This is a genomic window from Pinisolibacter aquiterrae (assembly GCF_019160155.1).
In the GTDB taxonomy this organism is placed as follows: domain Bacteria; phylum Pseudomonadota; class Alphaproteobacteria; order Rhizobiales; family Ancalomicrobiaceae; genus Pinisolibacter; species Pinisolibacter aquiterrae.
Window position 1 is genome coordinate 226,480 of sequence record NZ_JAFNIH010000061.1, and the last position, 89,052, is coordinate 315,531.

79 protein-coding genes, 1 tRNA gene and 2 pseudogenes (1 of these 82 only partly in view) are annotated in these 89,052 nt (G+C 68.7%); 50 read left to right on the forward strand and 32 right to left on the reverse strand.

The window, feature by feature from the left end; all coding sequences use genetic code 11:
* Positions 1-1,279, reverse strand: the beginning of a protein-coding gene (gene putA / locus J3S89_RS22510; protein ID WP_217931749.1) for a bifunctional proline dehydrogenase/L-glutamate gamma-semialdehyde dehydrogenase PutA. 1,835 nt of this gene lie to the left of the window's left edge; 1,279 of the gene's 3,114 nt are visible here — the first part of the coding sequence; it begins with the start codon at positions 1,277-1,279; its stop codon lies beyond the left edge, outside the window.
* Between the two features lie 137 nt (positions 1,280-1,416).
* Here putA and J3S89_RS22515 point away from each other — a divergent pair, with 137 nt between their 5' ends.
* On the forward strand, positions 1,417-1,890 hold the full coding sequence (locus J3S89_RS22515) for an Lrp/AsnC ligand binding domain-containing protein (RefSeq protein ID WP_217931751.1): 474 nt from the start codon (positions 1,417-1,419) through the stop codon (positions 1,888-1,890).
* Positions 1,891-1,975: 85 nt separating this feature from the next.
* On the opposite strand, the gene J3S89_RS22520 is transcribed toward J3S89_RS22515, so the two are convergent.
* The 4 genes from J3S89_RS22520 to J3S89_RS22535 all read right to left on the reverse strand — a co-directional run bounded on the left by J3S89_RS22520 (position 1,976) and on the right by J3S89_RS22535 (position 8,648).
* Positions 1,976-3,496, reverse strand: a complete 1,521-nt coding sequence (locus J3S89_RS22520; RefSeq protein ID WP_217931753.1) for a pilus assembly protein TadG-related protein — start codon at positions 3,494-3,496, stop codon at positions 1,976-1,978.
* A 237-nt stretch (positions 3,497-3,733) separates the two neighbouring features.
* The gene (locus tag J3S89_RS22525; RefSeq protein ID WP_217931755.1) at positions 3,734-4,861 is read right to left on the reverse strand and encodes an ABC transporter permease; all 1,128 of its coding nucleotides are present in this window, start codon (positions 4,859-4,861) and stop codon (positions 3,734-3,736) included.
* 5 nt (positions 4,862-4,866) lie between these two features.
* Positions 4,867-7,653, reverse strand: coding sequence for a ribosome-associated ATPase/putative transporter RbbA (gene rbbA / locus J3S89_RS22530; RefSeq protein ID WP_217931757.1), 2,787 nt, complete (start codon positions 7,651-7,653; stop codon positions 4,867-4,869).
* The gene (locus J3S89_RS22535; protein WP_217931759.1) at positions 7,650-8,648 is read right to left on the reverse strand and encodes an HlyD family secretion protein; all 999 of its coding nucleotides are present in this window, start codon (positions 8,646-8,648) and stop codon (positions 7,650-7,652) included. The genes rbbA and J3S89_RS22535 overlap by 4 nt, the downstream gene beginning before the upstream one ends.
* Before the next feature lie 400 nt (positions 8,649-9,048).
* On the opposite strand from J3S89_RS22535, the gene J3S89_RS22540 reads away from it, so the two are divergent.
* The 7 genes from J3S89_RS22540 to cydC all read left to right on the forward strand — a co-directional run bounded on the left by J3S89_RS22540 (position 9,049) and on the right by cydC (position 19,369).
* On the forward strand, positions 9,049-10,122 hold the full coding sequence (locus J3S89_RS22540) for an AraC family transcriptional regulator (RefSeq protein ID WP_217931761.1): 1,074 nt from the start codon (positions 9,049-9,051) through the stop codon (positions 10,120-10,122).
* 294 nt (positions 10,123-10,416) lie between these two features.
* Positions 10,417-12,426 carry a methyl-accepting chemotaxis protein gene (locus J3S89_RS22545; protein WP_217931763.1) on the forward strand — a complete coding sequence of 670 codons (2,010 nt, stop codon included), beginning with the start codon at positions 10,417-10,419 and terminating at the stop codon, positions 12,424-12,426.
* 408 nt (positions 12,427-12,834) lie between these two features.
* Positions 12,835-14,409, forward strand: coding sequence for a cytochrome ubiquinol oxidase subunit I (locus J3S89_RS22550; protein WP_217931765.1), 1,575 nt, complete (start codon positions 12,835-12,837; stop codon positions 14,407-14,409).
* 19 nt (positions 14,410-14,428) lie between these two features.
* Positions 14,429-15,580, forward strand: coding sequence for a cytochrome d ubiquinol oxidase subunit II (gene cydB, locus J3S89_RS22555; RefSeq protein WP_217931767.1), 1,152 nt, complete (start codon positions 14,429-14,431; stop codon positions 15,578-15,580).
* 31 nt (positions 15,581-15,611) lie between these two features.
* Entirely contained in the window at positions 15,612-15,731 is a 120-nt protein-coding gene (gene cydX / locus J3S89_RS22560; RefSeq protein ID WP_217931769.1) for a cytochrome bd-I oxidase subunit CydX, read from the forward strand.
* Between the two features lie 192 nt (positions 15,732-15,923).
* Positions 15,924-17,690, forward strand: a complete 1,767-nt coding sequence (gene cydD, locus J3S89_RS22565) for a thiol reductant ABC exporter subunit CydD (RefSeq protein ID WP_230489006.1) — start codon at positions 15,924-15,926, stop codon at positions 17,688-17,690.
* On the forward strand, positions 17,687-19,369 hold the full coding sequence (gene cydC / locus J3S89_RS22570) for a thiol reductant ABC exporter subunit CydC (RefSeq protein WP_217931773.1): 1,683 nt from the start codon (positions 17,687-17,689) through the stop codon (positions 19,367-19,369). The genes cydD and cydC overlap by 4 nt, the downstream gene beginning before the upstream one ends.
* 3 nt (positions 19,370-19,372) lie before the next feature.
* Here cydC and J3S89_RS22575 read toward each other — a convergent pair whose 3' ends face one another.
* Positions 19,373-19,897 carry a GNAT family N-acetyltransferase gene (locus J3S89_RS22575; RefSeq protein WP_217931775.1) on the reverse strand — a complete coding sequence of 175 codons (525 nt, stop codon included), beginning with the start codon at positions 19,895-19,897 and terminating at the stop codon, positions 19,373-19,375.
* A gap of 249 nt (positions 19,898-20,146) precedes the next feature.
* Between J3S89_RS22575 and J3S89_RS22580 the strand changes: the two genes are divergently transcribed.
* From J3S89_RS22580 to J3S89_RS22600, 5 genes are all read left to right on the forward strand, one after another.
* Positions 20,147-20,380, forward strand: coding sequence for a hypothetical protein (locus J3S89_RS22580; protein ID WP_217931776.1), 234 nt, complete (start codon positions 20,147-20,149; stop codon positions 20,378-20,380).
* Between the two features lie 74 nt (positions 20,381-20,454).
* Positions 20,455-21,315 carry a transglutaminase family protein gene (locus J3S89_RS22585; protein WP_217931778.1) on the forward strand — a complete coding sequence of 287 codons (861 nt, stop codon included), beginning with the start codon at positions 20,455-20,457 and terminating at the stop codon, positions 21,313-21,315.
* A gap of 252 nt (positions 21,316-21,567) precedes the next feature.
* The gene (rpsU, locus tag J3S89_RS22590) at positions 21,568-21,849 is read left to right on the forward strand and encodes a 30S ribosomal protein S21 (RefSeq protein ID WP_217931780.1); all 282 of its coding nucleotides are present in this window, start codon (positions 21,568-21,570) and stop codon (positions 21,847-21,849) included.
* A 100-nt stretch (positions 21,850-21,949) separates the two neighbouring features.
* Positions 21,950-22,168, forward strand: coding sequence for a hypothetical protein (locus tag J3S89_RS22595; protein WP_217931781.1), 219 nt, complete (start codon positions 21,950-21,952; stop codon positions 22,166-22,168).
* A 224-nt stretch (positions 22,169-22,392) separates the two neighbouring features.
* Positions 22,393-22,602 (forward strand): cold-shock protein, encoded by a 210-nt coding sequence (locus J3S89_RS22600; protein ID WP_217931783.1) that lies wholly within the window; start codon positions 22,393-22,395, stop codon positions 22,600-22,602.
* Between the two features lie 155 nt (positions 22,603-22,757).
* Here J3S89_RS22600 and J3S89_RS22605 read toward each other — a convergent pair whose 3' ends face one another.
* Complete coding sequence (locus J3S89_RS22605; protein ID WP_217931785.1) at positions 22,758-24,674, reverse strand: acyltransferase family protein; 1,917 nt, start codon at positions 24,672-24,674, stop codon at positions 22,758-22,760.
* A gap of 229 nt (positions 24,675-24,903) precedes the next feature.
* On the opposite strand from J3S89_RS22605, the gene J3S89_RS22610 reads away from it, so the two are divergent.
* On the forward strand, positions 24,904-25,326 hold the full coding sequence (locus J3S89_RS22610) for an RrF2 family transcriptional regulator (protein ID WP_217931787.1): 423 nt from the start codon (positions 24,904-24,906) through the stop codon (positions 25,324-25,326).
* Positions 25,327-25,330: 4 nt separating this feature from the next.
* Here J3S89_RS22610 and J3S89_RS22615 read toward each other — a convergent pair whose 3' ends face one another.
* A complete protein-coding gene (locus J3S89_RS22615; RefSeq protein ID WP_217931789.1) occupies positions 25,331-25,780 on the reverse strand; it encodes an Rrf2 family transcriptional regulator in 450 nt (149 codons plus the stop codon).
* Between the two features lie 102 nt (positions 25,781-25,882).
* The gene (locus J3S89_RS22620; RefSeq protein ID WP_420801306.1) at positions 25,883-26,803 is read right to left on the reverse strand and encodes an NAD-dependent epimerase/dehydratase family protein; all 921 of its coding nucleotides are present in this window, start codon (positions 26,801-26,803) and stop codon (positions 25,883-25,885) included.
* Positions 26,804-27,069: 266 nt separating this feature from the next.
* Between J3S89_RS22620 and J3S89_RS22625 the strand changes: the two genes are divergently transcribed.
* Positions 27,070-28,170, forward strand: coding sequence for a glycerol dehydrogenase (locus tag J3S89_RS22625; protein ID WP_217931793.1), 1,101 nt, complete (start codon positions 27,070-27,072; stop codon positions 28,168-28,170).
* Positions 28,171-28,290: 120 nt separating this feature from the next.
* Complete coding sequence (locus J3S89_RS22630; protein WP_217931795.1) at positions 28,291-29,589, forward strand: SAM-dependent methyltransferase; 1,299 nt, start codon at positions 28,291-28,293, stop codon at positions 29,587-29,589.
* Between the two features lie 24 nt (positions 29,590-29,613).
* Here J3S89_RS22630 and J3S89_RS22635 read toward each other — a convergent pair whose 3' ends face one another.
* The 7 genes from J3S89_RS22635 to J3S89_RS22665 form a co-directional block, all read right to left on the reverse strand.
* Positions 29,614-30,249, reverse strand: a complete 636-nt coding sequence (locus J3S89_RS22635) for a DUF924 family protein (RefSeq protein ID WP_217931797.1) — start codon at positions 30,247-30,249, stop codon at positions 29,614-29,616.
* The gene (locus J3S89_RS22640) at positions 30,246-30,650 is read right to left on the reverse strand and encodes an ester cyclase (RefSeq protein WP_217931799.1); all 405 of its coding nucleotides are present in this window, start codon (positions 30,648-30,650) and stop codon (positions 30,246-30,248) included. The genes J3S89_RS22635 and J3S89_RS22640 overlap by 4 nt, the downstream gene beginning before the upstream one ends.
* 132 nt (positions 30,651-30,782) lie before the next feature.
* On the reverse strand, positions 30,783-32,918 hold the full coding sequence (gene pnp / locus J3S89_RS22645) for a polyribonucleotide nucleotidyltransferase (RefSeq protein WP_217931801.1): 2,136 nt from the start codon (positions 32,916-32,918) through the stop codon (positions 30,783-30,785).
* Between the two features lie 331 nt (positions 32,919-33,249).
* Positions 33,250-33,519 (reverse strand): 30S ribosomal protein S15, encoded by a 270-nt coding sequence (gene rpsO, locus J3S89_RS22650; RefSeq protein ID WP_217931803.1) that lies wholly within the window; start codon positions 33,517-33,519, stop codon positions 33,250-33,252.
* A gap of 138 nt (positions 33,520-33,657) precedes the next feature.
* A complete protein-coding gene (locus J3S89_RS22655; protein WP_217931805.1) occupies positions 33,658-34,128 on the reverse strand; it encodes a very short patch repair endonuclease in 471 nt (156 codons plus the stop codon).
* A 4-nt stretch (positions 34,129-34,132) separates the two neighbouring features.
* Positions 34,133-35,281 (reverse strand): DNA cytosine methyltransferase, encoded by a 1,149-nt coding sequence (locus tag J3S89_RS22660; RefSeq protein ID WP_217931807.1) that lies wholly within the window; start codon positions 35,279-35,281, stop codon positions 34,133-34,135.
* A 102-nt stretch (positions 35,282-35,383) separates the two neighbouring features.
* Entirely contained in the window at positions 35,384-35,869 is a 486-nt protein-coding gene (locus J3S89_RS22665; protein ID WP_217931809.1) for a GtrA family protein, read from the reverse strand.
* A 132-nt stretch (positions 35,870-36,001) separates the two neighbouring features.
* Between J3S89_RS22665 and J3S89_RS22670 the strand changes: the two genes are divergently transcribed.
* From J3S89_RS22670 to J3S89_RS22685, 4 genes are all read left to right on the forward strand, one after another.
* Complete coding sequence (locus J3S89_RS22670; protein WP_217931811.1) at positions 36,002-37,129, forward strand: class I SAM-dependent methyltransferase; 1,128 nt, start codon at positions 36,002-36,004, stop codon at positions 37,127-37,129.
* Complete coding sequence (locus J3S89_RS22675; RefSeq protein WP_217931813.1) at positions 37,126-38,031, forward strand: TrmH family RNA methyltransferase; 906 nt, start codon at positions 37,126-37,128, stop codon at positions 38,029-38,031. Before J3S89_RS22670 ends, J3S89_RS22675 begins: the two co-directional genes overlap by 4 nt.
* A 132-nt stretch (positions 38,032-38,163) precedes the next feature.
* On the forward strand, positions 38,164-38,847 hold the full coding sequence (locus J3S89_RS22680) for a response regulator transcription factor (protein ID WP_217931815.1): 684 nt from the start codon (positions 38,164-38,166) through the stop codon (positions 38,845-38,847).
* 30 nt (positions 38,848-38,877) lie between these two features.
* On the forward strand, positions 38,878-39,345 hold the full coding sequence (locus J3S89_RS22685; RefSeq protein WP_217931817.1) for a cyclic nucleotide-binding domain-containing protein: 468 nt from the start codon (positions 38,878-38,880) through the stop codon (positions 39,343-39,345).
* Between the two features lie 28 nt (positions 39,346-39,373).
* Here the strand turns inward: J3S89_RS22685 and htpG are convergent, their stop codons facing one another.
* Positions 39,374-41,260, reverse strand: coding sequence for a molecular chaperone HtpG (gene htpG / locus J3S89_RS22690; protein WP_217931819.1), 1,887 nt, complete (start codon positions 41,258-41,260; stop codon positions 39,374-39,376).
* Between the two features lie 473 nt (positions 41,261-41,733).
* Between htpG and J3S89_RS22695 the strand changes: the two genes are divergently transcribed.
* Together J3S89_RS22695 and J3S89_RS22700 are read left to right on the forward strand one after the other, a co-directional pair.
* The gene (locus tag J3S89_RS22695; protein WP_217931821.1) at positions 41,734-44,754 is read left to right on the forward strand and encodes a putative bifunctional diguanylate cyclase/phosphodiesterase; all 3,021 of its coding nucleotides are present in this window, start codon (positions 41,734-41,736) and stop codon (positions 44,752-44,754) included.
* 63 nt (positions 44,755-44,817) lie between these two features.
* Positions 44,818-44,907: transfer RNA gene (locus J3S89_RS22700), tRNA-Ser, on the forward strand.
* Between the two features lie 216 nt (positions 44,908-45,123).
* Here J3S89_RS22700 and J3S89_RS23300 read toward each other — a convergent pair.
* A pseudogene (locus J3S89_RS23300) lies at positions 45,124-45,798 on the reverse strand (IS256 family transposase); the annotation flags it as partial.
* 403 nt (positions 45,799-46,201) lie between these two features.
* Here J3S89_RS23300 and J3S89_RS22720 point away from each other — a divergent pair.
* The 21 genes from J3S89_RS22720 to J3S89_RS22820 all read left to right on the forward strand — a co-directional run bounded on the left by J3S89_RS22720 (position 46,202) and on the right by J3S89_RS22820 (position 67,626).
* Complete coding sequence (locus tag J3S89_RS22720) at positions 46,202-46,831, forward strand: TetR-type transcription factor C-terminal domain-containing protein (protein ID WP_217931825.1); 630 nt, start codon at positions 46,202-46,204, stop codon at positions 46,829-46,831.
* Between the two features lie 646 nt (positions 46,832-47,477).
* Complete coding sequence (locus J3S89_RS22725; RefSeq protein ID WP_217931827.1) at positions 47,478-48,635, forward strand: CaiB/BaiF CoA transferase family protein; 1,158 nt, start codon at positions 47,478-47,480, stop codon at positions 48,633-48,635.
* Positions 48,636-48,682: 47 nt separating this feature from the next.
* On the forward strand, positions 48,683-49,885 hold the full coding sequence (locus J3S89_RS22730) for an ABC transporter substrate-binding protein (protein WP_217931829.1): 1,203 nt from the start codon (positions 48,683-48,685) through the stop codon (positions 49,883-49,885).
* 108 nt (positions 49,886-49,993) lie between these two features.
* Positions 49,994-50,758 (forward strand): SDR family NAD(P)-dependent oxidoreductase, encoded by a 765-nt coding sequence (locus tag J3S89_RS22735; RefSeq protein WP_217931831.1) that lies wholly within the window; start codon positions 49,994-49,996, stop codon positions 50,756-50,758.
* Between the two features lie 12 nt (positions 50,759-50,770).
* On the forward strand, positions 50,771-52,405 hold the full coding sequence (locus J3S89_RS22740; protein WP_217931833.1) for an AMP-binding protein: 1,635 nt from the start codon (positions 50,771-50,773) through the stop codon (positions 52,403-52,405).
* Between the two features lie 5 nt (positions 52,406-52,410).
* Complete coding sequence (locus J3S89_RS22745; RefSeq protein ID WP_217931835.1) at positions 52,411-52,968, forward strand: nuclear transport factor 2 family protein; 558 nt, start codon at positions 52,411-52,413, stop codon at positions 52,966-52,968.
* Between the two features lie 50 nt (positions 52,969-53,018).
* Positions 53,019-53,849, forward strand: a complete 831-nt coding sequence (locus tag J3S89_RS22750) for an enoyl-CoA hydratase/isomerase family protein (protein ID WP_217931837.1) — start codon at positions 53,019-53,021, stop codon at positions 53,847-53,849.
* 1 nt (position 53,850) lies between these two features.
* Positions 53,851-54,921, forward strand: a complete 1,071-nt coding sequence (locus J3S89_RS22755) for an acyl-CoA dehydrogenase family protein (RefSeq protein WP_217931839.1) — start codon at positions 53,851-53,853, stop codon at positions 54,919-54,921.
* 20 nt (positions 54,922-54,941) lie between these two features.
* Complete coding sequence (locus J3S89_RS22760) at positions 54,942-55,343, forward strand: Zn-ribbon domain-containing OB-fold protein (protein WP_217931841.1); 402 nt, start codon at positions 54,942-54,944, stop codon at positions 55,341-55,343.
* The gene (locus J3S89_RS22765) at positions 55,340-56,494 is read left to right on the forward strand and encodes an acetyl-CoA acetyltransferase (protein ID WP_217931843.1); all 1,155 of its coding nucleotides are present in this window, start codon (positions 55,340-55,342) and stop codon (positions 56,492-56,494) included. The genes J3S89_RS22760 and J3S89_RS22765 overlap by 4 nt, the downstream gene beginning before the upstream one ends.
* Positions 56,495-56,518: 24 nt before the next feature.
* On the forward strand, positions 56,519-57,457 hold the full coding sequence (locus tag J3S89_RS22770; RefSeq protein WP_217931845.1) for an SDR family oxidoreductase: 939 nt from the start codon (positions 56,519-56,521) through the stop codon (positions 57,455-57,457).
* Positions 57,457-58,329 (forward strand): MaoC/PaaZ C-terminal domain-containing protein, encoded by an 873-nt coding sequence (locus J3S89_RS22775; protein WP_217931847.1) that lies wholly within the window; start codon positions 57,457-57,459, stop codon positions 58,327-58,329. The genes J3S89_RS22770 and J3S89_RS22775 overlap by 1 nt, the downstream gene beginning before the upstream one ends.
* A 24-nt stretch (positions 58,330-58,353) precedes the next feature.
* Complete coding sequence (locus J3S89_RS22780; protein WP_217931849.1) at positions 58,354-59,154, forward strand: SDR family NAD(P)-dependent oxidoreductase; 801 nt, start codon at positions 58,354-58,356, stop codon at positions 59,152-59,154.
* Complete coding sequence (locus J3S89_RS22785) at positions 59,151-59,909, forward strand: ABC transporter ATP-binding protein (RefSeq protein WP_217931851.1); 759 nt, start codon at positions 59,151-59,153, stop codon at positions 59,907-59,909. The genes J3S89_RS22780 and J3S89_RS22785 overlap by 4 nt, the downstream gene beginning before the upstream one ends.
* Complete coding sequence (locus tag J3S89_RS22790; RefSeq protein ID WP_230489005.1) at positions 59,899-60,612, forward strand: ABC transporter ATP-binding protein; 714 nt, start codon at positions 59,899-59,901, stop codon at positions 60,610-60,612. Before J3S89_RS22785 ends, J3S89_RS22790 begins: the two co-directional genes overlap by 11 nt.
* A 20-nt stretch (positions 60,613-60,632) precedes the next feature.
* The gene (locus tag J3S89_RS22795; RefSeq protein ID WP_217931853.1) at positions 60,633-61,514 is read left to right on the forward strand and encodes a branched-chain amino acid ABC transporter permease; all 882 of its coding nucleotides are present in this window, start codon (positions 60,633-60,635) and stop codon (positions 61,512-61,514) included.
* Positions 61,515-61,517: 3 nt separating this feature from the next.
* Complete coding sequence (locus J3S89_RS22800) at positions 61,518-62,462, forward strand: branched-chain amino acid ABC transporter permease (RefSeq protein WP_217931855.1); 945 nt, start codon at positions 61,518-61,520, stop codon at positions 62,460-62,462.
* Between the two features lie 200 nt (positions 62,463-62,662).
* Positions 62,663-63,652, forward strand: coding sequence for a D-2-hydroxyacid dehydrogenase family protein (locus J3S89_RS22805; RefSeq protein ID WP_217931857.1), 990 nt, complete (start codon positions 62,663-62,665; stop codon positions 63,650-63,652).
* Positions 63,653-63,705: 53 nt separating this feature from the next.
* Positions 63,706-64,863, forward strand: a complete 1,158-nt coding sequence (locus tag J3S89_RS22810) for an acyl-CoA dehydrogenase family protein (RefSeq protein WP_217931859.1) — start codon at positions 63,706-63,708, stop codon at positions 64,861-64,863.
* Between the two features lie 47 nt (positions 64,864-64,910).
* Positions 64,911-65,708, forward strand: a complete 798-nt coding sequence (locus tag J3S89_RS22815) for a crotonase/enoyl-CoA hydratase family protein (RefSeq protein WP_217931861.1) — start codon at positions 64,911-64,913, stop codon at positions 65,706-65,708.
* 25 nt (positions 65,709-65,733) lie between these two features.
* Positions 65,734-67,626, forward strand: coding sequence for a flavin-containing monooxygenase (locus tag J3S89_RS22820; protein ID WP_217931863.1), 1,893 nt, complete (start codon positions 65,734-65,736; stop codon positions 67,624-67,626).
* A 231-nt stretch (positions 67,627-67,857) separates the two neighbouring features.
* Here the strand turns inward: J3S89_RS22820 and J3S89_RS23305 are convergent.
* From J3S89_RS23305 to J3S89_RS22835, 4 genes and pseudogenes are all read right to left on the reverse strand, one after another.
* Positions 67,858-68,033 (reverse strand): annotated as a pseudogene (locus tag J3S89_RS23305) (aldehyde dehydrogenase family protein); the annotation flags it as partial.
* Between the two features lie 291 nt (positions 68,034-68,324).
* The gene (locus J3S89_RS22825; protein WP_217931865.1) at positions 68,325-68,987 is read right to left on the reverse strand and encodes a glutathione S-transferase family protein; all 663 of its coding nucleotides are present in this window, start codon (positions 68,985-68,987) and stop codon (positions 68,325-68,327) included.
* The gene (locus J3S89_RS22830) at positions 68,987-69,295 is read right to left on the reverse strand and encodes a Rieske (2Fe-2S) protein (RefSeq protein ID WP_217931867.1); all 309 of its coding nucleotides are present in this window, start codon (positions 69,293-69,295) and stop codon (positions 68,987-68,989) included. The genes J3S89_RS22825 and J3S89_RS22830 overlap by 1 nt, the downstream gene beginning before the upstream one ends.
* A gap of 11 nt (positions 69,296-69,306) precedes the next feature.
* Positions 69,307-69,732 carry a DoxX family protein gene (locus J3S89_RS22835; protein ID WP_217931868.1) on the reverse strand — a complete coding sequence of 142 codons (426 nt, stop codon included), beginning with the start codon at positions 69,730-69,732 and terminating at the stop codon, positions 69,307-69,309.
* 82 nt (positions 69,733-69,814) lie between these two features.
* Here J3S89_RS22835 and J3S89_RS22840 point away from each other — a divergent pair, with 82 nt between their 5' ends.
* The gene (locus J3S89_RS22840) at positions 69,815-70,273 is read left to right on the forward strand and encodes a MarR family winged helix-turn-helix transcriptional regulator (protein ID WP_230489004.1); all 459 of its coding nucleotides are present in this window, start codon (positions 69,815-69,817) and stop codon (positions 70,271-70,273) included.
* A 33-nt stretch (positions 70,274-70,306) separates the two neighbouring features.
* On the opposite strand, the gene cueR is transcribed toward J3S89_RS22840, so the two are convergent.
* A complete protein-coding gene (gene cueR / locus J3S89_RS22845) occupies positions 70,307-70,768 on the reverse strand; it encodes a Cu(I)-responsive transcriptional regulator (protein WP_217931869.1) in 462 nt (153 codons plus the stop codon).
* The gene (locus tag J3S89_RS22850; protein ID WP_217931933.1) at positions 70,765-73,248 is read right to left on the reverse strand and encodes a heavy metal translocating P-type ATPase; all 2,484 of its coding nucleotides are present in this window, start codon (positions 73,246-73,248) and stop codon (positions 70,765-70,767) included. The genes cueR and J3S89_RS22850 overlap by 4 nt, the downstream gene beginning before the upstream one ends.
* A gap of 238 nt (positions 73,249-73,486) precedes the next feature.
* Here J3S89_RS22850 and J3S89_RS22855 point away from each other — a divergent pair, with 238 nt between their 5' ends.
* Positions 73,487-73,687 carry a heavy-metal-associated domain-containing protein gene (locus J3S89_RS22855; RefSeq protein ID WP_217931871.1) on the forward strand — a complete coding sequence of 67 codons (201 nt, stop codon included), beginning with the start codon at positions 73,487-73,489 and terminating at the stop codon, positions 73,685-73,687.
* Between the two features lie 81 nt (positions 73,688-73,768).
* Here the strand turns inward: J3S89_RS22855 and J3S89_RS22860 are convergent, their stop codons facing one another.
* The gene (locus J3S89_RS22860) at positions 73,769-74,713 is read right to left on the reverse strand and encodes a LysR family transcriptional regulator (RefSeq protein WP_217931873.1); all 945 of its coding nucleotides are present in this window, start codon (positions 74,711-74,713) and stop codon (positions 73,769-73,771) included.
* Positions 74,714-74,833: 120 nt separating this feature from the next.
* On the opposite strand from J3S89_RS22860, the gene J3S89_RS22865 reads away from it, so the two are divergent.
* Both J3S89_RS22865 and J3S89_RS22870 read left to right on the forward strand, forming a co-directional pair.
* Positions 74,834-75,136, forward strand: a complete 303-nt coding sequence (locus tag J3S89_RS22865) for a monooxygenase (RefSeq protein WP_217931875.1) — start codon at positions 74,834-74,836, stop codon at positions 75,134-75,136.
* An 11-nt stretch (positions 75,137-75,147) separates the two neighbouring features.
* Positions 75,148-75,435: an antibiotic biosynthesis monooxygenase gene (locus tag J3S89_RS22870; protein ID WP_217931877.1), complete on the forward strand. Its 288-nt coding sequence runs from the start codon at positions 75,148-75,150 to the stop codon at positions 75,433-75,435.
* A gap of 720 nt (positions 75,436-76,155) precedes the next feature.
* Here J3S89_RS22870 and allS read toward each other — a convergent pair.
* The 7 genes from allS to J3S89_RS22905 form a co-directional block, all read right to left on the reverse strand.
* Entirely contained in the window at positions 76,156-77,103 is a 948-nt protein-coding gene (allS, locus tag J3S89_RS22875) for an HTH-type transcriptional activator AllS (protein ID WP_217931879.1), read from the reverse strand.
* Between the two features lie 134 nt (positions 77,104-77,237).
* Entirely contained in the window at positions 77,238-78,137 is a 900-nt protein-coding gene (locus tag J3S89_RS22880) for an oxamate carbamoyltransferase subunit AllH family protein (RefSeq protein WP_217931881.1), read from the reverse strand.
* Positions 78,138-78,167: 30 nt separating this feature from the next.
* Complete coding sequence (locus J3S89_RS22885) at positions 78,168-79,157, reverse strand: carbamate kinase (protein WP_217931883.1); 990 nt, start codon at positions 79,155-79,157, stop codon at positions 78,168-78,170.
* A gap of 131 nt (positions 79,158-79,288) precedes the next feature.
* Entirely contained in the window at positions 79,289-80,548 is a 1,260-nt protein-coding gene (locus J3S89_RS22890; protein ID WP_217931885.1) for a YlbE family protein, read from the reverse strand.
* Positions 80,549-80,562: 14 nt separating this feature from the next.
* A complete protein-coding gene (gene fdrA, locus J3S89_RS22895; protein WP_217931887.1) occupies positions 80,563-82,227 on the reverse strand; it encodes an acyl-CoA synthetase FdrA in 1,665 nt (554 codons plus the stop codon).
* Between the two features lies 1 nt (position 82,228).
* Complete coding sequence (locus J3S89_RS22900) at positions 82,229-83,515, reverse strand: MFS transporter (protein WP_217931889.1); 1,287 nt, start codon at positions 83,513-83,515, stop codon at positions 82,229-82,231.
* Positions 83,516-83,953: 438 nt separating this feature from the next.
* Positions 83,954-84,574, reverse strand: a complete 621-nt coding sequence (locus tag J3S89_RS22905; RefSeq protein ID WP_217931892.1) for a hypothetical protein — start codon at positions 84,572-84,574, stop codon at positions 83,954-83,956.
* A 150-nt stretch (positions 84,575-84,724) separates the two neighbouring features.
* Between J3S89_RS22905 and J3S89_RS22910 the strand changes: the two genes are divergently transcribed.
* Genes J3S89_RS22910 through J3S89_RS22920 form a run of 3 tightly spaced genes read left to right on the forward strand, consistent with a single transcriptional unit; the run spans position 84,725 to position 88,916 of the window.
* Positions 84,725-85,666, forward strand: coding sequence for an ABC transporter substrate-binding protein (locus J3S89_RS22910; protein WP_420801305.1), 942 nt, complete (start codon positions 84,725-84,727; stop codon positions 85,664-85,666).
* Entirely contained in the window at positions 85,663-87,846 is a 2,184-nt protein-coding gene (locus J3S89_RS22915) for an ABC transporter permease (RefSeq protein ID WP_217931896.1), read from the forward strand. Before J3S89_RS22910 ends, J3S89_RS22915 begins: the two co-directional genes overlap by 4 nt.
* A complete protein-coding gene (locus J3S89_RS22920; RefSeq protein ID WP_217931898.1) occupies positions 87,843-88,916 on the forward strand; it encodes an ABC transporter ATP-binding protein in 1,074 nt (357 codons plus the stop codon). Before J3S89_RS22915 ends, J3S89_RS22920 begins: the two co-directional genes overlap by 4 nt.
* Positions 88,917-89,052: the final 136 nt, after the last annotated feature.

Here is an 89,052-nt window from a genome sequence, read left to right on the forward strand (position 1 = left end):
CCATGCCGTGCAGCTTCTGGAACTCGAAGCCGGGATCGCCCGCCCCTTTCGGCCCGGCGATCTCGCGGATTTCGGCGATGGTCACGGCGTTGTGGCCGGCGAATTGGGGATAGAGGCGCGGCCGCGCGGCGAGGAGACGGCGAGCGCAGGCGAGATAGGAGAGATCGGTCGCGGCCTTGCGGGTGAAGAGCGGGAAATCGTCGAGGCCGCGCTCCTGGGCGCGCTTGATCTCGGTATCCCAATAGGCGCCCTTGACGAGGCGGACCATCAGGCGCCGGTCGAGGTTCGCCGCGAGATCGGCGACCCAATCGACCACCGCGACGGCGCGCTTCTGATAGGCCTGGATCGCCAGACCGAAGCCGTCCCAGCCCTTCAGCGACGGGTCGGCCAGCGTCGCGGCGAAGACGTCGAGCGACAGTTCGAGCCGATCGGCTTCCTCGGCATCGACGGTGAAGGCGAGGTCGTGGGCCTTGGCGGCGCGGGCGAGGTCGAGGAGGCGCGGCACCAGCTCGCGCATCACGGCGGCGGCGTTCACCGCCTCGTAGCGCGGGTGGAGCGCGGAGAGCTTGACCGAGATGCCGGGACGCGCCGGGAGCGGCTTTCCGCCGGCCGAGGCGCCGATCTTCTCGATCGCGGTGGCGTAGGAAGCGAAATAGGCCTCGGCATCGGCCCGGGTGCGGGCGCCCTCGCCGAGCATGTCGTAGGAATGGCGCCAGCCCTTGGCCTCGAGCGATCCGGCGCGGGCGAGCGCGCTCTCGATCGTCTCGCCGAGCACGAACTGATGGCCCATCACCCGCATCGCCTGACGGGCGGCGGTGCGGATGGTCGGGCGGCCGAGGCGTTTGACCATGCCGGAAAGGATGTTGGTCGGCGTCTCGCCGGGGCGGAACACCCGCGCCGTCAGCCCCATCGCCCAGGCCGAGGCGGAGACCAGCCAGGCGTCGGAGACGCGCTCGTGGTTCTCGAATTCGGCCTCCGCCAGCTTGTCCTCGATCAGGCGGTCGGCGGTGGCGGCGTCGGGCACCCGGAGCAGCGCCTCGGCGAGTACCATCAGCGCCAGCCCCTCGCGGGTGGTCAGCGCATATTCGCGCAGGAACTCCTCGACGCCGAAGCCGCCGGTCTCGGTGCGGATCGCCGCGATCAGCCGGGTGGCGTCGGCATCGACGCGGGCGCGGGCATCGGCCCCGAGCGCGGTTTCGGCGAGGAGATCGGCGACGAGAACGGCGTCGTCGGGGGCGAAGGGCGCGCGAAACGGCGCGACGGAGGGCGAGGCGAGCATGGGGGATCTCCGAGGCGACGCGCGTCCGGTGGCCCGCGCGGAGCGGTGACCGCTCATTCCTCATGATATCGCGTCTCTTGCCGCTCGATCGGTCGAAGATCTGGTCGAAGGCCGAGGATTCCTTTATGAAAGGAGACATGAGCGAAGAAATCGACGACCTCGATCGCCTCGATCGCAAGATCCTCGCCGTGCTCCAGGACGACGGACGCATCACCGTGAGCGATCTCGCCGAGCGGATCGGCCTCTCCGCCACCGCGACGGCGGAGCGCATGCGCCGGCTGATCCGCGACAGGACGATCCTCGGGTTTCGCGCCGAACTCGATCCGGTGCGACTCGGACGCGGGCTCCTGGTCTTCGTCGAGGTGCTGCTCGACCGCACCTCGCCCGACGTGTTCGAGGCCTTCGCCCGTCAGGTGAAGCGCGCGGGCGAGGTGCTCGAGTGCCATCTGGTGGCGGGCGGGTTCGATTATCTGATCAAGGCGCGGGTGCGCGACATGACCGCCTATCGGCGTTTCCTCGCCGAGGTGATCCTGCCGCTGCCGGGGGTGCGCGAGACGCGCACCTATGCGGTGATGGAGGAGATCAAGGCGACCCAGGCGCTGCCGCTGTGATCGCCCGAGCGATCCGCGTCGAGCGGGCTCAGGCGCGGCGTCACTCGGCGCGGCGTCACTCGGCGCGGTGTCACTCGGCGCGGCGTCACTTGGCGATGCGCAGCTTGGTGATCTTCTGAGCGATGGAGTCGAACACCCCCGTCAGCTGGCGGGCGCTCGGGGTGTTGTAATAGTAGTCGGGGCCGGAGGAACAGTCGGACAACATCTGCTGTCCCGCGGCGTCGTCGATCATCAGGCCGATGGTGTAGATCTTGATGCCCTTGGCCTTGATCGCGGTGCAGGCGGCCAGCGTCTTGGTGTCGAGGCCGTTGCGCAGATTGGTGCCGGGATTGTTGCCGAGACGGGCGGAGAAGGGGTAGCCCCAGCTCGAATAGGCGCCGCCGAGATCGGTCGAGAAGGTGTTGATGGCGTTGGTGCCGTCGGTCAGCATCACGATGATCTTGAGTGTGGTCGAGCCGTAGTCCTTGCCGTCGGCGAAGGGCGCCTTGGGCGAGAGCATGCGCCAGCCCCAGGCGAGACCCTCGGGAATGTTGGTCGAACCGGCCACCGTCAGGGCGTTGATCTGGGTCTTCACCGAGGTGTAGTCGGTCGTCAGGCGCTGGATCGGCTTGACGTCGCAGAGATACCCCGGCCCCTTCGGCGCGGTGTAGTTGCTGTAGAAATACGAGTTCGAGAAATCCTTGCCCGACAACGTGGCGTATTTCGTCGCGTTCATCATCTTGGTGAGCTGCGAACTGCTCCAGGTGTTGTCGTTCAGATAGCTGTTGGCGAAACTGCTCGACCAGCTGGAGTCGGGCTCGTCGGGATGGAACGACGGCACGAAGAGGGTCGCGGGGATCGAGGCGGTCGGCGCGGTGTCGTCGATGTCGTAGGGCGAGGGGCGCGTCTCGACGCAGCCGGGCCAGGACTTGCCGAGCGCCGTATAGAGCGTGAAGCGGTTGAGCGGCGCCGAGAAATAGGACGAGTGGTAAGGAGAGAGGGCGGCGGTATCGATCCACGAGGCGGTCTTGTAGCCGGAGCCGACGTTCACGAAATTGGCGAAGGGCACCAGCGCGAACTTGATGGTGTTGAGGGTGGTCGCCTTGCCGGCGAGCGTCGTCACCATCGACGAGGCGCCGCTGCGCAGGGCCTCGATCTTGCCGCCGTCGGCCATCGAGCCGGTGGTGTCGAGCACCATCGCCACCTCGAGCGAGGTGTCGCCCCAGGTCACGGTGGTGGTCACCGTGCTGACCAGATTGGGCATGCCGATCATGCCGAGGAAGTTCGATTTCGCGGTCAGCGAGGCGGTCAGGGTCATCGTGCCGCTGGTGGCATTGGCGACGATGCCGGAGAGGGTCCCGTACTCGGGGTCGACCATGGCGGTCAGGCGCTGCTGGGACTTGGTCTGTGCGGTGCTCAGCGTATCGGCGGTGAGGCCGTTGGCGACGATGAGGGCGGTCGCGTCGACGCGCTCCTGGAGATATTTGCGATTGCTCGACATCGCCATCAGATCGATGCCGCCGCCGCCGATCAGGATGATGCTGCCGACGGTGAGCGCGAACGTGACCGCGATGTTGCCACCGCGGTGCGTGAGCAGGCCGACGAGAGATCGTTTCGATGCGGTCATGACTCGTCACTCTTCGATCCGGGGACGAACCGGCGACGATCCGTCCCTCATCCTCAGCCGCTTTCGACGCGGTCTGCCCCGCGGAACCGGCACGCGAATTTCGAAGAGCCTACGACCGATTCCTTACGGAACCCCTGAAAGGACCGGGAAACCCGAGTTGATTCGGGTTAACGTCCGCGCAAAATGGCGGTTTTCCGGCCGTCCCTCGGTAATTTGATACCGTTTCGACGAAACCCCTCAGGCCGAGCGCGACAACATGACGTGGAAGCGATGGGTGGCGTAGGTGAGGAAGACCGCGCCGAGGCCGGCCATCACCACGAGCGGCTTCCAGACGATGTCGATCGTCGCGCCGCGATAGAGGAGACCTTGGGCGAACTGCACGAAATAGACCGAGGGCGAGGCGTGCATCGCCCATTGCAGCACCGTCGGCATGCTCTCGAGCGGGGTCATGTTGCCGGAGAGGAGCAGCATGGTGGTGAAGACCGGGATCGACATCAACGCGAATTGCGGCATCGAGCGCGCCAGCGTGGCGATGAGGATGCCGAGGGCCGTGGTCGAGAAGAGGAAGATGGTCGTGCCGAGCAGGAAGAGCGCGCGCGAGCCGGCGATCGGCACACCGAGCCAGCCGCGCACCACCAGTTCCATCGACAGCACCACCGCCAGGAGCAGCACCGCGCCGTTGGCGAGGATCTTGGCCAGCGCGATCTCGAAGGCGGAGACCGGCATCACCAGGAGATGCTCGATGGTGCCGTGCTCGCGCTCGCGGATGACGGCGGCGCCGACCAGCAGGATCGACAGGATGACGATCGAGTTGATCAACTGCATGATCGATGAGAACCAGCGACCCTCGATGTTGGGATTGAACCAGATGCGCGGCGTGACGACGATCGGCAACTGGGCCTCGATCCCCTTCTGGCGCAACCAGGTCGCCGCCTCCTGCAACAGGATCGACTGGACATAGGCGGCGCCGTTGCCGGCCTGGACCATGACCGTCGCGTCGATGGTGAGGCCGAGGCCGGGGGCGCGTCCGCGTAGGACGTCGGCCTCGAAATCGGGCGGGAAGTGGAGGACGAAGCCGAAGCGGCCGACGTCCATCGCCCGGTCGACCTCCTCGGCGGCGACGATCACCGGGGTCTTGAAGAAGGGCGGCGCCAGCGCGTCGATCATGCGGGCGGAGAGCTGTGAGCGATCCTCGTCGACCACCGCGACCGCCGCGTTCGACACCTCGAGCTTGACCCCGGCGGAGACGAAGATCACCGCGGCTGAGAAGGCATAGACGATCAGGAACAGCATCATCGGGTCGTGACGCAGGCTCCACAGTTCCTTCACGCCGAGACGAAACAGGTTGAGCAGGAAGCGGCGCATGATCCTCAGGCCTCCTGTTTCTTCAAGACGAGGGCGGCGGCGGCGATGAAGACGATGCCGAAGGCGGCGAGCGCGAGATCGCAGTGGAGGAGATCGAGCACGCCGACGCCCTTGGCGAAGCTGCCGATGGCGATGGTCTGGAACCACGAGGCCGGGAACAGGAGCCCCATCCAGCGCGCGACGCCGTCGATCGAGGACATCGGATTGATGAAGCCGGAGAAGTTGATGGTCGGGATCACCGAGAGGATCGCCGCCGCCATGATCGCGGCGACCTGGGTGCGCACCAGCGTCGAGACCAGGAGGCCGAAGGCGGTGGCGGCGAAGACGTAGAGGAGCGCCCCGAAGGTGAGCGCGAACCACGACCCGCGGAAGGGCACGCCGAAGGCGAGGCAGGCGGTGGCGGCGAGCGTGGCGTAGCTCACCATGCCGACCGCCACGTAGGGCAGCTGCTTGCCGACCAGGAACTCGACGATCGAGGCGGGCGAGGCCTCGAAATTGGCGATCGAGCCGATCTCACGCTCGCGCGCCACGCCGACCGCCGTCATCGCCGAGGGGATCAGCACCAGGAGCAGCATGATCACGCCGGGGGTGATGGCATCGACCGAGACGAAGGCCTGATTGTAGGCCCAGCGCTGGCGCAGATCGAAGGGCAGGCCGAGCGAGGTCCCCGGCCCACGCGCCTCGGTGACGTAGCGCTGCGCCCAGTTCAGGACGACGCCCTGGACGTAGCCCTTCACCGTCTCGGCGCGGAAGGTGTTGGCGCCGTCGATGGCGATCCCGACCTCCGGACGGCGGGCGTTCAGGAGATCGGCGCCGAAGCCGGGCGGGATCGTCACCACCAGCCGCAACTCGCCGGAGACGAGACGGCGGTCGATCTCGCTCTCGTCGGAGATCGGCGGGCGCTCGCGGAAATAGCGTGAGCCGGTGAAGGCCTCGATCAGCCGGCCGCTCTCGATCGAGCGGTCGCGATCATGGACGGCGAAGGGCAGGTTCTCGACATCGAAGGAGACGCCGAAGGCGAAGAGCACCAGGAGCAGCAGCGATCCGAACACCGCGAAGGAGACGCGCACCCGATCGCGCAGGATCTCCAGCCCCTCGCGCCGGGCGAAGGCCCAGACCAGGGCCACCGAGGCGGCGACGCGCCCCCGGCCGGCGGAGCGGGAGGTGGGCGAAGGGGAGGCGAGCGAATGCGGCACGGTGGCGCCGGGCGTGGGCGCGGCCGTCGACCGCGACGGCGCCGGCGGATCCTGCGAGGGCCCTTCCGCCTCTTCGAGGCGGCGAATGAAGGCGTCTTCCAGGGTCGGCGCGCCGGCGGCGCGGGTGAGGTCGGCGGGGGTGCCGATCGCCAGGACGCGACCCTGATGCATCAGCGAGATGCGGTCGCAGCGCTCGGCCTCGTTCATGAAATGGGTCGAGACGAAGATGGTCACGCCGTCGCGGCGCGACAGTTCGGCGAGGCGGCGCCAGAAGTCGTCGCGGGCCTGCGGATCGACGCCCGAGGTCGGTTCGTCGAGGATCAGCACCTCGGGACCGTGCAGACAGGCCGCCGCCAGTTGCAGGCGCTGGCGAATGCCGAGCGGCAGGGCGGCCGGGAAGGCGTCGGCGTGATCGGCGAGGTCGAAGCGGACGAGGTTCTCCTCGATCAGTCCGGCGACCCGCGCCTCCTCGACCCGGTAGAGCCGAGCGTGGAGGGTGAGGTTGGCGCGGACCGTCAGCTCCTCCCACAGCGAGAAGCTCTGCGAGACGTAGCCGACGCGCAGGCGCACGCCGATGTCGGCGGCGTCGACCGGGCGGCCGAGCAGGGTCGCCGAGCCCTCGTCGATGGCGAGGAGCCCGGTCAGCATCTTCATGGTGGTGGTCTTGCCGCAGCCGTTGGAGCCGAGGAAGCCGAAGATCTCGCCCTTCTCGATGCGGAAGGAGACGTGATCGACCGCCGTGAAGGCGCCGAAGCGGCGGGTGAGCCCCTCCGCCTCGATGGCGACGGCGCCGTGGTCGGCGACGCGCGGCGGCATGACGAAGGCTTCCGCCGGCGCCGCGCCCGGGGGGCGGCCGAGCCCGCGATAGGCGTCCTCGAGCGTCGCCGCCCCGGTCTCCGCCAGGATCTCGGCGAGGCCGCCGTCGGCGACGACGCGGCCGTCCGCGACGGCGATCACCCGTTCGAAGCGGGCGGCTTCGTCCATGTAGGCGGTGGCGACGATCACCGTCATGGTCGGGCGATCGTGGCGGATGGCGTCGATCAGATCCCAGAACTGGCGGCGCGACAGAGGGTCGACGCCAGTGGTCGGCTCGTCGAGCACCAACAGGTCCGGATCGTGGACGAGGGCGCAGCACAGGCTGAGCTTCTGCTTCATGCCGCCGGAGAGCTGACCGGCGAGGCGATCGGGGAAGGGATCGAGGCCGGTCGCCTCGAGCAGTCGAGCGATGCGCTCGGCGCGGGCGGCGGCGTCGAGGCCGAACAGGCGGGCGTGGAAATCGACGTTCTCGGCGACCGACAGGGTCGGGTAGAGATTGCGGCCGAGGCCCTGCGGCATGTAGGCGATGCGCGGGGCGACAGCGTCGCGCACGGCGCGTTCGCGCAAGGAGCCGTCGAAGACGGTGATCTCGCCCCGTTGCAGCCGGCGCACGCCGACGACGAGGCCGAGCAGGGTCGATTTGCCGACCCCGTCGGGACCGATGATCGCGGTCGAGGAGCCCTGCGCGAAGGCGAGCGAGACCCCGTCGAGGGCGAGCGTCCCGGCGTAGCGATGGGTCACACCGGCGACGACGACCGGGGCCGCGGCGGTCGGGGTCATTTCTTCGCCCCGGTGGGATCGGGCAGGCGCACGGCGAGGGTCGCCGGCCAAGCGGCGGCGGGATCGGTGAGGAGCCAGGCGTTGCCGGTGAGGCCCGACTTCACATAGGCGCGCCAGACGTCGAGCAGCTTCGGATCGATCCGGACCTCGACGCGATACATCAGCTTGGCGCGTTCGTCGGCGGTCTCGACGCTCTTCGGGGTGAACTGAGCCTCGGCGGCGACGAAGGAGACGCGGGCCGGGATGACCCAATCGGGGGCGGCGTCGAGCACGATGCGGGCCTCGGCGCCGACCTCGACGCGGCCGACCAGCCGGGTCGGCAGGAACACGGTCATGGTGACGTCGGTCAGATCGAGCAGCGTGGCGACGCGGGTGCCGGCGCCGACCACCGCGCCCGGCTCGATCAGACGATATTCCACACGGCCGGCGATCGGCGCGCGCAGGCTCATGTCGTCGATGTTGACCTGGATCAGCTCGACCTGGGCCTGGGCGGCGTCGCGGGCGGCGATCGCGTCGGCGACGGCGGCCTTCGCCGCCTGGACGCCGGCGGCGGCGACGTCGCGGCGGGCCTTGGCCTGATCCTGTTGCGCCTGAGAGGAGACCGCCTTGTCGAGCAGTTCGGCGGCGCGATGGAACTGCAACTCGGCGAGGGCGAGATCGGCCTCGGCGGAGGCGACGGAGGCCTCGGCCTTGGCGATGCCCTGGATGGCGCGGGCGACGCCGGCCCGGGCGACGGCGCGCTGGGCGAGCAGATCGGCGGTGTCGAGAACCGCCACCACCTGACCCTTCTCGACCATGTCGCCTTCCTTCACCCGCATCTCGGAGACGCGTCCGGCGAGTTTGGTGGCGACGTCGACGCGCGTCACCTCGATGCGGCCGTTGGCGCCGGTCACGCCCGGGGGCAGGCGATCGCGGCCGTTCCAACTCCACACCGCCCAGCCGCCGGCGACGAGAAGAAGAACGGCGGTCACGACGGCGGTGACGATCTTGTGCATGGAAACTCCTTTCCGGCGCCGGACGGCGCGCGGGATCGGCGCCCCCGGCGATCCGCCCTCGGGCGGCTCGTCGCCGATCCCCTCGGGATCGATGGGGCAGCGTCACTATACGGTATGATCGCCCGCTGGAATGTGGGATCCATCGGGTCGAAACCGCATGGGTAGGATTGCGGAGGTTGCGTGACACTCGAGAGACGGCCAGAAGACCCGACGACACATCCGACTGAACCAGGAAGACTTCATGCTGCCCCAAGTATAGATGCAATCGAACGCTTCGACCGAACCCGGTGGGATCGCGGGCACGTGTCGAGGCGCCTCGGGCTTTGCCGAAAATGGATGCTTTCACCGATTGATACGCGGCATCCGAGACGAAACTATGAGCCGATAGGTGGTGTTGAACATGACGCGCGCCATGGCGACACCCATTACGAGTAACCTCGATTCCAGTCAATCTTCGGTCCAACACCCGTCGGGGATGATGCCAGCTCACTCAGAATGCCACAGTCGAGGCTTCGATCTCTCCACATTGTCGCCTTCGCCCTACCTGGACCTCCACGATTTTCTCGACCCGATGGATCTCCCCTGGGCCGAGGCGAAGCCGTTGGTTCAGTGGGTTCCCCTGATTCACGGCGAGATCGGCCGCTCCGTGCGACTCAGGCTCGACGGTGCGCATCTGGTCGAATCGCGGTTGCCGCCGAGCCTGTTCCAGGGACGGCTGACGCAACCCGGGCTCCTGATCGCCTTCGGCATGACGCCGGAGCATCTCTCCTTCGTCAACGGCCGCCCGCTGCCGCCCGACGGGCTGATGTTCGGCGGGCTGAACTCGTTCTTCCTGTCGCATTGGCCCTACGAGGCCGCGCCGTTGCAGTCGGTCGGGGCGATCTTCCTGCCGCAACGGATGGTCTCGCCCGACTGGCCGTCGTCGGGACGTCTGTTCGGCGTCCTTCCGGTCGCCGCCACCGCCATGGCGCGGCTGCGGGCGGTTCTGCGCGAGGCGCTGGCGGTGGGATCGCACTCGCCGCAGATCCTGGAGAGCGAGACGGTCCGCGCCGCGATCCTCGACCGCGTCGGCGAGGCGGTGTCGGCGTGTTTCCAGACGGCGCCCGCGCGCCACGAAGGCACCCGCGACACGCTCGGCGACCACGTCGACATCTATTTGAACATCGTCAAATATGTCGATGACAACTACAGTAAGTCATTCTCGATGCGCGACATCGCCGCCGACCTGCGGATTTCAGAGAGAACCATCCATACGGTGATGACGCGGCTGCAAGGCATGACGCTGAAGTCCTACCTCAAGCTGCAGAGGTTACGCGAAGTTCGTCGAAACCTGCTCTATGGCGACGCCGAATTCCTGGTCAAACAGGCAGCGCTCAAGAGCGGTTTCATGCACCAGGGTCGATTTGCCCGCGAGTACTTCCAGCACTTCGGGGAAACGCCCTCGGCAACCTTGGCGCGGCGCGTGAAGATCTGAAGAAAGACGTATTTCGACAGAGAAAGCATATCCATATTCGGCAAGTCGGCGCGCGCCGAGACTGCGACATTTCGCAGCGCCGCAAAATAGCGCAGTCCGGTCAACGCCTTGACACCCTCGAGCCGAACCGGCGTGGAAAGCGCGTAGCCGGTACCGCTGGAATTTCATTAACCAACGCAGCTCAGCCTCTCCTCCGTATTCGATCTTCCTTCGGGGGGAAGACCTTCGGCCGACGTCGGCCCCGCGGCAGGCTCGCCTGCGCCGCGCGGTCGCCGTGGAGAGAGGTGACTGGGGATGAGCATCTTCAATGATCGTCGCATTTCACAGAAATTGTTGATCGGGTTCTCGATCGTCATCGCCGTGCTGATCGCCGTCGGCGGTCTGGCGCTGGTGACCTTCGACCGAACGACGCGTGCCTTCGAGCATTTCGACGAGGCGACCCGGGTCAGAGCCTTGGCGATGCGCGTCAACGCCGACTTCCTCGACTATCGCCGGCAGGCCCGCGAGGCGGTCTACACCGAGCTTCCCGGCACCGACACGGCGGTGGCGGAGGGCGCCAAGCTCTTCAGAGCGACGCTCGCCGCCGGCCGCAAGGAGACCACGCGGGCGAACCACATCGCCGCTCTCGACGCGACCTCGGCGGTGTTCGAGGACTACGATCGCGAGTTGCAGAACGCGATCGATCTGAAGAAGCAGATCTCGGGTCTGGTCTCCGGCACGATGGAGGCGGCCGGGCACGACCAGCGCGTCGGGCTCGAGACCCTGACCACCGACGAGAAGACGACCGACGCCCTGCGCCAGAGCGCCGCTCAGACCCTGACCAAGATGCAGCAGGTGCGGATCGCCTCGGTGCGGGTGATCTCGCATCATACGCCCGAAGGCGTGGCGACGATGACGACGGCGCGCAACGAAGCGCGACGCGAATTCGATCGCCTCGCGATGCTGGCGAGCGGCACCGAGGCGCGCCGGACGGTCGGCGCGGTCGGCCGCGACTACGAGCGCTACGTCGGCGCGATGGACCAGATCCTCGCCGTGACGCAGAAGATCGAGGACGAGATCGCGCCGCGGATGCGCGCCAAGGTGACGAAGCTCGACGAGGCGGTCGCCACGCTCCTCGCCAATGCCGACACCGAAGCCACGCAGGTGCAGAGCGAGGCCCTCGCCGATCTCGATTCGGGCCGCATGTTCCTGTGGGTCTCGACGATCGTCGGCGCCGCCGCGGCGCTGATCATCTCGCTCGCGCTCGGCCGCGCGATCTCTCGGCCGATCGTCTCGATCACCGAGGCGATGCGCCGCGTCTCCAAGGGCGACGTCGGCACGCCGGTCGAAGGGCTCGGCCGGCGCGACGAGATCGGCGTGATGGCCGAGACGCTCGAGGTGTTCAAGGAGACCCTGGCGGAAACCGAACGGCTGCGCGCCGAGGAAGCCCGTCGCAAGATCGCCTCCGAGGCCGAGCGCCGGGAGGCGATGCATCGCATGGCCGACGCCTTCGAGGGCGCCGTCGGCGAAGTGGTGCAGTCGGTCGTCGCCGCCTCGTCGCAGCTCCAGGGCGCGGCGCAGACCATGTCGGCGGCGGCCGAGGAGGTCTCGGCCCAATCCGGCTCGGTCGCGGCCGCCTCCGAGGAGGCCTCCACCAACGTCGAGACCGTCGCGTCGGCGGCGGAGGAACTCTCCTCCTCGATCGGCGAGATCAAGCGGCAGGTCGACGAATCGGCGCGGGTCGCCAATCGCGCCTCCACCGAGGCCGAGGCGACCGTCGGCAAGATCCGGACGCTCGCCGCCGCCGCCTCGCGGATCGGTCAGGTGGTCGACCTGATCAACACCATCGCCGGCCAGACCAACCTGCTCGCGCTCAACGCCACCATCGAGGCGGCACGCGCCGGTGAGGCCGGCAAGGGCTTCGCTGTGGTCGCCGCCGAGGTCAAGCAGCTCGCCGACCAGACCTCGCGGGCGACCTCGGAGATCGGCGCGCAGATCTCCGAGATCCAGGCCTCGACCACGGAGTCGGTGACCGCGATCACCGGCATCTCCGACGTGATCCTCAAGCTCGACCACATCGCCGCCTCGATCGCCGCCTCGATCGACCAGCAGGGGCTCGCGACCCAGGAGATCGCCCGCAACGTGTCCGAGGCCTCGACCGGCACCCATCAGGTCTCCGAGACGATCGTCGGCATCACCCAGGCCGCCTCGATGTCCTCGGCCGCCTCGATCCAGGTCCTCTCCTCGGCCCAGGATCTCAATCGACAGTCCGGCCGGTTGAAGGACGAACTCCAGGCCTTCCTCACCTCGGTTCGGGCCGGCTGAGCGCTCCCGGGAGGCCGGGCCGCGCACCTCCGGCCCGACCTCCGTCGATCATCATCGGCCCACCCTCGCCCGTCGCCGCCCGTCGGCGGCGGGCGTTTTCGTGTCCGTGGGCGGTCGCCGCTCTCCGGCGGCGGGCGCTTTCGAGTCGGCGGGCCGTCGTCGCCTGCGACATCAAGACGCCACCCGCCCTCCCCGATCACGACCTACCTTGAATTTCAATCCCTTGCCGGGTGCCATGCCGGATCGGGCGAACCTGGAGACGGGGTCTCGAGGGGGATGGCGGCGCCTTCTCGCATCCGCGTCATTCCTTTATCAAAAATATATGTTTATTCATGTACTCGAAATCGATGTTTGGATCCGACCTTCACCGCCGGATCGCCTTGTCCGTGAGAGAGGACGTCGACCATCATGATCGATCCGACATTCGTGGAACTGTCACGCTGGCAGTTCGCCGCGACGGCGCTCTACCATTTCCTCTTCGTGCCGCTGACCCTCGGCATCTCCTGGCTCCTGGTCATCATGGAGACCGTCTACGTGATGACGGGCAAGGAGATCTACAAGGACATGACCAAGTTCTGGGGGAAGCTGTTCGGCATCAACTTCGCCATCGGCGTCACCACCGGCCTCACCATGGAGTTCGAGTTCGGGACGAACTGGTCCTACTACTCGCACTACGTCGGTGACGTGTTCGGCGCGCCGCTGGCGATCGAAGGGCTGATGGCGTTCTTCCTGGAATCGACCTTCATCGGTCTGTTCTTCTTGGGGTGGGACAAACTCTCCAAGCGCAAGCATCTGGCGGTGACCTTCTTCACCGCGCTCGGCTCCAACCTCTCCGCCCTGTGGATCCTGATCGCCAACGGCTGGATGCAGAATCCGGTCGGTTCGGTGTTCTCGCCCGAGACGATGCGGATGGAGATGCAGTCCTTCGCCGCGGTCGTGCTCAATCCGGTGGCGCAGGTCAAGTTCGTCCACACGGTGGCGGCCGGTTACGTGACCGGGTCGGTGTTCGTGATGGCGATCTCGGCCTGGTACATCCTGAAAGGACGCGATCTCGCCTTCGCGCGGCGGTCCTTCGCGGTGGCGGTCGGCTTCGGCCTGGCCGCGTCCCTGTCGGTGATCGTGCTCGGCGACGAGAGCGGTTACGAACTGGGCGACGTCCAGAAGGTCAAGCTCGCCGCGATCGAGGCGGAGTGGAAGACCGAGCCCGCGCCGGCCTCCTTCACGCTGTTCGGCTTTCCCGATCAGGCCTCCCGCGAGACGATCGGCGCGGTCAAACTGCCGTGGGCGCTGGGGCTGATCGCGACACGCTCGCTCGACAAGCCGGTCGTCGGCCTCGAGGATCTGACCAAGACCCACGAAGATCGGATTCGCTCCGGGAAGATCGCCTATGGCGCGCTCGCCGAGATCCGCGCCGGCGACAAGTCGTCCGAGACCCGCGCCACCTTCGACGCGCATGCCAAGGACATCGGCTTCGGTCTGCTCCTGAAGCAGTTCGTCGAGGACCCGACGCAAGCCACCGACGCGCAGATCAAGGCGGCGGCGGAGGGCACCATCCCGACGGTGTGGCCGCTCTTCTGGGCGTTCCGGATCATGGTCGGCCTCGGCTTCCTGATGTTGTTCGTGTTCGCGGCCGGGTTCTGGCTCAACGCCACCAAGCGGCTCGAGCAGAACCGCTGGCTCCTGTGGATGGCGGTGGTGATGCTGCCGGCGCCGTGGATCGCCTGTGAACTGGGGTGGTTCGTCGCCGAATTCGGACGCCAACCCTGGGCGATCGGCGAAGTCCTGCCGACTTTCCTCGCCACCTCGAGCCTGACCACCGGCGATCTGATCTTCTCGCTGGCCGGCTTCCTCACCTTCTACACCAGCCTCCTGGTGATCGAGATGTTCCTGATGGTCAAGTTCGCCCGGCGTGGACCGAGTTCGCTCGGCACCGGCCGCTATCACTTCGAGCGCGACGGGCTCACCGCCGCCCCGGCCGAATGACGGATGCGAGGACCGAACGATGCTCGACTATGAAACTCTGAAACTGGTCTGGTGGGGACTGGTGGGCGCGCTGCTGATGGGCTTCGCCATCACCGACGGCATGGACATGGGGGTCGGCACGCTGCTGCCCTTCGTGGCCCGCACCGATACCGAACGGCGCATCGCCATCAACACCGTCGGCCCGCATTGGGACGGCAATCAAGTGTGGTTCATCACCGCGGGCGGCGCCATCTTCGCCGCTTGGCCGGCGGTCTATGCCGCCGCCTTCTCGGGCTTCTACATGGCGATGCTGCTGGTACTGTTCGCCCTGTTCTTCCGCCCGGTCGGCTTCGACTACCGCTCCAAGATCGACGATCCCACTTGGCGCAACGCCTGGGATTGGGGCCTCTTCGCCGGCGGGGCGATCCCGGCGCTGATCTTCGGCGTCGCCTTCGGCAACCTGTTGCAGGGCGTGCCGTTCCGGCTCGACGATCTGCTCCGCGTCCATTACCAGGGCTCGCTCCTCACCGCGCTCCTGCCGCTCCTCAACCCCTTCGCGCTGCTGGCCGGGGTGATCAGCCTCGCCATGCTCGCCGTCCACGGCGGCGTCTGGCTGCAACTGCGTGCCTCCGGCGACGTGGAGACGCGCGCCCGCGCCCTCGTGGTGCGGCTCGCGCCGATGGTGGCGATCGCCTTCGCCCTCGCCGGTCTGTGGCTGTGGGTCGGCATCGACGGCTATCGGATCGTCTCGGAGCCGGCGCACGGCGCCTTGCCCGATCCGCTCGCCAAGGAGGTCGTGCGCGCGCCCGGCGCCTGGTTAGACATCTACACGGCGATGCCGATCGCGATCCTGGCGCCCGCCATCGGCCTGATCGGCCCGCTCATGACCGCGGCGCTCGCCGGGGCCGGCCGGCCGGCCGCCGCCTTCGTCACCAGCGCGATCGGCATGGTCGGGATCATCGCCACGGCGGGGCTCTCGATGTTCCCCTTCGTGATGCCGTCGAGCCTCGACCCGAGGTCGAGCCTGACGATCTGGGACGCGCCGTCGAGCCATCTCACCCTGACGGTGATGTTCTGGGCGGTGGTGATCTTCCTGCCGATCGTGCTCGGCTACACCGTGTGGTGCTACGCCAACATGTGGGGCCGGGTCACGGCCGACGAAATCGAGGCGCGGTCGCATTCGGCCTATTGAGGCCCGCCCCTTCGAACGTGGAGAGACGACCATGTGGTACTTCGCCTGGATCCTCGGCGTCACCGCCGCCGCCGCCATCGGGGTCATCAACGTCATGTGGTACGAGTTCCAGGACGGGCTCGACGGCAACGGCTCGTCCGAGCCGCACTGACGCCGGGCTCGCGAGATTTCGACCGGGTCGAAACCTCGTGCGTTCGGTCCGACCCGATCCGACGAACGGCATCGATCGGCCGCCGGCGTGGGCCGCCGATCACCGCCGTTCCGAGGCCGGCGCGCGAGATCCTCTCGGGGCTCGCCCGCGCCGGCCTCGCGCGCTTCTCATGTATGGAGCATGCAGTCCCGGATGACCGAGGCGGGTTCCCTCCTGGCCGCCGGCCGTCGCGAGACGGGGGCAGCGCTGCCGATCGCGATCCTCGCCGGGGTGACCCATGGTCTCCTGGCGATCGCCGTCGCCTGGACCCTCGCCGGCCTCGTCGACGGCGTCGTCCTCGGGGGCGAAGGCCTCACCGAGGCGACGCCGCGTCTCGTCGTCCTCGCCGCGCTCGCCGCCGTCCGCGCGGTGCTGGTCGCGGCCGCCGACGGCGCCGCCTTCCGCGCCGCGGCGCGGGTCCGGCGGCATCTCTTCCGGCGTCTCCTCGACCATGTCGTGGCGCTCGGGCCGGTGCGGCTCGCGGGGCGGCCGACCGGCGAGATCGTCGCGACGCTCACCGACGCGGTGGCGGCGGTCGAGCCCTATTGGCGAGGCTGGATCCCGGTGACGGCGAAGGTCGCGGTGATCCCGCTCGCGGTGCTGATCGCGGTGGTGCCGTTCGACCGGGTCGCGGCGCTGGTCTTCGTGGCGACGATGCCGCTTCTACCGTGGTTCATGATCCTGGTCGGGCGCGGCGCCGAGGCGGTCAATCGCCGTCAATGGCAGACGCTCGCTCGGCTCGGCGGGCATCTTCTCGACGCGATCAAAGGCCTCGCCGAGCTGAAGATCTTCGGCGCCTCGAAACGGGAGATCGCGGTCGTCGCGGCGATGGCGGAGGGCTATCGCCGCGACACGATGGCGGTGCTCCGGATCGCCTTCCTGTCGGCGCTGGTGCTCGAGTTCTTCGCGACGCTGTCGATCGCGGTGATCGCCGTCACCGTCGGCTTCCGGCTGATGTGGGGGACGATGGAGTTCCACGCCGGCCTCTTCATCCTGTTGCTGGCGCCCGAGTTCTACGCGCCGCTGCGCCGGCTCGGCGCAGAACGCCACGCCCGCATGGAGGCGGTGGCGGCGGCGGAACGGCTCGTCGATCTCCTCGATCGACCCGGCCCGAGCCGGCCCGCCGGCACGGCTCGACCGACCTTCACGGCTGCGGTCGAGATCCGGCTCGAGGGCGTCGACGTGACCCATGCCGACGGCCGCGTCGCGCTCTTCGACCTCGAGCTCACCATCGCCCCGGGCGAGCGGATCGCTCTGGTCGGTCCGAGCGGGGCCGGCAAGAGCACGCTCTTCGCGCTGCTGCTCGGCCTCGTCGAGCCCTCGCGCGGCCGGGTGCTGATCGACGGCGTCGATCTCGCCGCGATCGATCCGGCCCAGTGGCGCCGCGCCATCGCCCATATCCCGCAGCGGCCCCATCTCTTCGACGCGACCATCGACGACGCGGTGGCGATGGGGCGCGCGCCCGCCTCGGGGACGCGCGAGGCGGCGATCGCGGCGGCGTTGCGGGCGGCGCAGGCGGAGGCCTTCGTCGCGCGTCTGCCCGAGGGGCGGGCGACGCGGCTCGGTGAGCGTGGTCTCGGGCTCTCGGGCGGCGAGGCGCAGCGGCTCGCCCTGGCGCGGGCCTTCTACGCGCCCGGCCCGCTCGTCCTCTTCGACGAGCCGACAGCCCATCTCGATCGCGACACCGAGGCGCTGGTCGTCGCGGCCATCGACGATCTGGCGCGTGGCCGCACCACGCTCACCATCGCCCATCGGCTCGACACGGTGGCGCGGGCCGACCGCGTGGTGGTGCTCGACTGCGGGCGGATCGTCGAGACGGGATCGGCCGAGGCGCTGCGGGCCGCCGGCGGCCGCTTCGCGGCGATGGCGGCGGCGGCGGAACGGCGCGACGATCGGCTGATCGGGGAGGCGGCGCCATGATCGCGGCCTCCCGTCTCTTCCTTCGCGTGCTGGCGCTGTGGCGGCCGTGGGCCGGATGGATCGCGCTGTCGATCGCGGTCGCGACCATCGCGACGCTCGCCAACGTGGCGCTGATGGCGGTCTCCGGCTGGTTCGTCACGGCGATGGCGGTCGCCGGGGCGAGCGGGGCGTCGATGAACTATTTCACCCCGGCGGCGATCATCCGGGGGCTGGCGATCCTGCGCACCGGCGGGCGCTGGGTCGAGCGCGTGGTCGGCCACGAGGCGACCTTCCGGCTGATCGCGGCGCTACGGGTGCATCTCTTCGAACGGCTCGAGCGAATCGCGCCCGCCGGGCTCGAGGATCTCAGGTCCGGCGACGTGGCGGCGCGGCTCAAGGGCGACGTCGATCGGCTGGAGCTGATGTTCCTGCGCCTCGTCGCGCCGCTGACGGTGGCGGCGATCACCACGGCGATCGTCGCGGTCTGGGCCGGGCGGCACGATCTCGGTTTCGCCGTCGTCTTCCTCGTCGCGGTCGGCTTCGGCGGGCTTCTGGTGCCCGTCCTCGCGGCGCGGCGCACCGCCGCCGCCTCGGCGCGCACGGCGGCGATCGCGGCGGAGCTGCGCGCCCGGCTGGTCGACGATCTCGAGGGGTTGACCGCGCTGATCGTCACCGACGCCGCGCCGGCCCACGTGGCTGCGCTGGAACGGCGTCACGATGCGCTCGTCGCGGCGGAACGGTCGACGGCGACGGCCTCGGCGCTGGCGCAGGCCGGCATCGGGTTGTCCGCCGACGCGGCGATGATCGGCGTCCTCGCGCTCGGCGTGCCGCTGGTCGCGGCGGGGGCGCTCGCCGGGCCGGATCTGACGCTCGTCGCCCTCCTGGTGCTCGCCGCCTTCGAGGCCTTCGCCGCCGTCCCCACCGCGCTGATCGGCCTTCCGGCGACGCTCGCCTCGGCGCGGCGGATCTTCGAGACGACCGATCGGCCGGCGCCGGTCGCCGATCCCGAGCGGCCGGTCGACCCGCCCGAGGGGGCCCGGCTCGAGATCGAACGGGTCGGCGTGACGCGGCCCGGCGCGGCGCGGCCGGCGTTGGCGGATCTCGATCTCGCGATCGAGGCGGGGGCGCGCGTGGCGTTGATCGGGGCGAGCGGCGCCGGCAAGACGACGCTGCTCGAGCTGCTGGTGCGGTTCCGCGACCCGACGGCCGGCACGATCCGGCTCGGCGGGGTGCCGCTCACGGCGATGACGCTCGAGGCGGTGCGCGCGCGGATCGTGCTCGTCGGGCAGGATCCCCACATCTTCTCCACGACGATCGCCGCCAATCTCAGGCTGGCGCAGCCGGAGGCGAGCGACGAAACGCTCCATGCCGTGCTCGCCGACCTCGGCCTCACGGAGCGGGTCGAGGCGTTGCCGGAGGGGCTCGCGACGCCGGTCGGAACCGCCGGGGCCAAGCTCTCCGGCGGCGAGGCGCGGCGGCTGGCGGTGGCGCGGGCGCTGCTCGGCGATGCCCGGATCCTGCTCTTCGACGAGCCGACCGAAGGGCTCGACCCCCAGACCTCGGCACGGGTGATCGACGCGATCCTGGCGCGGGCCGGCACCCGCACGGTGATCGTCGCGACCCATCTGCCGATCGCCCTCGCCCGCATGGACGCGGTCGTCGAGCTCGACGCGGGCCGGCGGGTCGCCGCCCGGCGGTGAGGCTCAGACGGCGGGGCCGTCGGGATCGCGGCGATCGTCGAGGGTGAGTTGCAGGAAGGCGAGGTCGAGCCAACGGCCGAATTTGGTGCCGACCTCGGGCATCAGGCCGACCCGCGCGAAGCCGAGCGTCTCGTGGAGGCGGATCGAGGCGGTGTTGCCGGCCTCGATGCCGGCGACCATGACGTGTTTGCGCAAGCCGCGGGCGCGCTCGATCAGGGCGACCATCAGCGCCCGGCCGAGGCCGGCGCCACGGGCGCCGGCGGCGACATAGACCGAATGCTCGACGGTGTGGCGATAGCCGTCGAAGGCGCGCCAATCGCCGAAGGAGGCGTAGCCGAGCACCGCGTCGGCCGCGTCGACCGCCACCAGCACCGGATAGCCGGCGGCGCGCCGGGCGGCGAGCCAGGCGCGGCGATCGGCGAGATCGACGAGACGCTCGTTCCAGATCGCCGTCGTATGGGCGACCGCGTCGTTGTAGATCGCCAGAATGGCTTCGACGTCGCCGTCGACCGCGTCACGCACCCGCATGCTGCCTCCGTCGCGGGCCGTCCGCTCGCCGGCCGCCCTTTCTCGAAAGGCCGATACGCCGACCGGGTCGAGGGCGCAAGCCCCGGATCGGACGGGTGAATTCGAAGGCGACGCGACACCGGAACGAGAAGGGTCGGCGGACGCTCGACGATTTCCTCCCTTTCGCGGGCGCGAAGGTCTATGCTGCGCGGCGTGATGGTCACCGAACGACGGGTGGGTGTCTCGTTTTTTCCGAACGGAGAGATCCCGATGATGTTCTCGATTCATACGTTCGCCAACGGCTCCGGTCTCAATGCCTTCGCCGGCGACGCAGAGGGAACCCGGCTGCCCGAGCGCCACGGTCCGTGGCGGCGGATCGGCAGCACGCGGCGCCATCAGTCGCTGCCGCACGGCATCGATCGCTCGCTGGTGGAATCGGCGATCGAGGAACATGGTTTCCAGATGTGGCGGGCCAAGTCCCCGGCCGCCGAGCCGAAGGCCTGACGCTCCGCTTCGGCGAGGGCCGCATCGTCGCCCAGGCTCGTCGCCCCGCCGAGACCCCGTGAGGGCAGCCCGACATGACACGTCTGACGGTTCATCACCGAACCCGCTATCGGTTCCGCCGGCCGGTCGCTCTCGGACCGCATCGGCTGATGATCCGACCGCGCGACGGGCACGATCTGCGCGTCGTCTCGAGTTCGCTCACCCTCACGCCGACGGCGCAGGTGCGCTGGGCCTACGACGTCTTCGGCAATTCCATCGCCACCGCGACGCCGCTCGGGCCGGCCGACGTGCTCGAGGTCGACAGCCGTCTGGTGATCGACCGTTTTCCCGATCCCGAGCCCTCGCGCGAGATCACCGACGCCGCCCGCACCTATCCGTTCCGTTACGACCCGGACGACTTCACCGATCTCGGGGCGTTGCGTGAACCGCAATATCCCGACCCGAACGGGCGCTTCGCCGCCTGGACCTCCGACTTCATCGGGGCGCGGCCGACGCCGACGCTGGCGCTGCTCGCCGATCTCAACGCCGGGATCTCGTCCTGGGTGTTCTATCAGTCGCGCGACCAGGAGGGCACGCAGAGCCCGCTCGAGACGCTCGATCGCGGCTGGGGCTCGTGCCGCGATCTGGCGGTCTTGATGGCGGAGGCGGCCCGCAATCTGGGCCTCGGCGCGCGAATCGTCTCGGGCTATTTCGGCGGGCCGATCTTCGGCTTCTCGCCGGGGTCGACCCATGCCTGGGTCGAGATCTTCGTGCCCGGCCCCGGTTGGATCGCCTATGATCCGACCAACCGCACCATCGGCGACGGCGCCCTGATTCCGGTCGCCCGCGCCCGCTCGATCCATCAGGTGGTGCCGGTCGCGGGCACCTTCACCGGCGTCTCCTCCGACTTCCTCGGCCTCGACGTCACGGTCGACGTCACCGCCGCGCCGACCTGAGACATCGAGCGCCGCCGCATGGCGACGATCGTCGCAGGCGCGAAATGGCGCTCGGAACGAAATCCGGGCTGGCGCGGGCCGCTCGCTTGCTTTAAACCCTCGTCATCCCAGGCTGCGCACTCGGTGTGCCGTGCCTGAAGCTCACTCGTCATCGAACCTTACCGACACCGCCAGACGGGCCGATGGGTTTCGATCGCCGGCCGCGACAGACTCGGTCGGTTCCCTGTTCTCCCATCGAAGATCGGACACTCTGTGCAGGTTCTGGTTCGCGACAACAACGTCGATCAAGCGCTCCGCGTCCTGAAGAAGAAGATGCAGCGCGAAGGCGTCTTCAAGGAAATGAAGCAGCGCCGCTCCTACGAGAAGCCCTCCGAGCGCCGGATCCGCCAGGAAGCGGAAGCCGTGCGCCGCGCCCGTAAGGCCGCCCGCAAGCAGGCGCAGCGCGAAGGCCTGCTGCCGATGCCCAAGCGCAAGGTTCCCGCCGGCGGTGCCCGTCCGCGTCCGGCCGCCGCGCCCGCCGCCAGCGAATCCTGACGAGAGGGCGGGCCTCGCCCGCCATCCGCTCGCCTGCCTCTCTTCTCCGGCCGCGCCCCCCGGCGCCGGCCGGTTTCATGCATTCGGCCAGGAGGTCGCGATGGCTCGCAAGCCCGCCAGCAAGATCGAATACGTACTGTTCGACGTGATCTACGAAGACGGATCCCAGCGATCCAATCGGCGGGTTCTCAAAGACCTCACCCTCGGCGACGAGGCCGAAGACCGGATCCGCGCCGATCTCGAGGCACAGGACCACGTCATCGCCGAACGCTCGGGGCGCGCGCCGCTCGCGATCAAGACGGTACGCCGCTCCGCCTGAGTGGCCGAGCGTTCTCTTCCGATGAACCCTTTTTTCGTTCGAACATGTTTCGAACACTATTGGGGTCCATTCTGCAGCATCGATTTTCGGCCGGACGGCCCGATCGCGTTCGTGTGTCACGATCCACGCGCATCGTCTCTTCTTTCCATGAACATCGATTGTCCACCGGCGCCGTGCACGCATCGCGCCGCTTCCACCTTCCATGTCCAATGAGAGGACATTCCATGACCTCCGGAACCGTCAAGTGGTTCAACGCCCAGAAGGGCTTCGGCTTCATTCGCCCCGACGACGGCAGCACCGACGTGTTCGTTCACATCTCGGCGGTCGAGCGCGCCGGCCTCAACAGCCTCGCCGACGGGCAGAAGGTCTCCTACGAGATCGTCACCGACCGTCGCAGCGGCAAGAGCTCGGCCGACAACCTTCGCGCCGAATGAGCTTCGAGTAGAGCTTCACGCGTCGGTGGGTCGACCACGGATGTACTGGCGGACGCCGACGCGACAGGCTTGCTCCTCGACGAGAACCCGGATCCGGAGACGATGTCTCCCGTCCGGGTTTTTTGTCGTCTCGAGTCACGCCGACGGGCGATCGGTCATTCGCCGGCCGCCGTCAGCGCGTCACGGAACAGCGGCGCGAATCGCGGCAGCTCGGCCGCGGCGACGTGATTGCCGTCGGAATAGAGCGACCGCCCGCCGACGAGAAAATCGCAGCGCTCCACCCCGCAGAAGACCCGATCCGCGCGAATGAAGCGAGGGCCGAGGCGCGCCTGGAAATGGGCGACGAGGGCCCCGAAGGTCTCGTCGAAGGCGGCGCGCGTCTGGTGAGGTGCCGGCTCCTGCGGCCGGCCGAAGGCGAGGTTGCGTCCGACCACCGAGGCGACGTCCCAGGAGGGATGAGGGATCGGGCCGATCAGCACGGGCGTGCGTCCGGAGCGCTCGATCCGATCGAGCAGATCGTCGAGGCCGCGCGTCAGCACCTGCCGCCAGGGGCCGCCGTCGTGGACGCCCGCCTCGTCGACGAAGGACGCCCCCGCCTGATCCCAGGTCAGACCGAGAATCACCGTGCGCACCTTGGGCAGGGCTTCGATCGCGGCGAAGGTCTCGGAGGCGAGACGCGCGCATTTGACGTCGATGTTGATCGAGGGCGTCGGCAGACACTCGGTCATGCCGACGAGGACGCCGCTTCGCCCGTCCCGGCGCAGCGCGTCGTCGACCAGCGGCCGATACATCTGCGCATGGGAATTGCCGAAGACGACCACCTCCGCCGTCGCGACCTCCATCTCGGGGGCACCGAGCCGGCAGGCCCGGCCGCCGGCGAAGCGTTCGCCGTCCCAGCCGGCGCAGCGGGCGTGCGTGCCGAGCGCGCCGTTGATCACCACCACCTCGGGCGACACGCGGCGCGGCCACCCGTCGCCGATGCCGATGGCGCCGGCGAGGCCGGCGAGCGCGACGGTGGTGGTGCCGAGGATCCAGGCGATCGGGCGGAACGGCCGGTCGCGCCGGCGGAACGGCGTCTCGACGAAGCGCCAGGAGAGGACCGCGCAGACCAGCATCGCCGCCACCGCGAGCGCCAGTTCGAGCGGGGTCGGCGGGCGCACCAGCCGATAGCGCAGCAGGACCAGGATCGGCCAATGCCAGAGGTAGAGCGAATAGGAGATGCGGCCGAGGAAGGTGATCGGCGGCAGCGACAAGAGGCGTCCGAGCGGGCTCGGCGCGCGCCCCTCCGCCCAGACCACCAGCGCGGTCCCGACCACCACCGGCAGCGCCGCCGGCAGCACCGCGACCTTGCCCTCGAGGAGGCCCAGGCCGATCGCCCAGAGGCCGATCGCCGAGGCCGCCCAGACCACGGGACGCGGCATCGACCCCCGCCTCGACACGAAGGCGATCAGGGCGCCGACCGCCAGCTCCCAGGCGCGCGACGGCAGCATGTAGAACGAGAAGGTGCCGCTTCCGACCACCTTCAAGACGAGATTGAGCCCGAGCGAGACCACCACGACCGCCGCCAGCACGGCCATCGCCGTCGCCGCCCTGAGCCGCAGCAGCACCATCATCAACAGCGGGAAGAGCAGATAGAACTGTTCCTCGACCCCGAGCGACCAGGTGTGGAGCAGCGGCTTCTCGCCGGAGATCGGCGCGAAATAGTCGATCACCCACCAGAAATGGATGTTGGCGACGAAGCCGAGCGCGGCGAGCAGGCTGCGCCCGTAGCCGATCAGGTCCTTCGGCAGCAGCAGGACCACGGCGGCGAGGCTGGTGGCGGCGAGCACGGCCAGAAGCGCCGGCAGAATGCGGCGGACGCGACGCTCGTAGAAGTCGGCGAGGGTGAACCGCCCCGCCGCCCAATCGGAGCGGATCAGCGCGGTGATCAGATAGCCGGACAGGACGAAGAAGAGATCGACGCCGAGATTGCCCCCGGCCAGCACGCCGGGCGTCAGGTGATAGACGATCACCGAAACCACGGCGAGGGCTCTGAGGCCGTCGATGTCCGGCCGGTGGGGGATCGAACTCATGGGTCGGCGAACTCACTCGACGTCGTCGCATCCCCCCTGGAACCGCCCCGGCGTCGCGACGGCGGAAGCCTCTCATTTCGCGGCGTGCACGTCGAGGTTGGATCGGTCGTTTCCCGCAAGAGCGCCGATGACATCCGCGCGAGCGACGCCGTTTGTCGCCGTCGGAGGGAGGGTTTATATCGACGGGGTCCGACGGTGGTTCGTCGCGACGACGACCGGGTGTCCCATCATGCAGACGACCGCCTGCACCTATGGTGCGTTGCGCATTCTCATCGCCTGCGAACACAGCGGCGACCGGCCGCTGACCATGCCGGAAATGGCGAGCCTGCTCGGCATGTCGGAGGCGCTGGTGGTCAAGGCGTGCCATCGGCTGATGCGCGCCGGCTACATCGCCGGCCAGCGCGGGCGCGGCGGCGGCTATCGTCTGGCGCGGCCCGCGGCGGCGATCACCCTGTTCGAGATCGTCGACCTGTTCGAGGACGAGAACGATCTCTTCCCCTGCCGGCTGCAGGCCGACGGTCCGTGCCGGGTCGCCGGCATCTGCCGGCTGCGGGTGGTGTGCGCCGAGGCGTGGGAGGCCTATGCGGACACGCTGCGCGCCACCTCGATCGCCGACGTCGCCGCCGAGCCGACCGTCGAGACGGCGGCGTGACGGCTCAGGCCGACGGCACGGCGGGGCGCGCGAGATCGGCGAGGCCGAGCGCGCGGCGCAGTTCGCTCTCGTTGAAGGTGATGTCGTGGATCGTATGGCGGTCGAGCACCGCCAGGAAGGCCGCCTGAGCCTGTTCGAAGCGGAGCGTCAGGCGCCGATCGGCGGGCGAGGCGCCGGGCACGACCGGCGCCTCGGCGAAGCCCTCCTCGGTCCGCCGCACGATCTCGCCGACGGTGATGGTGTCGGCCGGACGCGCCAGACGGAAGCCGCCGCCGCGACCGCGCACGTTGTCGAGATAACCCCATTGGCCGAGGTGATGGACACATTTGACGAGATGGGTCCGCGAGATCCCGTGCGCGTCGGCGACGTCCTGGACGCGGACCAGCGCGGGCGCGTCGAGGGCGGCGAACATCAACGTGCGGAGTGCGTAATTGGTGTAGCTGGTGAGACGCATGGGGGCCCGTGACCACGAGGAGATCGGCGCGACGCTACACCCGCGCCGCCTCCGGCGCCACACGTCGCCGCAGGACGCGCCCCGTCTCCGCGCAGCGCCGTCTCACCGGCGGAAGCGCGGGCTCGCGTCCTCGCGGTCGGTCGGATCGCCGCGCCAGGTGCCGGCGGTCCACAGGGCGGTCAGGCCCTCGCGAAAGGTCGGGTGGGTCAGCGGGCCGATCAGGGCGCGCAGGCGGGCATTGCCGACACGTTTGCTCTCGCCCCAGAAGGTGCGCGCCATCGGCGTGAACTCCGCCGCCTCGAAGGGGATTTCCGGCGGCGGCGCGACGCCCATCAGCGCGGCGGCGAACTCGATCGGCAGTTGCGGCGGCGCCGGCTCGTCGTCGCCGACGTTGAGGAGGCCGTCGAAACGGGTCTCGGCGGCGGCGGCGACGGCGCGGCCGATGTCCTCGACATGGATGCGGTTGAACATCTGGCCGGGCTTGATCACCCGGCGCGCGGTGCCGCGCTCCAGATTGACGAAGGCGTTGCGGCCGGGACCATAGATGCCGGCGAGGCGCAGGATCGCCACGGGGACGCCGAGTTCGTGGCCGAGCGCAGTCCAGGCCGCCTCGGCGGCGACGCGCCAACGGGTGCGCTCGGCGGCGGGCTCGGGCGGCGTGGTCTCATCGACGAAGCCGCCGTCGACGTTGCCGTAGACCCCGACGGTGGAGAGATAGCCGATCCAGGCGAGGCGGCCGGCGCGGGCGCTCTCGCGCAGCGGCTCGACGAGGCGGGCGAGGAAGGGATCGCCGGCCTCGCTCGGCCCGGCCGAGACGAGGACGTGGGTGGCACGCGCGGCCACCGCGGCGAGACGGGCGTCGGCATCGGGCGCGTCGAGCGCGACGACTTCGATGCCTTCGGCGGCGAGGCGGGCGGCCTTCTCCGCCTCGCGAGCGGTGGCGGCGAGCGAGCGCAGGCGCGGCGCCAGACGGGCGGCGCCGTGGCGGGCGGAATAGCCCCAGCCGAGAACGAGGAGATCGATCGAGGGAGCGGCGGAGGAGGCTTCGGTCATGGTGCCAGTCTCGCCGCTCGCGACGCCGCGATCAATCGATTCGATCCGTTCGAGCCGGCTTCGAGGTCGCGACCCGGGGTCGCGGCCCCTCGTCGAACGGGGGCGGCGAGCGGGATGTGCGTATTCGCTCTTAAGCAATCGACGGCATTCGCCGCGACGGCGGACAGTCTATGATTTCAGTCGATCTTCACCGCCGTCGAGGCGGGAGCCGATCCCGCCGGAAAGGGATGGCCACCATGCTCACCACCTCCATCTTCCCCGCCCGCTACGTCCAGGGAGCCGGCGCCCTCGCCTCGCTCGCCGAGGAGGTCGCCCGTCTCGGCGAACGCGCCCTGGCGATCGTCGATCCGGCGGTGGCCGGCGCCGTCGCCGCGCCCTTGGCCGCGCCCGGCGCGGTCGCCTTCACGGTGGAGCGCTTCGGCGGCGAATGCTGCGACGGCGAGATCGATCGTCTGGTCGCGGTGGCGCGCGGCGCCGATTGCCGCGTCGTCGTCGGCATCGGCGGCGGCAAGGCGCTCGACACCGCCAAGGCGGTGGCGCACGCCCTCGCCCGGCCGGTCGTGATCGTACCGACCCTCGCCTCGACCGACGCGCCCTGCTCCGCCCTGTCGGTGATCTACACCGCCGAAGGCGCCTTCGACCGCTATCTGGTGCTGCCGCGCAACCCGGACGTGGTGTTGGTCGACACCGCGCTGATCGTCGCGGCGCCGGTGCGCTTCCTGGTCTCGGGGATGGGCGACGCGCTCTCGACCTGGTTCGAGGCCGACGACTGCCGGCAGTCGGGCGCCGCCAACATGACCGGGCGGGTCGGCTCGATGACCGCCCAGGCCCTGGCGCGTCTCTGCTTCGACACGTTGCTCGCCCACGGCATCGCCGCCAAGACGAGCGCGGCGCGCGGGCTGGTCGACGCCTCCGTCGAGAAGATCGTCGAGGCGAACACGCTGCTCTCCGGCCTCGGGTTCGAGAGCGGCGGACTCTCGGGCGCCCATGCGATCCACAACGGCCTGACCGCGCTCGCCCCGACGCACCATTTCTGGCACGGCGAGAAGGTGGCGATCGGCACCCAGGCGCTCTTGTTCCTCACGGGACGTCCGCCGGAGACGATCGCCAAGGTCTACGACTTCTGCCTGTCGGTCGGTCTGCCGACGACGCTCGCCGACATCGGCCTCGAGGCGCCGAGCGAGGCGGACCTGATGAAGGTCGCCGAACTCGCCTGCGCGCCGGGCGAGACGATCTTCAACGCGCCGGTCGAGGTCACCCCGGCCAAGGTCCGCGACGCGCTCGTGGCCGCGGACGCCTATGGGCGGAACCGCAAGGAGATGGCCCGGGCCGCGTGAGGTCGGCCGCGTGAGTTGGGCACCGCGCGAGGCTTTCTTCGCACCGCCACATCGCCGATAGTCGGTCTTCTCTCCCGGCGTCGCGCCGGGAGGAGACCGACGATCGCGAGGTGAGCCACGATGACCCAGGCTTCGGAGGAGAGACGCCTCGACGCGGCGACCGCCCTTCTCGAACACGTCCACCGGATTCTCGACCTCTCCTTCGGCTTCGAGCTGTGGGACCGGCGGCGCGTGCCGGCCGATACGCCCGCCGACGGGCTGCGGATCGCCATCACCCACGAGGGTGCGGTGACGCGGCTCCTCAGGCGGCCGAAGGCGACGACGCTGATCGATCTCCACGCCGCCGGCTTCGTCGACATTCGCGGCGGCACGCTGTTCGATCTCGCCGAGCGGCGGCCGAAGGTGCGCACCAAGGCGATCCTGAAGACCCTCGACAAGGGGCTGCTGCTGCGTTCGCTGCTGCCGTTTCTTCTCGGAACGGCGCGGCTGCCGGCCGTCGCCTCCCTGACCGCCAAGGACGACGACGCCGCGACGGGCAGCCGGCGCGAGGACATCGAGTTCCATTACGACGTCTCGAACGACTTCTACAAACTCTTCCTCGATCCGGAGATGGTCTACACCTGCGGCTATTTCACGGACTGGGGCAACGATCTCGCGACGGCGCAGCGCGACAAGCTCGACATGATCTGCCGCAAGCTGCGCCTTAAGCCCGGCGACCGGATGCTCGACATCGGCTCGGGCTGGGGCGCGCTCGTCTGTCACGCGGCCGAGCACTACGGCGTGACCGCGCTCGGCGTCACGCTGTCGAGCGAGCAGTTGGCGCTCTCCCGGACGAAGGTCGCGGAACGCGGGCTCGCCGACCGGGTCCGCATCGAGTTGCAGGACTTCCGCATGCTCGAGGGTCAGTTCGACAAGATCTCCTCGATCGGCATGTTCGAACATGTCGGGATCGACAATCACGGCGCCTATTTCTCGACGATCGACCGGCTTCTCGCCGACGGCGGGCTCTATCTGCACCACGCCATCACCCGGCCGGGCAAGCTCGACCTGCGCAAATTTCGCAAGAAGAAGGCCGAATACAAGGCGATCACCAGCTACATCTTCCCCGGCGGCGAGCTCGACCACATCGGCTGGACCGCCACCAATCTCGAGGCGCATCGGTTCGAGATCCACGACGTCGAGGGCTGGCGTGAGCATTACGCGCGGACGACGGAATTCTGGGCGCGCAATCTGATCGCCCATCGCGAGGCGGCGGAGGCGATCGCCGGGCCGGCGAAGACGCGGATCTGGGTCCTCTATCTCGCCGGCGTCTCGCTCGCCTTCCGCAACGGGTCGGTATCGATCTTCCAGACGCTCGCCTCCAAGCGCCGGCGCGGCCCCTCGGGTCTGCCGCCGACACGAGCCGATCTCTATCGCTGAGGCGGCACCGCGCGCCCCGCGACGTCAGAAGGCGCTGCCGTCCTCGCGCAGGAACGCCTCCTCCTCGGGGCTCGACGGGCGGCCGAGGATGGCGTTGCGATGGGGGAAGCGGCCGAAGCGGGCGACGATGTCGCGGTGGCGATGGGCGAAGTCGAGGGCGTTCTCGAAATAGGCGAGGTTCGGCGAGGCGCGCCGGGCGGCCTCGGCGGTGATCGCCTCGAAGCGCTCGATCATCTCGTCCTGATCGGCGAGCCGTTCGGAATGCATCAGCGGCATGAAGACGAAGCTCGCGCGGAAGAGATCGCCCGCCACGGGATCGGCGAGTTCGGAGGCGTGGCGGGAGGCCTCGACCGCGAGGGCGTCGTGGGCATACATGCCCGGCGTGCCCCGATGGATGTTGCGCGGCAGCTGATCGAGCGCCACCACGACCGCGGTCGCGCTCGCCGGATCGCCCGGCCGCCAGCCGGCGGCGAGGCGCGCGGCGACGCGCTCGACCAACGCGCCGAACCGGGCGGCGATCTCGGCATCGATCGCCGCATCCTTGCCCCACCACCGGCGCAGGCGAACGTCACCCTCGGCCGGGACGACGTCGGAGAGGTCGCCGAACCAATAGGCGAGGAGATCTCGAAGCGCGGCGGCGTCGTTCGGCGCGTCCGTCATGCCAGCACCTGCCGGGAGATGGCGGCGGAATCGCGCGCGCCCCAGCGCGCGGAGATCCGACCGTCGGCGAATTCGAACCATTCCATCGCCGTGACCTCGTAGGTCTTGCCGGTCGGCGTCACGCCGGCGAGCCCCCGGAAGGGGCCGACGAAGCGGCCGGTCTCGCGACAGCGCACCGCCGCGCGGTCCTCGGTCACGATCATGTCGAGGATCTCGAGGCGCATGCTCATGCCGTGGTGAAGCTCGCTCCAGACCGGCTCGGCGACGTCGAGGTTTCCATGGCCGAGCACGCCCCAGATCTTCGGCTCGGGCGCGAAGATCTCTCGCAACCGCACCATGTCGAAGGCGTCGAGCGCCTCGACATAGGCCCGCACCAAGTCCTCGTTCCGCGACGCCGTCATGGTTGCGACCTTCTCCCTCTTCGATCCTGCGAACGCGTCGCATAGTCGACCGGGGCCGGTCACCGATCAAGACGGGAAACGAAAAAGGGCGCCCGTCGGGGCGCCCTTCGTTCGTCTCGAGGTCGGGAGCGATCAGCCTTCGGCCTTCTCGCCCTCTTCCTTCTTGATTTCCTGGCCGGTGGCCTGGTCGACGACCTTCATCGACAGGCGAACCTTGCCGCGCTCGTCGAAGCCGAGCAGCTTGACCCACACCTTCTGGCCTTCCTTGACCACGTCGGTGACCTTGCCGACCTTCTGGGGGGCGAGCTGGGAGATGTGGACGAGGCCGTCGCGCGAACCGAAGAAGTTCACGAAGGCGCCGAACTCCATGCACTTGACGACCGTGCCCTCGTAGATCGCGTTCAGCTCGGGCTCGGCCGCGATCGACTTGACCCAGTTGACCGCCGCCTTGATCTTCTTCTGATCGGCGGAGGACACCTTGACGGTGCCGTCGTCCTGGATGTCGACCTTGGCGCCGGTCTTCTCGACGATCTCGCGGATCACCTTGCCGCCCGAGCCGATCACTTCACGGATCTTGTCGGTCGGGATCTTGAAGGACTCGATGCGCGGGGCATGCTCGCCGAGCTCGGGACGGGCCGAGGTGATCGCCTTCGACATCTCGTTCAGGATGTGGATGCGACCGTCCTTGGCCTGACCGAGAGCGACCTTCATGATCTCCTCGGTGATGCCGGCGATCTTGATGTCCATCTGCAGCGAGGTCACGCCGTCGGCGGTGCCGGCCACCTTGAAGTCCATGTCGCCGAGGTGGTCCTCGTCACCGAGAATGTCGGTGAGGACGGCGAAGCGCTCGCCTTCCTTGATCAGGCCCATGGCGATGCCGGCGGTCGGCTGCTTGATCGGCACGCCCGCGTCCATCAGAGCGAGCGACGAGCCGCAGACGGTGGCCATCGACGAGGAGCCGTTCGACTCGGTGATCTCCGACACCAGACGGATGGTGTAGGGGAACTCGTGCTTGATCGGCAGGACCGGGTGGATGGCACGCCAAGCGAGCTTGCCATGGCCGATCTCGCGACGGCCGGGCGAACCCATGCGGCCGGTCTCGCCGACCGAGTAGGGGGGGAAGTTGTAGTGGAGCATGAAGTGCTCCTTGTAGGTCCCCGCCAGGGCGTCGACGAACTGCTCGTCCTCGCCGGTGCCCAGCGTCGCGACGACCAGAGCCTGGGTCTCGCCGCGGGTGAAGAGGGCGGAACCGTGGGCGCGCGGCAGGATGCCGACCTCGGCGCGGATCGGACGGACGGTGACGAGGTCACGGCCGTCGATGCGGGCGCCGGTGTCGAGGATGTTCCAGCGCACCACCTTGGCCTGGACTTCCTTGAAGGCGGTCGCGACCTTTTCCTTCTCGAACTTCGCCTCGCCGTCGGCGGGGACGAGCGCGGCCATCACCTTCGCCTTGACGGCGTCGACGGCCTTGTAGCGGTCCTGCTTGACGGTGATCTTGTAGGCGTCGCGCAGATCGGCTTCGGCGATCTCGAGCACCGCCTTCTCGACCTCGGAGAGATCGGGGGCGACGAAGTCGCGCGGCTCCTTGGCGGCCTTCTCGGCGAGACGGATGATCGCCTCGATCACCGGCTGGAAGCCGGCGTGGCCGAACATCACGGCACCGAGCATGACGTCCTCGGAGAGCTCCTTGGCTTCCGATTCGACCATCATGACGGCGTCTTGGGTGCCGGCGACGACGAGATCGAGCTTGTTCTCGGTCTCTTCGTCGAGCTGCGGGTTCAGCACGTATTCGCCGTTGATGTAGCCGACGCGGGCGCCGCCGATCGGGCCCATGAAGGGCACGCCGGAGAGGGTCAGCGCGGCGGAGGCGGCGACCATGGCGACGACGTCGGGGGCGTTCTCGAGATCATGGGAGAGAACGGTGACGATCACCTGGGTGTCGCACTTGAAGCCCTCGACGAAGAGGGGGCGGATCGGGCGGTCGATCAGGCGGGAGATCAGGGTCTCGGCCTCGGAGGGACGGCCCTCGCGCTTGAAGTAGCCGCCCGGGATCTTGCCGGCCGCGAAGGCCTTTTCCTGGTAGTTGACGGTCAGCGGGAAGAAGTCCTGGCCGGGCTTCGGCTCCTTCATCGCCACGACGGTGGCGAGGACGGTGGTCTCGCCATAGGTGGCGAGCACGGCGCCGTCGGCCTGACGGGCGATCTTGCCGGTCTCGAGCACGAGCGTGCGGCCGGCCCAGTCGATGACTTCGCGATGGATGTCGAACATGTGTCTTCGGTCCTCACGGAGCGCGTCCCTATGACGGCTCCGCATCTTGTTCGCGCGCGGGACGCCGAAGCGGCATCCTCGCGCGCCTGTCACGGGCGGACGGGAAACCCCGTCCGATGGACCATGAGCAAGACGGCGGGGGGCTCTGCCCGATCCGGGCGCGGAGCCCCCGGCGATCCTGCCATGGTCCGCGAGCGCTTCCGGCGGCGACCCGATACGCGGCACCCGGAAGCACGAGACGGAGATCACTCCCCGTCGGAGAGAGACGGAGCGGCGCGAGCGCCGCTCCGAAGGTCGATCGTCGGCGCGGGACGGACCCCGCGCCGTGGCGTCAGCGGCGCAGGCCGAGACGCTCGATCAGAGACTTGTAGCGCGCTTCGTCCTTCGACTTCAGATAGTCGAGAAGCGAGCGGCGCGACGAGACCATCTTCAGGAGGCCACGACGGGAGTGGTTGTCCTTGGCGTGGGTCTTGAAGTGCTCGGTGAGGTTGACGATCCGCTCGGTCAGGACCGCGACCTGCACTTCCGGCGAGCCGGTGTCGCCTTCCTTGGTCGCGTACTGCTTGACGAGTTCGAGCTTGCGTTCAGCCGTGATCGACATCGTGAGATCATCCTTTCGGGTGAGACAAACGAACATGGCCCCGCCGGGATGTCGTCCAGCGGGGTCGGCGCGCGGGTCTTATGCACGAAAGAGGACCGGAACGCCACACAAAACGCCGCGAGGTCGGGCCCGCCGCGATCATCGCGCCGCCGGCAGGCGCCGAGCGGCGGTCGCGGCCTCCCCGAGGCGGCGTTTCAGCCGTTCGGCGACGTCGTCGAGCCGGCATTCCCAGATCACCATCACCCGGAAGCCACGGGCCCGAAGGGCGCGGATCGCGGCCGCGTCGCGGGCGCGATTGGCGGTGAATTTAGCCTCCCAGAAGGCGCGATTGTTCTTCGGGATCGTGGCGCGGCGGCAGCCGGTGTGGTGATGCCAGAAGCAGCCGTCGACGAAGATCGCGAAGCGGCGGCGGGCATTGGCGAAATCGGGGCTGCCGGGCAGGCCCTTCACGTTGCGGCGATAGGCGATGCCGAGATCGCGCAAGGCGCGCGCCACCACCTCCTCCGGCGCGGTGCGCTTCTGGCGGACCCGGCCGAGGAGCGCCGCGCGTTCCGGCGATTGCGGGATCGGGCGCGGCGGGCGGGCGGGCTTCGGCGCATCCTCCGCCATTTCGTCACTCCGCCGCGAGCGCCGTCGCCGCGCCGCGCATCCGGTCGAGATGGGCGGCGACGCGGTCGCGGAAGCCGGTCGGCAGGCGCAGGCTGGTGCGGTCGAGCCGCGACAGGAAGCCGGCGCTGGCGCGGACGGAGAGCGGCTTGCCGGGATGGCGCAGAAAGGCGGCGAGCGGGGGGCGGGCCGCGAAGACCGGATGGGCGCCGATCGCCACCGCGCGACGGCCGGTGCCGTCGAAACGGGCGGCGTCGGGCCAACGCTCGGCCGCGCCGAGATCGCGATCACGGGCCGCGTCGTAACGGCCGGGCCGGGCGAGCCGTTCGCCGATCCAGGCGGCGACGGGCACCGAGACGGCATTGCCGACCAGCGACCAGCGAAAGCGGGCGAGCCCGGCGGCGGTGGCGGCGGCGGTCCAATCCTCGGGGAAGCCCTGGAGGCGCTCGGCGTCGCGGATGTCGGGGGTGACGATGGCGCCGTCGGCCATCAGGATCGCCGGCGGCGAGGGAATGCCGACGGAGGAGCCGTTCTTCAACGTCGGCACGCAGTCCTGGCCCCAGCCGAGGCCGCGAATGCCCTCGGTCCAGTAGAAGCCGTGGGCGTGGGTGTCGAGCGCGGTCGCGGGCGACGTCGGCTCGGCCTCGTCGACGAGCAGGATCTCGGCCGGGTCGATCGTCCGGCTCGCCAGCATGAAGACGCGGCGGCGGCGCTGCGGCAGGAAGGCGAGCGTGTCGACGGTGCGATAGGCCCAGCGAAAGCCGCGCGCCTCGAAGGCCTCGACGAGCTTCGCCATGGCCGAACCGCCGTCGAGGCGCAGCATGAAGGAGACGTTCTCGAGCAGGACATGGGCGGGGCGCGCCACGTCCATCAGGCGGAAGACGTGATCGACCAGGCTCGACTTGGCCCCGGCCATGCCGAGGGTGCGGCCGGCCTGGGAGAGATCCTGGCAGGGAAAGCCGGCGGTCATCAGATCATGCGCCGGTAGGCTCTCGATCGCGCGAACGTCGGGCAGGATCGGGGTCTCGGGGAAGCGGTCGGCGAGCACGGTGGCGGCGGGGCGCCAGACCTCGCAGAAGATCTCGGCCGCATGGCCCCCGGCGGCGAGCCCGCTCTCGAGGCCGCCGATCCCGGCGAACAGTCCCGCGATGCGCATGTGGGTCCGCCCTCTGCCTCGAATCGCCCTCATCCTCGAGGCGGGCGAGGGGCGCGTCAAGCGAGAGGCGCCCCACATGGTGCGAGGACGCCCCGTCCCCGTTCAACCCTCGCGCAGGGGCGGCAGCGGATCGGCGTGGCGGAAGGCGAAGCGGGAATAGCCGAACCAGGAGACGAACATCGCCACCCCCGTGCCGACCACCGCCGCGACCGGCGGCAACAGGTCGTCCCAACCGTCGATCATGCGATCGAGCGTATAGAGGGTCGCGGCATAGACGCCGTAATTGACCAGCGCCGCGCCGACCGCCACCGCGACGTAACGCGCGCCCTCGGCGACCACGGCGCGGGCGTCGGTGGTCTTGGCGTGCACCTTCCAGGTCCAGCGCCGGTTGATCATCCAAGTGGAGAACATCGCCACGGCGATGGCGAAGACGCGGGCGACATAGGGGTTCACGCCGAAGCCGGCGGACAGCAGCGTCAGCGTGCCGACGTCGATCGCGAAGCCGATGCCGCCGGTCATGGCGAACTTCAGGATGCGCTCGAGGCGCGCGCGAAGGGCGGGCGAGAGGGAGGCGGGCAGCGTGATCATCGGGTCTCGATCGCGAGGGTTTGCGGCGTTTTCGAGGGCGAGCGCGGCGAAACGCGGCGTTTCGCCCGCTTTCCTGCCTTCGGCGCGAGTTCCCCGTTGACCGGGGCGGCGGGTTCGGACAACACATCGCAGATGGATCGCCCACGCAAGCCCCCGAAAAACTCCGGACGCCCGACCGACGCCCCCCGGCGCGATCGCGGCCCCGCGCGCCCCGCCGCCGCGGCCGAGCCGCCGCGCCGATCGCCGAAACCGGCGCCGCGCGTCGAGACGGCGGAAGCGATCGATCCGCCGCGTCCGCCGATCGATCCGGCCGCCTTCTCCGGTGCCCGCGCGAGCGGCGACGCGCTCGCCGCGATCATGCTCGAGACCGACGGCTGGGCCGACTATCAGTTGCTCGACAGTGGCTTCGGCCGCAAGCTCGAGCGCTACGGCCACATCCGCATCGTCCGGCCGGAGGAACAGGCGCTGTGGGCGCCGCGCCTCTCGGAAGCCGAGTGGGCGCGGGCCGACGCGGTCTTCACCGGCGACGTCGAGGAGGAGGGGCCGGGCCGCTGGCGCTTCCCGAAGCCGCTGCCGGAGACCTGGCCGATGAGCTTCGACCCGGTCAAATTCTCCTGCCGCTTCACCTCGTTCCGCCACACCGGCGTCTTCCCCGAGCAGGTGGCGCATTGGCAATGGATGCGGGCGGCGATCGGCCGGGCGGTGGCGGCCGGGCGCAAGCCCCGGCTCCTCAATCTCTTCGGCTATACCGGCCTCGCCAGTCTGGTGGCGGCGGCCGCGGGCGCCGAGGTGACCCATGTCGACGCCTCCAAGAAGTCGATCGCCTGGGCGCGCGAGAACCAGGGCGAGAGCGGGCTCGACCATCTGCCGATCCGCTGGATCTGCGACGACGCGATGAAATTCGTCCAGCGCGACGTCCGCCGTGGCGCGCGCTACGACGCGATCGTGCTCGATCCGCCCAAATATGGGCGCGGCACCAACGGCGAGGTCTGGCAGTTGTTCGAGCATCTGCCGGAGATGCTGCGCGCCTGCCGGACGCTTCTTTCCGACGATCCGATCGGGCTGATCCTGACGGTCTACGCGATGCGCTCGTCCTATGCCTCGTTCCACGAGTTGACGGCGGAGACGATGGCCGGGCGCGGCGGGCATCTCGCCTCGGGCGAACTGTTCCTGCGCGAGGCCGAGGCGGCGGCGACGCCGGTCAGGCGGCGGCTGGCGACCTCGCTGTGGGTGCGCTGGACGCCGGAGGAGACACGATGAGCGACCACCGACCGCCGCGCGACGCCTCGCGCGATCTCTACCGCCGCTCCGGCGCGCGCAAGGCCCCTCCCCCGGCGGCGGCCCCGCGCGAGAGCGAGGGCACGGTCAAGGAAGTGACCAGCCTCGCCAATCCGGTGGTGAAGGAGCTGCGCGCCCTCCACATGAAGAAGGAGCGCGCCGAGAGCGGGCTCTTCCTCGCCGAGGGGCTGAAGCTCGTCACCGACGCGCTGGAAGAAGGCTGGCCGATCCGCACGCTGGTCCATGCCGCCCGGGTCAAGGATCAGCCGCTGGTGAAGCGGGCGGTGGCGACCGCGAAGGCGCGCGGCGCGCTGGTGCTCGAGACCTCCGACGAGGTGCTGACCAAGATCTGCCGGCGCGACAATCCACAGATGGTGGTGGCCGCCTTCGAACAGAAGATCGGCCGGCTCGCCGATCTGACGAACCCGACCGGAGTGTGGGTGGCGCTCGAGGGCGTCAAGGATCCCGGCAATCTCGGCACGATCGTCCGCACGGTCGATTCGGTCGGCGCCTCCGGCGTGATCCTCCTCGGCGACACCACCGATCCCTTCGCGCTGGAAGCGGTGCGGGCGACGATGGGCTCGCTCTTCCACGTGCCGCTCTACGCCGCGAGCCTCGAGGACTTCGTCGCCTGGAAGCGCGCGACCGGGATCGGCGTCTGGGGGACACATCTCAAGGGGGCGGTCGACTACCGCTCGGTCGATTGGCCGGAGACCTGTGTGCTGATGATGGGCAACGAGCAGTCGGGCATCTCCGACGCCCATGTCGCGGCCTGCGACGGCATCGTCAAGATCCCGATGGCGGGCCGCGCCGACAGTCTCAATCTGGCCGTCGCCACGGCGGTGACGCTCTACGAGATCCGGCGGTCGCGGCTCACGGTGTGAGCCGGCGGACCTTGTCCCGGACGGCGAAGCCTCCCACATCCGGCCGACTTGCGCCGCCCCGCGAAGGGTGGTCTCCTGCCACGAATCCGCGGCACCCCGAGGGGCGCGCGGCCCACCACGAGAGAACCCCCCATGGCGGCCCGAAAGATCCTCATCTGTGACGACGACGGCGATCTGCGCGAAGCCCTCGTCGAGCAGCTGTCGCTCTATGAAGAATTCGAGACGACCGACGTCGACGGTGCCACCAAGGCGATCCAGATCGCGCGCGCCGAGCCGATCGATCTCCTGATCATGGACGTCGGCCTGCCGGAGATGGACGGGCGCGAGGCGGTCAAGCTGTTGCGCAAGGGCGGGTTCAAGGCGCCGATCATCATGTTGACCGGCCACGACACCGAGTCCGACACGATCCTCGGCCTCGAGGCCGGCGCCAACGACTATGTCGCCAAGCCGTTCAAGTTCGCCGTGCTGCTCGCGCGCATACGCGCTCACCTGCGCCAGCACGAACAGACCGAGGACGCGGTCTTCACGATCGGCCGCTACACGTTCCGTCCCTCCTCCAAGCTCCTCGTCGAGGAGAAGGGCGGCAAGGTGCGCCTGACCGAGAAGGAGACGGCGATCCTCAAATATCTCTACCGCGCCGGCGACAAGGCGGTCTCGCGCGACGTGCTGCTGCACGAGGTGTGGGGCTACAACTCGGGCGTCACCACCCATACGCTCGAGACCCACATCTATCGCCTGCGCCAGAAGATCGAGCGCGATCCCTCCAACGCCGAACTCCTCGTCACCGAGGCCGGCGGCTACAAGCTGGTTCCCTGACCCGCCGCCCAAGGAGCGCTCCCCGCCGCCATGGCCCTCGACCGCGATCTCGAACTCCTCACCAGCGTCGCCTTCTTCGAAGGGATTTCGGCGGAAGCGCTGAAGCTCATCGCCTTCAGCGCCGATCCGCGCGAATTCGCCGACAAGGACCGGGTGTTTACCGCCGGGGACGTCGCCGAGGGCGGTCTGATGGTGATCGAGGGGCGGATCGACCTCGTCGACGAGCGCGTCACCCCGCCCAAGGTGGTCGAGCGGCTCGGACCGGGCAGCCTGATCGGCGAGATCGCCCTGATCGTCGAGACGCGGCGGCCGCGATCGGCGATCGCGGTCGGCCGCGCCAAGGTGCTCTCGATCCGGCGTGCCCTGTTCCGGCGCATGCTCGAGGGCTATCCCGACATCGCCGCGCTGCTCGAGGCGCGGATCGCCGAGCGGCTCACCCATCTCGCGCCGCAGATCGGCCGGATCGGTGAGCGCATGAAGGCGATCGGCGAGGGGTGAACCCCGCCGACCGCTCCACTTTTCCACGTCAGGCGCCGAGCGCCTTCTCGAGGACGCGAGCGAGACGGCGGCCGTAGTCGGCCGGATCGTCCGGGGTCTCGCCGTCGGCGATGCGCGCCTGGGCGAGCAGGAGGTGACCGGCGTCCTCGACCATGGCCTCGTCGGTGCCGATCCGGGCGGCGACGGCGGCGATCAGGGCGTGGTGCGGGTTGATCTCGAGCACCGGCTTGGCGAAGGGCGAGGCGCCCTGGTGCCGCGCCATGATCTTCTCGAACTGCTTGTCGGGGCCGAATTCGCCGGCGACCAGGCAGACCGGGCTCGACGCCAGGCGCGACGACGTGCGCACGTCGGAGACCTTGTCGGCGAGCATCTCCTTGAGCTTGGCGACCAGACCGGCGATGCCGGCGGCCTCGGGCTCGGCCGGCTTCTCGGCCTCGTCGGAGACCGGGATGGCGTCGAGATCGCTCGCCCCTTGGGTCACCGACTGGAACGGCTTGCCGTCGAAGCCGAGCGCGGTGCGGACCCAGAAGGCATCGACCGGATCGGTCAGCAGCAACACCTCGACGCCGCGCGCCTTGAAGCCCTCGATGTGCGGGCTCGCCTCGGCGCGGGCGAGGTCGTCGGCGAGGATGTAGTAGATCTTGGTCTGGTTCTCCTTCAGCGCGGCGACGTAGTCCTTCAGCGACCGGGTGCCCTCGCCGCTCGTCGTCGTCTTGAAGCGGGCGATGCGGAAGAGCTCGTCGCGACGCTCGGCGTCCTCGTAGATGCCCTCCTTCATCACCGCGCCGAAGGCCTCCCACAGGCCGGCGAACTTCTCCGGATCGCTCTCGGCGGTCTTGGCGAGTTCGGAGAGGAGGCGCGAGGTGACGTTCTTGCGGATCGCCTCCAGCACCGGATTGTGCTGCAGCATCTCGCGCGAGAGGTTGAGCGGCAGGTCCTCGCTGTCGATCACGCCGCGGGCGAAGCGCAGCCAATGGGGCAGGAGATCGACGTCGTCGGCGATGAAGACGCGGCGGACGTAGAGCTTGAGATGCCCCTTGCGCGCCGGGTCGAAGAGATCGAACGGCTTCATCGACGGCACGAACAGCAGAACCGAATATTCGTGGCGGCCCTCGGCGCGGTAGTGGATGGTCAGCGCCGGCTCGTCCCACTGGCCGGAGACGTTGCCGTAGAATTCCTTGTAGGCCTCCGGGGTGATCTCGCTCTTCGGCCGCGCCCACAGGGCCGAGCCGTCGGAGAGGTTCTCGACTTCCTCGCCGACCGCGACGAAGCGGACCGGCACCGGCACATGGGCCGAATAGGTCTCGACGATGCGCTCGACGGTCGCCTTCTCGGCGTAGCTCTTGCTCTCGTCGTTCAGCTCGAGGCGGATCACCGTGCCGCGCGCGGGCGCCTCGGCCTCGGTGGCGGGGTGCACCTCGTAGCCGTCGATGCCGTTGGAGATCCAGGTCCAGGCCTGATCCGAACCGGCGCGGCGCGAGGTCACGACCACCCGGTTCGCCACCATGAAGGCGGAATAGAAGCCGACGCCGAACTGGCCGATCAGGTTGGAGGACTTTCCGCCACTCTCGCCGACCGCCTCGAGGAAGGCCTTGGTGCCGGACTTGGCGATGGTGCCGAGGTTCTCGATCAGTTCGTCGCGGCTCATGCCGATGCCGTTGTCGGCGACGGTGAGGGTGGCGGCGTCGCCGTCGGCGGCGAGCGTGATGGCGAGGTCGCCGTCGTCGCCGAGCAACGTCGGGGTCTCGAGCGCGAGATAGCGCAGCTTCTCGCAGGCGTCGGCGGCGTTGGAGATCAGTTCGCGCAGGAAGATGTCACGGTTGGAATAGACCGAATGCACCATCAGATGCAGCAGGCGCGAGACTTCCGCCTGAAAGGCGTGGGTTTCCTTCGGATGGTCGATCGTGTCCGTCATCGTCGGTCTCTTCGAACTCTCTTGAAAAATGGCGCGAGGAACGGCCGCAACGGGGCCCGTCGCTGCCGATATCGGGGGGATTTCGTCGTCTTTCAAGTGGCGATCGGCATGGCGCGCACGCGATCGTCGAGCTTCGGCGAGCCGCGCCCGATCGACGCGCCCCCGGGCACCGGGAGCGTTGTAATTTTACGCACACAACGAGAACAAGACTGAAATTTCCCAATGAAACGTAGAGTCAACTCCACTGAGGAAGGGCGGAATTTGACGTAAGGTCAAAGACTTCATTTCTCGATTTCACTTCGGTCAACGCCTTCTTAAGGCAACTGCGCCATTGATGAGCAAACATGGAATCACTCGAGACCGTCGATGCATCACGCCGTCCCGACGTTCCCATCGCCGTCCCTCCCCCGCCCCAGCCGGTGCCTGCGCGCAGACCGGAGCGGGAGCGCGGATCGCCGCCGGATGCACGCGCCATGATCATGAGCCTGGGCGAGGGCCGGCGGGAGGCTGGCGCACCGGAGGAGACGATCGGGTTCCGAAACCGACTGCGGACCCGTCTCTTCGTGGTGATGGCCCTGTCCGGCGGCATCCTGCTCGCGACCGGCGGGGTCGGCCTGCACTATGTCGACGAGGTCGGCCAGACGCTGCGCCGGTCCACCGAGATCACCGCCCCGCTCCTGTCCGACGTATTGGAAATGACCCAGGCCGGGCGGCGCGTACGCGCCTCGATCCATGCGGCGGCGGAACAATGCACCGGCCTCGACGCGGCGCGCGGCGAACTTCAGGCCTTCGAGGCGTCCTCGGCGGTGCTCCTGCGCAACCTGCGGGCCCGCGCCGAGAAATTGAAGGCGGAGAACGATCTCGATCGCATCGCCGATGTCGAAAACCGCTTCGTCACGATCGGCGAGAACATCCTGGGTTCCTGCGTCCGCACGTCGATGCTGGTCGGCCGCATCATGGCCGCGGGCGACACGGTGCAGGCCGACATCACCGACATGGCGGCGATCGCCGACACGATCGAGGAGAAGCTCACGCTGCCGCTGCGGACCGGGGACGAGCCGCGCCGGCACGAACGCAACCTCTTCGCGGATCTCTCGCCGCTGACGCGGCTGCGCTCCGACCTCGGCGGCTTCATCGGCATCGGCGAACTCGTCTCGGTGCTGAACACCGACGCCGCCGTGGCCGCCTTCGAAAACCGCCGGACCGACAAGTTGCGCGACCTCACCGCCGACGTCGAGCGTCTCCGTCCGGTGATGGGCGAACTCGGGATGGACGACGACCACGGGCGCCTGATCGATCTCGTCGCCGACCTCGCCGACCGGGTCGTCGGCGGCAACGGCCTGATGACGGTGCAACGCGCGCTCACCGATGCCCGTGCGACGATGGCCGCGCAGCGGTTGGAGCTCGGGACCATCGACGACGACTATTTCCGCTCGGTGCGCGGTTTCGAGGAGACCGCGCGACGGCTCGACAGGCTCGCCCAGCGGCAGGTGGTGACCAGCACGCGCGAGGCCTATGTCGCCGTGGCCACCACCTCGCTGGTTCTGCTGCTCTTCGCGTTGGCGACCGCGCTCGACGTGGCGCGGCGCGTGACGGTTCCGATCGAGCGCTTCACCGACCATGTGCGCCGCCTGCGCGGGCTCGAGGACCTGGAACGGCCGTTGTGCCGCACGCTGGTGCGGCGCACCGACGAGATCGGCCTGCTGGCGCGCTCCTTCGCCCGGCTGACAAACGCCCTCAGTGACGCGCGACGCCGCCTCGAGGCGGAGGCCGAGGCGCGCATCCTGCGCCAATACGATCGTCTCCAGAGCGCGATCGCCACCATGCCGCAGGGCTTCTACCTGCTCGATTCCGACGAGCGAATGGTGGTGTGGAACGACAGTCTCCTGCACATGTACGGGCTGCGGCCCGGCGAGGTGACGGTGGGCATGCCGATCACGGCGGTGGTCGAGCGCACCCGGGAGCTGGGGGTGTTCCTTCCGGCGTGGCGGACGGAGCCCTTGTTCCGTCGCGCCATGACCGATCATCAGCCGTATCAGCGGGTCGACGAACTGCCCGACGGGCGCACCATCGTCGTCACGGCCTCACCGACCTCGGACGGCGGCGTCGCGGTGACCCACGAGGACGTGACCTCGCGGCGGCGGGTGGAGGCGGAGATCGAGCAACTGGTCCGGTTCGACACCGCCACCGGCCTCGCCAACCGCACCTCCTTCCAGGATCGCATCGGCCTGGCGCTGAGCGAGCGCGAGGAGGAGGAGCAGATCGCCCTCCTCTACGTCGACCTCGATCACTTCAAGACGGTCAACGACAGTCTCGGCCACAAGACCGGCGATCGGCTGCTGGCGGAGGTCGCGGCGCGCATCATCGAGTGCACCGGCGAATGGGACCACGCCGGCCGTCTCGGCGGCGACGAATTCGCGGTGCTGCAGACGCGCCTGTTCCAGCCGATGGCGGCGACCGACCTCGCCCGTCGCCTGCACGAGAGCATCTCCCAGCCCTACGACATCGACGGCGCCCAGATCGTGGTCGGGGCCAGCATCGGAATCGCGGTCGCCCCCGACGACGCGCTCGCCGCCGACACGCTTCTCGCCCACGCCGACATGGCGCTCTACCGAGCCAAGTCGGAGGGGCGCGGCATCACCCGGTTCTTCGAGCCGGAGATGGACGCGCACATGCAGATGCGCCGGATGCTCGAGCTCGACCTGCGCGGGGCACTCGAGCGCAACGAATTCGAGCTCCACTATCAGCCCGTCGTCGGCGCGGCGAGCGCGCGGATCGAGGGCTTCGAGGCACTGCTGCGCTGGCGTCATCCCGAGCGCGGACTGGTGTCGCCGGTCGACTTCATCCCGGTCGCGGAAGAGATCGGGCTGATCGGCGACATCGGCGCCTGGGTGCTGCGCGAGGCGACGCGGGTGGCGGCGGGGTGGCCCGACGATCTGCGAATCGCGGTCAACATCTCGCCGGTGCAGATCAAGACGCGCGCTCTGGTGCTCGACGTCCTCGCGGCGATCGGCCGGTCCGGCCTCCGGCCCGACCGATTGGAACTCGAGATCACCGAGGGAATGTTGCTGGTGGACACCGAGGCGACGCTGGCGACGCTGGCGCAGTTCCGCGACATCGGCGTGCGCATCGCCATGGACGACTTCGGCACCGGCTATTCGAGCCTCGGCTATCTGCGCCGCTTCGCCTTCGACAAGGTCAAGATCGACCAGTCCTTCGTGCGCGATCTCGGGGAGACCGCCGATTCGGTGGCGATCGTGCGGGCGGTGACCAGCCTCTGCTCGAGTCTGGGGATCACGACCACGGCGGAAGGCGTGGAGACGGAGGCGCAACGCGACCGCCTACGCCTCGAGGGCTGCGATCAGTTCCAGGGCTGGCTCTACGGCCGGCCGATGCCGGAGGCGGAAGTGGCGGCCCATCTGACGGCGCAAGCGGACACGGTGGGGTCGAGCGTCTTCTCGATCCGTCATCCCCGGGGACGGCACGGCCATTGAGTGGGAGAGCTTGCAAGCCGGCGCGCCATCGCATATGAAGTGCGCGCTTCCCTCCGGGGATGCGGAGAGGTGGCCGAGTGGTTGAAGGCGCACGCCTGGAAAGTGTGTATACGTGAAAGCGTATCAAGGGTTCGAATCCCTTTCTCTCCGCCATAATTTCTTGTTTTTATTGCTGAATTCTAGTTCGTGGCGGTCATGGTGAATAGCCTGGGACTGTCGAAGGGTCATCGCCCCGACCATCCGGCCGCGTGACCACGAGACCCATTCGGTACCGGAAACGACTCCCGACCTGATCGAATATCTCTCGGGATGGTGACGTCCCCTGGAGTGGCGTAGGAGCGCCGACCTTCGGTCGGGTCCGAAGTGGGCTCAGGCCGCCACGGCAGGCAGCTTGATGAGCGGATCGTCGCTCACCGGCTTCAATCCTTCCCGCGTCATGTAGCGGCGGCATACCGCCCGCTCGTCATTCTGCTCGAGCATCAGCGCGCCACCAAGCGGACGACGGCCTTGGCATTTTGGGAAGAGGCCGACGACGTCGGATCGACGCTTCAGCTCGCCGTTCAGCCGCTCGATCGGATCGGTCGAGGCGATCCGAGCCCAATGTTCGCGCGGGAAGGCCATGTAGGCGAGCATGTCGTCTCGGGCTTCGTCCATCATCGCGGCGAGTTTCGGGGATTTCTCCCGCAGCGCGTCGCGACCTGATGCCACTGCTCGCGGGCCGCCTCGGCGCTCTCCTGGGCGAAGATCGTCTTCAGAAGCGCCACGACCGCCGGTCGTCGCATCGGCCCGGCGTGGGCGAGCGCGTTGCGCATCCAATGAACCCGACACCGCTGCTGCGTGGCGTGCAACACCTCGGCGGCGGCGGCGCGCAGTCCCTTGTGATCGTCGGCGACGACGAGGCGGACGCCGCGCAGGCCGCAGTCGGCGAGCGAGCGGAGGAAGCCCTTCCCAGAACACCTCGGCTTCCGATGGGCCGGTGGCGACGCCGAGCACCTCGCGGCGGCCGTCGGTGTTGACGCCGACCGCGATTATCGCCGCCGTCGACGCGCTCGTCGTCCTCGTCAGGTTCAGCTTCGCAACCGAACCCTACGCGAAGATCGACGATGGCCGCCTTCCGGCGACCGCTCCTACACCACTCCAGGGGACGTCACCAATAGCCCGGAACTCCGACAAATAATTGCGGGGTAACCACCGCGACGCGTCGACCGTGGCGAACCCGGCTCAACGGGCACCTATTCCGCATCGATCGGATCGCTTGTATAACGACCTCGACGTCGCTCATCCTGCCGGGAATCGGGAATTCGCCCGAATCGCAACCAACTGAAATCTCAAACCTTTTTTTTGGAACGGACACTCGGGGTCACGGAGCTCTGCCACGGGACCCGGACGCAGGTTGGGGAAAGCTGTTCCGACCGTTCGTGCCGCGCTTGAGGAGGGGGCCCCGCTCATGAAAGCCGCAGGCAAGTCCAAACCGGACGGCCGCAAAGACATACTGGACGCTGCCGCCGTCGCCTTCATGGAATACGGCTATGCGGGCACGTCCATCGACATGGTCGCCGACGTCTTGGGTGCGACAAAAGGCAAGATATATTACCACTTCAAGAACAAGACGGATCTCTTTCTCGACGTTCATCGCGAAACCATGTCGGCTTATATCGAGGCGGTGGAAGAGGTCGCCAAGGGACCGGGCACGCCGCTGGATAAACTCCGCGGGGTGTTGATGACGCTCGCCCTTCAGGTGATGAACCGGCTGCCCTACGCCAAGGTCGCCGTGCAGGGCCTGGACATGCACATGTCGCGCAGCACCACGCCTCAGCAACGCGGCGTCCTGCGCGAGATCATCGACATGCGCGATCGCGGCGAGAACCTCCTCGTGGAAATCATCGAAGACGGAATCGCCCGCGGCCTGCTTCGCCCCTGCCTCCCGCGACTGATCGTCAAGCCGATGCTGGGTGCCCTGAACTGGATGACCGTCTGGTACCGCCAACGCCCCGACGACACGCCCGAGGCCCGTCAGGCTCTGGCGGAGGCGCTGGTCGACTATCTGCTGAACGGCATCGTGGCGCCGACCGTCTGACGAAAGAGGACGATCGAGCCCGGCCCCGGCAGGGGCGGCCGGGCCGCAGCGTGCCGACCGACCACCCCTCCCGCCTCGACGATCGAGACGAATGGCTCGACCGCGAAGCCGACGCGGCACGAGGCCGAACGGCGGACATCTCCGGCGCCGAAGCCGCCCACCCCTCGTCGCGGGCCCTTGGTACCCGTCGCAGGCCTCGCGATCGGCGCGCTTCGCGGCGGCCCGCCCGGCGTGCCGCGAGACGGCCGTCCGCCGGACGCCCGCGCCCGCGCCCGCGCCGCCTCGAAGCATCCGCGCCATCGAGAACGGCCGTTCCACCTCCATTCCGTTGGGGCCGAACCTCGGCATCGGTGGATTGATCGGTCGTCCCACCGATCCGGCCCGCGCCGCAGCCCTTGAACGACCACCCCTTGTAACTTCCCCACACCGCGCTCGGTCAAGCTGACCGACGCGGTGACGGGTGGGAGACCGCACGCTCATGAGTCGTTCGAGACCGCGGGTGAGATCGGCGCGCGCCTGGCCCCGATGCCGATATCGGCGCGGCCGACAGACTTCGCGGCGGCCACAAAAACGAGTTGACGGGAATTCAATCGAATGAAATACTACTGAGTATGATGTTTTCGAAACCCGAACGGGAAAGGCGACCATGCTGGACGGCGTTCGAGTTCTCGACCTGACGACGGTGCTCATGGGACCGTTCGCGACCCAGATCCTCGGGGACCTCGGGGCCGACGTGATCAAGATCGAGGCCCCCGAGGGCGACATCGTGCGCCGTTATCAGCCGGCACGGTCGCCGGGCATGCCGGGGATCTTTCTGAACCTGCACCGCAACAAGCGCAGCATCGTGCTGGATCTGAAGTCGCCCGACGACGCCACGACCCTGAAGCGGTTGATCGCCACGGCCGACGTGTTGATCCACAACATTCGCGGACGGGCCATGGACCGGCTCGGCTTCGGCCCGGACGCGGTGCGGACTCTCAATCCCAGGCTGATCTACTGCATGGCCAACGGCTTTCGTCAGGACGGACCCTATGCCGCCAAGGCGGCCTATGACGACGTGATCCAGGCGGGGGCCGGCCTCACCGAGATGATCGGCCGGATCGGCGGAACGCCCGAATACGTGCCGACGGCGCTCTGCGACAAGGTCGCCGGGATGACCATCGCCTGGTCGGTCCTGGCCGCGCTCTATCACCGGGAACGCACCGGCGAGGCACAGGTCGTGGAAGTGCCCATGTACGAGACGAACATCGCCTTCAATCTGGTCGAGCACGTGGCGGGCTGGGCGCTGGTGCCGCCGGTGGGCGATGCGGGGTTCGCCCGTTACATGACGCGCAATCGCCGCCCCTACCGGACACGCGACGGCCATGTCTGCATCCTGCCCTACACGGAAAAGAACTGGCGGGATTTCTTCGACGGCATCGGCCGGCCCGACGTTCTGCAGGATGCACGCTTCACCGATTTCACGAACCGAATCCGCAACATCGATGCCCTCTACGCGATCCTGGCGAACTGCGCTCTGGAGCGGACGACGGCGGATTGGGTCGCCTACTGCGACGGAATCAGCATCCCGGCGATGCCGGTGAATCGCTTCGAGGATCTGTGGGACGACCCCCACCTCCGAGAGGTCGGCTTCTTCGAAGAAGTCGAGCATCCGACCGAGGGACGCTACAGCCACATCGCCATGCCGGTGCGGTTCTCCGCCGCGAACACCGATCTGCGCCGCCCCGCTCCACATCTGGGGGAGCACACCGCCGAAATCCTCGACGAACTCGACCGATCCCGAGAGATCGCCCCTGCCGACTGAGGCGCCCAGGGGTTCGGAACCGACAAGAAACGAAGTGGGAGGAATTCATGACGAAACGGAAAGCGACGGCCTGCGCGGCCGTTCTCGCCGGCTTGGCCGGATGGATCACGACCGCGGACGCGCAGGACAAGGTCGTCCTGGCCACTGCCACCGACCTGTCGGGCACCTATTCGGACATCGCCGGCAACAGTTCCGTCCTCGCGATCAAGATGGCGATCGAGGACTTCGGCGGCTCGGTTCTCGGCAAGCCGATCGAGTACATCGTCGCCGATCACCAGAACAAGCCCGACATCTCCTCGGCGCTGGTGCGCGAGTGGGTGTCGCAGAAGAAGATCGACGCACTGGTCGACGTCACGCTGACCCCGGCCGCTCGCGCCGCGCAGCAGGTGGCCAACGAGAAGAGCATCATCAGCCTGTTCTCGGGCTCGGCCTCGCTCGGCCTCATCAACGAGGGCTGCTCGCCGATCTCATTCGTCTGGACCTACGACACCTATACCATGCCGCGCGGTGTGGGCTACGGAATGAAGCCCGGTGAGAAGTGGTTCCTCATCACCGTCAACTACGCCTTCGGCAAGCAGATGGAAGAAAACCTGGCCGCCACCATCAAGGATCGCGGCGGTCAACTGGTCGGCTCGGTGAGCTATCCGCTGGGCACCAACGACTACAGTTCCTATCTGCTCACGGCGGCGGCGTCCGGAGCGAACGTCATCGCCTTCATCTCGGCCGGTTCCGACCTGATGAACCTGATCAAGCAGTCGAGCGAATTCGGTCTGCCGCGCGCCGGCCAGCGCCTCGCCACACCGCTCCTGTTCGACAACGAGGTGGCGGTGCTCGGCCTTCAGGCGGCGGCCGGGCTCCAGGCCACGCTGGGCTTCTACTGGGATCACAGCCCCGAGTCGCGGGCCTTCGGCGAACGCTTCAAGGCGCGGTACGGCAAGATGCCGAACATGCTGAACAGCGGTGCCTATTCCATGACCCTGCACTATCTGAAGGCCGTCCAGGCGGCCGGCACCACCGAAGCCCGTGCGGTCGCCGACAAGATGCGCGAACTGCCGATCAAGGACTTCTTCGCCGTCAACGGCCACATCCGGCCCGACGGCCGTATGGTGCACGACATGTTCGTCGGTCAGGTGAAGACGCCGGCGGAATCGACCGGCGAATCCGACGTCTTCAAGATCCTGCAGACCATCCCCGGCGACGAAGTGGCGTTCCCGCTCGAGCAGAGCACCTGCAAGCTGGTGAAGAATTAGACGCGGCGTGCCGGTCCGCGGACACGGACCGGCCTCGTCGGCGTTCACCGTCAAGACGCTCCGTCGCGAGAGGATTTCCCAATGCGTGCAAGAGCAGAAGGTGCGGCCGTGCCCGTCTTCCCCATGCCTTCGGGGCTGACCGTCGTGATCGGCGGCAGCGGCGGCATCGGCCGTGTGATCTGCCGCCGGCTCGCCCGGTGCGGTGCCGACGTCGCGCTGAGCTGGCACCGCAATCGGGCCGCGGCGGCGGAGATCGCCGACGAGATCGCGGCGACCGGCGGCGAGGCACGGGTCGGCCGGGCGGATCTCGGCGATCCGGACTCGGTCGGCACCTTCTTCGCCGACCTCACCGCGAGCGGACGAGAGATCGGCGCGGTGATCGTGGCGACGGGGGCCGACATCGGCATGAAGCACGTCGGCGAGGTCGATCCGGCCGAATGGCGGCGGGTGATCGACGGCGATCTCAACGGCTTCTTCACGGTGGTCCAGGCGGCCCTGCCGCATCTGCGGCGATCGAGCGGCAGTCTGACCGCGCTGACCACCGCCGGGATCGCCCGCCATGCCCATCGCGACATCCTGTCGATCGCGCCCAAGGCGGCGATCGAGTCGCTGATCCGGGCGGTGGCGCGGGAAGAGGGCCGTCACGGCGTCCGCGCCAACGCGGTGGCACTGGGCCCGATCGACGCCGGGCTCCTGCACCGTCTGGCCGCCCGGGTTCCCGAAGGCTTCATGGACGCGGTGCGCACCAACACCGCCCTGCGCCGGATCGGCACGGCCGAAGAGGCCGCCGACGCCGCCGTGTTCCTCGCGTCCGACGCCGCATCCTACATCACCGGAGCCAGCCTGATCGTCGACGGCGGCTTCTCGATCTAGACGGAAACGCTCATGAAACCGGACACGACCATCGGCGAAGTTCTGCGCCGCTCCGCCCGCGACCATGCCGATCGCCACTACATCCACGCCGACGACCGGCGCCTGAGCTTCGCCGACGTCGACCTCCGGGTGGATCGGCTCGCCAGCGGCCTGATGCGGGCGGGTGTCGGCCACGGCGATCACATCGCGGTCTGGCTGACCAACACGCCCGAATGGGTGCTGGTGCTCCTGGCCGCCGCGCGGATCGGCGCGGCCGTCGTGCCGGTCAACACCCGCTACAAGAAGGACGAGGCGGAGTACATCCTCGCCCAGTCGGATGCCAAGGTTCTGGTGATGACGCCCACCATGTGGGGGATCGACTTCGTCCGGCTGCTCGTCGAAGCGGCGCCCTCCATCGAGAGGCAGACCGCCGGCGATCTGTCGCTGCCGGAATTGCCGGCGCTGAAGACCGTGATCATGGTCGGGGATCCGGTGCCGGCATGGGCCACCCCCTTCGACGCCCTCGCGGCGACCGAGATCGACGCCACCGCGATCGCCGCCGCCGAGGCGCGGGTCCGGGCCGGCGACCTCCTGCTGATCTGCTACACCTCCGGCACCACCGGCCGCCCCAAGGGCGCGATGCACGACCACCGGGTCATCCATCAGAGCATCCGCGTCGGCGATGCCCTGAGGATGCGGGCCGGTTCCCAGGTCATGGCCCACCTGCCCTACTATCACGTGGCGGGGATGTTCATGTGCCTTCTGCCCGCCCTGGCGGCGGGGGCGACCATGCATCTGATGGCCCAATGGGAGGCCGGACGCGCCCTCGACCTGATCGAGCGAGAGCGCCTGACGATCTTCGGCGGCCTGCCCACCCATTTTCTCGACATGATGGGGACTCCGGGCTTCGCCGAGCGGGATCTTTCCGCCCTCGAAGGCACCTGGATGGGCGGCTCCACGGTGCCGGAGGACGTCTTTCTCCGCATCGTCCGGGCCTACGGCTTCGAGCGGCTGCTTTCGACCTACGGCATGACCGAGAACACCATCTCGACCACCTTCAACCGATGGGACGACTCGCTCGACGACTGCCGCCGCAACACCGCGCCGATCCTCTCGGATTGCGAGGTGCGGATCGTCGATCCCGAGACCGGCGAGGTTCTCGGCCCGGATCGGGACGGCGAAATCCAATGCCGCGGCACCACGGTGATGATGGGGTACTACAAGAACCCGCAGGAGACCGCCGCGACCATCGATGCCGAGGGTTGGCTGAAGACCGGCGACATCGGCCGGTTCGACCGGCGCGGTTATCTCGGCCTCACCGGCCGCATCAAAGAGATGTTCAAGGTCGGCGGCACCAACGCCTATCCTTCCGAGATCGAGCAGCACCTCGCCACCCATCCCGCGATCCAGATCTCGGTGGTGGTGGGCGCTCCCGACGCACGCCTCGGCGAGGTCGGCATGGCCTTCGTCCTGCCGCGTCCGGGGGTCGGCCTGACGGAGGCCGACGTGATCACCCACTGCCGGGGCCGGATCGCCGATTTCAAGGTTCCCCGCCACGTCAGGCTGGTCTCCGAGCTCCCCTTGACCACCACCGGCAAGGTGCAGCGTGCCGAGCTGATCCGGCAGGCGCGCGAGCACGTCGCCGCCCTCGAACCCGCGAAAGGATGAATGCCATGACCGACATGCGTCTCGAGGACCGGCAGCGGATCCAGGATCTGGCCCTATCCTATGCGCGCGGCGTGGATCGTCGCGACTGGGCGCTGGTGCGCTCCGTCTATCATGCCGACGCCCACGACGACCACGGAGCCTACAAGGGCGACGTCGACGGGTTCATCGAATGGCTCGAACGGCGCCATGCCTTCATCGCCCATTCGATGCATTTCGTGACCAACTGTCTGATCGAATTCGCCGGACCCGATCGCGCCTTGGCCGAGACCTATTATCTCGCCCGACAGACCATGGGTCCCGAGGCCGGGGAATCCCGCCTGATGCTCATGGGCGACCGCGAGTTGGCTCCGGATGCCTCCGTTTCGATGGAGGTCACCGGACGCTACGTCGATCTCTTCGAGCGCCGGGACGGAAAGTGGGCGATCGCCCGCCGCACGGTGATCTTCGAAAAGGTCCATGCCTGCGAGGACACGTCGCTGCCGATCGCACCCGACTGGGCCATCCAGCGCAGAGATGCCGACGACACGCTGGGGCAGATGCGCCGCCGGCTCGGCCTCACCTGAGCGATCGCGTCGACACGGCTTCCCCCGAACCACGAGCACGATAGAAGAAGATGCGTCTTCCGATCACGAGATATCTCGAACTGGAATTCGACCCGCCGGGCGTCCTCCACGTGACCTTCGCGCGGGAGGCCTCCCAGAACGCGTTCAACACGGGCATGAGCGAAGAGGTCGCGTCCCTGATCTCGAGCCTGACCGGCGAGCCGAGTGTCCGAGTCGTCGTGTTCCGCGGCAAGGGCGGCATCTTCAGCGCGGGGGGCGATCTCGTCGAGCTGACCGCCGCCATGGAGAAGATGGACGGATCGGACAGGGACGCCGACCGCCCCCTCTATCGACTGGCCCGGGGCTCGGGCGATCTGCTCGAACTCGTCGACCGGTGCCCCAAGATCGTCGTCTCGATGCTCGAGGGACCGGTGTTCGGAACCGGCCTCGGCATCGCGGCGGTGTCGGATGTGGTGCTCGCCGAGAAATCGACGGTTCTCGCCCTGCCCGAGGTCATGCTGGGCTTCGCGCCGTCCCAGATCTCGCCCTTCGTCGTCCGCCGGATCGGCTATTCGGCGGCGCGGATGCTGGCGCTGACCGCGACCCGCATCAACGCGGTCGAAGCCCATCGGCTCGGCTTCGCCGACTACCTCGCCGCCGACACCGGCGAACTCGAGTCCCTTTTGGCCACCGTGTTGGACGCGGTCCTGGCCTGCGAGCCGGGGGCCGTCGCCAACACCAAGGCGTTGATGCGCGAGCTCGAGGTGCTCGACCTCGGTCCCTATCTCGACACGGCCGCGGAGATCAGCGTGCGCGACCTCCGCTTCGGGGCCGGCAGCGAAGGCCTGAACGCCTTCATCACACGGACCGCCCCGTCGTGGCGGCGGCGGACGGGAGGCTGAGATGTTCGAAGACCTGCTCGACGAGACCGGGCGCTTCATGGTCGAGACCGCCGATCGCATGCTCGCCGATCTGTGCGGACCGGAGGTACTGAAGGCGGCGGACGCCGGAGAATGGCCGGAGGCGCCGTGGGCCGCCGTATCGGAGGCGGGCTTCGACCGCGCCACCCTGCCCGAGGATCGGGGCGGCGCCGGCCTGACGCTGGCCGAGGCTTTGCCGCTGGCCGCCGTCGCCGCCCGCCACGCGGCTCCGCTGCCGCTCGCCGAGACGCTTCTCGCCGGCCACGTTCTGGGGTCGACCGGCCTCCCCGCCCCCGAAGGCCTCGTGGTCCTCGCCGCGGGTCCCGGCGCTCTCCTGCGCCCCGAAGGCTCGGGATGGCGGTTGCACGGGCGGATCGCCTCGGTGCCGTGGGGCGAACGGGCCGATGCCGTCGTGTTGGTGGCGGACGGCGCCGAAGGCCCACGGCTGTGCGTCCTCGATCGCACGGAGCGGCGAGCGGAGCCGGGGTCCAACATGGCGAACGAACCCCGCGACACCCTGATCTTCGACCTGCGTCTCGACGATGTCCGAACCGCCCCTTTCGTCGGCGGAACCGAAACGGTTCTGAGGCTCGCGGCTTTGGCGCGATCGGTGCAGATCGCCGGGGCGCTCGACCGCCTGCGCGACATGACCGTGCAGTATGCGCAGGAGCGAGTGCAGTTCGGACGCCCCCTGGGCCGGTTTCAGGCGATCCAGCAGAACGTCGCGGTGCTCGCCTCGGATGCCGCCGCGGCCGAGGCGGCCGCGGCGGTGGGGCTCCTCGGCGTGTCGGATGCGCGGGCGGTGGCCGTCGCCAAGGCCCGCACCGGCGAGGCGGCGAGCCGCGCCGCCGGCATCGCCCATCAGGTGCACGGCGCCATGGGCTTCGCACGCGAACACCGGCTGCACCATCTGACCCGCCGGCTCTGGTCGTGGCGCGACGAGTACGGCAACGAACTCCACTGGCAGGCCGCCTTGGGAAACACCTTGTTGCGGCACGCTCCCGAAGACCTCTGGCCCGTCCTGACCACCATCGGAAGACGAGCCGCCCGATGACCCGACCAGCGGACCCGACGATGACCCTCTCACGCACCGAAGGCCCCGGTCCCGAAGCGCGCTATCGCGCCTTCCTGGCCGAGGGCCGGTTCATGATCCAGCGTTCCGCGTCGACCGGGACCTGCGTCTTCTATCCGCGGACGTTGCTGCCCGGCAGCGGCGAAGGCGATCTCGAATGGATCGAGGCCTCGGGACGGGGGACGGTCTACGCGACGACGATCGTGCGCCGCCCGGCAACCGAGGGCGGCGACCACAACATCGCCCTGGTCGATCTGGCCGAGGGGCCGCGCACCATGACCCGCGTCGTCGGCTGCGCGCCCGAAGAGGTGGTGATCGGCATGGCGGTTCGCGCCCGCATCGACGTGCGGGACGGCGCGCCGATCCTCTACTTCGAGCCCGTTCGCGACGGAGGCGAGGCATGAGCAAGCTGCGTGGCGAGACCGCCGTCGTCGGGATCGGACTGGCCGGGCTCGGACAGGCGTCGGGCTGGTCGGCGATCGAGATCATGGCGGAGAGCGCGAAGGCGGCCCTAGCGGATGCCGGCCTCGGCCTGAAGGACGTCGACGGTCTGTTCGTCTCGTCGTCCACCCATGCCATGCCGACGATCACGGCCGCCGAATACCTCGGCATCCGCCCTCGCCATTTCAGCGGCACGATGGCGGGCGGAGCCTCGTTCGAAGTCCACGTCCTGACTGCAGCGACGGCACTTCGGGCCGGGCTCTGCGACGTGGCGCTGATCGCCTACGGCAGCAACCAACGCTCGGCGGCGGGCCGACTGGTCAGCTCGGCCGAACCGCAGGTGAACGAAGCGGTCTACGATCCGCGCCAGCCGATCACCGCCTATGCGCTGGCCACCGCCCGCCACATGCACGAATTCGGCACCACCCGTACCCATCTCGCCGAAGTGGCCGTGGCCGCCCGTGCCTGGGCCGGCCTGAACCCGCGGGCGTTCAAACGCGACCCCCTGACGCTCGACGACGTTCTGGCGGCGCCGATGGTCTCCGATCCGCTCTCCCGGCTCGATTGCTGCCTCGTCACCGACGGCGGTGGCGCCGTGGTGATGATGCGCGCCGATGCCGCCCGGGACCGGCCGAAAGCTCCGGTCTACCTGCTCGGAGCGGGATGCGCGCATTGGCACCGGCAGATCGCGATGATGCAGGACCTCACCGTGACGGCGGCCACGCAGTCGGGTGCGGCGGCCTACGCCATGGCCGGCCTCGGCCCGCACCAGATGGACATGGTGCAACTCTACGACGCCTTCACCATCAACACGCTCCTGTTCCTCGAGGATCTCGGCTTCTGTCGGAAGGGCGAGGGCGGGTCCTTCGTCTCGGGCGGGGCCATCGCCCCGGGCGGACGGCTGGCGGTCAACACCAACGGGGGCGGTCTCTCCTGCGTGCATCCCGGCATGTATGGGATCTTCCCGATCATCGAAGCGGTGGAGCAGTTGCGCGGCGAGGCGGGCGCCCGCCAGCAGGTCCGCGCCGACACCGCGATGGTCCACGGCAACGGCGGCACGCTGTCCTGCCAGGCCAGCTGCATTTTCGGAACAGAAGCCACTCTGACCGCCTGAGGCGGCCGACCGGGAGAACGACCCATGTCCGACACACCCACCTTCGCCGCGGACCGAATGGTCGAAGGAAAATCCATCGTCGTGACCGGCGCGGGCGGGGGCATCGGGCGGGCGATCGCCGTGGCCCTCGCCCGCCAGGGCGCGCGCGTCGTGGTCAACGACCTCGGGGCGAGCCTTCACGGCGAGGTCGACAATGCCGGCGCCGCCGACGACGTCGTGGCCGAGATCCGCGCCTTCGGCGGCGAGGCGGTGGCGTCGATCGACAGCGTGTCGAGCCGAGCGAGCGCCGAAAGGATCGTCGCCTGCGCCCTCGACCACTTCGGCCGCATCGACGGCGTGATGAACAACGCCGGCATCCTGCGCGACCGCATGTTCCACAAGATGAGCGAAGAGGAATGGCGCGCGGTGATCGACGTCCACCTGCACGGCACCTTCTTCGTCAGTCGTGCCGCCGCTCCGCACATGCGCGCCCAGGGCTCGGGCGCCTTCGTGCACACCACCTCGAACGCCGGTCTGGTGGGATCCGTCGGGCAGGCGAACTACTCGGCCGCCAAGATGGCCGTCGTCGGCCTGTCGCAGTCCATCGCGCTCGAGATGGGGCGGGTCGGCATCCGCTCCAACTGCATCGCGCCCACCGCCTGGAGCCGGATGATCAATTCGGTACCGACCGACACGCCGGAACAAGCCGTCTGGGCCGAGAAGCTGAAGAAGATGACGCCGGAGAAGATCGCGCCGCTCGCCGTCTATCTCCTCAGCGACGCGGCCTCCGGCGTCAACGGCCAGATCTTCGGCGTGCGGCGCAACGAGATCCTCCTCTACGGCCAGATGCGCCCGGTCCGCTCGGTTCACACCGCCGACGGTTGGACGCCCGCGACCATCGCCGAGACCGCCGAACCCTCGTTCCGCCGGGCCTTCACGCCGCTCGACACGGCGGTGTCCTATTTCACCTGGGATCCGATCTGATGGCGTTCGACAGGGACACCGTGCTGAACTGGCCGATTCCGGCCGCCCGGCAGGTCTATACGCCGCGCGACACGATGCTCTATGCGCTGGGGATCGGCATGGGGCACGACCCGTGCGACGAGGCGGAACTGCCCTTCGTGCAGGAGCGCGGATTGCGCGCCTTTCCCGCGATGGCGGCGGTGCTCGCCCATCCCGGCTTCTGGATGCGCGACGCGGGCACCGGCATCGACTGGACCCGGGTACTCCATGCGGAACAGTCGATCCGACTGCTGCGCCCGCTCGCCCCGGGGGCGGCGGTCACCTCGGTCTCGCGGGTCGTCGAAATCGCCGACAAGGGCGAGGGTCGCGGCGCCCTCCTCCGGCAGGAGCGCGAGGTACGGCTCGAGGAGACCGGCGAGTTGATCGCCGCGGTCGACCAGCTCGCCTTCTGCCGCGGCGACGGCGGATGCGGCGGCCCCGCCACCCTCGAAAAGCAGGCGCCGAGCCCGCCCGCGCGGGCCCCGGATCACGTGCACGGCCTGGCGACGCTGCCGCAGGCCGCGCTGATCTACCGCCTTTCGGGCGACTACAACCCGCTGCATTCCGATCCCGCCGTCGCCCGCCGCGCGGGGTTCGAGCGACCAATCCTGCAGGGTCTGTGCACCATGGCGGTCGCCCTGCGCTCGGTCCTCGGCCGCACCCGGGCCTACGACACGAACCTCGTACGAGAGATCGACGTTCGCTTCGTCGCACCGGTCTATCCCGGCGAGCGGATCCGCACCGAGATCTGGGACGACGGCGACACACTCTGGTTCCGTGCCCATGCCGAAGAACGCGATACGCTCGTCCTGAACAACGGACGGGTGGTCCTGGGCGCCGCGTCGGGCGGCTGATCTCTGACGAGAAGGGGAAGAACCATGACGGAACGGCGCAGACTGGCCGTGGTGATCGGCGGCGGCAACGGCATCGGCGCGGCGACGGTGCGGGTGATGGCCGCGCGCGGGTGGCGCGTCGTGGCCGCCGACCTCGACGACGCCGCGGCGACCCGGATCGCCGCCGAGGTCGAGGACGGGGTGGGCGTCGGCCTCGACGTGACCGATCCGGCCGGAATGGAGGTGACGGCGGCGCGGATCGAGGCCGATCTCGGCCCGGTCGCGGCGCTGGTGGTGTCTTCGGGGGCGTTCCACGACAGCCTGCCGCCGCATCGCCTGTCGGACGACGACTGGTCCCGGGTCCTGCGGGTCAACCTCGACGGCACCTGGCACGCCGACCGTATCTTCGGCGGGCGCATGGCGGCGCGCGGGGCGGGCAGCATCGTCAACATCGCATCGGTCACGGGCCTCTTCTCGTCGCCGCTTCTCGCCTACGGCACCTCGAAGACCGCGATCATCGGCCTGACGCGCAATCTGGCCGGCGAATGGGGGCACTCCGGCGTGCGGGTGAATTCGGTCTCGCCGGGTGTGACCCTGGTCGAACGCATTCTGAAGCACCGCGCCGCCGGCACTCGCTACTACGGGTCCGATTTCGGCACGCATGCCGCGATGGGCCGCTCGGTCGAGCCGTCGGAGGTGGCCGAGACGGTGGAGTTCCTCGCCTCCGACCGGGCCTCGGCCATCACGGGCATCGACGTTCCGGTCGACTGCGGCTGGTCGACCGCGGCCGGCTGGGAAATGTTCGGCGGTGCGCGGCCGCCCGTGACCCCGGAGGCGACCCGATGAGCGACGACTTCATCCTGGAGACGCGCCGCCTGACGAAATCGTTCAAGGGGTTCACGGCCGTCAAGGACGTGAATCTCAAGGTGCGCCGCAACGGCTTCCACGCCCTGATCGGGCCGAACGGCGCCGGCAAATCGACCTGTTTCAATCTGATCACCCGCTTTCTGGAGCCGACCGACGGCGAGATCATCTACAATGCCCGCGACATCTCCCGGGTGAAGGCGGCCAGACTGCCGGATCTGGGCATCCTGCGCTCCTTCCAGATTTCGGCCGTCTTTCCCCGCTTGAGCCTCCTCGAGAACGTTCGGCTCGCCCTTCAGCAGCGCCGGCGCATCTCCTTCCGCTTCTGGCGGAACGAGTCGTGCCTGAACGAACTGAACGACCGCGCCGAGAGCCTCCTCGCCGACGTCGGCCTCGGCGGACAGCGCGCCGCGATGGCGGGGACCCTGCCCTACGGCAGCAAGCGCGCGCTCGAACTGGCCACCACCCTCGCCTTCGAGCCGGAGCTGATGCTGTTGGACGAACCCATGGCGGGGCTCGCCTCCGAGGACATCGGGCGCATCGCCGACCTCCTGGAGCGGACGGCCCGTGGCCGCACCGTCCTGATGGTCGAGCACAACATGCACGTGGTTTCGCGGCTCTGTGATCGGATCACGGTCCTGACCCGGGGCGAAGTGCTGGCCGAAGGAACCTATGCCGAGATCTCGCGCGACCCGCGTGTGGTCGATGCCTATGTGGGGCGGACCGATGCAGCCTGACGCCGCAATCATTCTGCAGATCCGCGGTCTGCACGCCTTCTACGGCGAGAGCCACGCCCTGCACGGCATCGACCTACAGGTTCACGAGGGCGAACTGGTGACGCTTCTCGGACGCAACGGTGCGGGAAAATCGACCACGCTGAAATGCATCATGGGGGCGATCCCCCGCCGCCTGGGTTCGATCCGGCTCCGGGACCGGGAAGTCGTCGCGGCGCCGTCCGACCGCATCGCCCGCCTGGGCGCGGCATGGTGCCCCGAACACCGGGGCATCTTCTCGTCCCTGACGGTCGAGGAGAACTTGCTGCTGCCGCCGGTGATCGCGCGGGGGGGCCTGTCGGTCGAGGAGATCTACACTCTCTTCCCGAACCTCGCCGAGCGCCGCCGCAGCCAGGGGACGCGCCTGTCCGGAGGAGAACAGCAGATGCTGGCGATCGGTCGCATCCTGCGCACCGGCGCACGCCTGCTGCTGTTGGACGAACCGACCGAGGGCCTCGCCCCGGTGATCGTCCAGAAGATCGGCGATGCGATCCGTCAATTGAAGACGCGCGGCTACACGATCCTGCTCGTCGAGCAGAACTTCCGCTTCGCCGCCGGCATCGCCGATCGCCACTACGTCATGGAGGACGGATTGGTCGTCGATCACGTCTTGGCCGCAGACATCGGCACCGCGACCGATAGGCTGCACGAATATCTCGCCGTCTGAAGTGGGAAAAGGGAGGAAAGATGGACCTGATCTTCGGAGTTCCTGCACCGCTCCTCCTGGGTCAATTGATCCTGGGCCTGGTCAACGGGGCGACCTACGCGATCCTGAGTCTCGGGCTGGCGGTGATTTTCGGCATGCTGAACGTCATCAACTTCGCGCACGGCGCACAATACATGCTGGGCGCCTTCACCGCCTGGATGATGGCCAATTGGCTGGGTCTGGGCTTCTGGTACGCCCTGTTTCTCGCGCCGCTGGTGGTGGGAGCCGCCGGCATCGTGCTCGAACGGGTCTTCCTGCGCCACCTCTACGACAAGGATCACCTGTTCGGTCTCCTGTTCACCTTCGGTGCCGCGATGGTGGTGGAGGGGCTGTTTCGCTACCAGTTCGGATCGACCGGGCAGCGATATGCCAATCCGCTTCCGGGCGGCCTGCAGTTGGGTTTCATGTTCCTGCCCTATTACCGCGCCCTCGTGGTGCCGGCCGCACTCGTCGTCTGTTTCGGCACGTGGTTCGTGATCGAGCGCACCCAGCTCGGCGCCTATCTGCGTGCCGCGACCGAAGATCCCGTTCTGGTTCGGGCCTTCGGCATCAACGTTCCGGTGCTCATCACCCTCACCTATGGCTTCGGCGTCGCACTGGCCGCGCTGGCGGGGGTCATGGCCGCGCCGATCCAGAACGTCAGCCCCCTGATGGGGGCGAACGTCATCATCGCGGTCTTCGCGGTGGTGGTGATCGGCGGGTTGAACTCGATCATGGGAGCGATCGTCACCGGCTTCTCCCTGGGCGTGATCGAGGGGTTGGCCAAGGTGTTCCTCCCCGAGACGTCCGACACCGTCATCTTCGTCATCATGGCCATCGTGCTGTTCCTGCGCCCGGCCGGTCTCTTCGGACAGGAGAAATAGCCCATGCTGTGGCGGCCCAATTCGACCCTCGTCGGAACGGCGGTGCTGGTGATCGCGCTAGCCGCGCCGAGCTTCGTCTATCCGGTTCTGCTGATGAAGGTGCTGTGCTTCGCCCTCTTCGCCAGCGCCTTCAACCTGCTCCTCGGCTTCACCGGCATCCTGTCCTTCGGCCATGCGATGTTCTTCGGTGGGGCCGCCTATGCCTCGGCCTACACGATCAAGGTCATGGGATGGCCGACCGAATTGGGCATCCTCGCCGGCACGGCCGTCGCGGCGACGCTGGGCCTCGTGGTCGGCCAGCTGTGCATTCGGCGCAAGGGCATCTATATGACGATGATCACGCTTGCCTTCGCCCAGATGACGTACTTCTTCGTCATGCGCGCGCCCTTCAGCGGAGGTGAAGACGGACTGCAATACGTCCCACGCCGGGCCGTCCTGGGCGTGATCGACATCACCGACGAGCGGGCGCTCTACTATGTCGTTCTGGCGATCTTCCTCGCCTGTTTCGCGTTGATCCATCGCACCATCCACTCGCCCTTCGGCCAGGTGCTGAAGGCGATCCGCGACAACGAACCGAGAGCGATCAGCCTCGGATTCGACGTGGATCGTTACAAGCTCCTCGCCTTCGTCCTGTCGGCGGGCCTCTCGGGCGTGGCGGGTGCGACCAAGGCGGTCGTGTTTCAGATGGCGAGCATCACGGACCTGCATTGGGGTACGTCGGGCGAAGTCATCCTCATGACGCTGGTCGGGGGCATCGGCACGCTCTTCGGCCCACTGGTCGGCGCCGCCTTCATCGTGGGCATGCAGAACCGCCTCGCCGGCCTCGGCGAATGGGTGATGGTGACCCAGGGCCTGATCTTCATGACCCTCGTCATGGTCCTGCGGACCGGGATCGTCGGTCTGCTCTCCGATCTCCGCGCGAGGATTTCGCGACGGCGGACGGTCTGACCACACGCCCGCCGGTCGGGGTCGCCGTCGGCGGAACGGCATCCCTCCCGAGATAGGCGTGTCGGCGTTCGCCTTCGCCGACGGATCGGTGGCCGGAGAAGGTATCGACGCGGCCGACGCTCGCCGACGCGCCGCGGCGGGATTTCGGAAACCGACCTGGGCAGACCACGCGGGCGCGACCCGACGACGGGGAGGACGACGTGAGCAGACCGCGCATCGCCATTCTCGACGATTATCAGGGGCTCGCCCTGACGCTCGCCGACTGGTCCGCTCTCGAGGGGCGGGCCGAACTGGAGGTCTTCCGCGAGAACCTCGGTCCCCTCGACGAGGCCGCCGAAACGCTTCTGGGGTTCGACGTGCTCTGCCTGATGCGGGAGCGGCAGGCGTTGCCCGCGGCTTTGATCGACCGTCTTCCCCGATTGAAATGCGTGGTGACCACCGGCGTCTGGAACGCCGCCATCGACCTCGACGCCGCCGAGCGCCGCGGCATCGCGGTCTTAGGCACACCGAACGGGCGCGGCCAGCGGGCCACGGCGGAATTGACCTGGGGATTGATCCTGGCGTCGGTACGCAACATTCCTGCGCAGGATGCCGGGATGCGCGCCGGTTCCTGGGCGGGTCCGCCGGGACGGCTGCTGGACGGATCGGTGCTGGGGCTGATCGGTTTCGGAACCATCGCGGCGATGGTGGCGGATTACGCCCATGCCTTCGGGATGCGGGTGCTCGCCGCCAGCCGCAGCGTCGCCGCCGCCGACATGCCCGCCCACGTCGCCGCGACGGATCGCGACGCGCTGCTGCGGACGGCCGACGTCGTCTCGCTCCACGTCCGCTCGAGCCCGGAGAACCGGGGTCTGATCGGTGTCCGGGAACTGGCCGCGATGAAGCGGGACGCGCTCCTCGTCAACACGTCGCGCGCATCGCTCGTCGATCACGCCGCCCTGGCGGACGCCCTGCGCGAGGGAACGATCGGCGGCGCCGCGCTCGACGTCTGGGATCGGGAACCGCTGCCGGTCGACCACCCCCTGCGGAGGGCCGGTCCGAACCTGCTCCTGTCGCCGCACATGGGCTACGTGGCGCGAGAGACCATGGCCGATTTCCACGCCTGGACCCGCGACGCGGTCCTGGCCTGGTTGGACGGACGATGCCTCGGGAACCTCCTCCGCCCGGGATGGGCCGCCCGTCCCTCTTGACGCGCGACGCGGTCGGATAAATACTACTCAGTATCATGAAGGATCGCCGAAGCATGACCACTCGTTCCTCCCCATCGCCCGTGTCCGCGTCGACGGCCGGAGATCTCGACGGTCTGCGATCCGATGTGCGGGCCTTTCTCGCCGCCGAGCTCGCCGAACGCAGTCCGGCGGCACGCGCCGAATCCTGGACGGCCCACGACGAGGATTTCAGCCGCAAATTGGGCGCCAGAGGCTGGCTGGGCATGGTATGGCCGAAGCGGTACGGCGGGGGAGAGCGCTCCATGGCCGAACGCTATGTGGTGCTCGAGGAGTTGCTCGCCGCCGGCGCCCCCGTCATGGCCCATTGGGTCGCCGACCGGCAGAGCGGCCCGCTCCTGCTGCGTTACGGATCCGAAGAGCAGCGCCGCACCATCCTGCCTCGGATCGCCGCCGGCGAATGCTATTTCTGCATCGGGATGAGCGAGCCGGATGCCGGCTCCGACCTCGCCGGCGTACGGTGCCGGGCCCGCCGGGTCGAGGGCGGCTGGGTCATCGACGGCACCAAGCTCTGGACCACGAACGCCCATCGCTCCAACTACATGATTCTGTTCTGCCGGACCGGCGGCGCCGAAGCCGGCAATCGTCACGGCGGAATGAGCCAGTTCCTGGTCGACATGACCACACCCGGCCTCACCGTCCGCCCGGTGTTGTCGCTGGCCGGAGATCATCACTTCAACGAGGTGACCCTGACCGAGGTCTTCGTGCCCGCCGATGCCCTGCTCGGCCGGGAGGGCGACGGCTGGGCCCAAGTAACGAGCGAACTGGCGCTCGAACGCAGTGGGCCCGAACGGTTCCTGTCCTCGTTCCAGGCCGTGGTCGAACTGTCTCGGGGCCTGCGCGGCGCGATCGACCGGGCCGGCGCCGCCGCCCTCGGCCGGATCGCCGCCCATCTGGTGACGTTGCGCCACATGTCGCAGGGCGTCTCGCGCCTGATCGATCAGGGGCGCGATCCGACGATCGAGGCGGCCTTGGTGAAGGACCTCGGTGCCGTACTCGAACAGGAGATCCCCGACGTCGTGCGGCTGATCCTCGGGGTCGAGGCGCGTCGGGCCGACCCGGCCCTCGCCGGGTGCCTCGCCACGACCATCATGTCCGCCCCGTCGTTCTCTTTGCGCGGAGGAACGCGCGAGATCCTGCGGGGCATCGTCGCGCGGGGCCTGGGGCTGCGCTGAGCCGGTCCGACCGATGAAACGACGCTTCGGCATCGAAGGAGGAAATCATGACCCGTCCCGTGCGGATCGAACGCGACGGCTTCGTCGCGACGATCACCATCGATCGCCCCGAGACCCGCAACGCCATATCGGACGACGATGTGATCGACGGCCTGATCGCCGCGGTCGAAGACGTCGACGCCGACCCCGACCTCCGCGTCGCGATCCTGACGGGTGCCGGCAGCAGCTTCTCTTCGGGCGGCAATCTGAAGAAGATGCTCGAAGACGACATGGCCGGAATGCCGCCGCCCCGCACCCGGCAGAGTTACCGACGTGGGATCCAGCGGATCCCGCGGGCCTTCGAGGCGGTCGAGATCCCGCTCATCGCGGCGGTGAACGGCCCGGCCATCGGCGCGGGTTGCGACCTCGCCTGCATGTGCGACATTCGCATCGCCGCGGAGAGCGCCCGTTTCGCCGAGAGCTTCGTGAAGATCGGCATCGTTCCGGGAGACGGTGGCGCCTTCCTGCTGCAGCGGGTCGTGGGCCACGCCCGCGCGGCCGAGATGGCCTTGACCGGCGACACGCTCTCCGCCGCCGAGGCTCTGGCGATCGGCCTCGTCTCGCGCGTCGTGCCGGACGGCGAACTGCTCGCCGCCGCCCGTGGCATCGCCGACCGGATCGCCGCCAATCCGCCGATCGCCGTGAGGATGACCAAGCGGCTCCTGAGGGAGGCCCGGCTCGGCACTCTGGACGGTGTCCTCGATCACTCGGCCTCGCTGCAGGCCGTCGCCCACACCACTCGGGACCATGCCGAGGCGGTGGCCGCCTTCGCCGAGCGTCGCGCTCCCCGCTTCACCGGCGCTTGACCCACTTTCCGAAAGCCCCGCCCCGATGTCACAGGAAATCGCACCGACCCGCAGCCTCCTCGACGAGGCCGATATCGTTCCCCTGGCCATGGCTCTGGTTCAGATCACCGGCGACCTCTCGCTCCTGGACGAGATCGCGCCGCACGTCTCCGGCCCCTGGGACTATTCGCAGACGATCCCTCCCGACCTCGCCGTCCGCATCCGCGACCGGCTGGCGGCCGAGCTCGCCCGCCCGGACCGACCCGCCGCCCTGGCCGAGCCCGACCCCGCGCTCCTCCAGCACATGCTCGGCGTCGCGGTCGGCGGCGAGGTCGGTCCGGAATATGTCCCTATGCTGACCGAGCAGGTCGGATTCTCCGGCGCCGACGCCTGGGCGAAGCCCGCGACGGTGGCTCCCCTCGACGGGATGAGCGCCATCATCGTCGGGGCCGGCGTTTCCGGGATCTGCGCCGCCGTCCGTCTGAAGGAAAAGGGCGTGCCTTGCACTCTCTTCGAGAAGAACGAAGACGTCGGCGGCACATGGTTCGAAAACCGTTACCCGGGTTGTGCCGTCGACACGCCGAACCACTTCTACCAATTCTCCTTCGCACCGAACAACGACTGGCCGAGATATTTCTCGGGCCGGGACGAGATCCGCAAATACGTCGCCCGGGTGACGGACTGGTTCGGCATCCGCCCGCTGATCCGCTTCCGAACCGAAGTGGTCTCTGCCCGTTTCGACCCGACCCGCGACCTGTGGATCGTGACCGCGAAGGGTCCCGACGGCACGACCGTCCACGAAGCGCGGATTCTCGTCACCGCCGTCGGCCAACTGAATCGTCCCGCGGTCCCCCGGATTCCCGGGATCGAGACCTTCGCCGGCCCCGTGGTGCATACGGCCGCTTGGAACGAGACCACCGATCCGCGCGGCAGACGGGTCGGTTTGATCGGTACGGGAGCGAGTGCGGTCCAGGTGGGGCCGGGCATCGTCGACGACGTCGCCTCGCTCCACGTCTTCCAACGCTCCGGCGGCTGGGTGGTCCGCAGCCCCAATGCCCTCCGCAAGATGGGACCGGGAAAGCACTGGGCCCTGAACTCCGTGCCGTTCTATGCCGGCTGGTATCGCTTCCAACTCTTCTGGGGCTTCGGCGACGGGCTCTTTCCCGCTCTTCGCATCGACCCGGATTGGCAGGGCGGCAGCGAGTCCGTCAACGCCCTGAACGCGCGGCTGCGTGCGGCGATGTTGCGGTATTTCGAAAAGCGCCTCGAGACTCGTCCCGATCTCCTCGCCAAGGTGGTGCCCGACTATCCGCCCTACGGCAAACGGGTCCTGGCCGACGCGGGCTGGTTCGACATGCTCCTGCGCGATCACGTGGAACTGGTCACGGATCCGATCGCGGAGATCGTGCCGCACGGCGTCCGTCTTTCCGACGGCCGCACCATCGAACTCGACATGCTGGTTCTGGCCACCGGCTTTCAGGCCTCGAAGATGCTGTGGCCGATGGAGATCACCGGCACGGGCGGAAAGACCATTCGGGAGCTGTGGGGCGACGACGATCCGCGCGCCCATCTCGGGACCACGGTCGAGGGGTTTCCCAACTTCTTCGTCCTCTACGGGCCGAATACCGGATTGGGTCACGGCGGCAGTGTGACCTTCCTCGCCGAATGCCAGATCAACTACGTCTCGGGCTGCCTCGACATGATGCGGGAGGCGGGCGCGACCCGGCTCGAGCTGCGCGACGGTGTGCAGAGCGACTACAACGCCCGAATGGACCGCGAATTGCTCCACTTCGTCTGGAGTCATCCCAGCGTGCGCTCGTGGTACCGCAACGGCAGCGGGCGCATCACCATCAACCAGCCCTGGCGGCTGGTGGACTACTGGAACATGACCCGTAGACCGGAGCCGTCGGACTATCGTCTCGGGCGGGCCACGGGGTGAGATGAGACCGGCTCCGAGGCCCGGGCAGACATCGGACGGTGGATCGATTACGACACCTTCGACCGGCCTCACTCGACGCATGGCGGGCTACGCCCGTCGAAGTCCACGAGGAGGCCGGCGACGTCGGACCGGCGCCGTGACGGACCCCGGGCCCGAGCCTACGAACGTCGCCGATCGGTCGAGCCCGGCGCGCGCCCCTCGGACGACGGGGCACCGCCGCGCCGGATGGGACTACGGCCCGATGGTGACGAAGTGGGTGTCGAGACAGGCGGCGATCGCCTCCGAACCACTTCGGTGCCGTGGCCGCTGTTCCGGATGCCGCCGAACGGGACCTCGGGCAGCGCCAGTCCCAGGTGGTTGATGCTGAGCATCCCGGCCGCGATGCCGTTCGCCAGCTTCGCCACGGTCGCCTGCGCCTCGGCACAGTCTTGACCTGCTGCCCGTTTTTCCAGCCATCCGGAACTGGACATTTCCAGTTTTGGATCGGGTCGGAAGACGGGGCACGACGATGAAGAAGTAGAGGTTCACGGAAGCGCAGGTGGCCTTCGTCCTACACCACCCCAGGGGACGTCACCCGATCGACCGTTGCTCACCCGGCGCATCAGCGCCAAACTCACCCGAGGTCTCTGGCCTCAGATGGATGAGAGACGGGGCTCACAGCAAGCAGGCCCGACCCCTCTGAGGCCGTCCTCACCCCGTCAGGCAAGACCCTGCGCGATCACGCCGTCATGCTTCTTCAGGAATGCCCGCAGGCGTTCGCCATAGTCCGGCACGACCGCCCGTCTGACCGAGGGGCGCTCAGCGAGTGCCTTCCGCCAGGCCTGCACCTTCGGCAGGCGATCGAACACGCCGAGGTCGGCGATCTGATCGAACACGTCGAAGTAGCGGAAGACCGGCGCGAACACGGCATCGACGACCGAGAAGTGTCCGCCGGCGAAGAACGGGCCTGCGCCCAACTGCGCCTCGATCCGCGCGAACTTCTCCATGAGGAGCGCGACTTTCTGGTCGAAGATCGGGCGGTCCTTCGTGGTCTCGATCACCCAGATGTCCGCGAGGATCGAGGAGCCGAACTCCATCCAGGCGCGGTGCCGGGCCTTGACGAGCGGATCAGCGGGGTGGAGCGCGGGCACCCGGACCTCCTCCAGGTACTCGACGATGACGGCGCTTTCGAACAGCACGTCGTCGCCGACCTTGAGAAGCGGCACCTTGCCGAGAGGCGAGATCGCCTCGAACCAGTCGGGCTTGGCCGCCAGGTCGACGTCGATGCGCTCGAAGGGAACACCCTTCTCGCGGAGCACGATCGCGGCCCGCTGGACATAGGGGCAGAGGTCGAATGAGACGAGGGTAAGGGCTTGGGTCATCAGGCTTCTCCCCAGACATAGACCAGACTGTCGCTCTCGACGCGCGTCGAAAGCGTCAGCAGGCGCGCGTCCTTCGGCGCGGGACCGTCGATCCGCCGGCCGCTCGCCATGTCAAAGCGGGCCTGGTGCCACGGACAGACGAAGGCGCCGTCCTTGCATTCCAGCGGACCGCCGAAGTGGAGGCAGACATTGGCGACGGCGCGCGGCCTGCCCTCCGCGAGAAAGACATGCAGGTCCCGGCCGAAGAAGGGGACGATGACCGAACCCTCCTTCGGAATGTCCTCGAGCTTGATCAGTTCGTGCTTCATGACGTCCTCATTCAGGCGGCCTGGGTCGAGATGAACGGGAGCGGCCTGGAGCGCTGGAGCGCGAAGGCTCCTTCGCCGAGCAGGACTTGGACGAGGGCGAGCAGCGCCAGATAAAGCGGATATTCCCAGCCGCCGTTCGGGTAGCCGAACATCCACCCGTTGCCTGCATGCGCCCAGGTGGCGCCGAGCAGGATGGGCAAGAGGATCAGCGACACCCAGCGGACCTGCACGCCGAGAACGAGCAGAGCGCCGCCGATCGCCTCCAGCACGAAGACGACATAGGCAGACCGGGCCGGCAGGCCGATCGAAGTGAAGAACCGCGCGGTGCCCGGCAGCGTGAACACGAAGAGCTTCAGGATGAGACTGTGGGCGAGGAACATCGCGCCGAGTGCGATGCGAAGGAGGAAGGCGGCGAGGTCGGTGGAGGTTGGGATCATCGAGGTTCTCTCCAGACGGATTAAATGCATATGCATCGATATAAATGCACATGCATCCACATGTCAAGCTTGATGCAGATGCATGAAGTGGTATGCTCTGCCTATGGTCATTTCCCCCTCTGAAAACCACATCCGCGCCTGGGCCCGTCTGGTGAAGGCGTCGCAGCGCGTGCTCGGCGCGATCGAGGCCGACCTCAAGGCGGCCGGCTTCCCGCCGCTCGGTTGGTACGACGTCCTGCTCGAGCTCAAGCGCTCGGACGACGGACGGCTCAGGCCGCTCGAGATCGAGGGCCGCCTGCTGATCGCCCAGCACAATGTCTCGCGGTTGATCGACCGGCTCGAGAAAGGCGGCTATGTCGCGCGCGAGCCTTGCGAGGAGGACGGCCGCGGCCAAGTCGTCGCGATCACAGAGGACGGGCGCGACCTGCTGAACAGGATGTGGCCCGTCTATAGGGCTGCCATTCAGAAGCACGTCGCGGCAAAGCTCGATGACGACGAAGCGGCCAGCCTCGCGGATCTGCTCGCGCGGTTGATGGCATGAGCGGGCGGGCGTTCTCTTCGCCGTCGGCAAGCCTCAGGGCCTGCGCACCTTGCGGTCTGTGCCGGTGACGCCGAAGCGGGATCGCCGCTTTGGCGTGACCAGTTCGGCTGGTCCGGCGAAGCCGTCGATGATCGGGCAATCCGGCCGGTCGTCGCCGTGGCAATGCTCCGCCAGATGCCGCAACGTGTCGCTCATCGCCTTGAGCGCCCGCGCCTTCTCTTCCAGCACCGCGATCTGCTCGAGCGCGATCGCCTTGACATGGGCGCTGGCGCGGCTGCGGTCCCGCCACAGCGCCAGCAAGGTCTCCATCTGCTCAACCGAGAAGCCGAGATCCCGCGCCCGGCTGATGAAGCGAAGCGTGTGGACGTCGTTGTCCGAGTAGACGCGGTAGCCGGACCCGGTGCGGAGCGGCGGCGCGATGAGCCCGATGGCTTCGTAATAGCGGATCATCTTGACCGAGACGCCGCTGGCCTTCGAGGCTTCTCCGATATTCATGACGCGCTCCGTGCGGGGACGAGGGGGGTAAGGGTCGGGGCCGGCTGGACGCCACCTCCGGTACTGGGGCCGAGCGGCGGCGCGAAACCGCGCAGCCGCAAGGCATTGGCGAGAACGAAGACGCTGGAGAGCGCCATCGCGCCGGCGGCAATCACCGGCGACAGCAGCATCCCGTTCACGGGATAGAGCAGCCCCGCGGCGACCGGAATCAGCGTGACATTGTAGGCGAAGGCCCAGAACAGGTTCTGGCGGATGTTGCGGATCGTCGCCCTGGAGAGCGCAATGGCGGTGACGACGCCCCGCAAGTCGCCGGACATCAGCACCACGTCGGCGCTCTCGATGGCGATCTCGGTGCCGGTACCGACGGCGATGCCGACATCGGCCTCGGCGAGCGCCGGCGCATCGTTGATGCCGTCACCGACGAAAGCCACCTGCCGGCCTCCTGCCCGGAGCGACCGGATTGCCGCGACCTTGCCGCCGGGCAGCACCTCGGCGACGATCTCGTCGATGCCCAGCCGCTCGGCGACGGCACGCGCGGTTCGGCGGTTGTCGCCTGTGATCATCGCCACGCCGAGGCCCTGCGCGTGCAGCGCCGCGATGGCTTCGGCGGAGGTGTCCTTGATCGGGTCGGAGATCGCGATGATCGCGGCGAGCCGTCCGTCGACGGCGGCGTAGAGGGGCGACTTGCCCTCGTCGCCGAGGCGTCCGGCGATCTCCGCGAAGCCCGACACGTCGATGCCGGCGCGGGTCATGGCGCGGTCGGCGCCGACGCCGACCGAGACGCCGTCGACCTCGCCGGAGACGCCGAATCCCGGCTCCGCCAGGAAGGATGTCACGGGCCGCAGCCTGTCAGACGGGACAGCGGCGACGATCGCCTCGGCGATCGGGTGCTCGGACTTGGTCTCGAGACTGGCGACCAGCGCCAGCACATCGTCGCGGTCGAAGCCGTCGCGGGCGAGGAAATCGGTGAGCGCCGGCCGACCCTCCGTCAGGGTCCCGGTCTTGTCGAGCGCGACGACCTCGGCCGAGCGGAGCGACTGCAGCGCGTCGCCCTTGCGGAACAGCACGCCCAAATCCGCCGCCCGGCCGGTGCCGACCATGATCGAGGTCGGGGTCGCGAGGCCCATGGCGCAGGGGCAGGCGATGATCAGCACGGCAACGGCGTTGACGAGCGCGAAGGTCAGCGCCGGCGACGGCCCGAAGGCATACCAGGCGGCGAAGGTGAGCACCGCGGCGGCGACCACCGCCGGCACGAACCACGCGGTCACCTTGTCGACGGCGGCCTGGATCGGCAGCTTGCCGCCCTGCGCGGCCTCGACCATGCGGATGATCTGCGCCAACACGGTGTCGGCCCCCACCTTGGCGGCGGTGAAGGTCAGGGCGCCGGTGCGGTTGATGGTGCCGCCCACGACTTCGTCGCCGGCGCGCTTGCGGACCGGCAGGGGTTCGCCGGAGATCATGGATTCGTCGACATGCGAGTCGCCCGACGACACCAATCCGTCGACCGGGATGCGGTCGCCCGGACGGATCTCGATCGCGTCGCCGACGACGACCTCCTCGACCGGCACCTCGACCGTCCCGCCGTCCCGCACCACGCGCGCGGTCTTCGGCTGCAGCCCGATCAGGCGCCTGATCGCCTGGCTGGTCCGTCCCTTGGCGCGGCTCTCGAGATAGCGGCCGGTGAGGATCAGCGCGACGATCACCGCGGCCGCCTCGTAGTAGACATGGGCGGTTCCCGGCGGCAGGAGGGAGGGCGCGAAGGTGGCGACCACCGAATAGCCCCAGGCGGCGCTGGTGCCGAGCACCACGAGAGAGTTCATGTCGGGGGCGAGCCGCAACAGGTTCGGGATGCCCTTCCGGAAGAAGCGCAGGCCCGGGCCGAACAGCACGATCGTGGCGAGCGCGAACTGGATGAGGAGATTGGTCCGCATCCCCAGCGTGGCCATGATCCAGTGGTGGAACGCAGGCACGTAGTGCGAGCCCATCTCCATCGCGAAGAGCGGCAGGGTCAGGACGGCGGCGAGCGCGAGCGCGTTGCGCAGGTGCCGGGTCTCGGCCTCCCGCCGGTTCTCGCCGTCCTCGCTCGCCTCCGGCGTGGCCGACCGGACCACGTCATACCCGGCCGCCCGGACCGCCGCCTCGAGCGCCGCGCGGGGGACCACACCCTTGACGACCGCGATGGTCGCCGTCTCGGTCGCCAGGTTGACGGCGGCCGAGACCACGCCGGGAACGGCGGCGAGCGCCTTCTCGATGCGCGCCACGCAGGAGGCGCAGGTCATACCCGCGATCCGCAGCGTGAGGGTATCCCGGCCGACGCCGTAGCCCGCCTGCCCGATGGCGGCGACGAGCGCGGCCGGGTCGGGTGTGCCGGCGAAGGCGACCGTGGCGCGTTCCGTCGCGAGGTTGACGCCGGCCGAGGCCACGCCCGGCACCGCGCGGAGAGCCTTCTCGACGCGGCCGACGCAGGAGGAGCAGGTCATGCCCTCGATCTGAATCGAGAGCGGCGGAACGGCGGAGCGGGTCGCATCCGGGTGGGAGAGGTCGGTGGTCCGGGTCATGTCGGCAGTCCTTCTGGTGAAGCTGCCTCCCGAGATGATCCCTCCCACAGTGGGAAGGTCAATAGGGATCGCACAGACATAAAATGCCTCGCCAGGCCTTGACCCTCCCATCGTTGGAGACCCCACCTTCGCCCATGTCCACCCGAGAAGGAGACCGACGATGTACACATTCGACGTGAACGACATGACCTGCGGCCACTGCGTCCAGACGATCGAGACGGCGGTGAAGGGCGTCGACGGCGCGGCGGCCGTGACGATCGACCTGACCGACCACGCGGTGAAGATCGCGAGCGCCGAGCCGGCATCGAGCTTCGCCGACGCGATCAAGGATGCGGGCTACACGCCGCAGCTTCGCGCCTGAGGATCTCTCGGGCGAAATCGAGATGGGGCGCTGTGAGGCGCCGCTCTCGAACTCGAGCAGCCGCTTTTCGCTCAGGTTGTTTCAACCTGAGCGGCGGGTGCTCCAGGTGCCCCGATCCGGCGCCCATGGGTCGCCGGAGGGATCGCCGCCCAGCCGCTCCGCGAGAAAGTCGAGGAACAGGCGCAGTCGGTTGGGCACATGGCGTCGGTGCGGGTAGAGCGCGAACACGCCGAGGTGTCCCCAGTCCAGATCATCGAGGACGGGTACAAGCCGGCCTTGGCGGATGTCCGAGCCGCAGATGAATGTCGGGAGCCACGTGACGCCGAGCCCGGCGAGCGCGGCCACGCGCAGGGCTTCCGCGCTCGATGACAGAAGTCGGGGCGCGGCACGAACCCGGCCCGAAGCGCCTTCCGTGCGCCATGGCCAGTCGAGGCGCGGCATAGGCTGGGAAAAGCAGAGCGCAGGCAGGCGCTCGAGCCTCTCAGGCTTGTCCGGACAGCCGTGCCGGGACAGGAAGTCCGGGCTGGCGACGACGTGGAATCGGGTCGAGGCCAGACGTCGTCCGATCAGGGCCGTATCCAGCGCGACGGCAACGCGGATGCCGAGGTCGAACCCCTCCTGCACGAGGTCCACGATGCGGTTGCTGAAGTCGGCCGTAACCGCGATGCCGGGATACTGCACCATGAAGGCGGCGATCAGCGATGCGAGATGTCCCTGTCCCAGTTCGACGGGAGCCGTCACCCGCAAGGTCCCGCGCGGCTCGCTGTTCTCCGCGCCAACTGTGCCCTCGGCGTCCTCCACCGCCTCGAGGATCGCGGTCGCTCGCTCCAGATAGAGCTGTCCCTCCGGCGTCGGGCGCACGGAGCGGGTCGTCCGGTCGAACAGCCGCGCGCCCGTTCGTTCCTCGAGATGCGCGATGTGCTTGGCCGCCATGGAGGGCGAGATCCCGCAGGCGCGCGCGGCCGCGCTGAATCCTCCGAGTTCGGCAACGCAGACGAAAACCCTCATGCTGCTCAACGTGTCCATGGCCCGATCTCACACTCTGGGTACGAGGCGATCCTACCACGTCGCGCGTTCTCGCACCCGCTTCGTTGCCGTATCTCCGGGGGTGCGGCTGCCGTGGCCGCAAGACGAGAGAGAGAGACCATGACCACGCTGCTGCAGTTCGACTTCGCCTTCAACGGCCCATGGGGCGCCGATCTCGAACGGGCCTGCCATGACCTGGCGGCCGATATCGCGGCCCAGGACGGGCTGATCTGGAAGCTCTGGGGCGAGAATCCTGACGCCGGCCGCGCGGGCGGCGTCTACCTCTTCAAGACGCCCGAAGCGGCCGACGCGTATGTGGCGAAACACCGCCCCCGCCTCGCCGCCTTCGGCGTGACTGATCCCGGTGTGTCGCGGTTCACCCTCAATCTTCCCCTGTCCCGCGCCACGCGCGCTCCGCTCTGAGGAACTTCGCGATGTACACCACCCTGGCGGAAGTCGAATACGAGGACCTCGCACGCTTCCTGTCGGTCTTCGCCACCGAGGGCCGGTCGAAGCGGGCGGCCCATGGCAGCCTCGGCGCCGAGGTGCTCTCGACCGAGGACGGTTCGAACCGGGTGATCGTGCTGATCGACTGGCGGGACGAGGAGGTCTATCGCGACTTCCTTGCCGACCCCACGGTGCCGCCGACGATGGCCCGGGGTGGCGCAAAAGGCCGCCCGAAATTCACGCCGGTCAGCCGAGTTGGCCGCTTTGCCGCCTGACCGGCGGGTCGCGGTCCGAAGACCGTGCGGCGGCTGGAATCCGTTCTTGCCGCTGCTCTCGAACTCGTGTCGTGAGGGGGCACCTGCCTCGAGCTCTGAGCATGGTGGCTCGTCGTGTTTGCCCACCTGTCGGGTCATCGTCAGACCCGCCTTTCCGGAAGGCGGAATGTCGGTGATTGGTCCTGTGACGCCAAATGCAGACTGGCAACGATCGACCCCACTTCGGACGTTCGGTTCATCCGATTGGAACGGAAACGATGCGCCCAATATGGTCGGTCGGCAGATCGGTTCTGGCTTCCGAAAGCGGACCGCGTTTCGAAACTTGCGACGGCTGTCGCGAACTCCTCTGGAGATCCCGAACTAGTCGATCGGCTGACCATGTATCTTATGGAAAGAGAGCTTGTCCCAGTAGCCACGTTGGAAAGCGATCCGTTCGTTGCGCACGGTGAAGACCCGCAGCCTCGAAAACCCAACGGATCACGCCATTCCAGAGGGGACGTCACCCCCCCCCCCGCCGGGGCGGCCGTGACGCGCTCCGGCGCTCCGGCCACTCATGGGTTCGGTCCCTCACCCGGAGCAAGACCAGCCGGCGCGGCCGTTTCGGTGAAGCGCCCCGGATCTCGGGACCCGCGCCTCACGCGGCGCTTCGATCGAGAGCGGCATCTCCACCCCAGCCGCCTCGGCATCACCCGGTCGGGGTCCTGCCCACGATGGAGCTCGTCAGCGGTCGACCTCGGGGCCGATCCGGTCGGCGAGGAAGGCGAAATGCTCGGAATTCGCCAGGACGAGTTCGCGCAGATGCGCGGCGACGCGGCCGTTGTGGTTGCGCCGCCAGACCAGCGACAACGGCGAGGGTGAACGCCCCTGGACGACGCGGCGCTCGACGAGGCGGCCGGCGCGGACGTGTTCACGCGCCATCGTCGTCGGCAGAAAGCCGACGCCGACGCCGGAGATGTGGGCGACGAGCTTGGTCCGCAGGTCGGGCACGAGCATCTCCTTCTGCCCGGCGAGGCGCCATGCGACGCGCTTGACCAGTCGGGTCGCGGTATCCTCCACATTGACTGCCGGAAAACGCCGCAGTTCGTCGTTGGACAGGGGTTCGGAGTGGCCGGCGAGCGGATGATCCGGGGCGATGACGAAGACCCAGTGGATCGCGCCCAACGGATGGGTCTCGAAGTCGTCGTTGATGGTGTGGAAGCCCGGCGCCCCGAGCGCCATGTGGACGCCGTTGTGCAGCAGTTCGTCCCAGACCCCCATGTAGACGGCGCTTCGGATCTCGATCTCGGTGTGCGGAAAGGATCGGTTCAAGTGAGCGAGGAGCCGGGCCGTCGCGTCCGAATCGTAGAGCAGGTTGTTGATCACCAGCGTGAAGCGCGGCTCGACGTTCTCGCCGACCTGGCGCAGTTCGTCGGGCAGGCCCTGCAGCCATTCGAAGATCTGGCCGGCCTTGTCGAGCAGCACGTGGCCCGCCGGCGTCAGCGTGACGTTGCGGGTGGTGCGGACGAAGAGCGGCGTGCCGATGCCGTCCTCCAGCGTCTTGATGCGGTAGCTCACCGCCGAGGTCGTGCGATGAAGCTCCTGGGCGGCGGCCGAGAAGCTCTTCAGACGCGCCACCGCGACGAAGGTGCGGACGGCTTCGAGATCGAGATTGGGAAGGCGCGTTTCCATCGCGGAGACTCGATTGGAGGCGCCCCGGCGTTCCGAACGGGGCGCGAGAGGCGAAGAGCGGACCGCGACCAACCTAGCTCGGCGGTCGCGAACCGGCAAAGCGCGCCGAGGGTGCGTGCGTCCGCTCCGCCGTCTCAGGTTGCCGCGGCATCGGCCTCCCCCGACGCGAGGATCGCCGCGGCGGCGGCGACCATGCCGGCGAGGCCGTCCCAACCCGAAGTGTGGCCGATCGTCTCCACCCGGTCGAGCAGGGCGTCGGACACGTCTCCGGCGGCGAGGCGATCGAGCAGATCGACCAACCGCGCCGCCATCTCGCCCTCGGCCGAATGGGCGAGATGGGCGGCGGCGATCGCGTTGGTCGCCGTCGCGGCCATGGGCACGATCCCACCGGCCACCCTGTCGGCGAGGTCGCCGCGCCCGAGCCGGCGCAGGGCGACGAGGAAGCCGGCGAGGAAGTCGTCGCCGGACGGCGTCAGACCCGGGCCGAGGCCGACCAGCCGCGAGGCGTCCGGCACGGGTTCCCCCCCTCCCGCTCGCGCCCAGGCGGTGAAGGCGGCGATCGCGGCCGCCGCCGGCGCCAGGAACGGGTCGAGGCGCGCAGTCGACGGCGTCTCGCCCCGGCAGAGATCGGCGACGAGGACGCCGAGGCCGACCGGCGAGCGCCTCTCGGCCGCCGCCGCCAGCCGGTCGAGACCACGGGCCAGCGCCTGCGTCGACAGAGGCCCGGGTCGCGGTGCCCGCCAGGGGGCGAGACCGGCGAAGTCGAAGACGGTTCCGCCGACGCGCAGCCGGGCGCCGCGCACCTCCACCACACTCCCGATGGCGACGTCGGCGGTGAGCTCCCGTCCGTCGTCGACGTCGGCGAGGAGATGCGTCGGGCCGGGACCGAAGTCGGTCGGCCCGACGCAGACGAGACCGCCGCCGAAGTCGAGATAGTAGCTGCGGGCGAAGACGGCGATCACGCGCCCTCGCCCACCCGGCGCGAGGACGCGGGCGGCGGCGGCGCCGATCGTCGTCACGGGTCTCGTCCGCATCGCGCGCTCGTCGGCTCCTCGACCATCCGTTCAGGCCGCCTCCGGGTGGCGGGGCGCCTCGATCTCGTCGGCGACGATGTGCGTTCCGGTCTCGCCGCGCAACATCGGTACCGCGTCTTCGAGACGACCGATCAGCACGCGCTTGCCGCCGCCCTCGAGGAACTGGATCGCCGCGTCGATCTTCGGCCCCATGCTGCCGGGCGGGAACTGGCCGTCGGCATGATGGCGGCGGATTTCGGCGAGGCTCACCCGCTCGAGCGCCCGTTGAGTCGGTTTGCCGAAGTCGATGGCCACCCGCGGAACCGACGTGAGGATCATCAGATCCTCGATGCCGAGGAGATTGGCCATCAGAGCCGAGGTGCGGTCCTTGTCGATCACCGCCTCGACGCCGTGGCGGCACCCCATCTCGTCGCGCACCACCGGAATGCCGCCGCCGCCGCCGGCGATGACCACCGCGCCCGAGGCCGCGGCCGTGCCGATCAGCGCCGTCTCGACGATGTGGCGCGGCATCGGCGAGGGCACGACGCAGCGCCACCCGCGCCCGGAATCCTCCCGCATCTCCCAGCCGAGCTCCTCACGCAACGCCGTCGCTTCGGCTTCGGTGTAGAAGTAGCCGATCGGCTTGGTCGGGTTCGCGAAGGCGGGGTCTTCGGGGTCGACCTCGACCTGGGTCAGCATGCAGACCACCTCGCGCGGATTGCCGACGGCGCGCAGCGTGTTCTCCAGTGCCTGAAGCAGCACGTAGGCGACGCCGCCCTGACTATGGGCGACGAGGATGTCGAGCGACATCGGCGCCACCCGATGGCGGGCGAGCACGTTGCGCATCAGGATCTTGCCGACCACCGGGCCGTTGCCGTGGGTGACGACGAGTTGCGTGTCGAGTTCCATCAGCGGCAGCAGGGCGGCGCCGAGGCGGGCGGCGACCTCGGCCTGTTCGGCGGGAGTACCGCGAATACCCTCGGGGTGGATGGCATTGCCGCCGATGGCGATCAGCAGGCGGGCGGGGATGTCCTCGATCATGTCGACCTCCCGGGTGTGGTCGTCTCGTTGGTTGCGGAAACGCGACGCCGTCCGTCGGCCGTGCGCGGCCGGCGAGGTGTTCGGTTCCGGTGGGACGCGCGGATCGCGCGCCCCGTCTCGTTCGGTACGGATCAGGCCGCCGCGACGCGGGCGGCGGCGAGCGCCTCGAGCGCCTGTTCGAAACAGGCGAGCGGCGGCCGCACCGTTCCGGCGCCGACCTGGCCGATGCCGGGCAGGCGATGGGCGATGCCGGTGTTGATCACCGGGGTGATCCCGCTCTCCACCACTCGCCGCGCGTCGAGGCCGAGACAGGCCCCCTGGAAGTCCCAGGTCGGGATCTGCAGGGTGGTGTTGGCCTCGACGTAGATCTCGCGCATCTGCTCCGAGATCTCGAGCGCGTCGGAGAAGCCGCCCGAACCGACGAAGCGAGTGACGCCGGGAGCCGCGATCATCGCCGCACCGCCGATGCCGAAGGTCTCGGTGATGGCGCTGTCGCCGATGTCCGGGTTGGCGTCGGCCTGCGAGTAGCCGGTGAAGAACAGGCCGACCGGCGTATTGACCGGAGCGGTGAACCAGCGGTTCCCGAGACCCGCGACGCGGATGCCGAAGTCGCGGCCGTTGCGGGTCATGGCGGTGACGATCGAGCCTTCACCGACGGCGTGGCCGGCATCCATGACGCATTTGCAGTGAGCCATCGCCACGTTGAGGAAGAACTGATCGGTGCGTCCGAGGAAGCGCAGTACCGCCTCCTTGTCGGCGTCCGTCGCCTCGCCGGCGGCGATGTCGGCGGCGAGCGCCTTGAGGAGCAGGGCGGAGGCGGCGATGTTCCGCTGATGGAACTCGTCGCCCATGGTGATCGCCTGGGCCATCAGCGCGGTGAGATCGATCCCGCCCTGGATGCGCTTCAAGGTCGCCGAGAGAACCGGAGCGAGAACGTCGCGCATCCAGGCGAGCCGGGTCTGCACCTCGCCCTCGAAGGCGCCGAAGCGCATCACCTTTCCGATGCCCTCGTTGAGGTTGCAGTAGGCGACGTTGCCCTGTTCGGCGTTCTCCACGACGAGCACCGGCATGTGCGCGGACGTGATGCCGCCCATCGGACCGACCGCGGAGTTGTCGTGGCAGGGGACGAAGCGGATCTTCGACGCGGCGAAGACCTCGGCCTCCTCGGTCGTCTTCGCCCAGCCCTCGAACAGGCAGGCCCCGAGCACCGCGCCCTGCATCGGGCCGGTCATCGCGTCCCATGCGATCGGCGGGCCGGCGTGCATGAGCACCGCGCCTTCGGCGAGCACCGGGATGCACGCCCCGGCGGGGCGCACGTCGACGAGACGGGGACGGGCCCGACGGATCTCGGCGATCACCGCCGCATTGGCTTCATTGATTGTCGCATACATGTCGAGACTCCGGATCAGACGAGGGAGGCGGCCAGGCGGCGCAGCCGTTCGGCGCCTTCCGGGGCGGGTTCCCATTGCAGGTGGACGGTGTCGACGCCGTTGGAGGCGAGGTCGTCGGCGAAACTGCGCAGACCGATGTCGATCACCGAGGCGGGACCGGCGAGGAGTGCGGGCGGCGTTCCCGACGCGACCCCTGGGGGCGACAGGAGCCTGAGGGCGAGAAGAACCGCCGCCCGCACACTGCCGGCGATCAGGATGCCGGCATCTTCGAGTTTGCGAGACTGGGCCGTGAGATCCTGCGGATCGTCGGCGGCGCCGGTGACGGTGGCGACGACGGTGATCGGCGAAGCCTCGCCGCGCGCCGCGCGCATCTCTTCGACGGCACGGGCGAGCTCACCGGCCGGATCGACGTGGCTCCCGAAGCCGAGCACCACGTCGGCCAGCAGGACGCCGGCGTCCGCGTCCTCCGCCAGAGCGTGGACCAGCTCGTTGCGACCGAAGGGATCGATCATCGGATGCGGACGGCCACGGGTGTAGACGTCGTCGCCGAGATCGATGATGCGGTGCGCCTCGGTGCGCAACATGAAGCCCTCGGCATGGGTCTCGTCGCGGACGAGATCGAGGGTCTCGGCGAGGAGCGCCGCCGCCTCGCCGGCGAGCGTGCCGCCGGTATAGAGGCCACGGATGCCACGTCCCGTCGGCCGGGGCAGATCGCGAGCGAGCGCATCGATCTCGGCGAGTTCGACCGCCAGCGCCGCCGCCTCGTCGAGAGTGCGGGCGAGGTGAAGGTCGTCGAAGTCGCGCCGGGCGGGACGATCGCCGAGGAACAGGGCGACGACCGGCTTGCCCAGCTTCGCCATCCGGTCCAGGAGCCGCGCCCGGACCGCCGCCGCCGGCGGCTTGGAGACGAAGGCGACGACCCGGGTCGCCGGATCGGCGGCGACGAGATCGAGGGCGGTCTCGGCCGAGATTCCGCCGATCTTCTCGGAGAGGTCGCGACCGCCGAGGCCGAGGGCATGGGAGATGCCCATGCCGCGACGGGCGATCTGGCACGTCAGTTCCTGGATGCCGGTGCCGGAGGCGCCGACGACCGCGATCGGCCCCGAGGGCACGCGATTGGCGAAGGCGAGCGGGGCACCGCCGACGATCGCCGTGCCGCAGTCCGGCCCCATGACGAGAAGGCCGTGATCGCGGGCATAGGTCTTGAGATCGCGTTCCTGATCGATCCCGACGTTGTCGGAGAAGATCATGACGTTCATGCCGCTCTCGAGCGCCTCGCGAGCCAGTCCGTGAGCATATTGACCGGCGACCGAGACGAGGGCGACGTTCGCCTTCGGGTTCGTTTCCCGGGCGCGCCGCCAGGAGCGGACCACCGGGTAGCGCGCCTTGCGAACGCCCTTGGCGAGGTTCGCCAGCCGGTCGCGCACCTCGCCGGCGACCGCGTCGGCGACCGCCTCGTCGTCGCTCTCGGTGTCGACGACGATGCAGAGGTCGTTGGGGGAGGCCTCCGCGAGGAGGTCGACCCACAGGCCGGTCTCGCGGAAGACATCCTTGTTGGCGGGGGTTCCCATCATCACCGAGACGCGTGTCACCTCGGGGAGAGCGGAGAGATCCCGCGACAGGACCATCAGGGTGACGGAGTCCTGGAAGTTGCCCTTGAGCAGACGAGCGCGGATCATCTCAGGCGGCCTTTCCGGTCGAGTTGGGGCCGGCGTCCTTCAGGAACATCATGCCGACCAGACCGACCATCAGGATCGCGGCGGAGATGTAGAAGTTGGCCGCGAGGCTGCCGGTGGCGTCGGCGATCGCGCCGGCGATGACGGGAGCGACGATCGACGAGGACATGCCGACGAAGTTGAAGATGCCGAAGGCGGTCCCGTAGGAGTCCTTCGAGGCGTTGTCGGCGACGGTGGCGACCAGGACCGGGTCGAGCGCCAGCTTGCCGAAGAAGCCGTAGACGCAGATCGCAGCGATCACCTGGTTCACGTCCTGAAGGAAGGCGATCGAGATCAGGCTGAGGGCGGCGACCGGAACCAGCACCATGACCAGCGGACGGCGCTTGCCGAGCTTGTCGGAGATGCGGGCGAAGAGCAGGCCACCGGGGATCGACACCCACGCGACGAGCGAGGAGATGTTGCCGATGTCCTTCACCGGGATGCCGCGCTCGGTCTGCAGATAGTAGGGCAGCCAGGTCAGGATCATGAAGAAGCCGAACAGCGAGCAGAACACCATCACGTAGGTGACGACGAGGTTGCGGTTGCGGATCAACGCCATGAAGGACGAACCCTGCGAGCGGCCGGCGGTCTGCGCCGGGCGGGGCTGCTCCTTGACCAGCCACCAGATCAGCAGGCCGGTGACGATGGTCGGGATGGCCATGAAGTAGAACGGCGTGCGCCAGCCCATGCCGAGCGTGTAGGCGATCCAACTGGAGGCCATCAGACCGAGGGCGATGCCGAAGGCCATGCCCGAATTGATGATGGCGCTGCCGAGCGAGCGGTATTCCTGCGGAATCTGCTCGGACGAGATGCCGTATTGCGGGCCGTAATAGGTGCCTTCACCGGCGCCGGTGACGACGCGCGAGGCGATGAGTTGCCAGAAGCTCTTGACCGATCCGGTCACGGCGGTGAATACGCCGAACAGGATGAAGCCCGGCACCAACACCTTCTTGCGGCCGATGCGATCACCGAGGATGCCCGCGGGGATCTGCAGGATGGCGTAGGAGAAGAAGAAGAAGCTCGAGATCAGGCCGAGCTCGGTGCCGCTCAGGCCGAACTCGCTCTGGATGTCCTTCATCACCGGGTTGAGAACCGTCCGGTCGGCGTACATGAACACCCAACCGAGCCAGAACAGGAAAATGGTGATCCACCAACCGGGAATGCCGAAGGTTCGGTCGGTCGGGGCGGACGCCGTGGACCTCGTCGAGCCCGATGTCTGGGCCTTCTCGGATGCAGCGGTTTGACTGGTCATGGTAGTGACCCCCCACAGTTGAAGCGATGGATCCTGGGATACGCCCGTCGCGCACCCGATTCTTTCCGAAACTTCGCGACAATTCGGGCCGCGAACCACCGGCGGACGGGTCCGGCGGCGCTCCGCGCGAGACCGCCCGGAGCCTCATAAGGCGATGAAAGAACTATCGTTTCCCTCCGATCGACAAAGCCCGGCGGGGGGCCGGTGACTGTTGAAGGTGGTGGGGAGCCCTCTCCTCTCCGCCTCACCTTTCGTTCAGCGACGGTCCGATTGTTGAATTCTCTCGAATTCCGCAGAAATACCTAAGGTACTTCTACGTTCGCAGCGGTCGCCGTGTCCGCGATTTCCGGGTCTCGCCCCCTTTGGATCCGGTCGAACCGGCGGGGAACCGGCGAATTCTCCGCCCCTTCGACCCGGCGACAGCCGTCCCGAGCGCCTTCATGCGCCGGGGCGTCGATGCGGTACTTTCAAAATTCGGGTTCGCCAGAGGCGGCCATACCTCCGAAAAATCGAGTAGCCGAGCGTATGATGTCCGTCGAAGAGGACAGTCTCATCTGAAGAGCGGCGACATTTCGCGCGATCGACGGCGATCGACTTCGAAACACGATTGGACGCGTGCCGACGGCGAACGCCGGTCACGATGAACATGCTCATCGCCGCCCTCGCCGGCGGGGTGATGGTGACGAGCATCGGCGGCGTCGATCTCGCCGAAGCCGCCGAGGGTCTCGTCGAGACGGTGGCGACGATCCGGCGACGATGCTCGACATGCCGACGGCGACCCCGGCCGAGGCGCAGCGCCTTCCCGACGACGGGCTCGCGGCCGCCTCGCGCGCCGACGTGACTCTCGACATTCCCGATCGCAACGCCGTCGTGAAAGGCCGCCGCATCGTCGCCCGCACGGAGCGGCGGGTCGAGCCGGTTCTCGACCGAGCCGGTCGGGCTTCGGCGTTCGGTGGACCGCCGTGCACCGAGTTGCGAAACATCATTGATCGGAAAGCCGAGGCGGCTCACAAATTGCGGATCGGAGGCCCCGGAACCGAAAAAGAAGCTCGCGTCCACGGGGGGGCCGACCGCAACCGGGGAGACAATGCCATGTCTGGATTCGCCGCCGCCGCAGGACACACTCGCCGTGTCGCCTTCGGCCTCCTCCTGGGGTCCACCGTTCTCGCCGGAGGCCTCTCGGGCGCGCGGGCCGCGGGCACGCTGGTGATGTACTGCGGCGTCGACGAGGCCTGGTGCCGGTCGATGGCCACCACCTACGAGAAGGAGACCGGGGTCAAGGTCGACATGATCCGCATGTCGGCCGGCGAGACCTACGCCCGCATCCGCGCCGAGAAGGACAATCCGCACGGCGACATCTGGTGGGGCGGCACCGGCGATCCCCATCTCCAGGCGGCCGACGACGGCCTGACCGAGGCCTATGTCTCGCCGAAGCGGGCGCAGTTGCGCGACTGGGCGCAGAAACAGGCGACGATCGCGCACGACCGTACCGTCGGCATCTACATGGGCGCGCTCGGCTTCGGCTACAACAAGGACGAACTGGCGCGCCGCAAGCTGACCGCGCCGGCCTGCTGGTCCGATCTGATCAAGCCCGAGTTCAAGGGCGAGATACAGATGGCCGACCCCAACGCCTCGGGAACGGCCTGGACGGTGCTCGCCACCATCATTCAGTTGATGGGCGAGGAGAACGCCTTCACCTACCTCAAGGCGCTGCACGCCAACGTCAACGAATATCCCAAGACCGGGGCCGCTCCGGCGCTGTCGATCGGCCAGGGCGAGACGCTGATCGGCATCGCCTTCCAGCACGACATCATCAACGTCGCGCGGTCCGGCAAGCCGGCGCAGGTCGTCTCGCCGTGCGAGGGGACCGGCTACGAGATCGGCTCGATGAGCCTGATCAAGGGGGCGCCGCACCCGGAAGAGGCCAAGAAGTTCTACGAGTGGGCCTTGACGCCGGCCGCGCAGAAACTCGCCGCCGCTGCCGGCAGCTTCCAGATCCCGTCCAATCCCGAAACGCCGGTTCCGCCCGAATCGCCCGATCTCTCCAAGGTCAAGCTGATCGCCTACGACTTCGCGACCTACGGCTCGAAGGCGACCCGTAATCGCATCCTCGCGCGGTGGGCCGAGCAAGTGAAGAACGCGCCGCGGTGACCGACGTGTTCCCACGCGCGGCGAAGATCTGGCTGATCGTGGCATGGGCGGCGCTGTTCGCCCTGCCATGGTACGGGCTCGGCGGCATCCCGCGCGGAGTGCCGCCGTGGCCGGCCGCCGTCCAGGCGGTCTGGGGCGGGCGGATCTGGCTGATCCCGCTCTTCCTCGGGCTCCTGCCCGCGACCTGGGCCGTCGTCGGACGGGCGCGGCCGCGCCTTCTCGTCGCCGCCGCCACCGCCACGATCGTCTGGACCCTGGTCGAGGGCTTCGCGATCATCCACGACGGCTGGGGCTCCGATGCGCTCGCCGGATGGTTCGCCGGCCCGGCTCCGACCCAGCCGGCGCTCGGTTGGGGCGCGCTCGTCTTTCTCGCCGCGATGCTGATGCTGATCGCCAACGGGCTCGCCCGGCAGGGCGTGTGCCGGGGCGACGTCTTCGTCACCGGCGCGATCCTGGTCGTCGTCTCGCTGATCGCGCTCTTCGTGATCTATCCGGCGCTCTGCATCTTCGTCTCGGCGGTGAAGGACAACGAAGGAGGCTTCGCCCCGGAACTCTTCACCGCCAAGCTCCTCGGCCGCCCGATCTGGAGCCTCGACTGCCTCGTCGGCGGCGGCGCCTGCGGAACCGCCTGGAACACGGTCGCGGTGGCGACCGTCGTGGGCGTGGTGACGACCCTGCTCGGGCTCGCCTTCGCGCTCCTGGCGTTGCGCACCCGGGTCCCGATGAAGCCGCTGATCGGCCTGCTCTCGGTCCTGCCGATCATCACCCCGCCCTTCGTCATCGGTCTCGCGCTGATCCTGCTGTTCGGCCGGTCGGGGGCGGTGACGATCTTCGTCGCCGATCTCTTCGACCTGCCGCGCACCCGCTGGATCTACGGCGTCACCGGCATCACCATCGCCCAGGTCCTCGCCTTCACGCCGATCTCCTTCCTGGTGATGATCGGCGTGCTCCAGGGCGTCGCCCCGAGCCTCGAGGAGGCGGCGGAGACGCTGCGGGCCGGGCGCTGGCGCACCTTCCGCACCATCACCTGGCCGCTGATCCGGCCCGGACTCGCCAACGCCTTCCTGATCGCCTTCATCGAGAGCATGGCCGACTTCGCCAATCCGCTGATGATCGGCGGCAATTTCACGGTGCTCTCGACCGACATCTTCTTCGCCGTGGTCGGCACCACCCACGATCAGGGGCGCGCCGCCGTCCTGGCGATCGTGCTGCTGACCTTCACGCTCACAGCGTTTCAGGCCCAGCGCGCCTGGGTCGGGCGGCGCGGCTACGCGACCATGGGCGGCAAGGGGGCGGCGGGGCGCGCCACGGAGCTGCCGGGGACGCTCAAGGCGCTCTGCTACGGTCTCGCCCTGCCCTATCTCGCGCTCACCGTCGCGGTCTACGGCACGATCATGGTCGGCGGTTTCGTCGAATCGGTCGGGCGCGACAACACGCCGACGCTGCGCCACCTCGTCACCGCCTTCTCGATCGAGAAGGGCGTCGGCGGCTGGTTCCTCAGCGGTTCGGCGTGGAATTCGCTGCTGACGACCTTCGAGATCGCCCTGATCGCGATGCCCTTCACGGCGGCGATCGGCATCGTCGTCGCGTGGCTGCTCGATCGCCAGCGCTTCGCCGGCCGGCAGGCCTTCGAGTTCCTGGCGATGATGAGCTTCGCCATTCCCGGCACCGTCATCGGCGTCAGCTACATCCTCGCCTTCAACGTGCCGCCGTTCGCCCTGACCGGGACGGGCGCGATCATCGCCATCGCCTTCGCCTTCCGCAACATGCCGGTCGGCATCCGCGCCGGCATCGCCAATCTCGCTCAGATCGACCGTTCTCTCGACGAGGCGTCGCTGACGCTCGGCGCGCGGTCGTTGCGCACGCTGGTGCTGGTGCTCCTGCCGCTGATGCGTCCGGCGGTGACGACCGCGCTGGTCTATTCCTTCGTGCGCGCGGTGACGGCGGTGAGCGCGGTGATCTTCCTCGTCACCGGCGAGTACCAGCTGGCGACCGTCTACATCGTCGGCCGCGCCGACGTCGGCGACTACGGTGTCGCGATCGTCTATTCCGCGATGATGATCGTCCTGATGCTCTCGATCCTTCTCGTCATTCGCCTGGGCGTCGGGTTGCATCGACCCGGCGCGCGCCCCGTCCGGGGCGAGGCCGCCCTCCCCTCCGCGACGATGGTGCAACCATGAGCGAAATCATGTCTCCCGCCGTCGAATTGCGCAGTGTGACCAAGCGCTACGGAGAGGTCACGGCCCTCCGGGCGATCGATCTCTCGATCGAGCGCGGAACGCTGGTGACGCTGCTCGGCCCCTCCGGCTGCGGCAAGACCACGATGTTGCGCCTGATCGCCGGCCTCGAGCGGCCGGACGGCGGACGCATCCTGATCGGCGGCTCCGACGTGACGCTCGCCGCCGCCTCCGAGCGCAACATCGGCATGGTGTTCCAGTCCTACGCCCTGTTTCCCCACATGAGCGTGATCGACAACGTCGGCTACGGGCTGCGCGCGCGCGGCCTGAAGAAGGCGCAAGCGATCGAAGCGGCGCGGGAGAAGATCGCCCTGGTCGGTCTCGCCGGTTACGAGGATCGTTTTCCGAGCGAGCTCTCCGGCGGCCAGCAGCAGCGCGTGGCGGTGGCGCGAGCGATCGTGCTCGAGCCCGACGTCCTGCTCTTCGACGAGCCGCTGTCGAACCTCGACGCCAAGCTCCGCCGGCACGTGCGCGAGGAGATCCGCGAATTGCAGCAGAGCCTGTCGCTGACGGCGATCTACGTGACCCACGATCAGCAGGAGGCCTTGGCGATCTCGGATCGCATCCTGGTGATGAACATGGCCGCGGTCGCCCAGGACGGCAGCCCACGCGCCCTCTATGAGCGGCCGCAGAGCCACTTCGTCGCGGACTTCATCGGCGACGCCAACATCGTGCCGATCGAGGTGACGCGGATCGACGGCGCGATCGCCGAAATTCGGCTCGCCGGTCTGTCGCTGGAGCTTCCCCACCACGGCGCGACGGTCGGCGCCGCCGAATTGGCGATCCGGCCGCAATCGATCGGCCTCGCCGCGCCCCCGGCCGGCGGCGCGACGCTCCCCGGACGGGTCGTCGCGGCGGCCTATCTCGGCAGCCACATGGAATATCGGGTGAGGATCACGCCCGAGATCGAGCTCTTCGTCATCTCGCCGGCGGTCGCCTCGCCGCTCGCAACGGGGGCCGACGTCGGCGTGTCGCTCGCCGCCGAGGGCGCCGCGATCCTTCCACGGTCGTGACGCTCTCGACCGATTCCGTTGAAAAACTCGCCGGCGGCGCGGCATGCATTCGGCGACGATGGGCCCCACGCTCGAGTTTGAGAGGGCCCTCCCTCCTCAAGTCGCCCCGACCGGCTCGTTCATCGGGATCAGCTTG

Coding starts and splice junctions, on each gene's coding strand:
- J3S89_RS22745 (WP_217931835.1), top strand. CDS start 52,411: ATGACCGACATGCGTCTCGAGGACCGGCAGCGGATCCAGGATCTGGCC.
- J3S89_RS22730 (WP_217931829.1), top strand. CDS start 48,683: ATGACGAAACGGAAAGCGACGGCCTGCGCGGCCGTTCTCGCCGGCTTG.
- pnp (WP_217931801.1), bottom strand. CDS start 32,918: ATGTTCGACATCCATCGCGAAGTCATCGACTGGGCCGGCCGCACGCTC.
- J3S89_RS22600 (WP_217931783.1), top strand. CDS start 22,393: ATGACCTCCGGAACCGTCAAGTGGTTCAACGCCCAGAAGGGCTTCGGC.
- cydB (WP_217931767.1), top strand. CDS start 14,429: ATGCTCGACTATGAAACTCTGAAACTGGTCTGGTGGGGACTGGTGGGC.
- J3S89_RS22615 (WP_217931789.1), bottom strand. CDS start 25,780: ATGCGTCTCACCAGCTACACCAATTACGCACTCCGCACGTTGATGTTC.
- J3S89_RS22870 (WP_217931877.1), top strand. CDS start 75,148: ATGTACACCACCCTGGCGGAAGTCGAATACGAGGACCTCGCACGCTTC.
- J3S89_RS22820 (WP_217931863.1), top strand. CDS start 65,734: ATGTCACAGGAAATCGCACCGACCCGCAGCCTCCTCGACGAGGCCGAT.
- J3S89_RS22800 (WP_217931855.1), top strand. CDS start 61,518: ATGCTGTGGCGGCCCAATTCGACCCTCGTCGGAACGGCGGTGCTGGTG.
- cydD (WP_230489006.1), top strand. CDS start 15,924: ATGACCGAGGCGGGTTCCCTCCTGGCCGCCGGCCGTCGCGAGACGGGG.
- cydX (WP_217931769.1), top strand. CDS start 15,612: ATGTGGTACTTCGCCTGGATCCTCGGCGTCACCGCCGCCGCCGCCATC.
- J3S89_RS22625 (WP_217931793.1), top strand. CDS start 27,070: ATGCTCACCACCTCCATCTTCCCCGCCCGCTACGTCCAGGGAGCCGGC.
- J3S89_RS22580 (WP_217931776.1), top strand. CDS start 20,147: ATGATGTTCTCGATTCATACGTTCGCCAACGGCTCCGGTCTCAATGCC.
- J3S89_RS22790 (WP_230489005.1), top strand. CDS start 59,899: ATGCAGCCTGACGCCGCAATCATTCTGCAGATCCGCGGTCTGCACGCC.
- J3S89_RS22605 (WP_217931785.1), bottom strand. CDS start 24,674: ATGAGTTCGATCCCCCACCGGCCGGACATCGACGGCCTCAGAGCCCTC.
- J3S89_RS22660 (WP_217931807.1), bottom strand. CDS start 35,281: ATGCGCATCGCGGGACTGTTCGCCGGGATCGGCGGCCTCGAGAGCGGG.
- J3S89_RS22520 (WP_217931753.1), bottom strand. CDS start 3,496: ATGACCGCATCGAAACGATCTCTCGTCGGCCTGCTCACGCACCGCGGT.
- J3S89_RS22695 (WP_217931821.1), top strand. CDS start 41,734: ATGATCATGAGCCTGGGCGAGGGCCGGCGGGAGGCTGGCGCACCGGAG.
- J3S89_RS22850 (WP_217931933.1), bottom strand. CDS start 73,248: ATGACCTGCTCCTCCTGCGTCGGCCGCGTCGAGAAGGCTCTCCGCGCG.
- J3S89_RS22635 (WP_217931797.1), bottom strand. CDS start 30,249: ATGACGGACGCGCCGAACGACGCCGCCGCGCTTCGAGATCTCCTCGCC.
- J3S89_RS22770 (WP_217931845.1), top strand. CDS start 56,519: ATGTCCGACACACCCACCTTCGCCGCGGACCGAATGGTCGAAGGAAAA.
- J3S89_RS22630 (WP_217931795.1), top strand. CDS start 28,291: ATGACCCAGGCTTCGGAGGAGAGACGCCTCGACGCGGCGACCGCCCTT.
- J3S89_RS22655 (WP_217931805.1), bottom strand. CDS start 34,128: ATGGCGGAGGATGCGCCGAAGCCCGCCCGCCCGCCGCGCCCGATCCCG.
- J3S89_RS22670 (WP_217931811.1), top strand. CDS start 36,002: ATGGATCGCCCACGCAAGCCCCCGAAAAACTCCGGACGCCCGACCGAC.
- J3S89_RS22880 (WP_217931881.1), bottom strand. CDS start 78,137: ATGCGGACGAGACCCGTGACGACGATCGGCGCCGCCGCCGCCCGCGTC.
- J3S89_RS22865 (WP_217931875.1), top strand. CDS start 74,834: ATGACCACGCTGCTGCAGTTCGACTTCGCCTTCAACGGCCCATGGGGC.
- J3S89_RS22825 (WP_217931865.1), bottom strand. CDS start 68,987: ATGACCCAAGCCCTTACCCTCGTCTCATTCGACCTCTGCCCCTATGTC.
- cueR (WP_217931869.1), bottom strand. CDS start 70,768: ATGAATATCGGAGAAGCCTCGAAGGCCAGCGGCGTCTCGGTCAAGATG.
- J3S89_RS22860 (WP_217931873.1), bottom strand. CDS start 74,713: ATGGACACGTTGAGCAGCATGAGGGTTTTCGTCTGCGTTGCCGAACTC.
- allS (WP_217931879.1), bottom strand. CDS start 77,103: ATGGAAACGCGCCTTCCCAATCTCGATCTCGAAGCCGTCCGCACCTTC.
- J3S89_RS22780 (WP_217931849.1), top strand. CDS start 58,354: ATGACGGAACGGCGCAGACTGGCCGTGGTGATCGGCGGCGGCAACGGC.
- htpG (WP_217931819.1), bottom strand. CDS start 41,260: ATGACGGACACGATCGACCATCCGAAGGAAACCCACGCCTTTCAGGCG.
- J3S89_RS22900 (WP_217931889.1), bottom strand. CDS start 83,515: ATGACCAGTCAAACCGCTGCATCCGAGAAGGCCCAGACATCGGGCTCG.
- J3S89_RS22640 (WP_217931799.1), bottom strand. CDS start 30,650: ATGACGGCGTCGCGGAACGAGGACTTGGTGCGGGCCTATGTCGAGGCG.
- J3S89_RS22550 (WP_217931765.1), top strand. CDS start 12,835: ATGATCGATCCGACATTCGTGGAACTGTCACGCTGGCAGTTCGCCGCG.
- J3S89_RS22785 (WP_217931851.1), top strand. CDS start 59,151: ATGAGCGACGACTTCATCCTGGAGACGCGCCGCCTGACGAAATCGTTC.
- J3S89_RS22595 (WP_217931781.1), top strand. CDS start 21,950: ATGGCTCGCAAGCCCGCCAGCAAGATCGAATACGTACTGTTCGACGTG.
- J3S89_RS22795 (WP_217931853.1), top strand. CDS start 60,633: ATGGACCTGATCTTCGGAGTTCCTGCACCGCTCCTCCTGGGTCAATTG.
- J3S89_RS22680 (WP_217931815.1), top strand. CDS start 38,164: ATGGCGGCCCGAAAGATCCTCATCTGTGACGACGACGGCGATCTGCGC.
- J3S89_RS22760 (WP_217931841.1), top strand. CDS start 54,942: ATGACCCTCTCACGCACCGAAGGCCCCGGTCCCGAAGCGCGCTATCGC.
- J3S89_RS22675 (WP_217931813.1), top strand. CDS start 37,126: ATGAGCGACCACCGACCGCCGCGCGACGCCTCGCGCGATCTCTACCGC.
- J3S89_RS22610 (WP_217931787.1), top strand. CDS start 24,904: ATGCAGACGACCGCCTGCACCTATGGTGCGTTGCGCATTCTCATCGCC.
- J3S89_RS22515 (WP_217931751.1), top strand. CDS start 1,417: ATGAGCGAAGAAATCGACGACCTCGATCGCCTCGATCGCAAGATCCTC.
- J3S89_RS22725 (WP_217931827.1), top strand. CDS start 47,478: ATGCTGGACGGCGTTCGAGTTCTCGACCTGACGACGGTGCTCATGGGA.
- J3S89_RS22775 (WP_217931847.1), top strand. CDS start 57,457: ATGGCGTTCGACAGGGACACCGTGCTGAACTGGCCGATTCCGGCCGCC.
- J3S89_RS22830 (WP_217931867.1), bottom strand. CDS start 69,295: ATGAAGCACGAACTGATCAAGCTCGAGGACATTCCGAAGGAGGGTTCG.
- J3S89_RS22765 (WP_217931843.1), top strand. CDS start 55,340: ATGAGCAAGCTGCGTGGCGAGACCGCCGTCGTCGGGATCGGACTGGCC.
- J3S89_RS22910 (WP_420801305.1), top strand. CDS start 84,725: ATGTACTGCGGCGTCGACGAGGCCTGGTGCCGGTCGATGGCCACCACC.
- J3S89_RS22665 (WP_217931809.1), bottom strand. CDS start 35,869: ATGATCACGCTGCCCGCCTCCCTCTCGCCCGCCCTTCGCGCGCGCCTC.
- J3S89_RS22750 (WP_217931837.1), top strand. CDS start 53,019: ATGCGTCTTCCGATCACGAGATATCTCGAACTGGAATTCGACCCGCCG.
- J3S89_RS22815 (WP_217931861.1), top strand. CDS start 64,911: ATGACCCGTCCCGTGCGGATCGAACGCGACGGCTTCGTCGCGACGATC.
- J3S89_RS22755 (WP_217931839.1), top strand. CDS start 53,851: ATGTTCGAAGACCTGCTCGACGAGACCGGGCGCTTCATGGTCGAGACC.
- J3S89_RS22540 (WP_217931761.1), top strand. CDS start 9,049: ATGACGCGCGCCATGGCGACACCCATTACGAGTAACCTCGATTCCAGT.
- J3S89_RS22525 (WP_217931755.1), bottom strand. CDS start 4,861: ATGCGCCGCTTCCTGCTCAACCTGTTTCGTCTCGGCGTGAAGGAACTG.
- J3S89_RS22575 (WP_217931775.1), bottom strand. CDS start 19,897: ATGCGGGTGCGTGACGCGGTCGACGGCGACGTCGAAGCCATTCTGGCG.
- J3S89_RS22535 (WP_217931759.1), bottom strand. CDS start 8,648: ATGCACAAGATCGTCACCGCCGTCGTGACCGCCGTTCTTCTTCTCGTC.
- J3S89_RS22740 (WP_217931833.1), top strand. CDS start 50,771: ATGAAACCGGACACGACCATCGGCGAAGTTCTGCGCCGCTCCGCCCGC.
- J3S89_RS22685 (WP_217931817.1), top strand. CDS start 38,878: ATGGCCCTCGACCGCGATCTCGAACTCCTCACCAGCGTCGCCTTCTTC.
- cydC (WP_217931773.1), top strand. CDS start 17,687: ATGATCGCGGCCTCCCGTCTCTTCCTTCGCGTGCTGGCGCTGTGGCGG.
- J3S89_RS22585 (WP_217931778.1), top strand. CDS start 20,455: ATGACACGTCTGACGGTTCATCACCGAACCCGCTATCGGTTCCGCCGG.
- J3S89_RS22545 (WP_217931763.1), top strand. CDS start 10,417: ATGAGCATCTTCAATGATCGTCGCATTTCACAGAAATTGTTGATCGGG.
- J3S89_RS22890 (WP_217931885.1), bottom strand. CDS start 80,548: ATGTATGCGACAATCAATGAAGCCAATGCGGCGGTGATCGCCGAGATC.
- J3S89_RS22835 (WP_217931868.1), bottom strand. CDS start 69,732: ATGATCCCAACCTCCACCGACCTCGCCGCCTTCCTCCTTCGCATCGCA.
- J3S89_RS22840 (WP_230489004.1), top strand. CDS start 69,815: ATGAAGTGGTATGCTCTGCCTATGGTCATTTCCCCCTCTGAAAACCAC.
- rbbA (WP_217931757.1), bottom strand. CDS start 7,653: ATGACCCCGACCGCCGCGGCCCCGGTCGTCGTCGCCGGTGTGACCCAT.
- J3S89_RS22855 (WP_217931871.1), top strand. CDS start 73,487: ATGTACACATTCGACGTGAACGACATGACCTGCGGCCACTGCGTCCAG.
- rpsO (WP_217931803.1), bottom strand. CDS start 33,519: ATGTCGATCACGGCTGAACGCAAGCTCGAACTCGTCAAGCAGTACGCG.
- fdrA (WP_217931887.1), bottom strand. CDS start 82,227: ATGATCCGCGCTCGTCTGCTCAAGGGCAACTTCCAGGACTCCGTCACC.
- J3S89_RS22885 (WP_217931883.1), bottom strand. CDS start 79,157: ATGATCGAGGACATCCCCGCCCGCCTGCTGATCGCCATCGGCGGCAAT.
- J3S89_RS22810 (WP_217931859.1), top strand. CDS start 63,706: ATGACCACTCGTTCCTCCCCATCGCCCGTGTCCGCGTCGACGGCCGGA.
- J3S89_RS22920 (WP_217931898.1), top strand. CDS start 87,843: ATGAGCGAAATCATGTCTCCCGCCGTCGAATTGCGCAGTGTGACCAAG.
- J3S89_RS22720 (WP_217931825.1), top strand. CDS start 46,202: ATGAAAGCCGCAGGCAAGTCCAAACCGGACGGCCGCAAAGACATACTG.